This window comes from Aminobacter sp. Piv2-1 (assembly GCF_037625995.1).
In the GTDB taxonomy this organism is placed as follows: Bacteria; Pseudomonadota; Alphaproteobacteria; order Rhizobiales; family Rhizobiaceae; genus Aminobacter.
The window spans coordinates 335,900-451,242 of the sequence record NZ_JARKMU010000001.1 but is presented as its reverse complement, the minus strand read 5'-3'; the positions used below and the strand labels follow the sequence as shown (position 1 = coordinate 451,242).

At 65.4% G+C, this 115,343-nt stretch carries 95 protein-coding genes and 2 tRNA genes (2 of these 97 running past the window's edge); 36 read left to right on the top strand and 61 right to left on the bottom strand.

All coding sequences use genetic code 11. The annotated features are described in order from the left end of the window. The 6 genes from AmiPiv_RS02115 to AmiPiv_RS02090 all read right to left on the bottom strand — a co-directional run. A protein-coding gene (locus AmiPiv_RS02115) for a Na+/H+ antiporter subunit E (RefSeq protein WP_340035593.1) crosses the window boundary here: on the bottom strand, positions 1-375 show its 5' portion. The gene continues 99 nt to the left of window position 1, outside the view; the window shows 375 of its 474 coding nt (coding positions 1-375); its start codon is at positions 373-375; its stop codon lies beyond the left edge, outside the window. Beyond that, a complete protein-coding gene (locus AmiPiv_RS02110; RefSeq protein WP_340035592.1) occupies positions 372-1,949 on the bottom strand; it encodes a Na+/H+ antiporter subunit D in 1,578 nt (525 codons plus the stop codon). Before AmiPiv_RS02110 ends, AmiPiv_RS02115 begins: the two co-directional genes overlap by 4 nt. A gap of 2 nt (positions 1,950-1,951) precedes the next feature. Beyond that, the gene (locus AmiPiv_RS02105) at positions 1,952-2,329 is read right to left on the bottom strand and encodes a Na+/H+ antiporter subunit C (protein ID WP_340035591.1); all 378 of its coding nucleotides are present in this window, start codon (positions 2,327-2,329) and stop codon (positions 1,952-1,954) included. Then, positions 2,329-2,748, bottom strand: coding sequence for a Na+/H+ antiporter subunit B (locus AmiPiv_RS02100; protein WP_340035590.1), 420 nt, complete (start codon positions 2,746-2,748; stop codon positions 2,329-2,331). The genes AmiPiv_RS02105 and AmiPiv_RS02100 overlap by 1 nt, the downstream gene beginning before the upstream one ends. A gap of 1 nt (position 2,749) precedes the next feature. Then, positions 2,750-5,068, bottom strand: a complete 2,319-nt coding sequence (locus AmiPiv_RS02095; protein ID WP_340035914.1) for a putative monovalent cation/H+ antiporter subunit A — start codon at positions 5,066-5,068, stop codon at positions 2,750-2,752. A 137-nt stretch (positions 5,069-5,205) separates the two neighbouring features. Then, positions 5,206-5,577: an SH3 domain-containing protein gene (locus tag AmiPiv_RS02090; protein WP_340035589.1), complete on the bottom strand. Its 372-nt coding sequence runs from the start codon at positions 5,575-5,577 to the stop codon at positions 5,206-5,208. Between the two features lie 115 nt (positions 5,578-5,692). Between AmiPiv_RS02090 and AmiPiv_RS02085 the strand changes: the two genes are divergently transcribed. Beyond that, positions 5,693-7,795 (top strand): S9 family peptidase, encoded by a 2,103-nt coding sequence (locus tag AmiPiv_RS02085; protein ID WP_340035588.1) that lies wholly within the window; start codon positions 5,693-5,695, stop codon positions 7,793-7,795. Positions 7,796-7,832: 37 nt separating this feature from the next. Here AmiPiv_RS02085 and AmiPiv_RS02080 read toward each other — a convergent pair whose 3' ends face one another. The 4 genes from AmiPiv_RS02080 to AmiPiv_RS02065 form a co-directional block, all read right to left on the bottom strand. After that, the gene (locus tag AmiPiv_RS02080; RefSeq protein WP_340035587.1) at positions 7,833-8,783 is read right to left on the bottom strand and encodes a cytochrome c; all 951 of its coding nucleotides are present in this window, start codon (positions 8,781-8,783) and stop codon (positions 7,833-7,835) included. Positions 8,784-8,793: 10 nt separating this feature from the next. Continuing rightward, complete coding sequence (locus tag AmiPiv_RS02075) at positions 8,794-9,231, bottom strand: c-type cytochrome (RefSeq protein WP_340035586.1); 438 nt, start codon at positions 9,229-9,231, stop codon at positions 8,794-8,796. A gap of 191 nt (positions 9,232-9,422) precedes the next feature. Then, positions 9,423-10,025: a superoxide dismutase gene (locus AmiPiv_RS02070; protein WP_340035585.1), complete on the bottom strand. Its 603-nt coding sequence runs from the start codon at positions 10,023-10,025 to the stop codon at positions 9,423-9,425. Positions 10,026-10,134: 109 nt separating this feature from the next. Beyond that, the gene (locus tag AmiPiv_RS02065) at positions 10,135-11,013 is read right to left on the bottom strand and encodes a branched-chain amino acid aminotransferase (RefSeq protein ID WP_340035584.1); all 879 of its coding nucleotides are present in this window, start codon (positions 11,011-11,013) and stop codon (positions 10,135-10,137) included. Between the two features lie 141 nt (positions 11,014-11,154). Between AmiPiv_RS02065 and AmiPiv_RS02060 the strand changes: the two genes are divergently transcribed. After that, positions 11,155-11,817, top strand: a complete 663-nt coding sequence (locus tag AmiPiv_RS02060; protein WP_340035583.1) for a haloacid dehalogenase type II — start codon at positions 11,155-11,157, stop codon at positions 11,815-11,817. A 180-nt stretch (positions 11,818-11,997) separates the two neighbouring features. After that, complete coding sequence (locus AmiPiv_RS02055) at positions 11,998-12,735, top strand: L,D-transpeptidase (protein ID WP_340035582.1); 738 nt, start codon at positions 11,998-12,000, stop codon at positions 12,733-12,735. A 57-nt stretch (positions 12,736-12,792) separates the two neighbouring features. Here the strand turns inward: AmiPiv_RS02055 and AmiPiv_RS02050 are convergent, their stop codons facing one another. Next, positions 12,793-14,334, bottom strand: coding sequence for a helicase HerA-like C-terminal domain-containing protein (locus tag AmiPiv_RS02050; RefSeq protein ID WP_340035581.1), 1,542 nt, complete (start codon positions 14,332-14,334; stop codon positions 12,793-12,795). A gap of 140 nt (positions 14,335-14,474) precedes the next feature. Between AmiPiv_RS02050 and AmiPiv_RS02045 the strand changes: the two genes are divergently transcribed. After that, positions 14,475-14,705, top strand: a complete 231-nt coding sequence (locus AmiPiv_RS02045; RefSeq protein WP_340035580.1) for an AbrB/MazE/SpoVT family DNA-binding domain-containing protein — start codon at positions 14,475-14,477, stop codon at positions 14,703-14,705. Beyond that, the gene (locus tag AmiPiv_RS02040; protein WP_340035579.1) at positions 14,702-15,088 is read left to right on the top strand and encodes a type II toxin-antitoxin system death-on-curing family toxin; all 387 of its coding nucleotides are present in this window, start codon (positions 14,702-14,704) and stop codon (positions 15,086-15,088) included. The genes AmiPiv_RS02045 and AmiPiv_RS02040 overlap by 4 nt, the downstream gene beginning before the upstream one ends. Here AmiPiv_RS02040 and greA read toward each other — a convergent pair. The 4 genes from greA to AmiPiv_RS02020 form a co-directional block, all read right to left on the bottom strand. Then, positions 15,085-15,555, bottom strand: coding sequence for a transcription elongation factor GreA (gene greA / locus AmiPiv_RS02035; RefSeq protein ID WP_340035578.1), 471 nt, complete (start codon positions 15,553-15,555; stop codon positions 15,085-15,087). The two genes, AmiPiv_RS02040 and greA, sit on opposite strands and share 4 nt — an antisense overlap. Before the next feature lie 66 nt (positions 15,556-15,621). Further along, positions 15,622-16,626, bottom strand: a complete 1,005-nt coding sequence (locus AmiPiv_RS02030) for an asparaginase (protein WP_340035577.1) — start codon at positions 16,624-16,626, stop codon at positions 15,622-15,624. A 62-nt stretch (positions 16,627-16,688) separates the two neighbouring features. Next, positions 16,689-17,423, bottom strand: coding sequence for an SDR family NAD(P)-dependent oxidoreductase (locus tag AmiPiv_RS02025; RefSeq protein ID WP_340035576.1), 735 nt, complete (start codon positions 17,421-17,423; stop codon positions 16,689-16,691). After that, complete coding sequence (locus tag AmiPiv_RS02020; protein ID WP_340035575.1) at positions 17,420-18,583, bottom strand: acetyl-CoA acetyltransferase; 1,164 nt, start codon at positions 18,581-18,583, stop codon at positions 17,420-17,422. The genes AmiPiv_RS02025 and AmiPiv_RS02020 overlap by 4 nt, the downstream gene beginning before the upstream one ends. Positions 18,584-18,765: 182 nt before the next feature. Here AmiPiv_RS02020 and betI point away from each other — a divergent pair, with 182 nt between their 5' ends. The 5 genes from betI to betB are packed head-to-tail and all read left to right on the top strand — an operon-like array spanning position 18,766 to position 25,042. Next, on the top strand, positions 18,766-19,359 hold the full coding sequence (gene betI, locus AmiPiv_RS02015) for a transcriptional regulator BetI (RefSeq protein ID WP_340035574.1): 594 nt from the start codon (positions 18,766-18,768) through the stop codon (positions 19,357-19,359). After that, positions 19,356-20,882 (top strand): choline-sulfatase, encoded by a 1,527-nt coding sequence (betC, locus tag AmiPiv_RS02010; RefSeq protein ID WP_340035573.1) that lies wholly within the window; start codon positions 19,356-19,358, stop codon positions 20,880-20,882. The genes betI and betC overlap by 4 nt, the downstream gene beginning before the upstream one ends. Then, positions 20,879-21,880: a threonine/serine dehydratase gene (locus AmiPiv_RS02005; protein ID WP_340035572.1), complete on the top strand. Its 1,002-nt coding sequence runs from the start codon at positions 20,879-20,881 to the stop codon at positions 21,878-21,880. The genes betC and AmiPiv_RS02005 overlap by 4 nt, the downstream gene beginning before the upstream one ends. Further along, on the top strand, positions 21,873-23,525 hold the full coding sequence (betA, locus tag AmiPiv_RS02000) for a choline dehydrogenase (RefSeq protein WP_340035571.1): 1,653 nt from the start codon (positions 21,873-21,875) through the stop codon (positions 23,523-23,525). Before AmiPiv_RS02005 ends, betA begins: the two co-directional genes overlap by 8 nt. 53 nt (positions 23,526-23,578) lie before the next feature. Beyond that, a complete protein-coding gene (gene betB, locus AmiPiv_RS01995; protein ID WP_340035570.1) occupies positions 23,579-25,042 on the top strand; it encodes a betaine-aldehyde dehydrogenase in 1,464 nt (487 codons plus the stop codon). Between the two features lie 64 nt (positions 25,043-25,106). Here betB and AmiPiv_RS01990 read toward each other — a convergent pair whose 3' ends face one another. Both AmiPiv_RS01990 and AmiPiv_RS01985 read right to left on the bottom strand, forming a co-directional pair. Beyond that, positions 25,107-27,347 carry a mannose-1-phosphate guanylyltransferase/mannose-6-phosphate isomerase gene (locus AmiPiv_RS01990; RefSeq protein ID WP_340035569.1) on the bottom strand — a complete coding sequence of 747 codons (2,241 nt, stop codon included), beginning with the start codon at positions 27,345-27,347 and terminating at the stop codon, positions 25,107-25,109. 11 nt (positions 27,348-27,358) lie between these two features. Continuing rightward, positions 27,359-28,879, bottom strand: a complete 1,521-nt coding sequence (locus AmiPiv_RS01985) for a phosphomannomutase/phosphoglucomutase (protein ID WP_340035568.1) — start codon at positions 28,877-28,879, stop codon at positions 27,359-27,361. A gap of 206 nt (positions 28,880-29,085) precedes the next feature. Here AmiPiv_RS01985 and AmiPiv_RS01980 point away from each other — a divergent pair. From AmiPiv_RS01980 to AmiPiv_RS01970, 3 genes are all read left to right on the top strand, one after another. Further along, positions 29,086-29,162, top strand: a tRNA-Pro gene (locus tag AmiPiv_RS01980). Between the two features lie 450 nt (positions 29,163-29,612). Then, positions 29,613-30,218: a TadE/TadG family type IV pilus assembly protein gene (locus AmiPiv_RS01975; RefSeq protein ID WP_340035567.1), complete on the top strand. Its 606-nt coding sequence runs from the start codon at positions 29,613-29,615 to the stop codon at positions 30,216-30,218. Continuing rightward, entirely contained in the window at positions 30,219-31,970 is a 1,752-nt protein-coding gene (locus AmiPiv_RS01970; RefSeq protein WP_340035566.1) for a pilus assembly protein TadG-related protein, read from the top strand. A gap of 67 nt (positions 31,971-32,037) precedes the next feature. Here the strand turns inward: AmiPiv_RS01970 and AmiPiv_RS01965 are convergent, their stop codons facing one another. The 14 genes from AmiPiv_RS01965 to AmiPiv_RS01900 all read right to left on the bottom strand — a co-directional run bounded on the left by AmiPiv_RS01965 (position 32,038) and on the right by AmiPiv_RS01900 (position 53,545). Beyond that, entirely contained in the window at positions 32,038-33,654 is a 1,617-nt protein-coding gene (locus AmiPiv_RS01965) for an ABC transporter ATP-binding protein (RefSeq protein ID WP_340035565.1), read from the bottom strand. 4 nt (positions 33,655-33,658) lie between these two features. After that, positions 33,659-34,777: an ABC transporter permease gene (locus AmiPiv_RS01960; RefSeq protein WP_340035564.1), complete on the bottom strand. Its 1,119-nt coding sequence runs from the start codon at positions 34,775-34,777 to the stop codon at positions 33,659-33,661. Further along, positions 34,770-35,693, bottom strand: a complete 924-nt coding sequence (locus AmiPiv_RS01955; RefSeq protein WP_340035563.1) for an ABC transporter permease subunit — start codon at positions 35,691-35,693, stop codon at positions 34,770-34,772. The genes AmiPiv_RS01960 and AmiPiv_RS01955 overlap by 8 nt, the downstream gene beginning before the upstream one ends. A gap of 70 nt (positions 35,694-35,763) precedes the next feature. Further along, positions 35,764-37,356, bottom strand: a complete 1,593-nt coding sequence (locus AmiPiv_RS01950; RefSeq protein WP_340035562.1) for a peptide ABC transporter substrate-binding protein — start codon at positions 37,354-37,356, stop codon at positions 35,764-35,766. A 188-nt stretch (positions 37,357-37,544) separates the two neighbouring features. Further along, a complete protein-coding gene (gene bglA / locus AmiPiv_RS01945; RefSeq protein WP_445206881.1) occupies positions 37,545-39,179 on the bottom strand; it encodes a beta-galactosidase BglA in 1,635 nt (544 codons plus the stop codon). Between the two features lie 2 nt (positions 39,180-39,181). Then, positions 39,182-41,200 carry a glycogen debranching protein GlgX gene (gene glgX / locus AmiPiv_RS01940; protein WP_340035560.1) on the bottom strand — a complete coding sequence of 673 codons (2,019 nt, stop codon included), beginning with the start codon at positions 41,198-41,200 and terminating at the stop codon, positions 39,182-39,184. A 91-nt stretch (positions 41,201-41,291) separates the two neighbouring features. Continuing rightward, positions 41,292-42,920 carry an alpha-D-glucose phosphate-specific phosphoglucomutase gene (locus AmiPiv_RS01935; protein ID WP_340035559.1) on the bottom strand — a complete coding sequence of 543 codons (1,629 nt, stop codon included), beginning with the start codon at positions 42,918-42,920 and terminating at the stop codon, positions 41,292-41,294. Further along, positions 42,921-44,366: a glycogen synthase GlgA gene (gene glgA, locus AmiPiv_RS01930; protein WP_340035558.1), complete on the bottom strand. Its 1,446-nt coding sequence runs from the start codon at positions 44,364-44,366 to the stop codon at positions 42,921-42,923. A gap of 3 nt (positions 44,367-44,369) precedes the next feature. After that, positions 44,370-45,632, bottom strand: a complete 1,263-nt coding sequence (gene glgC / locus AmiPiv_RS01925) for a glucose-1-phosphate adenylyltransferase (protein WP_340035557.1) — start codon at positions 45,630-45,632, stop codon at positions 44,370-44,372. Between the two features lie 14 nt (positions 45,633-45,646). Next, complete coding sequence (gene glgB / locus AmiPiv_RS01920; protein WP_340035556.1) at positions 45,647-47,863, bottom strand: 1,4-alpha-glucan branching protein GlgB; 2,217 nt, start codon at positions 47,861-47,863, stop codon at positions 45,647-45,649. Between the two features lie 52 nt (positions 47,864-47,915). After that, positions 47,916-50,384, bottom strand: a complete 2,469-nt coding sequence (locus AmiPiv_RS01915; RefSeq protein WP_340035555.1) for a glycogen/starch/alpha-glucan phosphorylase — start codon at positions 50,382-50,384, stop codon at positions 47,916-47,918. Positions 50,385-50,539: 155 nt separating this feature from the next. Then, positions 50,540-51,325, bottom strand: coding sequence for an ATP-binding cassette domain-containing protein (locus tag AmiPiv_RS01910; protein WP_340035554.1), 786 nt, complete (start codon positions 51,323-51,325; stop codon positions 50,540-50,542). Further along, entirely contained in the window at positions 51,325-52,407 is a 1,083-nt protein-coding gene (locus tag AmiPiv_RS01905; RefSeq protein ID WP_340035553.1) for an ABC transporter permease, read from the bottom strand. The genes AmiPiv_RS01910 and AmiPiv_RS01905 overlap by 1 nt, the downstream gene beginning before the upstream one ends. A gap of 106 nt (positions 52,408-52,513) precedes the next feature. Next, on the bottom strand, positions 52,514-53,545 hold the full coding sequence (locus AmiPiv_RS01900) for a sugar ABC transporter substrate-binding protein (protein ID WP_340035552.1): 1,032 nt from the start codon (positions 53,543-53,545) through the stop codon (positions 52,514-52,516). Positions 53,546-53,753: 208 nt separating this feature from the next. On the opposite strand from AmiPiv_RS01900, the gene AmiPiv_RS01895 reads away from it, so the two are divergent. From AmiPiv_RS01895 to AmiPiv_RS01880, 4 genes are all read left to right on the top strand, one after another. After that, positions 53,754-54,977 (top strand): ROK family transcriptional regulator, encoded by a 1,224-nt coding sequence (locus AmiPiv_RS01895; RefSeq protein WP_340035551.1) that lies wholly within the window; start codon positions 53,754-53,756, stop codon positions 54,975-54,977. 2 nt (positions 54,978-54,979) lie between these two features. Beyond that, positions 54,980-55,426 carry an RbsD/FucU family protein gene (locus AmiPiv_RS01890; protein WP_340035913.1) on the top strand — a complete coding sequence of 149 codons (447 nt, stop codon included), beginning with the start codon at positions 54,980-54,982 and terminating at the stop codon, positions 55,424-55,426. After that, entirely contained in the window at positions 55,423-56,346 is a 924-nt protein-coding gene (locus AmiPiv_RS01885) for a carbohydrate kinase family protein (RefSeq protein WP_340035550.1), read from the top strand. Before AmiPiv_RS01890 ends, AmiPiv_RS01885 begins: the two co-directional genes overlap by 4 nt. Positions 56,347-56,578: 232 nt before the next feature. Continuing rightward, positions 56,579-57,721 (top strand): DegT/DnrJ/EryC1/StrS family aminotransferase, encoded by a 1,143-nt coding sequence (locus tag AmiPiv_RS01880; RefSeq protein ID WP_340035549.1) that lies wholly within the window; start codon positions 56,579-56,581, stop codon positions 57,719-57,721. Between the two features lie 13 nt (positions 57,722-57,734). Here the strand turns inward: AmiPiv_RS01880 and cysQ are convergent, their stop codons facing one another. Genes cysQ through cysD form a run of 3 tightly spaced genes read right to left on the bottom strand, consistent with a single transcriptional unit; the run spans position 57,735 to position 61,382 of the window. Continuing rightward, the gene (gene cysQ, locus AmiPiv_RS01875) at positions 57,735-58,589 is read right to left on the bottom strand and encodes a 3'(2'),5'-bisphosphate nucleotidase CysQ (RefSeq protein ID WP_340035548.1); all 855 of its coding nucleotides are present in this window, start codon (positions 58,587-58,589) and stop codon (positions 57,735-57,737) included. Next, positions 58,540-60,477 carry a sulfate adenylyltransferase subunit CysN gene (gene cysN, locus AmiPiv_RS01870; RefSeq protein WP_340035547.1) on the bottom strand — a complete coding sequence of 646 codons (1,938 nt, stop codon included), beginning with the start codon at positions 60,475-60,477 and terminating at the stop codon, positions 58,540-58,542. The genes cysQ and cysN overlap by 50 nt, the downstream gene beginning before the upstream one ends. Continuing rightward, positions 60,477-61,382 carry a sulfate adenylyltransferase subunit CysD gene (cysD, locus tag AmiPiv_RS01865; protein WP_340035546.1) on the bottom strand — a complete coding sequence of 302 codons (906 nt, stop codon included), beginning with the start codon at positions 61,380-61,382 and terminating at the stop codon, positions 60,477-60,479. Before cysD ends, cysN begins: the two co-directional genes overlap by 1 nt. A gap of 291 nt (positions 61,383-61,673) precedes the next feature. Here cysD and AmiPiv_RS01860 point away from each other — a divergent pair, with 291 nt between their 5' ends. Further along, complete coding sequence (locus tag AmiPiv_RS01860) at positions 61,674-63,125, top strand: DUF2793 domain-containing protein (RefSeq protein WP_340035545.1); 1,452 nt, start codon at positions 61,674-61,676, stop codon at positions 63,123-63,125. A 9-nt stretch (positions 63,126-63,134) separates the two neighbouring features. Here the strand turns inward: AmiPiv_RS01860 and AmiPiv_RS01855 are convergent, their stop codons facing one another. Further along, entirely contained in the window at positions 63,135-64,142 is a 1,008-nt protein-coding gene (locus AmiPiv_RS01855) for an SDR family NAD(P)-dependent oxidoreductase (RefSeq protein WP_340035544.1), read from the bottom strand. 86 nt (positions 64,143-64,228) lie between these two features. Then, positions 64,229-64,825, bottom strand: coding sequence for a biotin transporter BioY (locus AmiPiv_RS01850; protein WP_340035543.1), 597 nt, complete (start codon positions 64,823-64,825; stop codon positions 64,229-64,231). Between the two features lie 124 nt (positions 64,826-64,949). Here AmiPiv_RS01850 and AmiPiv_RS01845 point away from each other — a divergent pair, with 124 nt between their 5' ends. Beyond that, positions 64,950-65,858, top strand: a complete 909-nt coding sequence (locus AmiPiv_RS01845) for an MBL fold metallo-hydrolase (protein WP_340035542.1) — start codon at positions 64,950-64,952, stop codon at positions 65,856-65,858. Between the two features lie 107 nt (positions 65,859-65,965). On the opposite strand, the gene AmiPiv_RS01840 is transcribed toward AmiPiv_RS01845, so the two are convergent. Both AmiPiv_RS01840 and AmiPiv_RS01835 read right to left on the bottom strand, forming a co-directional pair. Then, positions 65,966-66,781: a DUF1499 domain-containing protein gene (locus AmiPiv_RS01840; protein WP_340035541.1), complete on the bottom strand. Its 816-nt coding sequence runs from the start codon at positions 66,779-66,781 to the stop codon at positions 65,966-65,968. Between the two features lie 125 nt (positions 66,782-66,906). Continuing rightward, entirely contained in the window at positions 66,907-68,544 is a 1,638-nt protein-coding gene (locus AmiPiv_RS01835; protein ID WP_340035540.1) for a long-chain-fatty-acid--CoA ligase, read from the bottom strand. 165 nt (positions 68,545-68,709) lie between these two features. Between AmiPiv_RS01835 and AmiPiv_RS01830 the strand changes: the two genes are divergently transcribed. Together AmiPiv_RS01830 and AmiPiv_RS01825 are read left to right on the top strand one after the other, a co-directional pair. Further along, complete coding sequence (locus AmiPiv_RS01830) at positions 68,710-69,465, top strand: hypothetical protein (protein WP_340035539.1); 756 nt, start codon at positions 68,710-68,712, stop codon at positions 69,463-69,465. Positions 69,466-69,592: 127 nt separating this feature from the next. Next, positions 69,593-70,603: a nucleotidyltransferase family protein gene (locus AmiPiv_RS01825; protein WP_340035538.1), complete on the top strand. Its 1,011-nt coding sequence runs from the start codon at positions 69,593-69,595 to the stop codon at positions 70,601-70,603. 63 nt (positions 70,604-70,666) lie between these two features. Here the strand turns inward: AmiPiv_RS01825 and ppdK are convergent, their stop codons facing one another. After that, positions 70,667-73,333 (bottom strand): pyruvate, phosphate dikinase, encoded by a 2,667-nt coding sequence (gene ppdK, locus AmiPiv_RS01820; RefSeq protein ID WP_340035537.1) that lies wholly within the window; start codon positions 73,331-73,333, stop codon positions 70,667-70,669. 204 nt (positions 73,334-73,537) lie between these two features. Here ppdK and AmiPiv_RS01815 point away from each other — a divergent pair, with 204 nt between their 5' ends. Both AmiPiv_RS01815 and AmiPiv_RS01810 read left to right on the top strand, forming a co-directional pair. Next, positions 73,538-73,873: a VOC family protein gene (locus AmiPiv_RS01815; RefSeq protein WP_340035536.1), complete on the top strand. Its 336-nt coding sequence runs from the start codon at positions 73,538-73,540 to the stop codon at positions 73,871-73,873. Between the two features lie 124 nt (positions 73,874-73,997). Next, positions 73,998-74,072 (top strand) — tRNA-Gln (locus tag AmiPiv_RS01810). A gap of 157 nt (positions 74,073-74,229) precedes the next feature. Here AmiPiv_RS01810 and AmiPiv_RS01805 read toward each other — a convergent pair. The 7 genes from AmiPiv_RS01805 to AmiPiv_RS01775 form a co-directional block, all read right to left on the bottom strand. Next, positions 74,230-75,330, bottom strand: coding sequence for a fatty acid desaturase (locus AmiPiv_RS01805; RefSeq protein ID WP_340035535.1), 1,101 nt, complete (start codon positions 75,328-75,330; stop codon positions 74,230-74,232). A gap of 182 nt (positions 75,331-75,512) precedes the next feature. Beyond that, positions 75,513-76,499, bottom strand: coding sequence for an oligopeptide/dipeptide ABC transporter ATP-binding protein (locus tag AmiPiv_RS01800; protein ID WP_340035534.1), 987 nt, complete (start codon positions 76,497-76,499; stop codon positions 75,513-75,515). Continuing rightward, positions 76,492-77,523 carry an ABC transporter ATP-binding protein gene (locus AmiPiv_RS01795; RefSeq protein ID WP_340035533.1) on the bottom strand — a complete coding sequence of 344 codons (1,032 nt, stop codon included), beginning with the start codon at positions 77,521-77,523 and terminating at the stop codon, positions 76,492-76,494. The genes AmiPiv_RS01800 and AmiPiv_RS01795 overlap by 8 nt, the downstream gene beginning before the upstream one ends. Beyond that, complete coding sequence (locus AmiPiv_RS01790; RefSeq protein ID WP_340035532.1) at positions 77,520-78,434, bottom strand: ABC transporter permease; 915 nt, start codon at positions 78,432-78,434, stop codon at positions 77,520-77,522. The genes AmiPiv_RS01795 and AmiPiv_RS01790 overlap by 4 nt, the downstream gene beginning before the upstream one ends. A gap of 1 nt (position 78,435) precedes the next feature. Next, the gene (locus AmiPiv_RS01785) at positions 78,436-79,377 is read right to left on the bottom strand and encodes an ABC transporter permease (RefSeq protein ID WP_340035531.1); all 942 of its coding nucleotides are present in this window, start codon (positions 79,375-79,377) and stop codon (positions 78,436-78,438) included. Between the two features lie 23 nt (positions 79,378-79,400). Next, positions 79,401-80,960, bottom strand: coding sequence for an ABC transporter substrate-binding protein (locus tag AmiPiv_RS01780; protein ID WP_340035530.1), 1,560 nt, complete (start codon positions 80,958-80,960; stop codon positions 79,401-79,403). 200 nt (positions 80,961-81,160) lie between these two features. Further along, positions 81,161-82,081 carry a Crp/Fnr family transcriptional regulator gene (locus AmiPiv_RS01775; protein WP_340035529.1) on the bottom strand — a complete coding sequence of 307 codons (921 nt, stop codon included), beginning with the start codon at positions 82,079-82,081 and terminating at the stop codon, positions 81,161-81,163. Positions 82,082-82,662: 581 nt separating this feature from the next. On the opposite strand from AmiPiv_RS01775, the gene AmiPiv_RS01770 reads away from it, so the two are divergent. The 3 genes from AmiPiv_RS01770 to AmiPiv_RS01760 all read left to right on the top strand — a co-directional run bounded on the left by AmiPiv_RS01770 (position 82,663) and on the right by AmiPiv_RS01760 (position 83,629). After that, positions 82,663-82,797, top strand: a complete 135-nt coding sequence (locus AmiPiv_RS01770) for a hypothetical protein (protein ID WP_340035528.1) — start codon at positions 82,663-82,665, stop codon at positions 82,795-82,797. Positions 82,798-82,833: 36 nt separating this feature from the next. Next, complete coding sequence (locus AmiPiv_RS01765; RefSeq protein ID WP_340035527.1) at positions 82,834-83,211, top strand: hypothetical protein; 378 nt, start codon at positions 82,834-82,836, stop codon at positions 83,209-83,211. A gap of 151 nt (positions 83,212-83,362) precedes the next feature. Continuing rightward, entirely contained in the window at positions 83,363-83,629 is a 267-nt protein-coding gene (locus tag AmiPiv_RS01760; RefSeq protein ID WP_340035526.1) for a DUF2933 domain-containing protein, read from the top strand. Positions 83,630-83,763: 134 nt separating this feature from the next. On the opposite strand, the gene AmiPiv_RS01755 is transcribed toward AmiPiv_RS01760, so the two are convergent. From AmiPiv_RS01755 to copM, 4 genes are all read right to left on the bottom strand, one after another. Further along, positions 83,764-84,261 (bottom strand): hypothetical protein, encoded by a 498-nt coding sequence (locus tag AmiPiv_RS01755; protein WP_340035525.1) that lies wholly within the window; start codon positions 84,259-84,261, stop codon positions 83,764-83,766. Positions 84,262-84,337: 76 nt separating this feature from the next. After that, positions 84,338-85,780, bottom strand: a complete 1,443-nt coding sequence (locus tag AmiPiv_RS01750; RefSeq protein WP_340035524.1) for a multicopper oxidase family protein — start codon at positions 85,778-85,780, stop codon at positions 84,338-84,340. Between the two features lie 23 nt (positions 85,781-85,803). After that, positions 85,804-86,010, bottom strand: a complete 207-nt coding sequence (locus AmiPiv_RS01745) for a hypothetical protein (RefSeq protein ID WP_340035523.1) — start codon at positions 86,008-86,010, stop codon at positions 85,804-85,806. Positions 86,011-86,065: 55 nt separating this feature from the next. Further along, entirely contained in the window at positions 86,066-86,593 is a 528-nt protein-coding gene (copM, locus tag AmiPiv_RS01740) for a CopM family metallochaperone (protein ID WP_340035522.1), read from the bottom strand. Positions 86,594-86,913: 320 nt separating this feature from the next. On the opposite strand from copM, the gene AmiPiv_RS01735 reads away from it, so the two are divergent. From AmiPiv_RS01735 to AmiPiv_RS01700, 8 genes are all read left to right on the top strand, one after another. Then, complete coding sequence (locus AmiPiv_RS01735; RefSeq protein ID WP_340035521.1) at positions 86,914-88,344, top strand: YfcC family protein; 1,431 nt, start codon at positions 86,914-86,916, stop codon at positions 88,342-88,344. Between the two features lie 17 nt (positions 88,345-88,361). Then, the gene (gene arcA / locus AmiPiv_RS01730) at positions 88,362-89,588 is read left to right on the top strand and encodes an arginine deiminase (protein WP_340035520.1); all 1,227 of its coding nucleotides are present in this window, start codon (positions 88,362-88,364) and stop codon (positions 89,586-89,588) included. 10 nt (positions 89,589-89,598) lie between these two features. Then, the gene (gene argF, locus AmiPiv_RS01725; RefSeq protein WP_340035519.1) at positions 89,599-90,600 is read left to right on the top strand and encodes an ornithine carbamoyltransferase; all 1,002 of its coding nucleotides are present in this window, start codon (positions 89,599-89,601) and stop codon (positions 90,598-90,600) included. A 1-nt stretch (position 90,601) separates the two neighbouring features. Beyond that, complete coding sequence (arcC, locus tag AmiPiv_RS01720) at positions 90,602-91,510, top strand: carbamate kinase (RefSeq protein ID WP_340035518.1); 909 nt, start codon at positions 90,602-90,604, stop codon at positions 91,508-91,510. Positions 91,511-91,685: 175 nt separating this feature from the next. Then, complete coding sequence (locus AmiPiv_RS01715; RefSeq protein WP_340035517.1) at positions 91,686-92,696, top strand: ribose-phosphate pyrophosphokinase; 1,011 nt, start codon at positions 91,686-91,688, stop codon at positions 92,694-92,696. A gap of 31 nt (positions 92,697-92,727) precedes the next feature. Beyond that, positions 92,728-95,097 (top strand): xylulose 5-phosphate 3-epimerase, encoded by a 2,370-nt coding sequence (locus AmiPiv_RS01710; protein WP_340035516.1) that lies wholly within the window; start codon positions 92,728-92,730, stop codon positions 95,095-95,097. Between the two features lie 8 nt (positions 95,098-95,105). Beyond that, positions 95,106-96,464, top strand: coding sequence for an MBL fold metallo-hydrolase (locus AmiPiv_RS01705; RefSeq protein ID WP_340035515.1), 1,359 nt, complete (start codon positions 95,106-95,108; stop codon positions 96,462-96,464). Further along, on the top strand, positions 96,461-97,993 hold the full coding sequence (locus AmiPiv_RS01700; protein ID WP_340035514.1) for a thymidine phosphorylase family protein: 1,533 nt from the start codon (positions 96,461-96,463) through the stop codon (positions 97,991-97,993). The genes AmiPiv_RS01705 and AmiPiv_RS01700 overlap by 4 nt, the downstream gene beginning before the upstream one ends. A 17-nt stretch (positions 97,994-98,010) precedes the next feature. Here AmiPiv_RS01700 and cls read toward each other — a convergent pair whose 3' ends face one another. From cls to AmiPiv_RS01675, 5 genes are all read right to left on the bottom strand, one after another. Beyond that, positions 98,011-99,444, bottom strand: a complete 1,434-nt coding sequence (gene cls, locus AmiPiv_RS01695) for a cardiolipin synthase (protein WP_340035513.1) — start codon at positions 99,442-99,444, stop codon at positions 98,011-98,013. Next, the gene (locus AmiPiv_RS01690) at positions 99,441-100,148 is read right to left on the bottom strand and encodes a DUF6629 family protein (protein ID WP_340035512.1); all 708 of its coding nucleotides are present in this window, start codon (positions 100,146-100,148) and stop codon (positions 99,441-99,443) included. Before AmiPiv_RS01690 ends, cls begins: the two co-directional genes overlap by 4 nt. 105 nt (positions 100,149-100,253) lie before the next feature. Further along, complete coding sequence (locus tag AmiPiv_RS01685; RefSeq protein ID WP_340035511.1) at positions 100,254-101,381, bottom strand: ABC transporter permease; 1,128 nt, start codon at positions 101,379-101,381, stop codon at positions 100,254-100,256. 2 nt (positions 101,382-101,383) lie between these two features. Then, positions 101,384-104,164 carry a ribosome-associated ATPase/putative transporter RbbA gene (rbbA, locus tag AmiPiv_RS01680; RefSeq protein ID WP_340035510.1) on the bottom strand — a complete coding sequence of 927 codons (2,781 nt, stop codon included), beginning with the start codon at positions 104,162-104,164 and terminating at the stop codon, positions 101,384-101,386. Continuing rightward, positions 104,154-105,140, bottom strand: a complete 987-nt coding sequence (locus AmiPiv_RS01675; RefSeq protein WP_340035509.1) for an HlyD family secretion protein — start codon at positions 105,138-105,140, stop codon at positions 104,154-104,156. The genes rbbA and AmiPiv_RS01675 overlap by 11 nt, the downstream gene beginning before the upstream one ends. 293 nt (positions 105,141-105,433) lie before the next feature. Here AmiPiv_RS01675 and AmiPiv_RS01670 point away from each other — a divergent pair, with 293 nt between their 5' ends. Next, entirely contained in the window at positions 105,434-107,827 is a 2,394-nt protein-coding gene (locus tag AmiPiv_RS01670; protein ID WP_340035508.1) for a heavy metal translocating P-type ATPase, read from the top strand. Positions 107,828-107,886: 59 nt separating this feature from the next. Further along, complete coding sequence (locus tag AmiPiv_RS01665; protein ID WP_340035507.1) at positions 107,887-109,098, top strand: MFS transporter; 1,212 nt, start codon at positions 107,887-107,889, stop codon at positions 109,096-109,098. A gap of 42 nt (positions 109,099-109,140) precedes the next feature. Here the strand turns inward: AmiPiv_RS01665 and AmiPiv_RS01660 are convergent, their stop codons facing one another. The 6 genes from AmiPiv_RS01660 to AmiPiv_RS01635 form a co-directional block, all read right to left on the bottom strand. Further along, a complete protein-coding gene (locus tag AmiPiv_RS01660; RefSeq protein ID WP_340035506.1) occupies positions 109,141-109,794 on the bottom strand; it encodes a helix-turn-helix domain-containing protein in 654 nt (217 codons plus the stop codon). A gap of 104 nt (positions 109,795-109,898) precedes the next feature. Beyond that, positions 109,899-110,516 carry a response regulator FixJ gene (gene fixJ, locus AmiPiv_RS01655; RefSeq protein ID WP_340035505.1) on the bottom strand — a complete coding sequence of 206 codons (618 nt, stop codon included), beginning with the start codon at positions 110,514-110,516 and terminating at the stop codon, positions 109,899-109,901. Further along, entirely contained in the window at positions 110,509-111,951 is a 1,443-nt protein-coding gene (locus tag AmiPiv_RS01650; RefSeq protein ID WP_445206880.1) for a PAS domain S-box protein, read from the bottom strand. The genes fixJ and AmiPiv_RS01650 overlap by 8 nt, the downstream gene beginning before the upstream one ends. Positions 111,952-112,289: 338 nt before the next feature. Then, entirely contained in the window at positions 112,290-112,676 is a 387-nt protein-coding gene (locus tag AmiPiv_RS01645) for a hypothetical protein (RefSeq protein WP_340035503.1), read from the bottom strand. 77 nt (positions 112,677-112,753) lie between these two features. Next, positions 112,754-114,004 (bottom strand): MgtC/SapB family protein, encoded by a 1,251-nt coding sequence (locus tag AmiPiv_RS01640; protein ID WP_340035502.1) that lies wholly within the window; start codon positions 114,002-114,004, stop codon positions 112,754-112,756. Positions 114,005-114,014: 10 nt separating this feature from the next. After that, positions 114,015-115,343, bottom strand: partial view of a heavy metal translocating P-type ATPase gene (locus tag AmiPiv_RS01635; RefSeq protein ID WP_340035501.1) — the 3' portion only. 648 nt of this gene lie beyond the right edge of the window; 1,329 of the gene's 1,977 nt are visible here — the last part of the coding sequence; its start codon lies beyond the right edge, outside the window; it ends in the stop codon at positions 114,015-114,017.

The window sequence follows — 115,343 nt, the reverse complement described above, 5'->3', positions numbered from 1 at the left end:
GCGCCGATCCTCCGAAACGTCGACGGACAGGGTTCCGGGGGTCAGGGTGATCAGGTTGGCGAGCAGGGTGATCTCGAAATCGCGTTCGACCTGCAGCGGATAGGCAAAGATGCCGGGCTTGACGTCCAAGCGCGGGGAAAGCACCAGCCGAGCGACGCGCACCGCGGATAGAATGAGTTCCTTCATGAACAGCAACGCAAGCAGCAACGCCGCCCAGGGGCGAACCGTCACCTTCGCCGCCCGCAGCTGGTCGCGGACCAGGAACAGGACGCCCCAGCCGATGGCGATGCCCAGGATCAGGTTGGGCAGCGTGAAGCTGCCGGACATTCCGACCCACGCCAGTGCGAGCAGCACGACGTAGCGCACCGGGATCATTGTCCACCTCCCGGCGGAAACACTGCCTGCACGTAGGCGGACGTATCGATGAGTCCGCTGGCGGCGGCCGTCGCCGCCCGCACGAATGGCTCCGGCATGACGCCCATGCCCACCATCGCCAACGCCAGCAGCGTGATGGTGGCGACGCCCAGCCGGGACGCTGCAGCCTGGGCAGGCGCGTCAGCCGGCCTGCCCCCGGCCGCCACAGTGTCTGTCCTCCAGAAGGCAAGGATGAACACCCGGCCCAGGGCAATGGTCGCCAGGAAACCGCTCAGCAGGACCGCCATGGCAAGCGGCCATGCGCCGCCATCGAGCGCCGCCTTTACCAGCATGACCTTCGGCCACAGGCCGGAGCCCGGCGGCAGTCCAGCAACGGCGAGCGAGATCACCATGGCCAGCAACGTCAGGAACGGGCTCGCCGTATACAGTCCGGACAGCGAGTGAAGCGAGAAGCTTCCGCCGCGCTGGCGCATCAGGCCGCCAAGCAAATAGAGCGCCGAAAGCGAAACCATGGAATGCACGGCATAGAAAATCGTCCCGGACAGGCCGCGTTCCGTACCCAGCGCGATGCCGGCCAGCATCACCCCCACGCCTGAGATCACCAGGAAGCCGGAAATCCGCCGGATGTCGGATTGCGCCAGGGCGCCGAGCGCGCCGACCAGCATCGTCGCCGCTGCTATCCAGCCGATGACGCCTGCCAGTTCGGCGCGTTCCACGGCGAAGATGGTCAGCATCGTCCTGAGCAGGGCGTAGATGCCGACCTTGGTGAGCAGTCCGCCGAACAGCGCCCCGGTGATCACGGGCGGCGTGTGGTAGGAGGCAGGCAGCCAGAAATTGACCGGAAAGGCCGCAGCCTTCATGCAGAAGGCGAGCAGGAACAGGGAAGCCAGCGTGGTGAGCGGGGCCGCGGCGTCCGCCTGGCCCACCCTGGCGGCGAGGTCGGCCATGTTGAGCGTGCCGAACGTACCATACAGATAGCCGGTGGCGATCAGGAACAGGGTCGTGCCGACCAGATTCAGGATCGCATATTTGGTCGCGCCGTCTATCTGCGGCTTTTCCGAGCCCAGGATCAGCAAGCCGAACGAGGAAATCAGGAAAACCTCGAACCAGACATACAGATTGAACATGTCGCCGGTCAGGAAGGCGCCGCTGACACCGGCCATCATCAGGAGCAGGAACGGATAGAACCCGTAGCGCCGGCCGGTGACATCTATGTCCAGCACCGAATAGGCACAGCAGGCAAGCGCCACGAACGATGCAGTGAGCGAAAACATCGCGCCCAGCGCGTCGACCGTGAACGAGATGCCGAAGGGCGGCAGCCAGCTGCCCATGGTCATCGAAACCGGCCCCTCGCCCAGCACGCGCGTGAGCAGCGCGACGTTGGCGGCCGCCATGGCGAGCAGGGCCGCCACGGCCACCAGCGCATGCCAGCGGACGTTGTGGCGGATCATCAGCAGGATCGCGCCGCAGACGATCGGAACCAGCACCGGCGCCACCACCAGCCAATCGGCCGCAGTGACGGGTGCCGCGATCATCGCAGCAGTCCTGTCGACGATTTGACCCTCGATCGCCATTGTCAGTACCCCATCGGCGGCAGGCCGTCGTCCGCCGGCTCGGCGATGCGCATGCCATCGGTGTCGTCGGTGCCGATCTCCTGATAGGCCCGATAGGCCAGCACGAGCAGGAAAGCGAAGAATGAGAACGAAATGACGATCGCGGTCAGGATCAGGGCCTGCGGCAGCGGGTTGGCGACCGCCCCTGCGGGAACGTCGAGCCCTTCGGCGATGACCGGCGGGATCTCGCGCATCAGCCTGCCGTTGGTGAAGATCAGCAGGTTGACGGCGTTGCCGAACAGGGACACGCCCAGCAGGATGCGGATGATGTGCCGCGACAGCATCAGATAGATGCCGGCGGCAAAGAACAGGCCGACCAGGATGGCGAACACACTTTCCATCAATCGTGTTCCCTGTCCTCGAGCGCCAGCGCGATCGACGTGAACGAACCGACCACGACGAAGTAGACGCCGATATCGAAGAACATCACGGTCGACAGGTCGACGGAGACACCCAAAAGGCTTGGGGACGCCCAAAGGCCCGTCAGGAACGGCACGCCGAACAGCAGGGACGGCAGGCCGGCGATTGCCGCCAGGAACAGGCCGAAGCCGGCAACGGCCATCGGGTGGAAATAGAGCGCCCGGCGCACCGCCGGCACGCCGAAGGCGATGCCGTGGATGGCGAAGGCCGATGCGGCGATCAGGCCGCCGGTGAAGCCGCCCCCAGGTTCATTGTGGCCGCGCAGCATGACGAAGACGGAGAACATCAGCATCAACCCGGTGAGGAAGGGTGCCGCGGTGCGGAAGATCAGCGTCTGCATGCTAGGCATCCTCCGCCACGCTCGCGCGCGCCACCGTCTTCTTCGAGCGGATGCGGATCAGCGCCAGGATCGCGAGCCCCGTAATCATGACCACCGCGATCTCGCCCAGCGTATCCAGCCCGCGATAGTCGACGATGATGACGTTCACGACGTTGCGGCCATGCGCGATCGTCTTCGAATAGGCGGCGAAGAACTGCGACAGCCTGTCGTCGAAGGGCAGTTGCGTCACCTTCAGCAGCAGCAGGGTGAAGGCCAGGCCGCAGGCGCCGGCAATCGTCATGTCGAGCAATTGTTGACGCAGCGGACGATGATCGGTGGGCGAAAGCCTGAGCCGCGTCATGACCAGGGCCAGGATCACCACCGCGAGCGTCTCCACCATGAACTGGGTGAACGACAGGTCAGGCGCCCCGAACAGCATGTAAAGCACAGCCACCGCAAAGCCCTGGATGCCTAGGGAGACGATGGCCGTCAGGCGGCTGCGCGCCTGGACGACGGCGGCAAGGCCGATCACGGCAATCGCCATGACCGCCCATTCATAGAACCGCAAGGCGGGCAGCACCGGCGCCGACGGCAGTTCGCCGGTGACGATCATCGGCACCAGCAATGCAGCGGCAACGGCGATGAAGGTGGCCGTCATGTAGATGTCGAGGCGCCCGCTCTGGACGATGCGCGTCAGCCCCGCGGCGAAGCGCAGCAGCGCGCGCAGCGCCTGGTCGAAGCCGCGGTCCGGGCCCCAGCCGATGCCCGCGAGCACGCCGGCAGTCAGCGAGCGCAACCGGTCGAGCCCGAGATAGGCCGCTATCCCGAGCGCCACCGTCAGCGCCGACAGAATGAGCGGCACGCCGATGTGGGGGACGACGGAGATGGTGACGTCGACAGGAGTACCCGCGACGGCGCTTGCGGTAGGCGAGGACAGCAGCCTGTGGGTCGTGGCCGACGCAAGGGCGGCCACGAGGCCGGCTCCGCCGAGCACCACCGGCCCCAGCCAGAGCGAGGCCGGCCCTTCATGCGCGTGCTTTGGGGTCGCGATCGGCGCGCCGGCGAACGGGCGCAGTGCAACCGCAAAACCGATGGCGAACATCAGTGCATTGGCGCCGATCGCCACTGCAAGCAGCAGCAAGCGCCACCCATCGGTCTCGGTGAATGCGAGGTAGATCTCCTCCTTGGCGAGGAAGCCGAAGAAGAGCGGCAAGCCCCCCATCGAGAAGGCGGCCAGCATGGCGGCCGCAAATGTCACCGGCATTGCGCGACGCAGCCCGGCCAGCCTGGTCACGTCGCGCGTGCCCGCCTCGTGGTCGATCAGGCCGGCAACCATGAAGAGCGCGCCTTTGAACAGGGAATGCGCGATCAGATAGAGGGCTGCCGCCTCGACTGCCTTGTCCGAGCCCAGGCCGGTCAACATCACGAGCAGTCCCAGCGACGCGACAGTCGTGTAGGCGAGCATCAGCTTGAGGTCGACCTGCCGGATGGCGAGCACCGCACCGACGGCGAGCGTGGCACCGCCGAACAGCGGCAGGATCGTTTCCCAGGCCGCCGTGCCGCCCATCACCGGGTTGAGCCGCATCACCAGATAGACCCCGGCCTTCACCATGGTCGCCGAGTGAAGGTACGCCGACACCGGCGTCGGAGCCTCCATGGCATTGGGCAGCCAGAAATGGAACGGAAACTGGGCCGACTTGGTGAAGGCTCCCCCGAGTACGAGCAGCAGCGCGGCAAGGTAGAGCGGGCTCTGCCGCAGCGCCTCTCCCGCCCCCAGCAGAGCCGAGAGTTCGCTGACGCCGGTCGCCTGCGAAACGACCAGCAGGCCGGCAAGCAAAGACAGCCCGCCCAGTCCCGTCACCAAGAGCGCCTGCAATGCCGCGCGCCGCGCCGCCTCGCGGCCGTGATCGAAGCCGATCAGCAGGAAAGACGTGATGGAGGTCAGTTCCCAGTAGACGAACAGCATCAGGAACGAATCCGAGACCACCAGTCCCAGCATCGCTCCCATGAACAGCAGCATGAAGGAGAAGAAGCGGCCCTGGTGCGGATGCCCCTTCAGATACCCGCCCGAATAGATGACGATGAGCGTGCCTATGCCGGAAATCAGCACGGCAAACGTCAGCGACAATCCATCGAGGAACCAGGCGAAGCGCAGGCCCAGGCTGGGCGCCCAGTCAAATCCGCCGGAAACGGTGCGTGCGTTGCCGACCGTCTCCAGCATCCCGGCGAAATGCACGAATATGATGAGCGGAATAGCGGCGAGCAGCCAACCGGCATAGTGTTTCGTCACGCGGACCAGCAACGGAGCGAGCAATGCCCCGACAATCGGCAGCATGAGTATCAGGAAGGTCAGCGCACAGGCCCTCTTTGTTTCTCACGTTGTTAGGGGCATAGACGTCCCGTCACGCGGGGGCAAGCCTGAACCGGCCTTTTCAACGACTAGCGTGTACCACTCGACAGTTGAACGGCGCCTTTCCTTCAGTACGGCGTGATGTACTTGCCGTAGACCCAGCCACTGACGAAGTCTCCGTTCTGCGCGGGGTCGTGCCAGACCTGGCACCAGCGATAGCGGACGCGCTGCTCCTGCTTCCACGCCGGCAGGTGGCCGATGTCGCGCAGATCGATCCCGCCGGTGCACTTGCCGGTCATCTGCAGCACGGCGCCGTTCGGATAGGCTGCCTGCTTCTGCGATCCGTTCGACGGGAACTTGCGAATATTGAGCGTGTCGCCCCACGGAACCTTGGCGACCTCCCAGGCCGAGAACGCGGCGGCGTTCGACTGGCCGGCGAAAAGCGCAACGGTAGAGGCCACGGCCAGTGCGACTGCTGCCTTGATAAGCGTCTTCATCATCTCTCTCCGGCCCCATGGGCGATGGAACGATACAGCCACCATGCAACTCGGCTCTTGAACCCGCACTGATCGGCGTGTTCATTCGCCATTCAAGATTCAGCCCATGCGAGACGCAATGACGAGACCTTCCATCTTCGCCGACATCCCTGCACCCGAGACCGAGCGGCGCCCCGTGAGCGACACGCGGCACGGTATCACCCGCGTCGACGAGTACGCCTGGCTGCGTGCCGACAACTGGCAGGAGGTGTTCCGCGACCCCGGCCTGCTCGATCCGGCCATCCGCGCCCATCTGGAAGATGAGAATCGCTACCAGGCTGAGCTGATGGCCGACACCGCCGGACTCAGGAAGACGCTGTTCGCCGAGATGAAGGCGCGCATCAAGGAAGACGATTCCTCGGTGCCGATGAAGGACGGGCCTTTTGCCTACGGCTCCTCCTACAAGAAGGGAGGCGAACAGCCGCGCTACTTCCGCATTCCGAGCGCAGGTGGGTCCGAGGAGATCATCCTCGACGGAGACAAGGAAGCCGAGGGCCAGGCCTATTTCCGCCTCGGCGGGATGGACCATTCTTCAGACCATCGCCGGCTGATCTGGGGCTTCGACGACAAGGGTTCGGAGTTCTACACCCTGCGCATCCGCGACCTCGCCAGCAGCAGTGACCTCGACGACGTGGTCGGCGACACCGGTGGCTCGGGTGTCTGGGACGGCGCCAACAAGGGTTTCTTCTACACCCGCCTCGACCCGAACCACCGGCCCTCGAAAGTCTTCTACCATGCGGTGGGCAGCGACGCCGCCGGCGACCGGCTGGTCTACGAGGAAACCGATCCGGGTTTCTTCATGAATGTGGGCGGTACGCGCAGCAACGAGTGGATCATGATCTCGATCAGCGATCACGAGACATCCGAGTATCGGCTCTTCCCCGCCTCCGATCCCGCCGCCGAGCCCAAGCTCGTCGCCGCGCGCGAAACCGGCCTGCAATACGACATCGAGGAGGGCGGCGACATCTTCTTCGTGCTGACCAATGTCGACGGCGCCAAGGACTTCAAGGTCATGACCGTTCCGGCTGCTGATCCGGTACGCGCCAACTGGAAGGAACTGGTTGCCCACGAGGCCGGCCGCCTCATCCTGTCGGTCATGGGCTTCAAGGACTTCATGGTCCGCCTGGAACGAAAGGACGGCCTGCCGCGGATCGTCGTGCATGAACGGGCAACGGGCAACGAGCACCACATCGCCTTTGCCGAAGAGGCCTATTCGCTCGGGCTGTCGGGTTCCTACGAGTATGACACCGACATCATCCGCTTCAGCTACTCGTCGATGACCACGCCCGCTCAGGTCTTCGACTACGACATGCGGACGCGCGAACGCGTCCTGCTGAAGACCCAGGAGGTTCCGTCCGGCCACAACGCCGAGGACTACGTCACGCGGCGGCTGATGGCGCCGGCAGAAGATGGCGAACTGGTGCCGATCTCACTGATCCATCACCGCGACACCAGGCTCGACGGCTCCGCGCCCTGCCTGCTCTATGGCTACGGCTCCTACGGAATCACGATCCCGGCCTCGTTCAACACCAACTGCCTGTCGCTGGTGGACCGCGGCTTCGTCTACGCCATCGCCCACATTCGCGGCGGCAAGGACAAGGGCTACGCCTGGTACGAAGACGGAAAGCGGGCCTCCAAGCAGAACACCTTCAGGGATTTCATCGCCTGCGCCAGGCATCTCGTGGCGGAGCGCTACACCACCCACGACCGCATCGTTGCCCAGGGTGGCTCTGCCGGCGGCATGCTGATGGGGGCTGTCGCCAACATGGCGCCTGAAGCCTTCGGCGGCATCGTCGCCGAGGTGCCCTTCGTCGACGTGCTCGCCACGATGCTCGACGACACGCTGCCGCTGACCCCACCCGAATGGCCCGAATGGGGCAATCCGATCACCTCGGAGCAGGACTACGAGACGATCGCGGCCTATTCGCCCTACGACAACGTCACGGCACTCGACTACCCGCCGATCCTTGCCGTTGCCGGCCTCACCGATCCGCGCGTCACCTATTGGGAGCCGGCCAAATGGGTCGCCCGCCTGCGCGAGCGAAAGGCCAGTGGCAATCCGGTCCTGTTCAAGATCAACATGGATTCAGGCCACGCAGGCGCCTCCGGCCGCTTCTCGAGGCTGGAGGAGATTGCCTTCAACTATGCTTTCGCGCTGAAGATCGCGGATCGCGCCGGATAGCAGCCAGCCGAGCCGGCGGCACGCGCCGCCGGCCGGTTCAGTTCGCAGCGGCCTTCGCCGGCGGGTAGCCGTTTGGCTCTGCCGGGATCGCCTTCAGATAGGCTGCAATGGCCTCGCGGTCCTCGGCCGCGAGCCGCGCCATGTTCTTCTGCACTTCGACCATGGTGCCGCCGACGGAATCGAACTCCGGCGTGAAGCCGGTTTCGAGATAGCCTGCGATGTCGCTTTCCGACCAGCTCCGGATGCCATTCCCGCCCGGCGTGATGTTGGGAACTATGCCCGTGCCTTCCGCCGCCACGGCGCCGGCCAGCCACTGGCTCCGCTTCGGCCCGCCATCGAGTGCGCGCGGCGTGTGGCATTCGCCGCAATGGCCCGCGCCTTCGACCAGCAAGCGTCCCCGCAGCACCTTTTCGGGCGTTCCGTCCGCGAAGGCCACGACCGGTTCGGCTCTGAGGTTGAGCAGTTTCCAGAGGCCAAGCCCCCGCCGGATGTTGTAGGGAAAGTTCAGGCTGTGGTCGGGGGCCCTGCCCGCCACCGGCGGCAGCGTTTTCATGAAGGCATAGAGGTCGGCAACGTCGCCCGGCCTCATGCGCGCATAGGACGGATAGGGAAAAGCCGGATAGAGGTGCTGGCCGTCGCGCGACACGCCCTTCAGCATGGCGTTGGCGAAATCCTCCAGCGACCACGCCCCGATGCCGTCGGTCGGGTCGGACGAAATGTTCGGCGCCACGAAGGTCCCGAACGGCGTCTTGAGTTCGACACCGCCGACGAGTTGCAGGCGGGCATCGCCTTCCGCCTTCGGCCTGGCGTGGCAGGAGGCGCAACCGCCGGCGTCGAAGATGCGCTGGCCGCGAACGGCATCCCCCGCACCGAGCGACGCGAGCGTCTCGGGCCCCAGCCTTTCCGGTTCGGTCAGCCACCAAAAGACCGAGGCCCCGGCGCCACCTAGCGCCAGGGCCGCAATCGCCAACTTCCTGAGAATAGCCATCCGCAGAGGATTAGCCCTTCTTGACGCGGAAGGCCTCATGGCAGGCGGCGCAGGTCTGGCCGATCGTGCCGACCTGAGCCTTCAGCGCATCAAGATCCTGGGCCGGAGCCGCGGCGGCAGTGGCGGTGACCGACTTGAACTTGTCCACCTGCGCCTGGAACCCTGCCGCATCCGTCCAGATCTTCGGCGATGCCGTGGTGTCGCCCTGGTCGCTTCCCTTAGGGAACGAAGCAGCCACGTCGATCTTCTGGACGTTGTCGTTGAGCGTCGTCAGCGCCGCCAGGACAGCTGCGGCATCGAACTGGGTTTCGCCCTTGACCATCGACACAAGAACGCCGACCTGCTTTGCGTTGTCCTTCATGACCGCCTTGCGATCGGCGATCACATCGGCAAGCGCAGCAGTGGTCGCGAGCGCCAGCGCCGTGATGGCAAGTACGTATTTTCTCATCAGTCCTCTCCGGGGTTGCAGATAGCTGCCTTGGGGGCAACGGCGAAACTGGCCGAATTCGTCCCGGAATTCTCTTCACGCTTACGTGATCTGGAAGGTTGGACGATCACATCGAATAACAAAATGAAAACCCCGGCGTAGGCCGGGGTTTTCACTTACTTGATCAAGTAATGGTCCTCGGGCTGATCTACTCAGCCCTTCGCCTTTTCATAGAGCTCGAGCACGTAGTCCCAATTGATCAGGCTGTCGACGAAAGCCTCCAGGTACTTCGGGCGCGCGTTGCGATAGTCGATATAGTAGGAGTGCTCCCACACGTCGACGCCCAGGATCGGGGTAGCGCCGTGGACCAGCGGGTTCTCGCCGTTCGGGGTCTTGGAGATTTCGAGCTTGCCGTTCTTGACGGAAACCCAGGCCCAGCCCGAACCGAACTGCGTGGTGCCGGCGGCGATGAAGTCGGCCTTGAACTTGTCGTAGCCGCCGAGATCGGCGTCTACCGCCTTCTGCAGCGCGGCCGGCAGCTTGTTGCCGCCGCCGCCCTTCTTCATCCACTTCCAGAAATGGACATGGTTGTAGTGCTGGGCGGCGTTGTTGAACAGGCCGGCGTTCTTGCCGAACGACTGCTTCACGACCTCTTCCAGCGAGAGCTTGTCCAGGCCAGCTTCGGCGGCCAGCTTGTTACCGTTGTCCACATAGGCCTTGTGGTGCTTGTCGTGATGGTACTCAAGCGTCTCCTTCGACATGAAGGGCTGCAGCGCCTCGTAGTCGTAGGGCAATTCGGGCAATTCAAAAGCCATGGATCATACTCCCTTGCTGGCAAATCGCGGCATGTGTGTGCCGTCTAGAGATAGGTTGCCACCAGCATGTGACAACGGTTGCGAGGCGCGTTTTTTCGGTTTGCGCGGCTCAGGCGTTGGGGCCCGAGTGCGCCCATTCCCAATATAGATCGCGCGACAGTTTTGCTACCGGTCCCGGCTGGAGAATTCTCTCTTCGATCCGGGTGATCGGGACGATCTTCGAGTGGTTGCCGGTCGAGAATATTTCGTCGGCCTCGAGGAATTCCCGCACCGAAAGCGTCTTCTCGACGACGGTCATGCCACGTTCCGCAAGCAGGCCCATGGTGCGGGTCCGCGTGATGCCGGAAAGGAAGGTTCCGTTGGGCGCCGGCGTGAAGACCTGGCCGTTCTTGACCATGAAGATGTTCGACGAGCCGGTCTCGGCGACGTTGCCGAGCATGTCGAGCACGAGCGCGTTGTCGAAGCCGCGCATCTTGGCTTCCAGAATGGCGCGCCCGTTGTTCGGGTACAGGCAGCCCGCCTTGGCGTTGGTCGGCATCGTCTCGAGGCTCGGACGGCGGAACGGCGACAGGCCGATTGAGAAGCCCGCCGGCGGGATCATTGGCGCTTCATAGAGGCAAAGGCAGAACCTGGTCGATGCGGGATCGGCCGGCACGCCCATGTAGCCGCCGTGCTCGGCCCAGTACATGGGGCGGATGTAGACGGCCGTCTTGCCGTCGAACTTCTTGAGCCCGTCCCAGGTCAATCCGACAATGTCGTCCGCAGCCATGGTCGGCTTCAGGCCAAGCGCGATAGCCGATGCGTTCACGCGCCGGGAATGGGCCTCGAGATCGGGAGCCACGCCTTCAAACCAGCGGGCGCCATCGAACACGGTTGACGCCAGCCACATGGCATGGCTGCGCGGCCCGATGAGCGCAACGTTGCCCTCGTACCAGTCTCCATCAACGAAGGTCCAAGTCGTGGATTGTGCAGCCGCTGCCAGCGTCATCGTAGGTTTCCCGTAGCATTCGATTGATGGCCGTTATGGAAGAGGCTTTGCCCGGGCACGTCAACCGGCAGCCGGCCGAAATGTTGGAGCCAGGCGATCAGCGCTCTTGCGTCGGGCGGCAAGTCGTTGGAAAACCCTGCCATGCGCCACGCAGCCTACATATTCGACGCCTACGGCACGCTGTTCGACATCCATGCGGCCGTGCGGCGACACGCTGCGGAAATCGGTCCCGACGGCCCGCTGCTGTCCGAGATATGGCGGGCCAAGCAGCTCGAATATTCCTGGGTCCGCACGCTCATGGGTGCCCATGCCGATTTCTGGCACTTGACCGAGCGGGCGCTCGACTATGCCTTCCGCAAGGTTCCGTCGGTCGACCCTGCGATGCGCGCGAAACTGCTCGATGCCTATTGGCACCTCGACTGCTATCCGGAGGTCCCGGCCGTACTGCGCGCCCTCAAGGACAACGGCGCGCGGCTGGCCATACTTTCAAACGGATCGCCTGAGATGCTCGACGCTGCGGTGCGTTCGGCGGCACTCGACATGATCCTGGACGAGGTGTTCTCGGTCGAAAGCGTCCGCCGCTTCAAGCCGGACCCATCCGTCTATGACCTGGTGGCGAGCAACTGGCGGCTCTATCCGGAATCGGTGTCCTTCCAGTCGTCCAATCGCTGGGACATAGCGGGCGCGGCAAAGTTCGGCTTCCGCACCGTCTGGATAAATCGAAATTCCCAGCCCGACGAATATAGCGACCATCCGCCGCATTTAATCCTTCCGTCGCTGGAAGGTTTACTGACGCACGGCTAAGTCGTCGCTGCAACACTTGTTGCAATATCGCAACAGTGATCAGTCGATCACAGATTTGCCATTGTTTTTCCACCTTCAAGCCTGAATTAACGACGCCTATCATCATACGCGTTAATGGGAACGCAACAGGTTTCTTTTATATTCACCATATCATCCGAACTGGAACTCCAGACTGCTGTCATGTCCATAATTCTTCCCCCTAAGCCATCCCTGAGCCGTCGCGGCTTCCTGAATCTGACGGCGGCCGGTGCCGCATCGGCGGCCCTTTCGGCTTGCGCCACCACCAGCGGAAGCGATCAGGTTTCTGCCGCTCCCGCCGTGCAGCCGCCCGTCAGCGTCGACCCGGCATTCGGCGACTACACGACCATGTACTCGTCCGTCGTCGACGAGGGGTATGAGATACCGGCGATCCCGCTCAAGAAGGTCCAGAGCAAGTACATGCGGCAGATCGTCCCCGATCCCACCGGTGAACGCCCCGGCACCATCGTGGTCGATACGTCGAGCTTCTTCCTCTACCTGGTGCGTGAAAACGGCGAGGCGCTCCGCTATGGCGTCGGCCTCGGACGCCAGGGGTTTGCATGGTCCGGCCGCGCCGTCATGCAGTGGAAGCGCAAGTGGCCGACCTGGACCCCGCCGGATGAAATGATCACCCGCCAGCCGGAACTCGAGAAATACAGCGCCCGCAACGGCGGCATGCAGCCCGGGCTGACCAACCCGCTCGGCGCCCGTGCGCTCTACATCTTCCAGAACAAGCAGGACACGCTCTACCGTATCCACGGCTCGCCGGAATGGTGGTCGATCGGCAAGGCGGTTTCCTCGGGCTGCGTCCGCATGATGAACCAGGACGTGATTGACCTCTACGATCGCGTTCCGAACGGCAGCCCGATCCTTGTCACCAATGGGCTTGGTACCGCCTGATCTGGTTTCGGATTGACCAAAGACTACGGCGGCGTGCCCTGCACGCCGCCGTTTTCGTTAGAAGCCTTTCTTCAGGCTCCCCAGAATTCCGCGAACCAGTTCGCGTCCGAGCGACGAGCCGACCGAGCGTACCACCGACTTAATCGCGGCTTCGGCCACGGATTGGCGGCCAGAGCTGCTGCGCTGCCGCGGGGCGCCACCCGAGGTGCGGTCGCCGTCGTTGCCAAAGCCCGGGATCGTCCAGCCACCACCACCGGTATCTGCCTTCTGGGCTTCTTGCTGCGCCTGCTGGGCCTCGGCTGCCTTCTTCTGCAGCATTTCGAACGCCGATTCACGGTCGACCGTCTGGTCATACTGGCCGGCGACCGGGCTTTCGTTGATCAGCTTGCGCCGCTCGTCGGCCGTAACCGGGCCGAGGCGCGATGCCGGCGGACGGATCAGCGTCCGCTGCACCATCGCCGGCACGCCCTTGGCCTCGAGCATCGAGACCAGCGCCTCGCCGGTGCCGAGTTGGGTGATGGCAGTCGCGCAATTGAAGTCCGGGTTCGGTCTGAAGGTATCGGCAGCCGTCTTGACCGCCTTCTGCTCGCGCGGCGTGTAGGCGCGCAACGCGTGCTGCACGCGATTACCGAGCTGGGCGAGCACGGTATCCGGAACGTCGAGCGGGTTCTGGGTGACGAAATAGACGCCGACGCCCTTCGAACGGATAAGCCGCACCACCTGCTCGACCCGGTCGACGACGATCTTCGGCGCCTCGTCGAACAGGAGATGCGCTTCGTCGAAGAAGAAGACCAGTTTTGGCTTGTCGGGATCGCCCACCTCCGGCAGCACCTCGAACAGCTCAGAGAGCAGCCAGAGCAGGAAGGTCGCATAGAGCCGCGGGTTCATCATCAGCTTGTCGGCGGCCAGCACGTTGATCGCGCCGCGGCCATCGCGGGTTGTCCGCATGATGTCGGCAATCTTCAGCGCCGGCTCGCCAAAGAAGTTGTTGCCGCCCTGCTGCTCCAGCACGAGCAGCGAACGCTGGATCGCCCCGACCGACGGTTTGGTCACGTTGCCATAGCGGGCGCCGATCTCGTCGGCGCGTTCGGCGATGTTGGCCAGCAGCGCCTGCAAGTCCTTCATGTCGAGCAGCAGCAGACCCTCTTCGTCGGCGATGCGGAAGGCAATGTTCAGCACGCCTTCCTGCGCCTCGGTCAGGTTCATGAGACGCGACAGAAGCAGCGGACCCATCTCCGACACCGTTGCCCGGATCGGATGTCCCTGTTCGCCGAACAGGTCCCAGAAGATCACCGGGAACTCCTGGAACTCGTAGGGGTCGAGCTTCACCGCCTGGGCGCGGGCTACCAGGAAGTCCTTCGCGTCGCCCATCATGGCAATGCCCGAGAGATCGCCCTTGATGTCGGCGCAGAAGACCGGCACGCCCGCATTCGAGAAACCTTCGGCGAGGATCTGCAGCGTCACGGTCTTTCCGGTGCCGGTCGCGCCGGTGACCAGGCCGTGGCGGTTGCCGTATTTCAGCAGCAGCGCTTCAGGTCGCTGGTAGCTGTCGTCCGGCTTGCGGCTGGCACCAATGAAAATGCTGTCGTCCTGCGCCATGGGCGTCCTCTCCGGCAATGCGATGTCGCGACCGCTTGCGCGGCCCCTGAAAGGTATAGTGGCCGCCTCACCGGGCGACAATGGCTTGGTTCCCGCCACCCTCCATGTTATACGTGAGTTATAACATGGAGATGCAGCACATGAACGTGACTGTGCGCAAGATCGGAAACTCGGAAGGCGTGATCCTGCCCAAGGAGGTGCTCGACCGGCACAATCTCAGGGCCGGGGATACACTTGTCCTCACCGAGGACGGAAACGAGCTACGGCTGCGGCCGGCTGAGGATGATCCGGAAGAGTTTGAGCGCAAGATGAAGATCGCGCGGGAACGGATGAAAAAATACGAGGTCGCGTATCGCGCCCTCGCCAAATGACAGAGTTCCATTCGCGACAATTCGTCGAGGCCATGCATGCCGAGCAACTGCGGCTGCATGGCGGCGCCCCCGGCATTCGGTCAGAGGACATGCTGGAATCGGCGCTGGCACGCCCGCTTCAGAAAGAAGCCTACGGCCAACCCGGTCTTTGCGAGTTGGCAGCCGCCTATCTGTTCGGTATTGCCAAGAACCATCCATTTGTGGACGGCAACAAGAGAACGGCCTTCGCGGCGGCTGACTTGTTCCTGTACTTCAACGGGCTAAGTGTGGAAGCGCCACAAGAGGACATCATCCAATTCGTGCTGATGGTCGCCGCCGGCGAGATCGACGAAGGCGGCGCGGCCGCATTCTTCCGCGACCACACCATCGCAATCGAAAGCTAGATTCGGATCTCGACGATCTCCCAGTCGCGCCCGTTGACGGTGGCGACCTCGCCCACCGCCTTGCCGAACAGGGCCTGGGCCATGGGCGAGACATGCGAAATGCTGCCCTTGGCGGCATTGGCCTCGTCTTCGCCGACGATGCGCCACGCGTGACGCTTGCCGTCGTCGTCCTCGATGCTGACCCTCATGCCGAAGCGCACGACGGAACTGTCGGGCTCGGGAACCGAGACCTCGGCGGTTTCCCGGCGCGCCTGCCAATAGCGAAGATCGCGCGAAACCGTCGCGATGCGCTCGCGGTCGGCCGCGGCTTCGGCCTTGGCCAGTTCCTCGCGCAAGCCGCCCAGCTCGGTCTCGATATGGGCTAGTCCCTGTTCCGTCACCAGATTGCGGTGCGTGCTTACCGGTCGCTCGCCGATGTCGGCGATCTGGTTTTCGCTGTCGTCTTCACGCGTGAAAGCTCTGCTCATGGAAAGAACCTAGGCCTTCGTTTGGTCGATAACAAGCCGGCTCATCTGACCGTATCTCTTCACCCTTCAGGCGAATACTTCGGTCGGCCTGAGCGACGCGACCTCGATCCCGTTCCAGTTCTTCAGGACGGGATTGGCCGCACTGCGCATCTTGGCAGCCAGCCCGCCGTCGCCCGAAAGAAGCTTGGCCAGCACGGCCGAAATCATGACCTCGGCAGCCCGGCCCGCACCGTCGTCGCATTTGAGCGCGATGCCAAGCCCAAGCTCCGGCAACGCGGCACAATAGACACCCTCGGCACCGACCTTGACGAAGATCCTTCCGGGGGCAGCCTGCATCAACTCGGTATCGGCCCTTCCGGTTCCGGCGACCATGAAAGGTTCCGCCATGCAGGCCGCCAGGAGCCGGCGCGCAGCCTTGGCTCGCTCCGGTCCCAGGCCCGCTCCGGTCGCCATCCGGGCAAAGCCCAGGGCAAGATTGTCGAGCGGAATGGCGAATGTCGGGATTGAGCATCCGTCGGTGCCGCGGTTGGAGGCGTCATGGGCCGCGCCGGTCACCTCCTCCATCGTCCGGCGAACCATCTGCTGGAAGCGATGGTCGGCGCCGACATAGCCGCGATGGTCGATGTCCAGATGCCTGCAGGTGCAGACGAAGCCCGCGTGCTTGCCCGAACAGTTGTTGTGGAGGGCACTCGGAGCCGCCCCGCTGCGCGCCAGTCCAATCATCGCGCCCTGCCCCGACGGCCAGTGCGCGCCGCATTCCAGGGCATCTGCTCCGAGACCGGCCTTGGCCAGCATGGACTGCGCCAGTTCGGCGTGAGCCGGCTCGCCGGAATGCGAGGCGCAGGCAAGCGCCAGCTCGCGCTCGCCGAAGCCGTAGCGGTCCGCGGCGCCGCTCTCGACGAAGGGCAATGCCTGGATCGCCTTGGCGGCCGATCGCGGAAACACCGGCCGCGCGGTGTCGCCGAGGGCGAGAACCTTCCCGCCATCCGCATCCATCACCACGACCGAGCCGCGATGGACGCTTTCGACGGTGCCGCCACGCAGCATCTCGACGAGTACCGGATTTGTCATTTCTAGCGAGCCTTCATGCAACAGCAACAATCGACGGCCGACGCGATCTCACACAGAGTCGCTCACGGTCGGTCTATCGATAGCCCGGCTGCAAGCAATCCGCCATCCACGGCCAGCGTATGGCCGTTGATGTAGCTCGCTTCGGGTGAAAGCAGGAAGGCGGCAGCCGCTGCGATCTCGTCGGGTTCGGCAAACCGCCCCTGCGGGACGTGTCTCGATTCGATGCGGCCGTTGCCGGGCGAATAGGCGTTGTCACCGGAAGGACCGGCAGCAATCGCGTTCACCCTGACCCCGCGCCCCGCACATTCGAGCGCCAACACCTGCGACATCAGCTTGAGCCCGGCTTCCGATGCGGCCACGGCCAATTGGCCGTGATGTGCCCGCAGCCCTGCCAACGAACCGATGCTGACGATCGAAAGCGATGCACCCATGCGTTCGAGCGCCGCCTTGGCCGCGATGAAGGGGGCGACGAGGTTGAGGTCGAGCGCCTCGCGCAGCATTTCGGCGCTGGTGTCCTCGACCGAGGAACTCCGCCCAAACCCGGTCATTGCAATCAGGCCACCGATGAGGCCAAGCCGGTCGACCACCTGGTCGAAAGCATCGGCCACATCGTCCTCGTCCGTCGGATCGGCCTCGATAAAGACGACTTCGTCGTTGTCGATCTGATCTTCCGCCGCCTGGAGCGCTCCGCCGTCGGCGTCGATCACCGCCACCGGCCATCCGTCGGCGATCAGGCGCTCGGCCACTGCAAGGCCGATGCCCGAAGCGCCGCCGATGACCACGGCGGAATGCCTCATCTGATGCGGTCCAGGATGGAGACGTAGTTGGCGACCGCGGCACCGCCCATGTTGAAGATGCCGCCGAGCCTGGCGTCCTTGACCTGGATGCCGCCTGCCTCGCCGGCCAGCTGCATGGCCGTCAGCACGTGCATCGAAACCCCGGTCGCACCGATCGGATGCCCTTTGGCCTTGAGGCCGCCGGAAGGATTGACCGGCAGGCGGCCGTCCTTGGCGGTGATGCCTTCCATTGCGATGCGGGCACCCTCGCCGCGCGGCGCAAGCCCCATCGCCTCGTATTCGATCAGTTCGGCGATGGTGAAGCAGTCATGCGTCTCGACGAAGGACAGGTCGTCGAGCGAAACGCCGGCCGACTTCAGCGCCTTGTTCCATGCCACCTCGCAGCCTTCGAACTGCAGGATGTCGCGCTTCGACATCGGCAGGAAATCCTGCACATGCTCGTTGGCGCGGAAGGCGATCGCCCGGCGCATCCTGAGCGCCGTGGTAGCGTCGGTCAGCACCAGGGCGGCTGCGCCGTCCGAAACCAGCGAGCAATCGGTGCGCTTCAGCGGCCCGGCGACGAAGGGGTTCTTCTCGCTCTCCTGGCGGCAGAAGTCGAAGCCAAAATCCTTGCGCATCTGGGCGTAGGGATTGTCGACGCCGTTCTTGTGGTTCTTGGCCGCGATCATCGCCAGCGCGTCCGACTGGTCGCCGTAGCGCTGGAAATAGGCCTGGGCGATCTTGCCGAACACACCCGCGAAGCCCGCCGGGGTGTCGCCGTCCTCGGGCAGGTAGGACGCACGCAGCAGGTTCTTACCGATCTCCGGTCCCGGCGTCATGGTCATCTGCTCGGCGCCAACCACCAGCACGATGCGCTGGCCGGCATTCACCGCGCGGATGCCCTGGCGCACCGCGGCCGAACCCGTGGCACAGGCATTTTCGACACGCGTCGCCGGCTTGAAGCGCAGTCGGTCGTCGGCCTGGAGCACGAGGCTCGCAGTGAAGTCCTGGGCCGAGAAACCGGCATTGAAATGGCCGAGCACGATCTCGTCGACATCGTCCGGGCCGATGCCGGCATGTTCGAGCGCCTCGTTCGCGACCTTGGTAATCAGGCTTTCGAGCGTCTCGCCTTCGAGCTTGCCGAAGCGCGAATGGGCCCAGCCCACGATGCATGCGGTCATGTTCGTCTCCGTCGCCGATTCACATTTTGCGCCATTTGACAGGCGATTCCAACGCCTTCAATTCAGTTCAACTATGAACAATTTTGGCCGAGTTGCAATGCCGCAATTGGAACTACGAGCGCCGCGCATTTTCATTGATTGATGAGTCAATTAAAAATAAGGTCGCTCGCCGGAGGAAGCTGATGCCCAAGGTCGGAATGGAGCCGCTGCGCCGCAAGGCGCTGATCGACGCGACGATCTCCGCGATCGGCGAACGCGGCACGCTCGACGTGACCATGTCGGAGATCGCCGGCCGCGCCGGCGTGTCGTCCGCCCTCGCCCACCACTATTTCGGCGCCAAGGACGAATTGCTCGCCGCCACGATGCGGCACCTGTTGTCCGAACTCCTTGCGGACACGACCGCAGCGCTGCGGCTGGCAGCGACGCCGCGCGCTCGCGTCTCGGCCGTCATCTCGGTGAATTTCTCGGACAAGCAGTTCCGCGCCGAGACCATCGCCGCTTGGCTTGCATTCTACGTCGAGGCGCAGAAGTCACCGGCATTGCGCCGCCTGCTGCGCATCTATGCCCGCCGCCTCCAGTCCAATCTGATGAGCGGCCTCGGCCGGCTCCTGCCGCACGGCGAGGCAGAGCGCGTCGCCGAAGCGACGGCGGCCATGATCGACGGCCTCTACATTCGGCGTGCCCTGCGCGACGGCATACCCAACGCGGCGTCGGCCGTCGCGCTGGTCGAGGACTTCCTGGAAACCAAGCTCTCGCAGGTGTCGCTGAAGCCATGATCCACCAGCCGAACATCCTCATCATCATGGTCGACCAACTGGCCGGGACCTTGTTCCAGGACGGGCCGGCCGACTTCCTGCACGCCCCGCACCTCAAGGCGCTGGCAGCGCGATCGGCGCGGTTCAAGAACAACTACACGGCCTCGCCGCTCTGCGCGCCGGGCCGCGCCGCCTTCATGAGCGGACAGTTGCCGTCGCGTACAGGCGTCTATGACAATGCCGCCGAATTCACTTCCTCGATCCCGACCTTTGCCCATCACCTGCGTGCCGCCGGTTATCACACCGTGCTCTCGGGCAAGATGCATTTCGTCGGGCCGGACCAGATGCACGGTTTCGAGGAGCGGCTGACGACCGATATCTACCCCGCCGATTTCGGCTGGACGCCGGACTACCGCAAGCCGGGCGAGCGCATCGACTGGTGGTATCACAATCTCGGCTCGGTCACGGGCGCGGGCACGGCCGAGATCACCAACCAGATGGAGTATGACGACGAGGTCGCCTTCCTGGCGACCCGGAAGCTCTACGACTTCGCCCGCGTCTCCGATCAGGCCGAGCGTCGTCCTTGGTGCCTCACCGTCTCCTTCACCCACCCGCACGACCCCTATGTCGCGCGGCGGCAATTTTGGGACCTCTATGAGGATTGCCCTGCCCTCGATCCCGAGGTCGGCTTCATCCCTGAAGACAAGCAGGACCCGCATTCGCAGCGGCTCTACCTCGCCAGCGACTATGCGAGCTTCGACATCACGCCCGAGCAGGTGCGGCGTTCGAGGCGCGGCTACTTCGCCAACATCTCCTACATCGACGACAAGGTCGGCGAACTCATGTCGGTACTCGAGCGCACATCCATGCTCGACGACACCGTCATCCTGTTCTGTTCCGACCACGGCGACATGCTGGGCGAGCGCGGCCTTTGGTTCAAGATGTGCTTCTACGAAGGTTCGGCGCGTGTGCCGCTGATGATCGCGGGCAAGGCCATCCCAAGCGGACGGATCGAAGCGCCGACCTCCAATCTCGATGTCCTGCCGACGCTGTGCGACCTGGCCGGCATCGACCTGTCGGCCATAGCGCCCTGGGCCGACGGCCGGTCGCTCGCTCCGCTCACCCGCGGCGAGCCGCGAACCACCCCTGTGCTCATGGAATATGCCGCCGAGGGCTCCTACGCCCCGCTGGTCGCCATCCGCGAGGGCCGCTTCAAGTTCGTCCATTGCGAGATCGACCCGCCGCAACTGTTTGATCTGGAATCGGATCCGCAAGAACTCGACAACCTCGCCGCCGATCCGAAACACGCCGAGCTCGTCGCCGGCTTCATGGCCAAGGTCCGCGCTCGCTGGGACATGGCGGCCTTCGACGCGGCCGTGCGCGAGAGCCAGGCGCGCCGCTGGGTGGTCTATCCCGCGCTGCGCAACGGCGCCTACTACCCGTGGGATTTCCAGCCGCTGCAGAAAGCGTCCGAGCGCTACATGCGCAACCACATGGACCTCAACGTGCTCGAAGAGAGCAAGCGTTTCCCGAGAGGCGAATGATGACAACTGCCGTTCCGAGCCTGGACAGGCTGCGCCAGGCCTATGCCGAGACCTCACGCGCAACGCAGCTGACACCGCTGCTCGAATCCGTAGCCCTTGCCCGCGAGACAGGCGCTGCGCGTGTCTTCGTTAAGGCCGAGTCGCTGCAATGGGCCGGCTCGTTCAAGGCGCGCGGCGCCTATTGGCGGCTGAAGCAGCTCACGGCCGACGAGGCGAAGCGCGGCGTGGTCGCCTATTCCTCCGGCAATTTTGCCCAGGGACTCGCGGCCGCCGGTCAGGCGCTCGGCATTCCCGTCACCATCGTCATGCCCATAGACGCCCCCGCCGCCAAGCACGAAGCGACCAAGGGCTACGGCGCCCGCGTCGTGCTCACCGACCACGGCGACCGCGCCCGCGAGGAAGTCGCCGCCGCCAAGGCGCGCGAGATCTCGGAAACCGAAGGGCTCGCCCTGCTGCATCCGTTCGACGACCCCGAGATCGTCGCCGGCCAGGCCGGTGCCGGGCTCGAAGCGCTCAACCAGCTGGCAGCCAAGGGCGCCACGGCGGACATCGTGCTCTGCCCGGTCGGCGGCGGCGGGTTGATCGGCGGCGTGTCGCTCGCCTTCCACTATCTCTCGCCAGCAACCTGGGTCTTCGCCGTCGAACCCGAAGGCTTCAACGGCATGGGCAGCTCGCTCGCCCACGGCGCCATCGAAACCATGCCGCTCGGCCCGAAGTCGATCTGCGACGGGCTGATGGCGCGCAAGCCGGGCGAAGCGCCCTACGCAGCCGCGACGGCGAGCAACGTGCGCGGCCTGACGGTCGACGACGCGGCCGTCCGTGGCGCGATGAAGGTGGCGTTCGAGCGGCTGAAGCTCGTGCTCGAACCGTCCGGCGCCTCGTCGCTGGCAGCACTTCTGGGAGGAAAGGTCGACGTGTCCGGCAAGACCGTGCTCGTCGTCGCAACCGGCGGCAACGTCTCGCTCGCCGATTTCATGGTCCATGTGAACAATGCTTGAAGCAGATTTCGTAATCGTCGGCTCCGGCTCCGCCGGCTCGGCCATGGCCTATCGCCTGTCGGAGGACGGCAAGCACTCGGTGATCGTCATCGAATATGGCGGCACCGATTTCGGCCCGCTGATCCAGATGCCGTCGGCACTGTCGATCCCGCTCAACATGAGCCGCTACGACTGGGGCTATGCCAGCGAGCCCGAGCCGCATCTCGGCGGTCGCGTGCTGGCCACCCCGCGCGGCAAGGTTTTGGGCGGCTCGTCCTCGATCAACGGCATGGTCTATGTCCGCGGCCATGCCCACGACTTCGACCACTGGGCCGAACAAGGTGCTGCCGGTTGGGGCTATGCCGACGTGCTGCCCTACTTCAAGCGCATGGAGCATGCGAACGGCGGCGAAGACGGCTGGCGCGGCACCTCGGGTCCGCTCAACATACAGCGCGGCCCGCGCAAGAACCCGCTCTATCAAGCCTTCGTCGAGGCGGGCCAGCAGGCCGGTTTCGAGCTGACCGAGGACTATAACGGCTCCAAGCAGGAAGGCTTCGGCGCCATGGAGCAGACCATCCACAACGGGCGCCGCTGGTCGGTGGCAAACGCCTATCTGCGCCCGGCGCTGAAGCGCGGAAATGTCCGCGTCGTCAATGGCTTCGCCCGGCGCGTAGTGATCGAGAATCAACGCGCCGTCGGCGTCGAGATCGAAGCTCGCAAGAAGATTCAGGTCGTTAAGGCGCGACGTGAAGTGATCATCGCAGCTTCGTCGATCAACTCGCCAAAGCTGCTGATGCTGTCAGGCGTCGGCCCCGCCGAGCACCTGAGGAAGCACGGCATATCAGTCGTCGCCGACCGGCGCGGCGTCGGCCAGAACCTCCAGGACCACATGGAGCTCTACATCCAGCAGGAGGCGACGCAGCCGATCACCTTGCACTCGGTCTTCAACCCTTTCTCCAAGGCGCTGATCGGGGCCGAGTGGCTGCTGTTCAAGACCGGCCTCGGCGCCACCAACCATTTCGAGGCCGCAGCCTTCGTACGCTCGAAGGCCGGCGTCGACTATCCCGACATCCAGTTCCACTTCCTGCCGGCCGCCGTGCGCTACGACGGCAAGGCGGCGGCCAAGTCGCATGGCTTCCAGGCGCATGTCGGGCCCATGCGGTCGAAGTCGCGCGGCTCTATCAGCCTCAGGTCGAGCGATCCGTGGGCCAAGCCGGAAATCCGCTTCAACTACATGTCGCACCCCGACGACTGGGAGGACTTTCGCCACTGCATCCGCCTCACCCGCGAAATCTTTGCCCAGTCGGCCTTCGATCCGTTCCGCGGCAAGGAGATTTCGCCGGGCCATCACGTTCAGACCGACGACGAACTGGACACATTCATCCGCGAGCATTCGGAAAGCGCCTACCACCCTTGCGGCACGTGCCGCATGGGTCGCGCCGACGACCCGACCAGCGTGGTCGATCCGGAGTGTCGGGTGATCGGCGTCGATGGCTTGCGCGTCGCCGACTCCTCGATCTTCCCGCGCGTGACCAACGGCAACCTCAACGGACCGTCGATTATGACGGGCGAGAAGGCCGCCGACCACATCCTCGGCCGGACGCCGCTCGCGCCGTCCAACCAGGAGCCGTGGATCAATCCGCGCTGGCAGGTCTCCGACAGATAGAGCATCATCCGGCCAACTCGCCCGGACATTGAAAATACAACTGGAGCAAACGCATGCGCGCCCAGCCCAAAGCCTCCCATTATGTCAACGGCCGCTACATAGACGACGAACGCGGAGCCCTGATCCCGGTCATCTATCCGGCCACAGGCGAGACAATCGCCGAACTGCGGTCGGCAACGCAGAACATCGTCGAACTGGCCGTCGAGGCCGCGCGCGAGGCACAGCCGGCCTGGGCCCGGCTGAAGCCGGTCGAACGCGGCCGCATCCTGCGGCGGGCCGCCGACATTCTCCGCGCCCGCAATGAGGAACTCTCCAGGCTGGAGACCCTCGACACCGGCAAGGCGATCCAGGAGACGCTTGTCGCCGACGCGGCATCAGCCGCCGACTGCCTCGAGTTCTTCGCCGGCGCGGTCGCCGCCTTCAACGGCGACTATGTCGATCTCGGCGGCCCGTTCGCCTACACCAAGCGCGAGGCGCTCGGCGTCTGCGTCGGCATCGGCGCCTGGAACTATCCGATCCAGATCGCCGGCTGGAAGTCAGGCCCCGCGCTCGCCATGGGCAACGCCATGGTGTTCAAGCCTTCCGAAAACACGCCGCTGTCGGCGCTGGCTCTCGCGGAAATCTTCACCGAAGCCGGTCTGCCCGACGGTCTCTTCAACGTTGTCCAGGGGTATGGCGACGTCGGCGCGGCGCTCGCATCGCATCCGGTCGTCGACAAGATCTCGCTCACCGGCTCGGTGCCGACTGGCAAGAAGGTGCTGTCGCTCGCCGGCTCGCACATGAAGCATGCGACGATGGAACTCGGCGGCAAGTCGCCGATCATCGTCTTCGACGACGCCGACCTAGAGAACGCCATCGGCGGCGCCATGCTCGGCAACTTCTACTCGACCGGGCAGGTCTGCTCCAACGGCACCCGCGTCTTCGTCCAGAAGGGCCTGCACGACCGCTTCGTCGAACGGCTTGTCGAGCGCACCAAGGCGATCCGCATCGGCGACCCGCTCGATCCCGACACCCAGATGGGCCCGCTGGTCAGCAAGGCCCAGCACGACAAGGTTCTCGACTACATCGCCGTCGGCATGAACGAAGGCGCTGAGCTGCGCTGCGGCGGCGGCACGCCGTCACTGCAGGGCTTCGAGGGCGGCTTCTTCGTCGAGCCGACCGTCTTTTCCGGCGTCAAGGACAACATGCGCATCGCCCGCGAGGAGATCTTCGGTCCGGTCATGAGCGTTCTGTCCTTCGACAGCGAAGAGGAAGCTATCGCGCGTGCCAACGACACCGAGTTCGGCCTGGCGGCCGGCGTGTTCACCAAGGACATAGTGCGCGGCCATCGCGTCATCGGCGAGCTCAAGGCCGGCACCTGCTGGATCAACGCCTACAACCTGACGCCGGTCGAACTTCCCTTCGGCGGCGCCAAGCAGTCGGGCATCGGCCGCGAAAACTCGCTTGCCGCGCTCCAGCACTATTCCCAGCTCAAGACGGTCTATGTCGAGACCGGCGACGTCGCCAGCCCGTACTGATCGCGCTCAACCGCCTTTCACGCAAAAGCCGGCCAATTGGCCGGCTTTTCGTTTGCGCGGCACCTCAGCGCACGACGTCCTCGGTCTTGTCGAGATACTGCGTCAACGCCGTCACCAGATGGTAGAAGATGCTGGCCGGCACTTCCTTGGCCAGCGAGCGACCGCGCTCGTCGATCTGGTCGATCCACAGGCCTTGCGGCGCGGGATCGATGTGCCAGCGGAACAGGCGACCGACACGCGCCTCGATCTCAGGCTTGAGATCGGGGCCGCCGGTGCCGTCGAGCGCCACGGCCGCCTTGATCGCCTCGGTCTGCGGCCAGCTGCGCGAGATGCGGTCGAGCGGCAAGCCTTGCCGGGACACTGCGCCATAGGCCAGTCCCGTCGCGCGGTTGAGCCCGTTGGCGACAGCCGACGCATAGAGCTTGCGACCGAAGGCAACGAGATCCTTCTGGCCGCTCTTGTCGGCGAAGTCGACCAGCAGCGACGCCCACTCGAAATGATGGCCCGGCTCGGTCCACTGGCCCTTCTCGCCTGAGGCCGGATGCCAGTCGCGGTCGAAGAACTCGCCCAGCGTCCAGCTATCCACCTCGAAGAAATGACTGCGGAACAGGTCGATGATGCGGGCCGCGCGGCGCAGATAGGCGCGGTCGCCGGTCACCGCGTGCCAGGCGAGAAAGGCCTCCAGCAGGTGCATATGCGGGTTCGAGCGCCGCACGCCCTCCCCGTCCGGGCTTTCCATGAAGCCCGTCATGCGTTCGTCCTCGAGATGCTGGTCGAGGAAGGCGAAGGTCTCCTCGGCGAGCTTCAGAGCGCCGTTGTTGCCGGAGCGATGGGCATGCGCCAACGCCAGCAGCACGCAGGCGTGGTCGTAGGCGTCCTCAACCGGGTCGAGCACGCTGCCGTCGGGATTGAGCGTGCGCACCCAACCGCCGCGGTCGGTGCGGCCCTTGTCGGCCATGAAACGGATGCCGTGGTCGATCAATTGGTCGGCGTTGCCATCCCAGCCGCGCTGCTTGGCCACCGCGAAGGCGTAGACCTGGCGCGCCATGGTGCGCATGCGCTTGGGCTTGGCCAGCGGTCGCGTGTCGAAGCCTAGCGCCTCGTGGAACCCGCCGAACTGTTCGTCGACACCGACGGTGGACCACAGCGGCAGCGTCTCGTTCATCAGCCAGTGCTGGACGCGCCGGCGCCAGGCGCCGTTGGCAAGCACCCGGCCGTGCGCGGGCGTGAACTTCGTCTCCAGGCGTCCGCTCTTTTCGAGCTGCTCGACGATCTTCTTGACGTTCTGGCTGTGGCTGACCGGCGCGACGAAGGTCGCATCGGAGGTCGAGACAATGGCGACGTCCTTCATGCCGATGGCCGAAAGCAGCCGCCCGTCACCACGCAGATAGGAATTCTCGCAGTCGATGGCGACGACGTCGCCGACGATGACGTTGCCGTCCTTGTCGGAGGGGCTGACGTCGAGCAGCGATTGCCATGAGCCGAGATCGTTCCAACGGAAACTCGCCGGTACCATGGCTATGCCGTCGACGCGTTCCATGATGGCGTAGTCGATCGAGTTGGACGGGATGGCCTGATAGGCATCAAGCGGCATGTAGACGCCGGAGAGGTCGCTGGTCGCGGCCTTGAACGCAGCCTCGGCCTTCTGCCAGATTTCCGGCTGGTGCTTCAGGAAGGCGTCGCGCATGGCGCTTGCCTTGAACAGGAAGATGCCCGCGTTCCAGAAGAAGTTGCCGGCAGCGAGATAGCCCTCCGCCGTCTTGAGGTCAGGCTTCTCGACGAAGCGCGTCACGTCGGACACGCTGCCGGTCTCGGCCCCTGCCTCGATGTAGCCGTAGCCCGTCTCGGGCGCGGTCGGGCGGATGCCGAACACAACCATGCGGCCGGCCTGGGCCGCCGGCACGCCGCGTTCGACCGTGTCCCAGAACTGTCGCTGCGTCGAAATCTCGTGGTCCGAAGGCACCACCAGCACTATGCCGTCGCCATAGACCTTGATCGTCTGCAACGCGGCTATCGCGACGGCGGCCGCCGTGTTACGGCCCGTCGGCTCGAAGATCGCGCCGCCGCCGGAAAGTTCGATCGCGGCAAGGTCGACGCGCACCCTTGCCGCGTGGCGTTCCGATGCGATGAGGAAAATCGGCGTTTCGCCCTCGTCTCGTGCGGCAAGCCGCTTCAGCGTCTTGACCAGCATCGAGCCGTCGCCCGAAAGATCATGGAACTGCTTGGGGTTGTCCTCGCGCGACAGCGGCCAGAGCCTGGAGCCCACGCCGCCGCTCATGACAAAACTGACGATTCTTTCGGCCATACCCGCTCCCCTCAGAAGGTCTGGTTGTAGGCGCCGACGGATGGATTGCGTCTCAGCACGGCGTCGACCGCATCGAACATCTCGCGTCGGCGCTCGGATGACACCGGGCTCTCCACCACCACGACGAGCTCCGGCTTGTTGGAGGAAGCGCGCACCAGTCCCCAGGTGCCGTCTTCGGCAACGACACGCACGCCATTGACGGTCACGAGAGCGACGATCTTCTGGCCGGCAAAAATCTCGCCGTTGCGCTTCATCGCTTCGAAGTCGGCGACCACCTTGTCGACGACGCCATACTTCAGTTCGTCGTCGCAATGCGGCGACATGGTCGGCGTGCCATGGGTCAGCGGCAGCGCGCGATAGAGATCGGCCATCGACTTGCCAGGGTTGCGGTCGAGCATCTGGCACACGGCAATGGCCGTGACGATGCCATCGTCATAACCGCGGCCGATCGGCGGGTTGAAGAAGAAGTGGCCTGATTTCTCGAAGCCGGCGATGGCGCCAAGTTCGGCGACGCGGCGCTTGAGATAGGAATGGCCGGTCTTCCAGTAATCCGTCTTCGCCCCATTGGCGGCCAGCACCCTGTCGGTGTTGAACAGGCCGGTCGACTTCACGTCGACGACGAAGGTCGAGTTCGGATAGAGCGCCGAGATGTCGCGCGCGAGCATGACGCCCACCTTGTCGGCAAAAATCTCGTTGCCCTCGTTGTCGACCACGCCGCAGCGATCGCCATCGCCGTCGAAGCCCAGGCCGACGTCGGCTCCGGTCTCCAGCACCTTGTCGCGAATGGCATGCAGCATCTGCATGTCCTCGGGGTTGGGGTTGTAGCGCGGGAAACTGTGATCGAGCTCGATGTCGAGCGGAATGACCTCGCAACCGATGCGCTCCAGGGCTTCCGGCGCGAAAGCGCCTGCAGTGCCATTGCCGCAGGCCGCAACGACCCGCAGCTTGCAGGTGATGCGCTTTCCGGCGACGAGGTCGTCGAGGTACGTCTTGCGGAAATCCGGAATGAATTCGTAGGAGCCGCCACCGGTCAGGTCGAAGTCGCCATTGAGAACGATCTCCTTGAGCGCCGACATCTCGTCCGGGCCGAAGGTCAGCGGGCGCTGCGCGCCCATCTTCACGCCCGTCCAGCCGTTCTCGTTGTGCGAGGCGGTCACCATGGCGACCGACGGCGTGTCGAGCGCGAACTGGGCGAAATAGGCCATCGGCGACAGCGCCAGGCCGATATCCTTCACGCGCGCACCCGCCGCCATCATGCCCGACACCAGCGCCAGCTTGATGGACAGCGAATAGGAGCGGAAATCGTGTCCCGTCACGATGTTCGGCCCGGCCCCGAGACGGCGAATCAGCGTGCCGATGCCCATTCCCAGCGCCTGCACGCCGATCAGGTTGAGCTCCGGCTCCTTGCCAGAACTCGGATGCCCGAACCACCAGCGCGCGTCGTACTCGCGGAAGCCGGTGGGCTTGACCAGCGCACGCGTCTCGAATTCGAAGGTGTTGGGCGTGGCTTGGCCCACTGGCTTGATGTTCACGACTATACTCCACCTGCGCAAATGCTGCGCAATCGCTCTAGCCTGCACCGATTACCGCAAGATTGAGGCGCTGTCCCCCCTTCCGCAAAGGCAGCACAAAGGCTTAAAAGCACAGCAAGATTACCTACTTGCGAAAAATTGTGCCAGTCGGTCCTTTGGCGCTTGCAGGATACGGAACCGGCAGCTATAAGCCCGCCGTCTGGTCACGGAGTGTAGCGCAGCCTGGTAGCGCACATCGTTCGGGACGATGGGGTCGCAGGTTCAAATCCTGCCACTCCGACCAGAAAAATCAAAGATGTGGTCCCTCCACATCCTGCCCGACTGAACTCCCGCATAGATTTCGTTTTATAGAAATTGCAGGACGACAGGTGTTCGCAGATTTTCTGCCATATGAATACCTTGGGCCAATCCACGTTCTTACATTGCCATTTTGGGTAACCGCTCAGTTCGGCATCCGCCGATGCAAAATACCATGTGCTTGATCTGCTTGGGGTCGCAAACATAGCGTCAACCCTAGCTTGCATTGCCTTGCAGGAAGGCGTTCTGGCGCAATCAAATCCCTCTAAAATCCATTCGAATTTTATCTTTAGGCTTGAACTATTCTTGAGCATATCCATTCACAAACTACTTCATTAGCAAAGCGATAATCTTCCAGAGGCAGGATGGCTTTGATCTTACGAATACCAAAGTTGGTGTCCGGACAAAGATCACAAGCCAACCTAGCAGGTGGCACATGGAAGAGCATGAATACTTGAAGTACAAACCAATTTCTAAAGAACCTTTTCGCATTGCCAAAGTCATTTGTGCATTGAGAGGCTCCCGCCGGCACGCCAAGGCCGGAGCCGACGGATCCGAGCCTTACACGGAACTGATCGAACTTCATGAGCGGCGGGGTATCCTGTCGCGCACACGGCCTCCCGACCGACTTTCCTTCCTAAGCAATCAAACCGGCACCTCAGCGATCGAATTCGCAATTGTCGTTCCGGTCTTCATCCTCCTCGTGTTCGGGATGATCGCCTACGGAATCTATTTCGGTGCCCTGCACTCCGTCCAGCAAATGGCAGCCGATGCGGCCCGCACAGCAATCGCGGGTCTCGACGAAGCCGAGCGCAAGACGCTCGCGCAGAGATACATCGATCTCAACGCCGACGGATACGTGTTCATCGACAGGAAGAAGCTCGTCGTCGACGTCAAGGACAGCGACAAGGACGGGCAGCAGTTCGTGGTCGCCTTGCGCTACGACGCGAGGCAGCTGCCGATCTGGAATCTCCTGCCAATCCTGCCCCTGCCCGAGCAGACCATTTCCCGATCGTCGACAATAAGGGTGGGAGGCATCTGAATGCACAGGGCAATTCTGAACAAGATTGGCGCGTTTCGGCGGGCCTGCCGGGGCAACATCGCGACGATGTTCGCGCTGACGCTGCCGATCGGCCTCGCGGTCGCAGCCTTCGCGGTCGATGAAGGGTCGCTCTATGTCGAGCGTCGGGAAGCACAGTCGATCACCGACCTCGCGGCCATCTACGGTGCCGCGAACATCGGCAAGGCCAACGAGGCGGTGCTGAAGGCATTCGCCAACAACGGCAACGGCGATGTGTCGCTTGTCGGAAATCTCGACGTCGAGCCCACCCTGGTGGGCTACAAGCAGGTCCTGGTGGAGAAGGGCCACTACGCAGCCGATCCAAGCGTCGCCGCCATGCAGCGGTTCGTCGCGGGCGCAACACCCTTCAATGCGGTTCGCGTTACCTTCCGCAAGGACGGCACCACTTATTTCGCCGGTGCGCTGCTGGGCGAACGCCAGATCGTCACCACCGCGGTCGCCAGCGCGCCGGCGGAGGCGGCGTTCTCGGTGGGGTCACGCTTGGCGAGCCTCAAGGACGGCGTGCTCAACGGCATCCTCGGCGGACTGCTGGGCACGAACCTGTCGCTCAGCCTGATGGACTACAACGCGCTCGCGGCGGTCGACGTCAATGCGCTCCAGTTCATGGATGCGCTGGCGACAGAACTCAAGATCACGGCCGGCACCTACAACGACGTCCTGAAATCGGAAGCGACGGTAGGCCAGATTGTCTCCGCGCTTGCCACCACGACGACGGACAAGGCGGCCGACGTCGCGCTCGCCAAGCTCTTGGGCGCCAATGTCTCGCAATCGCTGAAGGTGCCGCTGTCGCACTTCCTGGACCTGGGCCAGGTCGGCAAGCTCGCGCTTGGCAAGGGCGCTTCGGCGTTCGACGCCAAGGTTGGCGTGATGGAACTGATCGGCGCAGCCGCGGCCATCGCCAATGGGAAGAACCAGGTTGCGGCGAACATCGCCGCCGGACTGCCGCCGCTTGCCGCCGTCACCGTCAACGTCGCCATCGGCGAGCCGCCGCAGGGCGGCACATGGTTTGCCATCGGCGAAGCCGGCAAGATCATCAGGACCGCGCAGACCAGGCTGAAGATCGAAGCCGCAGTCGGGTCGAGCGGCCTGTTGGGCGGCAATCTCGGCACCTCGATCAGGCTGCCGCTCTACGTCGAGCTGGCCTACGCTGAAGCCCAGCTCAAGAGCGTTTCCTGCCCCACCGGCAAGCCGGCAAGCGCCATCGTCACCGTTGCAGCCCAGCCCGGCGTGGCGGAGGTGTGGCTCGGCGACATCAACGCCGCCGACCTGAAGGTCTTCACCAAGAAGCCGGTGGTGCAGCCTGCGAAAATCGTCCACGCCGGTCTCGGACTGATCAGGGTCGACGTGACCGGGAGCGCCCATATGAACATCGGCAACATGTCGCCGTCGACCAGGACCTTCACCAAGAGCGATATCGACAACCGGGTCGTAAAGAACGTCTCGTCCCGCAACCTGACGCAGTCGCTGACGGCCTCGCTGATCGGCGATCTGTCGCTTGGAGTGAAAGTCGACCTGCTGGGTCTCATCCCCCTAGGCTTGTTCGTGCCCAGCGAAAGTGCGGTCAAGACCACGGTCACCAGCCTGCTCAGCGGCGTGACCGCACCGGTCGACGAGCTGATCTACAACACGCTGATGCTTCTGGGCGTGAAGGTCGGCGAGGCCGACATCCGCGTCCATGGCGTAAACTGCGGCCGGTCGGTCCTGGTGCTCTGAACGTGGACGGGTCCGGAGATCGATCAGATCTCCGGACCCGTCCGTTGTCGATCGAAAACCTGTTCAGTCAGGCGGACTGGCGGAACTTCGTCTCGTCGATCGCAGCCGCCATCAGGGTCTTGGTATAGGCTTCGCGCGGATTGCCGAAGATCTCGTCCGTCGGCCCCTCCTCGACGATCTTCCCCTGCTTCATGACGATGATGTAGTCCGACATTGCGCGGACCACCGCGAGATCGTGGCTGATGAACAGGTAGGACAGGTCGTGATCGGCCTGCAGCTTGCGCAGCAATTCGACGATCTGCTTCTGCACGGAGCGGTCGAGCGCCGATGTCGGCTCGTCGAGCACGACCACCTTCGGCTTGAGGATCATCGCCCGGGCAATGGCGATGCGCTGCCGTTGCCCGCCCGAGAACTCGTGCGGGTAGCGATTGCGGGCCGCGGGATCGAGACCGACCTCGCGCAGCGCCTCGACGGCGCGAGCGTCCCGATCCTTGCCGGACAGCGACGGCTCATGCACCAGAAGCCCCTCGGTGACGATCTGGCCGACCGTCATGCGCGGCGAGAGCGACCCGAACGGATCCTGGAAGACGAGCTGCAGTTCGCGCCGCAGCGGCCGCATTTCACCCCGGTCGGCCTTGGAAAGATCGTGGCCGGCGAAGCGGATCGATCCTTCGCTGGGCAACAGCCTGAGCAGTGCCCGGCCGAGCGTCGACTTGCCGGAGCCCGACTCGCCGACGATGCCGATCGTCTGCCCGCGCTTCAGCGTCACCGAAATCCGGTCCACCGCCTTCAACAGCATCGGCGGACCGGCCAGGAAGCCGCCACCGATCTTGAACTCGACCTCGACATTGCGTCCATCCATGAGAACGGGGGCGCTGTCGGGCGGTGCAGCCTTGCGGCCCGTCGGCTCCGCGGCAAGCAGCATCTTGGTGTAGTCGTGCCTGGGATTAGCGAAGAGTTCGTCGGTCCGCCCCTCCTCCATCACCTCGCCCGAGCGCATGACATAGACGCGGTCGGCGAAGCGCCGGACGATGCCGAGGTCGTGGGTGATGAAGACGATCGCCATGCCGAGCTTCTTCTGAAGCTCGGCAAGCAGGGTCAGGATCTGCGCCTGGATGGTCACGTCGAGCGCGGTCGTCGGCTCGTCGGCGATCAGGATGTCGGGGTCGTTGGCGAGCGCCATGGCGATCATCACGCGCTGGCGCTGGCCGCCCGACATCTCGTGCGGGTAGGATTTCAGGCGCCGTTCCGGATCCGGGATCTTGACCAGCTGCAGCAGCCTGAGGGCTTCGCTGCGAGCTTCCGCGGCACTCAGCCCGCGATGGCGGCGGATCGGCTCCATCAGCTGGTTGCCGATCGTGTAGAGCGGATCGAGCGAGGTCATCGGCTCCTGGAAGATCATGCTGATCTTCCGGCCGCGGACCTGGTTCAGTTCCGACTTGCTGAGCGTGAGCAGGTTCTTGCCGCGGTATTCGACCGCCCCCTTTGCCTCGCCGTTGGAGGCGAGAAGGTTCATGGCCGCCATCATCGTCTGGCTCTTGCCGGAACCAGACTCGCCGACAACGGCAACCGTCTCGCCGGCATCGACGTGGAGGTTGATGCCCTTGACCGCATCGACCGCCCCGTCGAGCGTGCGGAAACGGACGCGCAGGTCCTTGACCGAAAGGATGGTTTCGCTTGCCATCGCCTCACCTGTCCTTCGGATCGAGGGCGTCGCGTAGCCCGTCGCCGATGAAGTTCAGCGCGAACAGCGTGGACACCAGGAAAAAGGCGGGGAACAGAAGCAGCCAGTTGGCGGTGCCGATGTTCTTCGCGCCGACGGAGATGAGCACGCCCCAGCTCGTCATCGGTTCCTGCACGCCGAGCCCCAGGAAGGACAGGAAGCTCTCCAGGATGATGACCTGCGGCACCAGCAGCGTCATGTAGATCACCACCGGTCCGAGCAGGTTGGGGATCACGTGCCTCTGCACGATGCCGCGCGATCGCACGCCCAGCGCTTCCGCCGCCTGCACGTATTCCTGCCTGCGGATCGACAGCGCCTGGCCGCGAACGATGCGCGCCATGTCGAGCCACAGCACCGCTCCCACTGCCAGGAACATCAAGACGAAGTTCCGCCCGAAGAAGACGACGAGCATGATGACGAAGAAGATGAACGGCAGCGAATAGAGCACGTCGACGATGCGCATCATGACCTCGTCGGTCTTGCCGCCCATGAACCCGGCCGTAGCGCCGTAGACGACACCGATGACCACCGCGACGATGCCGGCGAGCAGTCCGATCGCAAGCGAGATGCGGCCCGCCATCAGGGTTCGCGACAGCAGGTCGCGGCCGGTATTGTCTGTGCCGAAGAGGAAATACTGCTGCTTGATCGAGGCGCCGACCACCATCGACAGCCCGTCGGCAGACTTGCTCTCGACCTTGCCGCCGTCGAACGTGTCGGAACGGTCGACGTAGCGGACGTTGCGCTCATCGATGGGCTTGGTCGAGCTGAGCGTCATGAACACCTGCTCGCCCTCCTGGCGCCAGTCCTTGAGGTCCACGCGCATGCGCCTGACCACGTCATTCAGGGCGGTTTCGACCATCTCCGGCTTCGGATAGGCCGAAAGGCTCGGCGGCGTGCGGACGTAATCGGCGTAGATGGTCGTGTACTGGTGCGGCACGAAGAACGGACCGGCGATACAGACGACGGCCATGAAGATGAGGTAGAACAGGCTGAACATCGCGGCCTTGTTGGCCTTGAGGCGCGCCCAGGCGTCAGCCCATAGGGAACGCCCGACGACGGGCGTGGCGATGGCGGTATCAGTCATAGCGGACCCTCGGGTCGAAGACCGCGTAGAGAATGTCGACGATCAGGTTGAAGGCGATGGTGAACAGCGCGATGACGACGACCGTGCCCATGACGAGCGTGTAGTCGCGGTTGAGCGCCGCATCGACGAAGTAGCGCCCCACGCCCGGAATCGCGAAGATGGTCTCCACCACGATCGAGCCGGTCAAGAGGGCCGCAGCTGCGGGGCCCGCATAGGAAACGATGGGCAGAACGGCACCGCGCAAGGCGTGCTTGACCACCACCGACCAATTGGAAAGCCCCAGTGCCTTTGCCGTGCGGATGTGATTGGAGCGCAGCGACTCGATCATCGATCCGCGCATCAGGCGCGCGACGATGGCAATCTGCGGTAGCGACAGGGTGATGATCGGCCCGATCTTGTTGATCAACGCACCGTCGCCCCATCCGCCGATCGGCAGCAGCTTCCAGGTCAGGCCGAACAGAAGCTGGATGACAGGCGCGATCACGAAGGTCGGTATGGTGCTGCCCGCGGTCGCCACTGCAATCACCGAATAGTCGCCGAACTTGTTCTGGTTGAGCGCAGCGATCACGCCGAGCACGGTGCCGACGGCGAGCGCGAGAAGCAGGGCCGAGCCGCCGAGCTCAATCGAGATCGGCAGGCCCTTGGCGAAAAGCTCGGTGACGGTGAAGTCCGGCAAATTGTAGCTCGGGCCGAAGTTACCCTGCAGCAGGTTCTTCAGATAGTTGACGTATTGCAGCCAGAGCGGGTCGCCGAGACCGAACTGCGCTTCGAGATTTGCCTTGATTTCGGGACTGAGGCCCCGCTCCTGGTTGAAGGGGCCGCCAGGGGCGACGCGGATCAGGAAGAAGGCAAGCGTGACGATGACGAACATCGTCGGGATCGCGGTCAGAAGCCGCCTGAAAACATAGAGGAACATGGTACCTACGCCTCGCAAGAAACCCCGGGGAACCGCTGCCCCCGGAGCGGGGGCAGCGGATATGCCGGGATTATTCCTTGCTCATGAAGCGCGTCGGATGCACGTCCATGACGTTCTCGTCAAAGCCCTTGAGCTTCGGCGAAACGAGGTTCTTGTAGCTGTAGTACAGGATCGGAATGAAGCCGGTGTCCTCGAGCACGATCCGCTCCGCTTCCTGCAGATCCTTCATCCGCTCTTCCGGCTTGCCGCCAGCAGCAGCCGCCTTGTCCATGGCTTCCTCGAACTTCGGATTGTTATAAACCGAATAGTTGTTGCCGCTCGCCTTGCGCGCCACGCCGAGGAAGGTTTCCGGATCCTTGTAGTCGGCAATCCAGCCGACGCGGGCCGTGTCGAAATCGCCCTTCTGCTCAAGATAGCCGTAGTGGGTCTTGGTGTCGGTGTTGACCAGAGACACTTCGATGCCGAGCGGCTTCAGCTGCTCCTGGATCGCGACCGCCGTGTTCTTATGGTTCTCCGACGTGTTGTAGCGGATCTCCATCTTCAGCGGCTTGTCTGGACCATAGCCGAGCTTTTCCAGGATCTTCTTGGCTTCGTCCTCGCGGTCGATCTGCGACATGTTCGCGTACTCCGCCGCTACCGGCGTGTAACCCTCGATCCCGGGGGGCACCATCGTGTAGCTGGGAAGCATCGAGTTCTGCCAGACCTTCTCGGCGATGAAATCGCGGTCTATCGCCATCGAAACCGCCTTGCGAAGCTCGAGGTTCGACCACGGCTCCTTGTCCCACTTCATCGCGTAGTAGTAGGTGCCGAGCTGGGCGCCGACTCGCAGCTGATCGCCAAACTTGGCCTTCAGGTCGGCCATCTGCTCGGTCGGGATGTCGTCGTTCGAGTCGAGTTCGCCGGCCTCGAAGCGCTTGATCGCTGTCGAGCGGTCTTCCGTCGGGATGTAGTTGACGACGTCGATCTTGACGTTGGCTGCATCGTAGAACTTCGGGTTCTTGACCAACTTGATGCGATCGTTGGGGATGAACTCGGCAAGCGTGTAGGCGCCGTTCGAGACGAGATTGCCCGGCTTGATCCAATCAGCACCGAGCTTCTCGATGGCTGCCTTGTTGACCGGATAGGCTGCCTGGTGGGTCAGCATTTCGAGGAAATACGGCGTCGGGGCCTTCAGCGTCACTTCAAGCGTCGACGGATCGACCGCCTTGACACCGATCTCCTCGGGCTTCGCCTTGCCGGTATTCACCTCTTCGGCCTTCACGATTGGGTAGAGCATCGAGGCGTATTCGGCTCCGGTCGCCGGATCTTCGAGACGACGGAACGAATAGACGAAGTCGTCGGCCGTCACCGGGCTGCCGTCTGACCAGGTCGCGCCCTGGCGCAGTTTGAACGTGTAGACCAGCCCGTCGTCCGAGACGGTCCAGCTTTCGGCGGCACCAGGAATGAGGTTGGCGTCCTTGTCCTGCATGACCAGGCCGAGGAACAGATCGCGCAAGATATGCGCCTCATAGACCGTCGACGTCTTGTGCGGATCAAGCGATTCCGGATCGGCGGAATTGCCGCGGTTGTAGACCACTTCGGCAAAAGCCGGCATCGACACCGCACCGGCGGCCAGCGCCAGTGTCGTGGCAAACACAGTCGCTTTCAGCAAGTTTTTCAGCATGACTTCATTCTCCCAAGTCGGCGTGTTCCCCGTAGACACGGCCTCGCCTAGTTGCGCCCGAATGCCGGACTTGGCCGGCTTCGTTGAGCGGGCTGGCGTTCCCAAGCGCCAGCGGTGGCTGAACACTATCTACGACAATTTCTTATTTCAACACGACTCGTGCTCACCTAAAGTCAACCTGAGCGCCTTCAAAACAAGCGTCCGATAAGATAACCGAGCGGCGGGATGACAAGCCCGTCCCCCCGCTGTTCCCCGCCCGAGCCCGGGAAGTCGACTTTACCGAGGCTGGAATCCTTGCCGATCAGGGGCACCAGCACCTCTCGATCGGAGAAGTTGAAGGCGCAGATCAGTCTTTGGCCACCAGCGGTGCGCACAAAGGCCAGCACGTCGTCGTTGGCCTCAAGCAGCGAAATCGAGCCGTGGATAAGCTCGGGATGCTGGCGGCGCGCCGCCAGCACGGCGCCATAGTGCGACAGAATCGATGCCCGATCGCGCTGCTGCCGATCGGCTGCTAGAGCCCGATGTTCGGCAGGGATCGGCAGCCACGGCTTGCCATCGGTAAAGCCACCCTGTTCCGCCTGGGCGTCCCAGACCATCGGCGTGCGGCAACCGTCGCGGCCCTTGTAGCCCGGCCAGAAACGGATTCCGTAGGGGTCGCGCAGATCCTCGAAAGCGAGTTCCGCCTCGCCGAAGCCAAGCTCCTCGCCCTGGTAGATGCAGATCGATCCGCGCAGGCAGGCGAGCAGCGCTATCGAGAACCTGGCCACTGCTCCGGGGTCGCCTCCGGGCCGGGTCCAGCGGGTCACGTGGCGGATCACGTCATGGTTGGAGAAGGCCCAGCACACCCAGCCGTCGGCTACCGCGGCCTCGAAGTCGGCGACGCATTTGCGCACATGTCCGGCCGAGAACTTCGGCCCCAAGAGGTCGAAGGTGTAACACATGTGCAGCTTGTCGCCGCCCGACGTGTAGTTGGCGACCGTCTGCAGCGAGCGCTCGCCGTCGCCCACCTCGCCGACCGAGGTGCGGCCATCGAATTCGTCCAGCAAGGCACGGAAACGCTTGAGGAATTCGATGTTCTCGGGGCGAGTCTTGTCGAACAGGTGATCCTGGTATTCGTAGGGATTCTTCTCGTCGATCTCGCCCGAGACGCTCTTCTCCAGCGGCGGATTGTCCCGCAGCCACTTGTCGTGAACGTAGAAATTCACCGTGTCGAGGCGGAAGCCGTCGACGCCCCTGTCGAGCCAGAAGCGGACCGTTTCCAGCAGCGCCTCCTGGACTTCCGGATTGTGAAAATTGAGATCGGGCTGCGAGGCGAGGAAGTTGTGCAGATAATACTGCCTGCGCGTCGAATCCCACTCCCAGGCGGGACCGCCGAAGATCGACATCCAGTTGTTGGGCGCGTTGCCGTCCGGCTTCGGGTCTGCCCAGACGTACCAGTCGGCCTTTTCATTGTCGCGGCTGGCGCGGCTCTCCACGAACCAGGGATGCTTGTCGGACGAGTGCGACAGCACCTGGTCGATGACGATCTTCAGGCCGAGCCGATGCGCCTCGGCGACCAGCGCATCGAAATCGGCGAGCGTGCCGAACATCGGGTCGACGTCGCAATAGTCCGAGACGTCGTAGCCCATGTCGGCCATCGGCGACTTGAAGAAAGGCGACAGCCAGAGCGCATCCGCGCCGAGCGCCGCTATGTGCGGCAGGCGGCGCGTGATGCCGGCTAGGTCGCCGCTGCCGTCGCCGGTCGAGTCCTGAAAGGAGCGCGGATAGACCTGGTAGATGACGCAGCCGCGCCACCAATCATCGCCCTTGCTTGTCGCCTGCATCGTCATTGTCCTTTCGCTTCCGCGCCAACCGGCAACTCGCGCGCGAAGCCGACGCTGCGGGCGGGCACGGCAAGCTTGCCTCCCGCAGCCCCGGGGCCGCCTGCCGCTTTCCGCCAATCGAAGCCTTCGCGCTGGGGCAGGACGAAGGAGGCGCTGCGGCGGGCGCCATTGACCAGCACCGCCAGCCGCCCCCCTTGAGGCATGCCGCCTCCCAGCAGCATGGCGAGGCGATGCCGGTCTGGCTCGCGCCAGTTGGCGGCGCTCATCGGTCGGCCCGCCTCGGTGAGCCACTCGACATCCGCGACCGTCCCGCCGTCAGGCGCCGCGCCGCTCAGAAAGCCAAGCTCGCCAAGGGCCGGGAAGTCGCGCCGCAGCGTGGAGAGCGATGCGACGTAGTCCTCCAGGCCGGTGTCGCGCTCGGCCCAGTCCAGCCAAGTCAGTTCGTTGTCCTGGGCGTAGGCGTTGTTGTTGCCATGTTGCGTGCGGCCGAACTCGTCGCCGGCGGTCAGCATGATCGTGCCGCGCGAGGCAAATAGGGTCGCCAGCAACGCGCGCATGTCAGCCTCCCGCTCGGCCGCTATCTCTGGATCGCGGCTCTCACCCTCGACGCCGTTGTTCCAGGAGAAATTCTCGTTGTGGCCGTCGTGGTTGTGCTCGCCGTTGGCCTCGTTGTGCTTGCGTTCGTAGCGCACGATGTCGGCCAGCGTCATGCCGTCATGGGCGGCGACGAAATTGACCGTCCGCGTGCGCGCGCTGCCACCGAAGACGTCCGACGAGCCGGCGAGCCGCGTCGCCAATGCGCCGACCATGCCGCGGTCGCCGCGCCAGAAGCAGCGGACGTCGTCGCGATAGCGGTCGTTCCATTCGAGAAAATTCTGCGGGAAGCCGCCCAGCCTGTAGCCGTTGTGGCCGATGTCCCACGGCTCGGCGATCAGCACGCGGTCGCCGATGACCGGGTCGTCGCACATTGCCTGCAACAATGGGGCGTCCGCTCTGAACTCGCCGCCGACCCGGCCCAGGACGGTCGCAAGGTCGAAGCGGAAGCCGTCAACGCCGGCATGGAGGACAAAATGCCGGAGGCTGTCGAGGATCAGTTCCCGAGCGACGGGATGGTCGCAGGCGATCGTATTGCCGGTGCCGGTGTCGTTGACATAGGTGCCGGGATCATCCGCCGTTGAGCGATAGTAGGCCCGGTTGTCGAGCCCGCGCAGCGACAGCGTCGGGCCGATCTCGTCGCTCTCGGCGGTATGGTTGAACACCAAATCGAGGAGAACGCCGATGCCAGCGTCGCGAAGTGCCGCCACCGCCTCGCGGAGGTCATCAATGCCATTGGGCGCAAGCCGCGGATCGAGCGCCATGAAGCTCACGGGGTTGTAGCCCCAGGCATTGCTCAGCCCGAGGGCCGGCAGGTGCCGTTCGTCCATCGTCGCGGTGACCGGCATCAGTTCGACCGCCGATACCCCGAGCTTGACGAGGTGCTCGATCACGATCGGCTCCGCAAGCGCACGGATCGTGCCGCGGAGACGTTTCGGCACCCCCGGATGGGCCATCGTGAAAGCGCGAACCGGCACTTCGTAGATCAGACCGCCGGGCCGAAAGACCGGTGCGGTCCGTTCAACTCGCTGCAGCGTCTGCAGCACCGCCTTCGGCATCAGCGCGGCTGTATCCGTCCCCTCGCCGCGCCGCGCCGCCAGCCTGCCGTCGTAGCGGTAGGGCCGGTCTATACGGACCGCATAGGGATCGACCAGCATCTTGTCTGGATCGAACCATAGGCCCTCATCGGGCGCGTAGGCACCATCGGCGCGGAAGCCGTAACGGGTCCCTTCCCCCAATCCCGGAACTGTCAAGGCGAAGACGCCATCGCCTTCGCCTTCAAGCTCCAGCCGATCGGTCTCGGCCCTGCCGTCGGCGTCGAAGAGCGACACCCACATCCGTTCCGCCGCGCCCGACCAGGCGGCGAAGCGGATGCCGCCATCGGCTACGGTCGCGCCCAAAATCGAAGCGGCGCGAGATGTTGTCATCGGGCAGGACGCGTGCGGTTAGCCGATCTCCCCCCTTGTGGGGGAGATGCATCTCCCCCACAAGGGGGGAGATCGGCCGTCATCAGCCGTATCACGTAATCACGCTCGGCTTGTCGCGGCCGGTGTGGCCGCGGATGCCGGCAATGTCCTCGGCTGCCTGGATCAGGTCGGCGAGTGCCGCCTGCGTGTCGAGGCCATGGCGCGCCGGATCGGGCTCGAAACGCTCGATGTAGACGCGCAATGTCGCGCCCGAGGTGCCAGTGCCCGAGAGGCGGAAGACCACACGCGAGCCGCCCTCGAACAGGATGCGGATGCCCTGGTTCTTGCTCACCGAACCGTCGACCGGATCGTTGTAGGCGAAGTCGTCGGCGCTGGCGATCTCCATGCCCTGCACGCTGGTGCCCGGCAGCGAGGCCAGCCTGGCGCGCAAACCATCCACCAGGGCGTTGGCGCGGTCGGTCTCGACCTCCTCGTAGTCGTGGCGCGAATAATAGTTGCGGCCGTAGGTCGCCCAGTGCTTGGCGGCGATGTCCTTGGCGCTCTCGCCGCGCGCGGCCAGGATGTTGAGCCAGAGCAGCACGGCCCACAGCCCGTCCTTCTCGCGCACGTGGTCGGAGCCGGTGCCCGCACTTTCCTCGCCGCAGATCGTCGCCATGCCGGCATCGAGCAGGTTGCCGAAGAACTTCCAGCCGGTCGGCGTCTCATACATGCCGATGCCGAGCTTCTCGGCCACCCGGTCGGCCGCGCCACTCGTTGGCATCGAGCGCGCGATGCCCTTGAGGCCAGCCTTGTAGCCCGGCGCCAGGTGGGCGTTGGCGGCAAGCATCGCCAGCGAATCCGAAGGCGTGATGAAGATGCCGCGGCCGATGATCAGGTTGCGGTCGCCGTCGCCATCCGAGGCCGCGCCGAAGTCCGGCGCATTCGGCCCCATCATCTCGTCGTAGAGGTCCTTGGCGTGCACCAGGTTCGGGTCGGGATGGTGGCCGCCGAAATCCTCGAGCGGCACGAAGTTGCGCGCCGTTCCCTCGGCAGCACCCAGGCGGCGTTCGAGGATCTCCTTGGCATAGGGCCCGGTGACCGCATGCATGGCGTCGAAGGCCATGCGGAAGCCCGACTTGAACAGCGCACGCAGCGCATCGAAGTCGAACAGGCTTTCCATCAGCTCGGCATAATCGGCGACGGGGTCGACGACCTCGACCTTCATGCCGCCAACCTCGAAGGTGCCGAGCTTGTCGAGATCGACCGGTCCGATGTCGGCGATCTTGTAGCTTGTGATCGCCTTGCTGCGGGCAAAGATTGCGTCGGTCAGCTTCTCGGGTGCCGGACCGCCGTTTTCGGCATTGTACTTGATGCCGAAATCCTCGCGCGGGCCGCCGGGATTGTGACTTGCCGACAGGATGATGCCGCCGAAAGCCTTGCGCTTGCGGATGAGGTTGGAAGCGGCGGGCGTCGACAGGATGCCGCCCTGGCCGACGACCACGCGGCCGTAGCCGCTGGCGACCGCCATGGCGATCACCTTCTGGATCACCTCGCGATTGTAGAAGCGGCCGTCGCCGCCAACGACAAGCGTCTTGCCGGCAAAACCCTCGAGCGCGTCGAACACCGACTGCACGAAGTTCTCGACATAATTCGGCTGCTGGAAGGCGGGCACCTTCTTGCGCAGGCCGGACGTGCCGGGCTTCTGGTCGTTGTAGGGCGTGGTGGAGACAGTACGAATCATTCAGGCATCCCTTTTTGAGAGAAGCTTGCCATAAAGTGCGGCGTATTTCCGGGCACTGCGGTCCCACGACACTTCCGACTTCATCCCCTGTTTCTGGATTGCAGCCCAGGCGCTCGGGTCGGCATGGAGCGCATTGGCCCTGAGGATCGCGTGGTGGAAGGCACCGGCATTCTCCGGAGTGAACTGGAACCCGGTCGCAACGCCTGCCGCCACCGCTGCCTCGTTGGCGTCGATGACGGTGTCGGCCAGCCCGCCGGTCCGCGCTACCAGCGGCACGCAGCCATAGCGCAGGCCGTAGAGCTGGGTCAGGCCGCAGGGCTCGAAACGCGACGGGATCAGGATGCCGTCGGCGCCGCCCTGCAGCAGGTGCGACAGCGCCTCGTCATAGCCGATGACGACGCCGACGCGCCCACGATGGCGGGCGGCAGCGGCCAGCAGCGCGCCTTCGAGGCCGGCGTCGCCGGAGCCCAGGATCGCGATCCGGGCTCCGGAGGCAACGATCGGGTCGATGATCGCCGCAAGGATGTCGATGCCCTTCTGCCAGGTCAGGCGGCTGACCACGCAATAGATCGGCCCATCCTCGCGGTCGAGGTGCATGCGCTCTTCGATCGCGCGCTTGTTGGCCTTGCGCCCCTTCAGGCTCTTGGCCGAATAGGTGGCGGCCAGGTGCGTGTCGGTCTCGGGGTTCCAGATGTCGTCGTCGATGCCGTTGACGATGCCTGACAGGTCGGCCGAGCGCAGGTTGATGAGCCCGTCCAGCCCCATGCCGAAGGCGGGCGAGCGGATTTCCTGCGCATAGGTCGGGCTGACCGTCGTGATCGCCCAGGCTGCCTGCAACCCGGCCTTCAGAAACCCGACGCCGCCGTAATATTCGACGCCGTCGAGCGCCATCGCCTGCGGCGGCAGGCCGAGGCCCGAGAAGATGCTGGCGCCGAACTGGCCCTGGAAGGCGAGGTTGTGCACCGTCATCACCGACGGCACGTTCGCCGCCTCGCCATAGCGCATGTAGGCCAGCGTCATCGCCGACTGCCAGTCATGGGCGTGCACGATGTCGGGCTTGTAGGCGGCAACGACGCCGGCGGCGATGTCTGCGCCGACGCGACCGAGGGCTGCAAAGCGCTTCCAGTTGTCCTGCCAGTCGGCGCCGGCGGCGTCGCCATAAGGCCCGCCCGGCCGGTCGAAGAGATGCGGCGCGTCCAGCACCAATAGGTCGAGCCCGGCCACCTGCGCTGCATGGACCGTCGCCTTGCCGCCCTGCAACGCCGTGTACTGATGCACCGCCTTCTTCTTTTTGAGCGCCGCCATCACCCCCGGATAGCCCGGCACGAGGCTGCGCATCTCGACGCCCAGCCCGGCCAAGGCGGGCGGCAGCGCGCCCGTGACGTCGGCCAGCCCGCCCGTCTTGATCAGCGGAAATATCTCGGGCGTGACCGAAAGAACCTGCACCGGCTACAGCTCCAGCCTGTTGATCATGTCCTGGGTGATCAGGCAGATGCCCTTTTCCGAGACGCGGAAGCGCTTGGCGTCCAGTTCGGGATCCTCGCCAACGACCAGCCCCTCGGGGATGTGTACGCCATGATCGATGACAACTCTTTTGAGCTGGGCGTTGCGGCCGACGTGGCAGGCCGGCAGCATCACCACGTCCTCTAGCGTAGCATAGGAATTGATGCGCGCGCCGGTGAAGATCAGGCTGCGCTTCAGCGAAGCGCCCGAGACGATGCAGTCGCCGGAGACGAGCGACGAGATCGCCTGGCCGCGCCGGCCGTCCTCGTCATGGACGAACTTGGCCGGCGGAGTCAGTTCGGAATAGGTCCAGATCGGCCAGTCGCGGTCGTAGAGGTCGAGTTCGGGCGTCACGTCGGTCAGGTCGATGTTCGCTTCCCAGTATGCGTCGACCGTGCCCACGTCGCGCCAGTAGGGTTCGGCCTCGGCCGTCGAGCGCACGCAGGACTTGGTGAAGCGGTGCGCCACCGCCTTACCGTGCTGGACGATGTAGGGGATGATGTCCTTGCCGAAATCGCGGCTCGAATCCGGCTCAGCGGCGTCGCGGCGCAGCTGCTCCATCAGTAACTTGGTCTTGAAGACATAGATGCCCATCGAGGCGAGCGCGAAATCGGGATTGTCGGGGATGCCGGGCGGATCGGCAGGCTTCTCGATGAAGGAGATGATGTTGTCCTTCTTGTCGACATGCATGACGCCGAAGCCGGTCGCTTCCATGCGCGGCACTTCCAGGCAGCCGACGGTGACGTCGGCGCCGGCGTCGACGTGCTGGCGCAGCATCAGTTCGTAGTCCATCTTGTAGATGTGGTCGCCGGCGAGGATGACCATGTATTCGGGCCCGTAGGCCTCGATGATGTCGATGTTCTGGTACACCGCATCCGCTGTACCCTCGTACCACTGCGTCTCCGACACGCGCTGGCTGGCGGGCAGGATGTCGAAGCTCTCGTTTCGCTCCGGCCGCAGGAAGTTCCAACCCCGCTGCAGGTGGCGGATCAGCGAATGCGCCTTGTACTGGGTGGCGACGCCAAGGCGGCGGATGCCCGAGTTCAGCGCATTGGACAGGGCGAAATCGATGATGCGCGTCTTGCCGCCGAAATAGACCGCCGGCTTGGCGCGCCGGTCGGTCAGTTCCTTGAGCCGGCTGCCACGGCCACCGGCCAGCACATAGGCCATGGCATCACGGGCCAGTGGCTGGTTTCTCTTCAGTTCCATGGCATCCTCCCTGCTCAGTCCGCCACAAGCTCAAGCATGACCGTCGCCAGCGGCGGCAGAAGCAGCGTCACTGCCGCCCCTCCTCCGTCCGCCTGCCGCGCGGTGACCATGCCGCCGTTGCCCTTGCCGGACCCGCCATAGTCGAGCGCGTCCGAGTTGAAGACTTCCCGCCACGTGCCCGCCTGGGGCAGCGGCACACGATAATTGTCGCGCGGCACCGGGGTGAAATTCGAGATCACGGCGATCGGTGCTGCCCCCGGCGCCTTGCGCAGCCAGGCAAAGACCGAGTTCCTGGCGTCGTCGACGATCAGCCACTCGAAGCCTTCCGGTTCGCAGTCGCGCGCATGCAGCGCCGGCCGCGAGCGGTAGAGTTGGTTGAGGTCGCTGACGAGCTGCCTGACCCCACGATGCGGGGCGAAGTCGAGCAGGTTCCAGTCGAGCGCCTTGGCCTCGTTCCATTCGGCCCGCTGGGCGAACTCCTGCCCCATGAACAGCAGCTTCTTGCCCGGATAGGCCCACATGAAGGCGTAGTAGGCGCGGAGCGTCGCGAATTTCTGCCAGTCGTCGCCGGCCATCTTGCTGAGCAGCGTGCCCTTGCCGTGCACCACCTCGTCATGGGACAGCGGCAGCACGAAGTTCTCGCTGAAGGCATATAGAAGCCCGAAGGTGATCTCGTTGTGGTGGTGCCTGCGGTGGATCGGCTCCTTCGACAGGTACTCCAGCGTGTCGTGCATGAAGCCCATGTTCCACTTGAAGCCGAAACCCAGCCCGCCCTCATGCACCGGCTGCGACACCTTCGGCCACGATGTCGATTCCTCGGCGATCGTCATCACGCCGGGATGGGCGCCATAGATGGCGGCATTCATCTTCTGCAGGAAGTGCACCGCCTCGAGGTTCTCGCGGCCGCCGAACTCGTTGGGAATCCACTCGCCTTCCTTGCGCGAGTAGTCGAGGTAGAGCATCGAGGCCACCGCATCCACGCGCAGGCCGTCGACATGGTACTTCTCGGCCCAGTAGAGCGCGTTGTTGACGAGGAAGGACACCACCTCGCGCCGGCCGAAATTGTAGATCGCCGTGTTCCAGTCGGGATGGAAGCCCTGGCGCGGGTCGGCATGTTCGTAAAGCGCGGTGCCGTCGAAATGCGCCAGTCCATGCTCGTCGGTAGGGAAATGCGCCGGCACCCAGTCGAGGATGACGCCGATGCCGGCGCGGTGAGCGCCGTCGATGAAACGTGCAAAGCCGTCGGGGTCGCCGAAGCGCGCGCTGGGTGCATAGAGACCTGTCGTCTGGTAGCCCCATGACGGATCGTAGGGATGCTCGGAGATCGGCAGGAACTCGATGTGGGTGAAGCCGGTGTCGACGGCATAGGGGATCAGCCGGTCGGCCAGTTCGTCCCACGACAGGAAGGTGCCGTCGTCACGGCGCTGCCACGAGCCGGCATGCACCTCGTAGATGCTGATCGGCTCGCGACGCTGGTCGGCGCTCCTCCAGTAAGCGCGGTGCTTGTCGTCGCCCCACTGGTGATCCGAAGGTCCTGCCGTCACCGAGGCGGTCGCTGGCCTCAGCTCGGAGCGGAAGGCGAACGGGTCGGCCTTGAGCGGCAGGCGCACGCCGCGCGAACCGATGATCTCGAACTTGTAGGGCCTGCCGGGACCGATGTCGGGAACGAAGATTTCCCAGATACCGGTGTCCTGCCGGTTGCGCATCGGGTGGCGACGGCCGTCCCAATCGTTGAAGTCGCCGACCACGGAGACGCGGTGCGCATTCGGCGCCCAGACGGCGAAGTGGGTACCGTTTGCGCCTTCATGCGAGATCAGGTGTGCGCCGAGCTTGTCGAACAGCCTGCGGTGCGAGCCCTCGGAGATGAAATAGTCGTCCATCGGCCCGAGCACGGGACCGAAGCTGTAAGCGTCGGTGACCCACCATTCGCCGCCTGCATTGCGGGCACTATACCGGAGCGGCTGGCGCTTGCGGATCGAAAGCTTGCCTTCGAAGAAGCCCGCATCGCCCTTGCGTTCGAGTTCCCCACAGGCCTTGCCCTGAAGGGTGTGCGCAGTCACCGTTTCGGCGTGCGGGATGAAGCAGCGCGCGACGAAGCCCTTGTCCGTCTCCTGAGGCCCGAGAACCGCGAACGGATCGCCATGGGTGCCGTTGACGATCGCCTCGATATCGCCCTCCGCAGCTCTTGCGAACTCCGGCTTGGTCTCGGCGGCCGCGCGCGGCTTCTTCATGTTGAGGCATCCCCTCCCAAGGATCGTCGCGAGGTTAGTTCATGCAATCACATCAAGCCGGCACGTTCCAGATTTCTTTCGCGTATTGCCGGATGGTGCGATCGGAGGAGAACCAGCCGACGCGCGCGACGTTGCGGATAGCGCGGGCGTACCAGTCGGGACTGTCGCGCCAGACCGCGTCGACCTGCCTTTGCGCGGCTGCGTACGAATCGAAATCGGCCGCGACCATGAACCAGTCGTGCTGGTGGAGCCCGTCCATCAGGTCGCGATAGCGGTTCGGATCATCGGGCGAGAACACGCCCGACGCAATCGCCGCTACGGCCTGCTTGAGTTCGGGCGAGCCATCGATCACCGCTTCCGGCCGATAGCCGTTTTTGCGGCGCTCGGCCACCTCCTCGGCGGTCAGGCCGAAGATGAAGATGTTGTCGTCGCCGACGCGTTCCTTGATCTCGACATTGGCGCCGTCGAGCGTGCCGATGGTCAGCGCGCCGTTGAGGGCGAACTTCATGTTGCCGGTGCCCGACGCCTCCATGCCGGCCGTCGAGATCTGCTCGGACAGGTCGGCCGCGGGCATCAGGATCTCGGCGGCGCTGACATTGTAGTTCGGCACGAAAACGACCTTCAGCAGGCCGCGCACGGACGGGTCGCGGTTGACGACCCTGGCGACGTCATTGGCCAGTTTGATGATCAGCTTGGCGTTGTGGTAGCTGGGCGCCGCCTTGCCGCCGAAGAACTTCACCCTCGGCATCCAGTCGCGCTCGGGATGCGAGCGGATCTGGTCGTAAAGCGCCACCGCCTCGATGATGTTGAGCAGCTGGCGCTTGTATTCGTGGATGCGCTTGATCTGGATGTCGAACAGCGCCGACGGGTCGACCCTGATGCCCAGCCGCTCGGCCACCAGGTTCGACAGCCGCTCCTTGTTGGCCCGCTTCACGGCGGCGAACTTCTCGCGGAAGGCGGCGTCGCCTGCGAGCGGATCGAGTTCCCGGATCGCCTCGATGTCGTCGAGGAATCGGTCGCCGATCGCCTCGCGCGCAAGGCCCGTCAGGCCGGGATTGCACTGGATCAGCCAGCGGCGCGGCGTGATGCCGTTGGTCTTGTTGTTGATGCGGTCCGGATAGAGCCGGTGCAGGTCGGCGAACACCGTTTCCTTCATCAGGTCGGTGTGCAGCGCCGACACGCCGTTGATGCTGTGCGAGCCGACGAAGGCGAGGTTGCCCATGCGCACGCGCCGCCCGCCGTCTTCCTGGATCAGGGAGATGCGGCTGATCTGGCCGTCGTCGAAGCGGCCGCTCGCCCGCGCTTCCAGAAGGATCTCGGCATTGATCGCGTAGACGATCTGCATGTGGCGCGGCAAAAGCCGCTCGAACAGCGGCACCGGCCAGCTTTCCAGAGCTTCGGGCAGCAGCGTGTGATTGGTGTAGGCGAAGGTGCGCTTGGTCAGCCCCCAGGCCGTATCGAAGTCGAGCCCGTGGACGTCCATCAGGAGCCGCATCAGTTCCGGCACGGCGACGGCAGGATGGGTGTCGTTGAGATGGATCGCAGCCTTCTCGGGCAGCGACAGCAGGTCGCCATACTGGCTGAGATGGCGCTGGAGGATGTCCTGCAGCGAGGCGGTCGAGAAGAAATATTCCTGGCGGAGCCGGAGTTCCTGCCCCGCTGGCGTCGCATCCGCCGGATAGAGCACACGAGAGAGCGCATCCGCCTTGTTGCTCTCGCGCAGCGCGCCGATATGGTCGCCGGCGTTGAAGGCGTCGAGCAGGATCGGGTCGATCGGGATCGCCGACCAGAGGCGCAGCGTATTGACCCGCGATCCCCGCCAGCCGACCACGGGGGTGTCGTAGGCAACCGCGATCATGTGCTCGGTCGGCTTCCAGACATGGCGTTCGAGGCGGCCGTCCTTGTTGGTGACGGATTCCACCGAGCCGCCGAAGCCCACGTCGAAGGCGCGCTCGCGGCGTTCGAACTCCCAGGGGTTGCCATGCTCCAGCCAGGTCTCGGGCAGTTCGACCTGCCAGCCGTCGTGGATCTCCTGCCGGAACATGCCGTTGGCATAGCGGATGCCGTAGCCGTGGGCGGGGATGTCGACGGTCGCCATGCTCTCCATGAAGCATGCGGCGAGCCGGCCAAGGCCGCCATTGCCGAGCGCGGCGTCGGGTTCCAGCTTGGCGATGACGTCGAATTCGACGCCGAGCGAGGCCAGCGCGTCGCGCATCGCTTCCATCAGCCCGAGATTGGAGAAGGCGTCCCGCATCAGCCGGCCGATCAGGAACTCGAGCGACAGGTAATAAACCCGCTTGGCGCTCTTCTCGTAGGATTCCTTGGTCGACGAGATCCATTCGTCGACGATGCGGTCGCGCACGACCTTGATCGAGGCAGTGAGCCAGTCGTAGTCGGTGGCAACCGTGGCGTCCTTGCCGAGCCGGTACTTCAGCGCCTGGAGGATTTCGGCGGCGAGCGCCTCGGGGCTGGTGTTGCCCAGCGACGGCTGGGAGATTTTCGGGGTCTCTGCGCGGGTCATCTTGCCTCTCGCATAGCTGGCCAAATCGGCAACCTTGTCACGTTCCTCCCCAGCCGACACCTGTCCTCCCACTCACATGTTAGACGATCCGAAAGCAATTCCAATCGATTTAAATCCCCGCGTCAATATGAGTCGACGCGGAGATTCATGGAGGATCAGGCGGCCGCCAGCGCCGCCTCTGGCGGCTTCTTCGCTCCGGTCATGAAGGCCACCGCGTCGGACATCGTGTATTCCTTCGGGTCGATCACGGTGAGGCGACGGCCGAGCCGGTGGATGTGGATGCGGTCCGCTACCTCGAACACATGCGGCATGTTGTGCGAGATGAGCACGATCGGCAGGCCGCGCCGCTTGACGTCGAGGATGAGTTCCAGGACGCGCCGGCTTTCCTTGACGCCCAGCGCCGCGGTCGGCTCGTCCATGATGACCACCTTGGAGCCGAAGGCCGCAGCACGCGCCACCGCCACGCCCTGGCGCTGGCCGCCCGAAAGCGTCTCGACCGCCTGGCCGATGTTCTGGATGGTCATCAGGCCGAGTTCGGTGAGCTTTTCGCGGGCCCGCTTTTCCATCGCCGTGCGGTCGAGCATGCGGAACCACTTGCCGAGCACGCCCGGCTTCCTGATCTCACGGCCGAGGAACATGTTGTCGGCGATCGAAAGCGCCGGCGACAAAGCGAGGTTCTGGTAGACGGTCTCGATGCCGGCGTCGCGCGCCTCCATCGGCGACTTGAAATGCACCGGCTTGCCGTCGAGGAGGATTTCCCCCTCGTCGGGCGAGACGGCGCCGGAGATCGCCTTGATGAGCGACGACTTGCCGGCACCGTTGTCGCCGATCACGGCAAGGATCTCGCCCGGATAGAGGTCGAAGTCGGCGTGATCGAGGGCGGTGACGCGGCCGTAGCGCTTCACGAGGCCGCGGGCGGTGAGCAGAGGTTCGGTAGACATCAGCCTGCAACCTTTCTGATCCACTGGTCGATGGCGACGGCGATGATGATGAGCAGGCCGATCAAGAGATAGGTCCACTGCGGGTCGGTGCCGATCAGGCGCAGGCCCAGTTGGAAGACGCCGACGATGAGGGCGCCGAAGAGCATGCCCAGGATCGAGCCGCGCCCGCCGAAGAGCGAGATACCGCCGATCACCACCGCGGTGATGGATTCGATGTTGGCGAACTGGCCGGCAGTCGGCGAAACCGAGCCGATGCGGCCGATCAGCAGCCAGCCGCCGAGCGCGCAGATGAGACCGGAAAGCACGTAGACCGAGATCAGCATCCTGTTGACGCGCACGCCCGAAAGCTCGGCCGCGTCGGGATCGTCGCCGATGGCATAGACATGCCGGCCCCAGGCGGTGTGGTTGAGCACATACCATAGCACCGCGACCAGCAGCACCATGGCGACGACGCCATAGGTGAAGACGGCGTTGCCCATCCTGAAATTGTTGCCGAAGAACTGCAGGATCGGCGCCTGCGCCTCGATATCCTGCGAGCGGATGGTCTCGTTGGCCGAATAGAGGAAGTTCGAGGCCAGCACGATCTGCCACATGCCGAGGGTGACGATGAACGGCGGCAGCTTCATGTAGGCGACCAGCGCGCCGTTGATCCAGCCGCAGAATGCCCCGACCGCGAAACCGCAAAGGATGGCGAGCGACGGAGGCAGGCCGTAGCGGAAGGTGAATTGCCCCATCACCACGGACGACAGCACCATGATCGCACCCACCGACAGGTCGATGCCGGCGGTCAGGATGACCAACGTCTGAGCAGCGCCGATGATGCCGGTGACGGCAACCTGCTGGAGGATCAGGGTCATCGAAAAGGCCGAAAAGAACTTGCCGCCGATGATGACGCCGAAGGCTGCAAGCGAAGCCACGAGAACGATCAGCGGCACCGCCGCCGGGTTCTTGTGCAGGAAATGCTGGATCTTCTCGATCGGCGATCGGGTATGGGTATCGAAGCTCGCCACCGACGTGTCGCTGCCCGAGAGAACCTTCTCGAACTCCTGCGGCCGCCTGGCATCTGCCGAAGCGTCAGACATATCGAAATTCCTCCCAATGAGGGACTTTCCATCCCTCTTGCCGGAAGGGCGACCAGGGACTGGCCGCCCTCCTTCTGCAAGAGTGTCACGCCGTCAGGCGATCAGATCAACCCCAGCACTTGGACAGGCCCGTCTTGACGTCGATCGATTCAACGCCCTGGGCGGGCTTGTCGGTCACCAGCGAAACGCCGGTGTCGAAGAAGTCCTTGCCCTCGGTCGGCTTGGGCTTCTCGCCGCTGTCGGCGAACTTCTTGATCGCCTCGATGCCGAGCGATGCCATCAGCAGCGGATATTGCTGGGAAGTGGCGCCGATGACGCCAGCTTCGACGTTCTTGACGCCCGGGCAGCCGCCGTCGACGGAGACGATAAGCACGTTCTTCTCCATGCCGACAGCCTTCAGTGCTTCGTAGGCGCCGGCGGCGGCGGGCTCGTTGATGGTGTGGACGACGTTGATGCCCGGGTCCTTCTGGAGAAGGTTCTCCATTGCCTTGCGGCCACCCTCTTCGTTGCCGTTGGTGACGTCGTGACCGACGATGCGCGCATCGTCCTCGTCGCCGATCTTGTTGGCGTCCTTCACGTCGATGCCGAAGCCCATCATGAAGCCCTGGTCGCGCAGCACGTCGACCGTCGGCTGCGACGGCGTCAGGTCGAGGAAGGCGACCTTGGCGTCCTTGGCCTTGTCGCCGAGCGTGGCAGCCGCCCACTGGCCGATCAGCTTGCCGGCCAGAAGATTGTCGGTGGCGAAGGTCGCATCGGCGGAGTCAGCCGGCTCGAGCGGGGTGTCGAGCGCGATCACCAGGATGCCGGCGTCGCGGGCCTTCTTGACCGCGGGCACGATGCCCTTGGTGTCGGAGGCCGTGATTAGGATGCCCTTGGCGCCGTCGGCGATGCAGGACTCGATGGCCGCCACCTGGCTCTCACTGTCGCCGTCGATCTTGCCGGCATAGCTCTTGAGGTTGACGCCGAGCTCCTTGGCCTTGGCCGTCGCACCTTCCTTCATCTTGACGAAGAACGGGTTGGTGTCGGTCTTGGTGATAAGGCACGCGCCCACCTCGTCTGCCGAAGCGGGGGCGGAAAGTGCGGCAAGGCCGGCAACCGCGGCGCCGAACACGGTCGTCTTCAGAACGGAAAATTTCATCGGGTACTCCTCCCAGATCCAAACAATGGCCCCATCGGTCGGTGGCCTGAGACGCTCGTTCACTCTTCCCAGTCGAGCGTCCGGCAACGACGAAACACCAAACGCGCCGACGAGTCAATAAATAAATCACTCTTATTTATTATTGACAGGATTGCAGGCCAGCCGCATTCTGGATCAAACGAAGAATGAAAAAGACGGGAGGAGTCCGGTGGAGGCCGGGAGCGTGAGACACGGTTCGCCGGAAGCTGAAAGCCAGCGCCTGCGGGGAACCAACCAGAGCGGCATGCGCGACCACAACGAGCGGCTGGTGCTGTCGCTGGTGCGGCAGAGCGGCGCGCTCGCCAAGTCCGACATAGCGCGCATGACCGGTCTGTCGGCCCAGACGGTTTCCGTGATCATGCGCGAGCTCGAGGACGAGGGCCTGCTGCTCAGGCAGGAACCTGTCCGCGGCAAGATCGGCCAGCCGTCCATCCCCATGGCACTGAACCCAGAGGGCGCCTTCTTCATCGGCCTCAAGATCGGCCGCCGCAGCGCTGAGCTCGTGCTCATCGACTTCCTCGGCAACACGCGCGCCATGCTGCAGAACTCCTACCGCTACCCTGCCCCGCGCGACACGGTCGACTTCGTGAAATCAGGCATCGCGCAGATGCGCGCCAGCCTGACGCGCGACCAGGACAAGCGGATCGCCGGCCTCGGCGTCGCCATGCCGTTCGAACTGTGGAACTGGGTCGACACCGCAGGCGCGCCCCGCGAGGTGATGGAAGAGTGGCGCAACCGCGACATGCGCTCGGACCTGCAGGCGTTGTTCCCCTTCCCCGTCTACCTGCAGAACGACGCCACATCTGCCTGCGGCGCCGAGCTGGTGTTCGGCGACATCGGCACCTTGCGCGACTTCGTCTATTTCTACATCGGCGCCTTCGCCGGCGGCGGCGTGGTGCTCAACGGCCGGCTCTACAGCGGGTCGACCGGCAATGCCGGCGCGCTTGGCTCGATGCCGGTACCTGGCCCGACAGGCAAGCCGACGCAGCTCATAGACGTCGCCTCGATCGCCATGCTGGAGAGTGCCCTCAACGCACGCGGTATGGATGCCGCCCATCTGTGGACGTCGCCGGAGGAATGGGGCGACCTCGGTCAGGATCTCGACGACTGGCTTTCCAAGGCGGGCGACGCGCTCGCCTACGCCATCGTCGCCTCCGCCTCCGTCATCGACTTCGAGAGCGCCGTCATCGACGGCTGGATGCCCGGGGCGATCCGCGCCCGGCTCGTCGAGGCCGTGCAGGCTTCGATCGGCAAGATCGACGTCGAGGGGTTGCGCCTGCCCTCCGTGCGCGAGGGAACCGTTGGCATCCATGCACGCGCCTTGGGCGGGGCGAGCCTGCCCCTGTCGGAGCGCTTCCTCATCGGCGCCACCGCACTTTCGCGAGGTCCATGAACGTGTTGATCGGCATTCCCCCAGCCCTCGGACCGGAGCTGCTGTTCACCCTGCGCTCCATGGGCCACGGCGACGAGATCGCCATCGTCGACGGCAACTATCCTGCCCAGGAGCATGGCCGCCGCGTGGTCCGCGCCGACGGACTCGACCTGGTCCCGATGCTCGACGCGGTGCTGCAGGTTCTGCCCGTGGACGATTTCGTGCCACAGGCGATTTTCCGGTCGTCGGTCAGGGGCGATCCGGCCCTGTCCGCTCCTGTCCACGGCGAGATCGAGGCCGTGTGCGCCCGGCGAGCCCCAGGATTCGCCGTCGTGCCGCTGCCCGGCGGGGTCTTCTATGATCGCGTGAAAGCGGCCCACACCATCATTGCCACCAGCGAGCCGAGGCTCTACGCCAACGTCATCATCCGCAAGGGTGTCATCTATCCAAAAGGGACGGACAAGCCATGATCCTGTGCTGCGGCGAAGCGCTGATCGACATGCTGCCGCGGCAGAGCACCGAGGGCGAACCGTCCTTCGCGCCCTATGCCGGCGGCGCGATCTTCAACTCGGCCATCGCGCTCGGCAGGCTCGGCGTGCCGACCGAGTTCTTTTCCGGCCTCTCCTCCGACCTGTTCGGTCAGCAGATCCGCGACGTGCTGGCCGCAAGCAATGTCGGATCGCGCTATGCCAACCTCTCTGGCCGTCCGACGACACTCGCCTTCGTACGCCTCACGGACGGCCACGCGAGCTACACCTTCTACGACGAGAACACCGCCGGCCGGATGCTCACCGACGCCGACCTGCCAGTTCTCGGCGACGACATCGACGCCATGCTGTTCGGCGCCATCAGCCTGATCCCCGAACCCTGCGGCGCGGCCTACGAAGCGCTGATGCGGCGCGAGCACGGCAAGCGCGTCACGATGCTCGACCCCAACATCCGACCCGGCTTCATCCAAGACAAGAAGCATCATCTCGCGCGCATGGAGCGGATGATCGCCATGGCCGATATCGTCAAGCTGTCGGACGAAGACCTCGGCTGGTTCGGCGAAGCCGGCAGCCAGGAGGATGTAGCCGCGCGCTGGCTTGGCAAGGGGCCCAGGCTCGTCATCGTCACCGCCGGCAGCAAGGGAGCGACCGCCTACAGCGCCAGCCACAAGGTATCCGTGACGCCGGAAAAGGTGACGGTCGTCGACACCGTGGGCGCTGGCGACACCTTCAATGCCGGGGTGCTCGCCTCGCTGCATGAGCAGAAGGCACTCTCCAAGCACGCGATTTCGGAGCTTTCCGAAACCGCCATCCGTGAGGCGCTCACCCTTGGCGCGCAAGCCGCGGCGATCACCGTCTCGCGGGCGGGCGCAAACCCGCCCTGGCGACGCGAACTGGCCTGAATCGGGCGCAAAAAGCCATTTTGGCCGATCACTTTATGTTTCGCATCGCCGAGCCGGCGCAGCAGCCGGCCAGTTCAAAACCCAGCTTTTCCGCCATTTTCAGGCCGCTGGCATCGCAAGCGAAAGTAACAAGAACCCAAACCGCGCACGGGATGCCGCAGGCAGCTCTGCTTTTTCGACTTCGGTAACTCTGCTATCAGCAGCCGAACAAAATCAAAGGGTTTGGGGCAATATGCAGTTCATCGATCTCGGCGCGCAGCGCGAAAGAATCCGCGACCGCCTGAAGGCGGCCATCGACAAGGTCGTCGACGAAGGCCGCTACATCCTGGGGCCCGAAGTCACCGAATTCGAGAACCAGCTGGCCAAGTATGTCGGCGTCAAGCATGTCGTGGCCTGCGCCAACGGCACTGACGCGCTGCTGCTGCCGCTGCTCGCGTCCGGTATCGGCCCAGGCGACGCGGTGTTCGTGCCGAGCTTCACCTTCGCCGCGACCGCCGAGGTGGTGGCGCTCGCCAAGGCCGAGCCGGTCTTCGTCGACATCGAGCCCGACACCTACAACATCTCGATCGAAAGCCTCGAAGCCGCGATCGCCATGATCAAGGCCGAAGGCCGCCTGAAGCCCAAGGCGATCATTCCGGTCGACCTGTTCGGCATCGCCGCCGACTATGCGGCGATCGACGCCATCGCCAAGCGCGAGAACTTGCTGGTCATCGAGGACGCCGCCCAGTCCATCGGCGGCTCGCAGGACGGCAAGATGTGCGGCGCCTACGGCCATGTCGGCGCCACCAGCTTCTATCCGGCCAAGCCGCTCGGCTGCTACGGTGACGGCGGTGCAATGTTCACCAACGACGATGCCTTCGCCGCCAAGCTCCGCTCGTTTGCCTTCCACGGCAAGGGCGAGACCCAGTACGACAACATCCATGTCGGCCTGAACTCGCGCCTCGACACGCTGCAGGCCGCGATCCTGATCGAGAAGCTCGCCATCCTCGAAGACGAGATGGAGGCGCGCGCGCGCGTCGCCCAGCGTTACGCCGACGGCCTCGGCGACGTGGTCAAGGCTTCGCGGGCGCCCTCGGGCGGCCGCTCGGCTTGGGCCCAGTACGCCATCGAGACCGCCGACCGCGACGGGCTCAAGAAGCACCTGCAGGAGCAGGGAATTCCGTCGGTGATCTACTACGTGAAGCCGCTGCACGTGCAGGTCGCCTACAGCCACTATCCGCGCACTCCGGGCGGGCTGCCGGTTTCGGAAGCCGTGCCGGGCACCATCCTGTGCCTGCCGATGCACCCCTATCTCGGCGAAGCCGACCAGGACCGGATCATCTCCACGATCCGCAACTATGTCGGTTCCAACTCGGCCAAGATCGCGGCCGAGTAAGCGCAGGGCAAAGTCAGAAAATGAAGGCCGGGTCGACGATCCGGCCGCTCGAGACGAAGTGCGGATTGGCGAAATCCGCGTCGTCCTTCTGGTTGCGCTTGCCGTAGACGAGCGCCGCGCCATCCAGAGTATGCGTGGTGCCGCCGGCGGCGCGCAGCACCGCATCTCCGGCAGCCGTGTCCCACTCCATCGTCCGGCCGAAGCGCGGATAGATGTCGGCCTCCCCTGCGGCGACCAGGCAGAATTTCAGCGACGAGCCGACCGAGACGATCTCGGCGGCCGAAACCTTCCTGATGAAGGCTTCGGTCTCCGGCGTGCGATGCGAACGGCTGGCGACGATGGTCAGCGGCTCGCGCCCCTCGCGCACATGGATGCGACGGCGCACCGAGACCGCCTTGCCGTCCCGCGCCTCGAAGGCCTCGGCCCTGCCCGGCCGGCCTGCAAAGAACCTGCCGGTGCAAGGCGCGTAGACCACGCCGATCTCGGGCGCGCCGTCCCTGACCAGCGCGATGTTGACGGTGAAATCGGTGTGGCGCCTGACGAATTCCTTGGTGCCGTCGAGCGGATCGACCAGGAAGAAGGCCCGGCCGAGCGCGGGCGGAACCACGCCTGCGGCGATCTCCTCCTCGGCAACGCACGGCACGTCGGGAAACGCTGCGCGCAGGCCCTCGAGGATTACGCGTTCGGCGGCGCGATCGGCCTGGGTGACGGGCGAGGCATCGGGCTTGTCCGTCACCGCGATGTCGGAATGGAAAACCTCCATGACGGACCGCCCGGCCTCCAGTGCCAGGCGCTCGAACAGGTCGAGGATCGCCTCGTCAGATGCCGCCGCCGTCGTCGTATTGATGCTCTGCGATGTCACGCTCATTCAGCCAGTTCTCGACAGTTTCGACCATTTCCTCAGGCGTCTTGCCGAGAGTCTGCAGATGAATCTCAGGATTCTCCGGCGTTTCATAGGGTGAATCGACGCCGGTGAAATTCTTGATCGCACCCGAGAGCGCGCGTGCATAGAGCCCTTTCGGATCGCGCCGCGCGCATTCCTCGAACGGCGTGTCGACGAAGACCTCGACGAACTCGCCCTGCCCCATCAGTTCGCGCGCCATGCGCCGCTCGGCCCGGAACGGCGAGATGAAGGAGACGATCACGACGAGCCCCGCATCGGCCATCAGCTTGGCCACTTCGGCCACGCGGCGGATGTTCTCGACCCTGTCCTCGTCGGTGAAGCCCAGGTCGCGGTTGAGGCCATGGCGGACATTGTCGCCGTCGAGGATGTAGGTGTGCCGGCCGGCCGCATGCAGCTTCTTTTCGAGCAGATTGGCAACCGTCGACTTGCCCGATCCCGAAAGGCCAGTGAACCACAGCACGGCGGGGCGCTGGTTCTTCAGCTCGGCGCGCGCCTTGCGCGTCACGTCGAGCGACTGCCAGTGGATATTCTCGGCGCGGCGCAGCGGATGCAGGATCATGCCGGCGCCGACCGTCGCATTGCTGATGCGGTCGATGAGGATGAATGCGCCCGTCGTGCGGTTGTCGGCGAAGCTGTCGAACGCCACCGGCGACTGGCTGGAAATGTTGCAGACCCCGACCTCGTTCATCTCCAGCGACTTCGCCGCTTCGTGGGCGAAGTCGTTGACGTTGATCCGGTACTTGAGATCGGTGACGGTGGCGCTCGTCTGGTCCGTCTCGGTGCGCAGGATGTAGGACCGGCCGGGCAGCAGCGCCTGCTCGTCGAACCAGACGACGTTGGCGGCGAACTGGTCGGCGACATGCGGCCGCGCATCGGGCGTCACCAGCACGTTGCCGCGCGACACCTCGACCTCGTCGTCGAGCACGAGCGTGATCGCCTGGCCCGCGACGGCCGTCTGCAGGTCGCCGCCATGGGAGACGATGCGCTTGACCCTGGCGGCCTTGCCGGACTTCGCCACCACCACTTCGTCGCCCTGCGAGATCGCGCCCGAGGCGACGGTTCCGGCAAAGCCCCGGAAATCGAGATTGGGCCGGTTGACGTACTGCACGGGAAAGCGGAAGGGCTTGGCCGCCTCCTCCGCCTCCACGACCACCGTTTCGAGATGGTCGATCAGCGTCGGGCCGGCATACCAGGCCATCTTGTCGGAACGACGGGTGACATTGTCGCCATAGCGCGCCGACATCGGGATCGGCACGATGGAGTTGAAGCCGAGGCTTTCGGCGAAGGCCAGGTAGTCGGCGGAGATGCGCTCGAACACGGCCTGGTCGAAACCGACGAGGTCGATCTTGTTGATCGCGACCACGATGTTCTTGATGCCGAGCAGCGAGGCGATGATCGAGTGCCGCCGCGTCTGGCGCAGCACGCCCTGGCGGGCATCGACCAGAACGATGGCGAGGTCGGCGGTCGAGGCGCCGGTCGCCATGTTGCGCGTGTACTGCTCGTGGCCCGGCGTGTCGGCGACGATGAACTTGCGCTTCGGCGTGGCAAAGAAGCGATAGGCGACGTCGATGGTGATGCCCTGCTCGCGCTCGGCCTCGAGCCCGTCGACCAGGAGCGCGAAGTCGACGTCCTCGCCGGTCGTGCCATGCTTGCGGGAGTCGCGCTCGAGCGCCGCAAGCTGATCCTCGAATATCTGCTTGGTGTCGGAAAGCAGGCGGCCGATCAGCGTCGACTTTCCATCGTCGACCGAGCCGCAGGTCAGGAAGCGCAGCAGCGACTTCTGCTCCTGGGCGGCGAGGTAGTCGCGGACGCTTTCCACGGTCTCGATCTTGGTAGCGACGGCCTGGCGCATCAGAAGTACCCCTCGCGCTTCTTCTTTTCCATAGAACCGGCTTCGTCGCGGTCGATGAGGCGCCCCTGCCGCTCGGACGTGCGGGCCGTCAGCATCTCGCCGACGATGGCCTCGAGACTGTCGGCGTCGGATTCGATGGCGCCCGTCAGCGGGTAGCAGCCGAGGGTGCGGAAGCGCACCAGCCGGTTCTCCACCACCTCGCCGGGGCGCAGCTTCATGCGGTCGTCGTCGCGCAGGATCAGCATGCCGTCTCGCTCGACCACCGGCCGGTGCTTGGCGAAATAGAGCGGCACGATCGGGATGTTCTCCTGCAGGATGTACTGCCAGATGTCGAGCTCGGTCCAGTTCGACAGCGGGAACACGCGGATCGACTCGCCGGCCGAAACGCGCGTGTTGTAGATCTTCCACATCTCCGGCCGCTGGTTCTTGGGGTCCCAGGCATGCTGGGCGTTGCGGAAGGAGAAGATGCGCTCCTTGGCGCGCGACTTCTCCTCGTCGCGGCGCGCCCCGCCGAAGGCCGCGTCGAAGCCGTATTTGTCGAGCGCCTGGCGCAACCCGACCGTCTTCATCACATGGGTGTGGGTATTCGACCCGTGGTCGAACGGGTTGATGTTGTCGCGGACCCCGTCCGGATTGACGTGTACCAAAAGGTCGAAGCCGAGTTCGCTGGCCATCTGGTCGCGAAACGCGATCATCTCGCGGAACTTCCAGGTCGTGTCGACGTGGAGGAACGGGAACGGCGGCTTGGCGGGATAGAAGGCCTTCATCGCCAGATGCAGCAGGACCGAGGAATCTTTCCCAACGGAATAGAGCATCACCGGCTTCGAGAATGTGGCCGCGACCTCGCGGAAGATGTGGATTGCCTCGGCTTCGAGACGATCCAGGTGCGTCAGTCTGGCAAGCATTAAGGAGCCTTCGGTGCGTGTCGGTGGACGCGCGCCTGTGACCAACACGTCCTTTCGCGCGCAGTTTCTCATAATTCAGCATCGTCTCAAGCAGCCAACGACCAAAAAGCGCTGGACCGCTGGTCTGATTTTGCCCCTTGCCCACCGGAGCCGGAATGCGATTTCACGTGCGCCCGCCGCAGGTCGTCTCTCCAGTACCAAGATACCGGCGAAGGTGGAGAGAATTTGGCACTTTTCCACCCCCCTTCGGGCCGGCCGTATCATTGCCGGCTTCAACCGAAGGAGACGGCCTTGGAACAGACGACAAACCTGAAGATGCCCTTCATCATGCCATCGCAGGCGCAGAAACACGTGACCCACAACGAGGCGCTGCTGGCACTCGACGCGCTGGTGCAACTCGGCATCCTGGACCGGCATCTGAGCACGCCGCCGGCCACGCCGGCCGACGGCGACCGCTATATCGTCGCTGCAGCCGCCACCGGCGCCTGGGCGGGCAAAACGGGCCAGGTCGCCGCCTGGCAGGACGGCGCCTGGAGCTTCCACCTGCCCGTGAAAGGCTGGCTCGCCTGGCTCGCCGACGAGCAGCGCATTCTCGCCCATGACGGCGGCAACTGGGTCGACACGGCCGCGCTGGGCGTCAATCCGGTTGGGCTGGTCGGCGTCAATGCGACCGCCGACAACACCAACCGGCTCGCGGTCAGGAGTCCGGCGGTGCTGTTCGACAACCAGGGCGCCGGCCATCAGGTCAAGATCAACAAGGCTGCCGCCGGGGACAATGCCTCGCTGCTGTTCCAGACCGGCTATTCCGGCCGCGCCGAGTTCGGCCTCGCCGGCGACGACGACTGGCACGTCAAGGTGTCGCCCGACGGCGGCGCCTGGACCGAGGCGCTCAAGGTGAGCCGCATGGATGGACGCGTGCTGCTGCCTGCGGGCCTTGCCCTGACCGACCAGAACCAGGTCGTCGTCAGGCGCCATGTCCGCGAACTTCTGACGGCGGACCGGACCTACTTTGTCCGGACTGACGGTGCGGACGCCAACAACGGGCTTGCGAATTCCGCCGCGGGCGCCTTCAACACCATCCAGAAAGCGCTCGACACGGTGGCGGGGCTCGACATGGCCGGCTTCACGGTGACGGTCCGGATCGCCGACGGCACCTATTCCACCGCCGTCCGCGTCCCGCCCGCGATCGGCCAGGCCGGCGCGTCGGCGCTGGTGATCGCAGGCAATAGCGGCAGCCCGGGCAACGTCGTCGTCGCCGCTGCCGGTGCCAGCGCCATCAGCGTCGCAGCCGGCGGGCGCTGCCTCGTCCGGGACCTCGAAGTCCGTACCACCGGCGCGGGATTCGGCCTCAATGCCGACGGCGGCTCGCTGGAGTTCGCCAATGTGAGCTTCGGGGGCTGCGCCGACGGACATATCTCCAGCGGCAACCACGGCACGGTGCGCGCCGTCGGCAATTACGCCGTCACCGGTGCCGCACCCGTCCACTGGTCGGCACGCGCGGGCGGCATCATCGACGCGGCCCTCCGAACGGTGGCGCTGTCGACGACGCCCGCTTTCGCCACCGCCTTCGCGTCGTGCAACGGCGGCGACATATCGTGCGGCGGCATGGTCTTCACCGGAGCCGCCACGGGCCCGCGCTACGCCGTCGACCGGAACGGCGTCATCTACACCGGCTCGGGCGGAGCCAGCTACCTGCCGGGCGACGCCACCGGCAGTTCGGCGACCGGAGGCCAGTATGTTTGAGGGATCGCCCTACTGGACGCGGTGGTAGCGGCCGTACCAGTCGACGAAGCGGACCAGCCCCTCCTCGATCGGCGTGTGCGGAAGCTCGCCGATCAATGCCTCGAGGTCGCTGACGTCGGCCCAGGTGCTGAGGACGTCGCCCGGCTGCAGCGGCATGAAGTTCTTGACCGCTTCCCGGCCGGTCGCCCGCTCGAGGATGCGGACCATCTCCATGAGATGCTCCTTGCGGCGGTTGCCGATGTTCATCACCCGATGCGGCGCCCAGCTTCCCGAGGCGCCGCCTGCGGCGATGTCGTAGCCGGGGTCGGCCACCGGGGGATGGTCGATCAGCCGGACGATGCCTTCGACGATGTCGTCGACATAGGTGAAGTCCCGGTACATGTCGCCGTTGTTGTAGATGTCGATCTTGTCGCCGGCGAAGATCGCCTTGGTGAACTTGTAGTAGGCCATGTCCGGCCGCCCCCACGGACCGTAGACGGTGAAGAAGCGCAGGCCGGTCGCGGGCACACCGAACAAATGGCTGTAGGTATGCGCCATCAGTTCGTTGGCCTTCTTGGTCGCGGCATAGAGGCTGACGGGATGGTCGACGCCGTCGCGCGGCGAATAGGGCTGCTTCTTGTTGCCGCCGTAGACCGAACTCGACGAAGCGTAGATGAGATGCTTCGGCAGCGACGAGCGGCAGTTCTCCAGGATGTTGAGGAAGCCGGTGATGTTGGCGTCGACATAGGCCTGCGGGTGGTCGAGCGAATAGCGCACGCCGGCCTGTGCCGCGAGGTTGATGACAATCTCGGGCTTGGCCGCGAAGGCTGCCTTGACCGCCGCGGCGTCGGCCAGATCGGCCTGGACGAAGCGGAAGTCGCCATGTTCGACAAGCATGTCCAGCCGCGCCCGCTTGAGCGAGGTGTCATAGTAGTCGGTCACGCTGTCGAAACCCACCACCTCATATCCGTCGGCCAGGAGCCGGCGGGCGAGGTGAAAGCCGATGAAACCGGCGGTTCCGGTGACGAGAACGGTCATGGATTGCGCTCCAGCGTGACCTCGAAATGCAAACGCCCCGGCTTTTTAGTGCCGGGGCGCCTGCAAAACCAGTGGGTTGAGGCAGGTCAGCCCTTCTTGGGCACGAGCGCCCAGATTGCCGGAACGGCTGCAGCGGCGAGCGCCACCTTGATCAGATCGGGAACGATGAACGGCACCACGCCGAACTGCCAGGCCTCGTCGGCGCCGATCAGCAGCGACAGCCAAGAGAAGCCCATGGCCATCATGACGACCTCGGCGACGAGCATGGCGCCCAGCATCTTGACGATGCTGCGGCCCCAGCCGCGGTCGACGGCCCAGCCGACGATCGCCACCATGGCGACGAAGCCGGCGAGATAGCCGCCGGTCGAGCCGAGCATGTAGGCGATGCCGATGCCCTTCTCCGGCGTGCTCTGGAACACCGGGTAGCCCATGGCGCCCTGCGCCATGTAGAGCATCACGGTCGCGAGACCGAGGCGCAGCCCGAAGGCGGCGCCGATGCCGAGCACGGCCAGCGTCTGCAGCGACATGTCGACCGGGCCGAGCACGACCTTGGTCTTGGCCGAGGCGACCAGCAGCAACGAACCGGCGACCGCCAGCAGAACTTGGGTCGCCAGGCGCGTGGCCCGCTTTGCCGGAAGCGCGGCGGAAACGAGCGCGGTGGATGTGCTGGATGCGGCGGCCATGTGAAATCCCCTTGCGTTGCACGCGCCCTGGCGTGCCGAACATGGTTTTCCCTATATTGCCTTCCATGCTAAGCGGCAAACGAATTTGCCGCCCGGCACAGCAACGCACAAGCATCGGCACGCCATGTCCCTCGATTTCGATACACGCTTCGAGCCTGCCTATGGCAACGCCGTGCCAATCGCCAAGGGCGTGCTCCGGCTGACCGTCAACAACCCGAGCCCGTTCACCTTTCACGGCACCAACAGCTACATCGTCGGTTCCGATACGCTTGCCGTGATCGATCCCGGACCTGAAGACGACGCTCATCTCGAGGCGCTGATCCAGACGATAGCCGGTCGCCCGGTGAGCCACATCTTCGTCAGCCACACCCATCGCGACCACTCGCCGCTGGCGGCGAGGCTGAAGGCACTGACCGGCGCCAGGACGGTGGCCGAAGGGCCACACCGGCCGGCACGGCCGCTGCATCTCGGCGAGGTCCCGGCACTGGATGCCAGCAGCGACACGGACTTCGTGCCCGACCTCGTCGTCGCCGACGGCCAGGTGATCGAGGGCGACGGCTGGCGCATCGGAACCGTGCTCACGCCTGGGCACGCGGCAAATCACGCCGCCTTCTCGCTCGAAGGCACCGGCATCCTGTTCTCCGCGGACCACGTCATGGCGTGGTCCACCTCGATCGTCGCGCCTCCCGATGGCGCCATGTCGGACTACATGGCCTCGCTCGACCGCCTGACCGGGCGTGACGACCGCATCTATCTGGCGGGGCATGGCGGTCCGGTGACGGAACCGCAGCGATTCGTTCGCGGGCTGAAGGCGCACCGCAAGATGCGCGAGCGTGCGATCCTCGAACGCCTCAGGGCCGGCGACCGCTCGATTGCGGAAATCGTCCGCGCGATCTACCGCGACACCGACCCCCGCCTGCATGGCGCCGCGGGGCTGTCGGTGTTCGCCCACCTGGAAGATCTGGTCGGCCGCGGCGAGGTGGTCTGCGCCGGAGTTCCCTCGCTCGACGGAACCTACGCGCCCGCGAATTAGAGCTTAGGCGACCAGGCGGGAGGCCTCTGGCGTCGCACAAAGGCGGCTGGGAGAATAGCTGGGGCGGCAGAATTGCATTCGTCAGAATGCCCGCCGCTCCAGCGTCGCTATTCCTGCTTCGTGGAGGTCGCAGTGCCCGCCTGGTTGGCGATCTCCTGGTCCAGTTCGGTCAGGAAGCCAACGATGAGTTCGGCGTTCACGGACAGGTCATGCCGCCCGTAGCGCGAGGCCGAGCGCATGTCGACGAACACCGAGTTGCCGTCGTCCACCACCCGTATTCCCACATCGGACGGCAAGGCGAGAATCATCGTGCGGGCCACGGCTTCGATGTCGACCTCGCCGCTGGCCTGCTCGGGCGCCGGCGGCGGCACCACTACTTCCCAGTCCCGGCGCGACAGGACCGCAGTCACGCTCTCCAGCACGCGGTCGAGTGAAAGGTCGTAGCGCCGGCCGGCGACCAGTGGATAGGCCTCGGCCTGCAGGCTGCGCTCGCCGGGCGATGTCGGCTCGAGCCCATTCATGCCTGGCGTTCGCATCAACGCCGCGACGTTGATGTCCGGCGGGTTGTCGAGATCGGTCGAGATGTCGCGCAGCATCGGCAGGGTGGCGACCTGGTAGGCGGTATAGGCGAAGGGGGAAAGGATCAGCAGCGCCAGAAGCGCGCCAAAAGTCAGGTCATGCCCGCCCTCGTCGCCGAACTTCCAGAGCCGGGAAAACGCGAAGCCGGAAAACAGCAGCGCAAGTGCCGCCAGCAACGCGACGATGCCCATCACCCAGAAGAAGGCAGGTGTTTCGACCAGGCCGCGGCGATGACCTAGAACAGCCGTGACCAGCAAGACCATGGCGAAGGACGCCATGCCCCGGGAAAGGCCGGCCGCGCGCGTCGTCCGCGGCTCGAGATACCTCGTGTGAAACTCAACCATCGAACCCCGTCACCTGCTGCGAGTGGCAGCACGCCGCCCCCAAACGGCATAGATTGCTGCTGGGACAGATTAAAGGGATTTGTTCGGCCATTGAAGTGGAAAGGGACACCCTTTCCACTTCATCCTCAGGCAGGAGAATCCGTCGGAAGACGATAGCCCTTGAGCCGCTCGCGCAACACCGACTTCTGGATCTTGCCAGTGGCGGTATGCGGAATCTCGTCGACAAATACGACGTCGTCGGGTACCCACCATTTGGCCACCTTGCCGTCGAAGAGCGCCAATAGGTCGGCCTTGTCGGGGCTCCTGCCCTGCTTGGGCACGACGACCAGCAAGGGACGCTCGTCCCAGCGCGAGTGCTTCACGCCAATCGCCGCCGCCTCCTGGATGTCGGGATGTCCGACGGCCAGGTTTTCCAGCTCGATGCTCGAAATCCATTCGCCGCCCGACTTGATGACATCCTTGGAACGATCGGTGATCTGCATGTAGCCGTGCTCATCGACATGGGCGACGTCGCCGGTGTCGAACCAGCCGTCGGCGTCGAACTGTTCGGCGCTCGCGCCGCCGTAGTAGGACGCCGACACGGCCGGCCCGCGCACCTTCAGCCGTCCGAAGGTCCTGCCATCCCACGGCAATTCGTTGTTGTCGTCGTCAGTGACTTTCATCTCAACGCCGAACGGCGTGTATCCCTGCTTCTGCTGGAGATTGAGCCGGTCCGCGCCTTCGAGGTCCTGATATTCAGGCTTGATCGTGCAAAGGGTTCCGAGCGGCGACATTTCCGTCATGCCCCAGGCGTGGACGACCTCCACGCCGTAGTTGCGCTCGAACTTTTCGGTCACGGTGCGCGGGCAGGCCGAGCCGCCGATTACCACCCGGTTGAGGTGCGGCAGCTTCTTGCCGGTTTCCTCCAGATGCTGCAGCAGCATGAGCCACACCGTCGGCACCGCCGCGGTGAAGGTGACGCGCTCGGTATCGAGCAGTTCGTAGATCGAGGCTCCGTCCATCTTGGCGCCCGGCATGACCAGCTTGGCACCCACCATCGGCGCGCTCTGGGCAAGCCCCCAGGCATTGGCATGGAACATCGGCACCACCGGCAGGACGACGTCGCGGACGGAAACGCCCATGGCATCGGGCATGATGGCGATCATCGCGTGCAGCACGTTCGAGCGATGGCTGTAGACGACGCCCTTCGGGTCGCCGGTCGTGCCCGACGTGTAGCACATGCCCGCAGCGGCATGTTCGTCGAGCTGCTTCCAGGCGTAGTCCCCGTCGGCTTCGGCAAGCCAGTCCTCGTAGGCAACGACGTTGGCTAGGCCGCTCGGCGGCAGATGCGCCGAATCGGTGAGGACGAAGATCTGGCGGAGCGACGGCACCTGCGGCGCGATCTTCTCGACCAGCGGCAGGAAAGTCAGGTCGACGAAGAGCGCCTGATCCTGGGCGTGGTTCATGATCCACGCCAGTTGCTCCGGGAAAAGCCGCGGGTTGAGCGTGTGGTAGACGCCGCCCATGCCCATGATGCCGTACCACGCCTCCATGTGGCGCGCGCTGTTCCAGGCGAGCGTTGCGATGCGGTCACCGTCCTTGAAGCCGTCTCGCTCCAGCCGCTGCGCCACCATGAGGGATCGCTTCCGCAGATCGGCATAGTTGGTGCGGACGATCGGTCCCTCGACCGAGCGCGACACCACCTCCCGGTGCGGGTGCTGCAGTGCTGCGTGATCCAAGATCTTGTGGCACAGCAGCGGCCACTCCTGCATCAGACCGAGCATTCGGATCCTCCCAAATCCTTTTGCCGCATCTTTGGTCCCAATCCGCGGATTGTCCAGTCCGGCCGGGCCCCCGGCCGCAAACCTCGTGCGGCCATATTGCGGCCACGGTCCCGGTTAACCTTTGTTACCGGCTGGCGTGGTGGGTAGATTAATGTGAGGGATCACATGGATACGCAGCCCCGCGCGGAGGACGAGCAGTCCCCGCAGGACGAGATGCTCCCGCAGGAGCAGACGGCTCTGGAAGAATCGCAGGCCGATACGATCGAACAGGACCTGGCTGCTGCCGAGGCGAAGCTCGATATCGCCGAGGATGGCGCAGTTGCGCACCCGGAGGAGAGCGGCGACGCCGCTGTCTCTGGCCCCGACGCGAGCGAAAGCGAGCTTGAGGCCGCCGCACTGGCTGAAGAGGAATTGGTAGCCGTATCGACGGCAGACGAGGATACGGCCGGCACCGACGAGGTTCCCATGATGGAACTCGACGAACCGGCCATCGAAGCGGAACTCGACGAACCGCCCTTGGAGGCCTCAGTTCAGCCGGAATTGTCGCCGTCCGAAATCACCGCGATCGAACAGCCCGTCGAGACCGCGGCACTTGAACAGGAAGCCGCATCCGCGGCGGATGCGCCGCCGGCCATCGCCGAAGGCATCTCCGAGACGGAGTTTGCCCAGATGGTCGACGATGCGCTCGAAACGGTAGGCGGCATCCTGCTGTTCAAGATGCGCGTCGACGAGGACGGCAAGGAGAAGCACGTCGCCGCGGCCTCCATCGGCGACGGCGCGCGGCGGCAATACCTGCTGCTTTCGCTTCCCGTCGCGGGCGGCAAGCTCAAGGTCGAATCGGCCGCGCGCAGCAACAGCCCCGTTGCAAAACTCGCCGAAGCCTATGTCGGCGTGGTCGAGGCCTTCTGCGCCGCGGCTTGAGAGGCGGCGGCTATCAGTCGACGATCCCGGAACCGCGCTGGCAGGTTTCGTGATACCCTACGTAAGCCGTTTGCGTAGGGTATCGACCTGATATACCCTACGCGAAACATTGACGTAGGGTATTCCGATGCGCCTGCCTCTCTCTGCCCACACCGCCTATCAGGACCTTCTCGAGGCGCACCGCATGCGCAACGTCAGCGAAATCGCCGGCGCGCCCTTTCTCAAGCAACTGCCACAAGGCAAATACTGGTATGCTCGCCAGAAGATCGGCGACAAGCCGGTCGATCGCTACATCGGCCCCGACAGCGAAGACCTTCGCCGGCGCATCGCGCGCATGCAGGAGGCTGTCGAGGACGAGAAGCAGTTTGAACGAAACTGCGCTCTCCTTGTCGCCCAACTGCGTGCCGCAGGACTGGCAACGGTGGATCGCCAGACCGGCAGCATCCTGAACGCAATGGCAAGGGTGGGCGTGTTCCGGCTGGGAGGAACCCTGGTCGGCACGCATGCATTCCGTCTCTATGGGGCGGAGCTCGGCTTCACCTTCGCAGGTTCGCTTGCCGTCACCCAGGACGTCGACATCGCCGCCTTCGAGAACCTGAAGCTGGCGATCGACGATCAGGTCGATCCGTCACTGGCCGAAACCTTCAAGAGCCTGTCCCTGGAGCCGGCCCCCGGCCTCGATCCAAAAGGAAGATCGACGCGATGGCGCCTCAAAGGCGGTGGTGCGATGGTCGATTTCCTGGCTCCGCGGATGCAAAGCAGGGACGAGATCGTCCGCCTCGAACCGCTCAACGTCTATGCGCAGACCCTGCCATTCCTGAACTTCCTGATTGCGGATCCGATACCGGCCGTGGTGCTCTACAGGAGTGGCGTCCTGGTGCAGATACCGAAGCCCGAGCGCTACGCCGTCCACAAGCTGATCGTCGCCCAGCGTCGATCAGGACCAGGCCTCGGCAAGGTAGCCAAGGACCTTGCACAGGCCGAAACGCTCATTCGCGTCCTGGTCGAGGACCGCCCGCAGGAGCTGGCGATCGCCTACGAAACCGCGCTGGATGGCGGGCCAAAGTGGCGCGAGGCAATCAGCGCCTCGCTGAAGCAGAGACCATCAATCGACAGGCTGCTCGGCGAACTCGCCTGACACCGACAGTTATACCCAAAACGCGTTTTGGGTATAACCAAGCGAAATCAGACGCTTGCAGTGCTACTGCCGCGCCTTCACCGCGGCCTGCGCGGCAGCGAGCCGTGCGATCGGCACGCGGAAGGGCGAGCACGACACATAGTCGAGCCCGACGCTCTCGCAGAAGCGGATCGAAGCGGGATCGCCGCCATGCTCGCCGCAGATGCCGAGCTTGATCTCGGGCCGCGTCGCCCTGCCCTTCTCGGCAGCGATCTTGACCAGCTCGCCGACGCCGTCGACGTCGAGCGAGACGAACGGGTCCTGCTCGATGATGCCCTTCTGGCGATAGGTCTCGAGGAACGACGCCGCGTCGTCGCGCGAGATGCCGAAGGTCGTCTGCGTCAGGTCGTTGGTGCCGAAGGAGAAGAACTCGGCCGCCTCGGCGATGACGTGGGCGCGGATCGCCGCACGCGGCAGTTCGATCATCGTGCCGGTGAGGTAGTCGATCTTGGTGCCGCTCTCCTGCATCACGCTCTGGGCGACCTGGTCGATGCGCGCCTTGACATAGTCGAGCTCCTTCATCAGGCCGACCAGCGGCACCATGATCTCGGGCACCACCGGGCTGCCGGTCTTCTTGCCGGCCTCGACGGCCGCCTCGAAGATGGCGCGCGCCTGCATCTCGGCGATCTCGGGATAGGAGACGGCGAGGCGGCAGCCGCGATGGCCGAGCATCGGGTTGAACTCGTGCAGGGCCTCGGTGCGCTGGCGCAGTTTGTCGGCCGGCACGTTCATCGCCTCGGCCACCTCGGCGATCTCTTCCTCGGTCTTGGGCAGGAACTCGTGCAGCGGCGGGTCGAGCAGGCGGATCGTCACCGGCAGGCCGGCCATGATCTCGAACAGCTCGAGGAAGTCCGAGCGCTGCATCGGCAACAGCTTGTCCAGTGCCTTGCGGCGGTCCTTCTCGGTGTCGGCGAGGATCATCTCGCGCATGGCAACGATGCGGTCGCCGTCGAAGAACATGTGCTCGGTGCGGCAAAGGCCGATGCCCTCGGCGCCGAAGGAGCGCGCCATGCGCGCGTCGGCCGGCGTCTCGGCATTGGTGCGCACCTTCATGCGCCGCGCCGCGTCCGCCCATTCCATGATGGCGGCGAAATCGCCCGACAGCTCCGGCTGCAGCATCGGCACCGCGCCCTTCAGCACCTGGCCGTTGGCGCCGTCGATGGTGATGATGTCGCCCTTGCGGAAGGTCTTGCCCATCACCGTCAGCGTGCCTTGGCGATAGTCGACGCGCAGCGAACCGGCGCCGGAAACGCAAGGCTTGCCCATGCCGCGGGCAACGACGGCGGCGTGGCTGGTCATGCCGCCGCGCGTTGTCAGGATGCCTTCCGAGGCATGCATGCCATGGATGTCCTCGGGGCTGGTTTCGATGCGCACCAGGATCACCTTGCGCCCGGCCGACTTCATCTCCTCGGCCTCGTCGGACGAGAACACGATCTCGCCGGTGGCGGCACCAGGCGAGGCCGGCAGGCCGACCGCGATCACCTCGCGCTGCGCCTTGGGGTCGATGGTCGGATGCAGCAGCTGGTCGAGGGAAGCCGGATCAATGCGGCCGATCGCCTCCTGCTTGCTGATCAGGCCCTCGGCCGCCATCTCGACGGCGATCTTCAGCGCCGCCTTGGCGGTGCGCTTGCCCGACCGCGTCTGCAGCATCCACAGCTTGCCGCGCTCGATGGTGAACTCCAGGTCCTGCATGTCGCGATAGTGCTTTTCGAGCCGGTCGGAGATCGACACGAAGGAGGCGAAAGCCTCCGGCATCAGCTTCTGCAGCGAGGGCTTGTCGGAGCCGGCGGCGATGCGGGCGGCCTCTGTGATGTTCTGCGGCGTGCGGATGCCGGCGACGACGTCCTCGCCCTGCGCGTTCACCAGGAACTCGCCATAGAGCATCTTCTCGCCGGTCGAGGGGTTGCGGGTGAAGGCGACGCCCGTGGCGGAGGTGTCGCCCATGTTGCCGAACACCATGGCCTGGACGTTGACCGCCGTACCCCAGCTTTCGGGAATGTCGTGCAGGCGGCGATAGGTGCTCGCGCGGTGGTTCATCCAGCTCGAGAACACAGCACCGATCGCGCCCCACAGCTGCTCATGCGGATCCTGCGGGAAGGAGCGGCCCAGTTCCTCCTCCACCTTGGCCTTGTAGAGGCCGATGACATGCTGCCACTCGATGGCCGAAAAATCCGTGTCGAGCTCGTGGCCGAGCCGCGCCTTCTCGTCCTCGAGGATTTCCTCGAACACCTCGTGGTCGAGACCCAGCACCACGTCGGAATACATGGTGATGAAGCGGCGGTAGCTGTCATAGGCGAAGCGTGGATCGCCTGCATCCCTGGCGAGCGCCTCGACCGTGACGTCGTTGAGGCCGAGATTGAGGACGGTGTCCATCATGCCCGGCATCGACGCGCGCGCGCCGGATCGCACGGAGACGAGCAGCAGCTTTTCCGGATCGCCGAAGCTGCGGCCGGTCAGCACGCCGACATGCTCGAGCGCGGTGCGGACATCCGCTTCCAGCGTCTCGGGATAGTTGCGGCCATTGGCGTAGTACCAGTTGCAGGCCTCGGTGGTGATGGTGAACCCGGGCGGCACCGGCAGGCCGAGACTGCACATCTCGGCGAGATTCGCCCCCTTGCCGCCGAGCAGGTTGCGGTCGCCCGCGCGCCCCTCCGCCGCACCGTCGCCAAACCTATAGACCCACTTGGTCATGCCCTCTCCTCGCCGACTGAGTGTGCAGCACACGGTGGCTGCCATGCGCTTCAGGGGGAGCGATAGGATGCTGCGTTGCGAAAGGCAAGGCGCAGTTCCGACACGCGACGTTCTACAATCGATTAATGGCCGCGGCGGTTGCGGCGCTTGCGGCGGCGCCCCGGCTCATATAGAACATTTCAAGAACAAACTCAGGAGATCGCTATGAGGAAAACGGGCAAGCTCGACTACATCGAAATGTCGGCTACCGGCGGCACGATCGATCACGTCAAGGCATTCTACAGCTCGGCGTTCGGCTGGACCTTCACCGACTACGGGCCCGCCTATTCGGCATTCGACGAAGGGCTCGAGGGCGGCTTCCAGGCGGAAGTCCAGGCAAAGCCGTTGCCCATCCTCTATTCGGAAGTGCTGGAGGAGACGCTGCGCGCCGTCGAGGAGGCAGGCGGCACCATCGTCAAGCCGATCTTCTCGTTCCCCGGTGGCCGGCGGTTCCACTTCACCGATCCGGCCGGCAACGAACTGGCCGTCTGGGGCGAATGATCCGGCCAGCCGGCTTGGGATAAGCGGCAAAAGGCGCGTTGTGCTTTTGCCGCGCACTGCCTATAAGGCGGCGGTCGATTGACTCGCACGCGGCACTATTCTTGTCTCGCCTGCGGCTTGTTGATGGGGCGTCGCCAAGCGGTAAGGCATCGGTTTTTGGTACCGACATTCCCAGGTTCGAATCCTGGCGCCCCAGCCACCTTTCAAGCAGCATCTGAAGTTGTTCGCAGAACGGATTTCTGCGACCGGCCGCGCCGGCTCGAGCTATTCCAGAAAAGCGCGAAGCGGTCTTTCGTCCGGAATGGCGTCAAACCAAAGAGATAGAGCGCCTTCGCGATTCGAGGAAAAGCGGAGCCCTAGGCGCGGGCTTCGGCGAACGTCACCAGGCGCCGGCGCTTCTCGTCCCACAGCGCCAGATTGATGCAAGCCACGCTCTTCCAGAAGGTCAGCTTCACGTTCTGGCTGGCGTCGCGAAGTTCCGCGCTACCATCGAAGCAGGCCTGCAGCCGGTAGAACGGAACCCGGCTGCACAGGTGATGGATGTGGTGCAGTCCGATCGACCCGGTGATCCACTGGGCCACGACGGGCAAGGCGTACCAGGAACTCCCGCCGAAAGCCGCGACATGCAGGTCCCACGCCTCGCCCGCGTCCCAACGCGTCTCTTCGAACTGGTGTTGGACATAGAACAGCCAGCCGCCGACCCAGGCGCCCATCACGACGACCGGCAGGATCGCCAGCATCACCGCCCAGCCGGCCAGGAAGACGAGCCCGCCATAGACAGCCAGCAGCGCCAGATTGAGACCGCCGGCACTGCGCCAGGCCTCGACCCTTGGTATCGCGTCGTTGTAGGGCAGTCGATGCATGACCAGGAAATACACGGGCACGCCGATCACGATCAGCGCCACCGGATTGCGGTAGATGCGATACATCAGCCGCTGGCCGGTGGTCATCGCCTCGTATTCGGCGACCGTCCGCGTATCGATGTCGCCGATGCCGCGCTTGTCGAGATTGCCCGACGAGCCGTGGTGCACGGCATGCGCCTTTTGCCAGAGCGTGTAGGGGGTGAAGGTAAACACGCTCAGCACGCGCCCGATCAGGCGGTTTGCAGGCCGCGAACTGGTGAAGGAGCCATGGCCGCAATCGTGCTGGATCGCAAACAGCCTTACCAGAAACGCCGCGCAGGCCGGCGCCAGCAGCCCGACGAGACCCCAGCGCCAGTTGCCGAGCAGCGGCTCGGCATAGGCGGCCAGCCAGACCAGCCCTGCCAGCATCGCCAGGAAAGGTATCAGCGTCACCGCCAGTTCGAAGGCGGCGCGCCGGTCGTCGGGATCGCGGAAACGGTTGCAGTGCGAAGCAAGCCGGCGAACGAGCGCCTTTTCAGCCCCAAGATCGATGATCGGGGCAGATCCGGTTGTCGGAATTCGGCCGTCCGCGTCGGACGGCATCAACTGTGTCATTCAGTCCCCGAAATCTCGCTGCCAACGTGTTTTCAAGCGCGCCATTGCCCATAATGCGCCGCAAGCGTCGTGGCTAGTGGAGCTGCCGTGGCAAATTGGCTCTGCCGCCTCGAAATCTTTCGGCGCACGTCGATTCCCCGCCCCCAGGCCGTTCGCCGCATTCGGCGCTGCGGCTGAGGGCGTCAAGCATGGGCGATCCGGGCATGGCGCGCGGCATCGGCCAGAAGGCAGGCCGCGCGCCCGCCATGGGTGACGGCGCGCAGCGCCGGCTCCTCGGTCCGGCAGGCGGGTTCGGCTACCGGGCAGCGGGTCGAAAAGCGGCACCCCGGCGGAGGGTTGCGCGGGCTGGGCGGGTCGCCCGCGAGCAGCACACGTGGGCGCACGGCCTCGATGCGCGGATCGGGCGAAGGCACGGCCGAGAGCAGCGCCTGCGAATAGGGATGGGCGGGATCGGCGAACAACGGCTTCGTCGCGCCCTCCTCGGCCACACGGCCAAGATACATCACTGTCACATCCGAGCAGACCTCGCGCACGATGGCAAGGTCGTGGGCGACGATCACGATGGTCAGGCCGAGCTGGTCACGCAGCCGTGCGAAGAGGTTGACGATCTGTGCCCTGACCGACACGTCGAGCGCCGACAGAGGCTCGTCCGCGATCAGCAGTTGCGGCCCGAGCGCCAGCGCCCGTGCGATGGCCACACGCTGCCGCTGTCCGCCAGAGAGCGAGCGCGGCAGTCGGTCGAGCACGCTCGCGGGCAGTGCCACGAGGTCGAGAAGCTCGGCGATGCGGGCGCGACGCTGCGCAGCGCCGCCCGTGCCATGGATCAGCAGCGGCTCTTCCAGCGTCTGGCCCACGGTCTGGCGCCGGCTCATCGAGCCGAGCGGGTCCTGGAACACGAACTGCACGGCGCGGGCAAAGCCCAGCCGGTCGGTTCGCTGCCATTCGGCGCGGTCGCGCCCGGCGATGCGCACATCGCCCGACGTCGCGGGCTGGAGCCCGATCAGCGCCCGGGCGAGCGTGGTCTTGCCGCAGCCCGATTCCCCGACGATCCCGTGGAACGCGCCGGCGGGGACCGTCAGGTCGACCCCGTCGACGGCGCGCACCAGGCCCGCCGCGGTGCGGAAATGTACCTTGACGCCGCTGGCTGCGATGGCGGGCGTGTCAGCCATGGGCGATCCCCTCTTCTTCCAAAACCACCGGGCAGGCGACGCGCCGCGCCGCCGCGCCGCGCCGGACGGCGGTCAGTTCCGGCCGCCGCGTACGACAACCGGGGCGAGCCCTGTCGCAGCGGTCGACAAAGCGGCAGCCTGCCTCGAGCGAGGCCTGATTGGGCGGCAGGCCGGGGATCTCGCGCGTGCCCACGGCCGTTTCGGAGCGGAAATCGGGCACCGAGGCGAGAAGCCCGCGTGTGTAGGGGTGTATCGGGTCGGTCAGTACGTCGACCGCGACACCCTCCTCGGCCACCTGCCCGGCGTAGAGCACCATCACCCTGTCGGCCAGAACCGACACCGCGCCGATGTCATGGGTGATGAGGATCACGGCGATGCCGTCCTCCTTCTGGATCTGGCGGATCAGCGACAGGATCTGCGCCTGTACGGTGGCGTCGAGCGCGGTCGTCGGCTCGTCGGCGATCAGCACGCGCGGCCGCGCGGCGAGCGCCAGCGCGATCATCGCACGCTGCAGCATGCCGCCCGACAATTCGTGCGGATAGCGGTTGAAGCGGTCCTCGGGATCGGGAATGCCGGAGCGCGCCAAAAGCGAAACGGCCTCCTTGCGCGCGGCCTCGGGCGAGAGTCCCTGGTAGAGTTCGGCCTGCCGGGCGAGCTGCGGCCCGATCTTCAGCATCGGGTTCAGCGCGCTGATCGGATCCTGGAAGATCACCCCGAAATAGCCGCCGCGCAGCGCCGACAGATCCTTCGCGGACATCGTCAGCAGGTCGCGGCCGTCGGCCCGCGCCGCACCACGCAGGTCGACTGCGACGCCTTCGGGCAGCAGCCCGAGCGGCCCGAGCGTCATCACCGTCTTGCCCGAGCCGCTTTCGCCGACCACGGCCAGCGTCTCGCCCGGGGCGACGTGAAAGCTCGCACCGTCCACAGCGCGCACCGAAAGGGTCGGAGTGTAGAGATCGATGACCAGGGACTCGACCGCATAGACGGGCGGGGCTCCGGCCGGTGTCGAAGTGGAACCGCTCATGCCCTCGCCTCCGCTGCTTCGGCAGCCTTGCGCGCCGCTTCCTCCGTCGCCCGCTCCGCCCGCTTGCGCCGCAACAATCCGCCGCGCACCGCGCGCGGCACCTTTTGCAGCGCGAAGGCTTCGCCGAGCAGGTTGAAGCTGACCACCACGGCGGTGAGCGCCAATCCCGGGATGATGACCAGGCTCGGATATTCCTCGATGTAGCTCATGCCATCGACCAGTATCTGGCCCCACTCCGGCGTCGGGGGAGCCACCCCGAGGCCGAGGAAGGAGAGCGTGGCGATGGCAAGGACCAGCGCGCCGGCGTCGGCGCTGGCATAGACGACGACGAGGCCCAGCACATGCGGCAGGATGTGGCGCGCGAATATCCAAAGGTGGCTCGCGCCCATCACCCGCGCAGCCTCGATGTAGGGCTGCTGCAGTTCGGCCACCACCACGGCGCGGCTCATGCGCGCATAGTTCGCCCACCAGGCGAGCGTCAGCGCGATGACCATCTTCCAGAAGTCCGACAGCCAAGTCCAGGCATCGCCCGAAAAGACGCCGATCAGGGCCAGCGCGATGATCAGGCTGGGCAGCGCCAGCGCGATGTCGATGAGCGAGATCAGCACCAGTTCCGTGCGTCCGCCGACATAGCCCGCGAACGAGCCGATGACGACGCCGATCGCCAGCGCTGCCGCCAGCACCACGGTCATCGCGGTGAGCGAGGTGCGCGCGCCGCCGATGATCCGGCTGAATATGTCACGGCCGAGATAGTCGGTGCCGAAGAAATGCGTCGCCGACGGCCCTTGAAGGATCGCGCTATAGTCTTGCGCCGCGGGATCCTGGGTCATGAGCAGCGGCGCGAACAGGCCGACGAGGACAAAGAGGACGGCCGGGGTCAGGACCGCCCAGGGCCAGGAGCGTATGTTCATCTCAGGCCCTCTTCGGACGGCGCAGCCGCGGATCGGCGAGCATCGCCGCGATGTCGACGATCAGATTGACGGTGACGAAGAACACCACGAACAGCAGCAGGACCGCCTGCATGCCGATGAAGTCGCGGAACCGGATCGCCTCGATGAAGAAGGCCCCGATGCCGTTCAGCCCGAACACGCGTTCGACCACGATCGCGCCGATCATCATTAGCGTGAACTGGGCGCCGAAGGTGGTCATGAACGGGATCAGGATGTTGGGCAGCGCCTCGCGCACAAGCACCGCGCGTCGGGTCAGTCCCTTGGCGAAGCCGGTCGTGGCGAAGGGCCGCGACATCGCCTCCTGCAGGTTCACCCTCACGACGCGGGCCAGCACCGAGCCCGGGAACAGCGCGATCGTCATCCACGGCATGAGCCATGAGCGGATGCCGGACACGCCGAAGCTGGGAAGCCAGCCGAGCCCGACGGAAAAGGCGATGACGAGCAGCGCCGCCACGAAGAAATTGGGAGTCGAGGCACCAAGCAGCGCCAGCCCGTGCAGCAGCCGGTCGACCACGCCGCCGTTCGAGACGGCCCCGGCGATTCCAAACGCCAACGACAGCACCAGCGCCAGCACCCCGCCCCCGGCGAGAAGCGTCGCCGTAACCGGGATGCGGGTCGCGAACTCCTCGGCCATCGGCTTGCCCGAGCGGAGCGAGACGCCGAAATCGCCTGTCGCCGCGTCGCCAAGCCAACGCAGATAGCGCACCGGCAGCGGGTCGTTCAGGCCCAGTTCCTGCTCGATCCGCCGGATCATCGCGCCATCCGCACCGGCGCCGACCGAACGTTCGGCGATCAGGGCTGCGACATTTCCGGGAGCGGCCGTGATCAGCACGAAGGTCAGCGCGCTGGCCGCAACCATCAGCAACAGGGCAAGCCCCGTCCTTCGCATGAACATGCGTTGCATGGGACTTGCCCTTTCTGTTCGGTTCAGGCCAGCGTCAGACCCTTGAACGGCAGGTCGTAGTCGGTCGCCGGCAGTGCAAAACCCTTGACGCGCGAAGACACCGCCCAGAGCCGCTGGGTCACCACCAGCGGGCAGGCCGCGGTATTGTCGTAGATCCAGTCATAGACCAACTGCATCGCGGCCTCGCGGGCATCGCCCGCGGTCTCCAGCGCCGCCAGCACAAGCTTGTCGAGGTCGTCCGACACGTAGATCTTGCCGTCCGGCCCGGTGTCGACCGCGGTGACGAAGGAGGCGCCGAGTGACCCGTGCGGGTCGTAGGGCGCGCCGTAGTTGCCGAAGAAGGTCAGGTCGTATTCGAAGTTCGGGCGGCGCTGGTGCATCACGGCGGTGTCCACCGACGAGATGTTGACCTTGAAGCCGACCTCGGTCAGCTGCGCCTGCAGCATCTCGGCGATGCGGCGCGAGCCGGGGAACGACTCGTCCGACACCAGGAAGTCGATCGCGAGCGGCTTGCCGTCCTTGGAGAAGCCAGCGCCCTGGGCGGTCCAGCCTCCGGCGGTCAGCGCCGCCTTGGCTGCCGCCAGGTCGCGCTTCGGCACGTCGTGGCGCTTGCCCGCGGTCGGCACCGTGGTCGGGAAGATATCCACCGTCGGGTCGGCGTAGCCCTCGAACAGCACCGCGGCAACCGCGGCGCGGTCGATGCCGACGAAGATCGCGTCGCGCACGGCCTTGTCCTGCATCATCGGCGATTTTGGCGAATAGCCCAGGATCGTCGTCGCGGTGCCGGGTTCGGCCACCACGGTGACGCCGTCGCTGGCGAGCGCACGGGCGCGGCGCGGCGACAGCGGCGCCACCCACTCGCCGCCGATGATGTCGAGCTCGCCGGCGCGCAGGCCGTTCGCCCGCGCCAGTTCGTCGGGCACCACCTTCAGTTCCATCCGCGAGAACGCCGGCTTTTCGCCCCAATAGCCGTCGTTGCGCACGAGGGTCGTCCCCGTGGAGGAGTAACTTTCGACTTTCCAGGGACCGGTGCCGATCGGGGCCGTCTGCTTGCCGTTGGCATCCACCGCCTTGGGCGACAGGAAACGCACCGGCCGCACGATGGTCAGTTCCAGCAGCGCTGCTGGCACGGGGCGCTTGAGTTTCACCGTGATCTTGTTGGGCGCGTCCACCACGATGCTGTCATAGGCGTCGGCGATGCCGATCCACGAAAAATCGGCGACGCCCAGCCAGCGCTTCAGGTTCCATTCCGCCGCCGCCGCATCGAAGGGCGTGCCGTCGGAGAAGGTAACGCCTTCGCGCAGGTCGAAGCTGATCGAAAGCCCGTCCTCGGCCACCTTCCATGCAGTGGCCAGCCCCGGCTGCAGGGTACCGCCGGGCCCGTAGTGGATCAGACCGTCAAAAACCACGGTGTAGGAGGACAGCGTGGACACGTTCTGGAGCAGGTCGAGATCCCCGGTCTCGCCGGCGATGCCGATGCGAAGGACATCGTGCCCGTCGGCCAGGACGATGCGCGGCAGCATCGCCAAGAAGGGAGCGGCGGTTGCGACCGAAAGAAGGGCGCGGCGAGAGATCTTGGGCATTGATCAATCCTTCTTTTTAATACCAAGTAACCAAAAAAATTATTCAAACATTACCGCGTTGGTAATCTTATTAAATACTATACCACCTGCGCATATTGTCTATACATTATTTTTCGTCTTGAGCAGCGCTTGGTTCGATGCGGCACCATGAGATGGCGGCTGGGCGGCTTGAGTTGCACGCCGCCCGCCTGCCAGTGATTTCATGCCTGCTCGCCTTTGGGCCAACTCCGCGCCATCCAGGCCGCCGCCATCTGCGGATCGACGCCGGCGACGTCCATCAGCTTGTCCGGATTGAGGATGCGGAGCCGCCGGTAGTGGAATTCGGCTATGCGCTCCTTGCGCAGCGAGCTGAGCACGCGGTTGACATGCACGAAGGTGAGCCCCGTGGCATCGCCGATCTGCTCCTGCGTCAGTGGCAGGTACATCTCCTCGATCCGGTTTCCGGGCCACTGCGCGCGAAACCGTATGAAGAGCTCCAGAAGAAGATGCGCCACCCGTTCGCGGGCCGACCGCCGGCCGATGCTGGTCAGATGACTGAATGCCAGGCTGCAGTCGCGGGCAAACAGCCGCGCCAGGCGAAGGCCCATTGCCGGATCGTCGCGGTTGTACGAAACCAGGGTGGAGTACGGGATCACCGAGACGACGACGTCGGTCAGGGCCTGGACGCCGAAGGTCGACTGCTCGCCTTCGCAGGGCAGGATGCCGAGGACCGCTCCCGGCAGGCCGAACTGCACGATCTGCCGCCGCCCATCCTCCAGCAGCGTGTAGAGCGCAACCCAGCCGTCCAGCAGATTGTAGATCGTGTGTCCGTCGAAGCCGATGCCGAACAGGTCGCGGCCCGCCTCGAACTTGCGGTCGCCAGTGCGAAACTGGGGGATCAGGCGATGCGACTCCAGATCCGGGCGCACCACGGACAGGGGCGCGGACGCCTCAGCCTTGCCTTCGCTGTTTGCGGTCCTCGGATGCCGATCGATCTGGCCCGCGGCGGCCTTCTTGGGATCACCCGCCCCCGCGCCAGAAAGCGCACGAATATTCGGCTCGTTCCATCCGCGTGCGACGTGATCCCAATCGCTACGGAACGATCGGATGTCTGGATATCTCAATGCTTGATTCAAGCTCATAGTACACCTCCCGGGCCCAGGCCCGTTTCGGCGGCTGCTCCACAGCCAAGGATGATGATGCTTGGTTCCGACCGCTCGCGTTCGAGGCGACCGCTTCGACCGTTCGATCCATCGGCGGCGGCGCCTATGCAATGCAGCAATGCGCAGCCTGTGTCCGACGGCCTAGATGGAGCGGCTTCGAGGTACCGGAGGATCGCGGCCGAGGATGTGGGAGCGCAGGCAATCGTTGCGAATGGAGGTCACGCGGGAAGAGTTCGACCGGGGTTGCGGCCCTTCCCACCGATTATTGAAATAGGATGCCTGGCAGGGGGCATGCATGACCATGCAGCACGCCCGCTCGGAAGCACAACGGGTCTCGTCTCCTGCCGGCGCCAGGGTCAGCCCTAGGACGACCGCAGGCCCATTGGACATCTCGTCCAGATGGTTGCCGCTTGCCGCCGCCGGCTCCGTTGATAGCAACGTCGCCGCGTACAAGAACAAAAGAGCCAGAAGCCGAAGCATTCGCTCACACCCACCGCAGTGTTCGTCCGTCTTGTCGACACCGAGCGCGTCAGAATCAACCTGGTGCACGCGCCCGTCGTGTGAACCTCACCATCGCAATCAACGACAAGTCGACCTTCGCCGCATTGATCCTGATCAAACGCGCGATGCGGGCAGAAATGCCGCGCGAACGGATCGCCCGGCGGCGGCCACAGGTCGCCTTGCTATTTGATTGATTGAGGTTAAAGCCCGACAAGGAGTTCGCTGCTCCAATGGCATTTGGATTCCATTCATCCGGGTCAGGCATGGCATCCTCGATTTCACCCCTGCGGCAGCCGCCGCCCATTGCCATCCTTGTCGTGGTCAGCGGCAATAGAGTGATGCTGAGCCCGTTCTTTGCGAAGAGCGACGGCCTGCTGGTGCTGGATCTGGCCGCGGCGACCCGGTCGTTTCAGCCCAACAATCAACGTACCGGACAAGCGACATGCGACCTGGTGCTGCGCAGCGGGGTCAACAGGTTCATCTGCAGCTTCGTCGCGGTGCCGGAAAGAGACAGGCTCCTGGAGGCCGGCCTGGACGTGCGCATAGGCTCCTGCTCATGCCCGGTCGTCGACCTCGCGCGCGATTTCGACGGGCTCCCCACGGCTTGAGAGGCGCATGTCGGGCCGTCCCTGCCCGCTCGCCATGCCGTCGCAACATCCGCCCAAGGACTTTAACCAAGATCAAGGAATTGGCGCCCCGACCCGGCGCATTGTGCAGCCATGACTTCCGAGCGTGCGCGCTCCTGCCTGGGGACTGACCATGGAAAAGAGAACACCGGACCAACATCAGGGCGAGAAGCCACGGCAATTTTCGCTCACCGCCAAAATCGCATTCGCCGGCCTGCTCGCCGCTGCGGGCGTCTATGTCGTGGCCGACCGGGCGAATCTCCTCGCATGGCTGCCGTTCCTGGTCATCCTCGCCTGCCCGCTGCTGCACATGTTCATGCATCGCGGCCATGGCAAGCATGGGAGCCAGCCACGGCAACCGTCATCTCCAGCGGATAGGGAACCTCCGCACAGGCATTGAGTGGGGGTAGGCCTCTTCGAGGCGCCTCGACGACGGTCCCGACCGGCAGGACGCGACCAGTGCCGCCGTCCTCGGGCACCACCGGGACGCGCCGCGCCCGTCGGATTTCCATAGATTGCCGCGGATCGACCTGATCAGCGCAGATGTTCGTCGGTGAAATCGAGGCGTACGGGCTTGTCCCGGCCCGGGACGCTCACCTCGACAGCGATCTGGTAGCGGTCGGCGCCGGCGAAATCGACGAAGCCGCCATAGGTCACCGTCCCTGCGATGGCCATCGGTTCGAACGAGACCCGCTTGCGGCCGACATGGCCCAGGCCCGAGATCGTCGCGGCCACGGTCGCGTTCTCGACGCGGTCGCCGCTCTTGGCGTCGAACACGGCGACCACGACATGCCGCACATGAGCGCCTGCGGGTGCCCCGCCGTGCATTGCGGCTTCGGCATGCCCCGCCGGGTGCCCCTTGACCACCGCTGCGGGGATGATGCCCAGGTAGACGGCCAGTCCGTCGGCCGTCTGGTAGCCATCGCCGGCCCCTGCCCCATCCACCGACAGCATCAGGCCGATCGCGGCTCCGGCGAGCGCCGAGATCGCGCCACGTCGTGTAAATGCAGATTGCGCACCCATACTGGTCAAGACCTTGAATTCGTTGGCTTTGGATGTGTTCTCGAAGGCAGGCGCGAACAATACTCGCGCCTGCCCTACCCAACCGTCACGCCGCGTAGGCGAAGGTCGTCATCATGCCGGTCGCCATATGATAGAGGTGGTGGCAGTGGAACGCCCATTGTCCGGGATTGTCCGCATCGACCGCGATGGTGACCGAGCGGCCGGGAGGCAACAGGACCGTGTCGCGTATCGCGCCGGAGAAACGCGCCCCGTCGATGGCGACGACCTGGAAATGATGCCCGTGCAGATGCATCGGATGGGCCATCATCGACTTGTTCGCCATGGTGACCTCCACCCGCTCTCCGGGCGCGACCGTGATCGCGGGGGCGGCGGCGAGGCTCCATTGGTATGGCGTCATCGAACCGCCCAGTGCCAGGTCGAAACGCCGGTCGGCAGTACGTTCTGCCAGCGGCGAAACTGCGCGGAGCCGGGCCTCCAGATCGAGGTCCAGGACAGGCCCTGCCTGATCGCCGGCCGGGGACAGTTTCGCAACCGGAGCGTCGCCGACCCTCAAGATGAAGCCCGTGCGCTGGACCGCGCCTTCGCGCAACGCAAGCACGGGGAACGAGCGTTTTCCGGCCGGCAGCTCCAGCCTCACGTCGACCCTCTGTCCCATGGACACTGGGAAGCGCCGGCCCGTGACCGGCTCTACCGGCTGGCCGTCCACGGCAACGAGGGTTCCCTGCAATTCGCCGAGATCCAGCGTGAAGGCCGTCGCAGTGGCGCCGTTGATGAGCCGCAATCTTACGCGACCGCCCTTCTCCACTGAAATGATCTCGGGATCATCGAGCGTGCGGTCGTTGGCGAGGTAGGCGTCGTACTCGATGTCGTTGAGATCCATGGCAGCGCCGCCGCCCGACATCTGCATGCCATCCATCTGCATGCCGTCCATTTTCATGCTGCCCGCAGCCTGGCCCTGGTCGCCATGGCCGCCGCCTTTCAGCTTCTCGAGTATCTCGCCCGCTGGGGTGAACGAGAAATCATGCAGGAGGACAACCACCTCCTGTTCGTCGCGGCCGTCGTCGCGCGGATCGGCGACGATCAGGGGAGCCGCGAGAAGCTGCTGCTCCTGCAGGGTGTGGGCATGCATCCAGTTGGTGCCGGGCAGAGCGACCGGAAAATCGAACGACCGCTCGGCGCCGGCGTCGAGCAGCGGCATTGGCGCGCCGGCAACCCCGTCGCTCGGCCAGGGCGGCGTCAGTCCGTGCCAGTGGACGATCGTAGGCTCGGCCGCCTCGTTCGCCAGGAGCACGTTGAATCGCTCGCCGGCGCGGATGCGGATGCCGTGACCGCCGTCCTTCTGCTGCAGCCCGAAGACTGTGGCGGCGCGACCATTGACCTCGATCGTTCGCTTGACGACCCGCAGCAAGGTGGGCTGGCCGACGCTCGTCGATGAGGGGTTGGCCGCGGCAGCCCTCATCAGGAGTGTCGGAGCCGAAGCCGCGATCGACGCGGCAAACGATGCCTTCAAGAATGACCGTCGGTCCATTGCCATATCCTTTCGTCGACGGACTATTTGGCGCCGCGCGCGGCGTCGCCCGAGCAGCAGCCACCGCCGTGCTCATGGGCAGGCTTCCGTTCGGAGCCGCCGCAACAGCCGCCCGATGCCTTCGGGGCGGCCTGCGCCTTGTCGCCGCAATGCCCGGCTGTCGCAGCGTGGTCGTGCGCATGCTCTTCGCACCCGCTGTGGACGTGATTGGCTTTCGTTTCAGTGGTCATGGTCATTTCCCTTTGCTGGTGTTGCCTTGGAGTCGTTCCGGCGCGACGTCGTGGCTCACTGGCCGCGCTCACGCAGCCATTTCTGCATCTCGTCGATTTCGCCCTGCTGGGCCTTGATGATGTCATTCGCCCAGCCACGCACCCGCTCGTCGCGGCCGTGCTGCAGCGCTGCCTTCGCCATCCCGATCGCCGCCTGGTGATGGGCGATCATCCCCTTGACGAAGGCCATGTCGGGGTCCGTCGCGACCATCGCTTCCATCATCTGGGCGTTCATGCCGCTCATGGCGGCCATGTAGGCCTTCGATGCTTCGGGCAGGCTGTTCATGCAGGCAGTCATCTGCTGGCTGATGTCGCCACCCATCATCTGCTGGCCCATATTGCCGCCCATCATCTGCTGCCCCCTGCCGCTCATCATCTGCATCATCTGCATCATCGGAGCGCATGGTCCTGTCATGGCATCCTGCTGCGGCGCAGGCTGGGCGCCGCTTCCGGCCTTGGGGTGGTGGGCGTCGCTTTGGGCCAGGGCCAGGCCCGGCGACATCGTCAGCCCGATCGCAAGTGCCACACGTGCAGCGTATTTCATGGGGGCATCCTTTCCATCGTCCATCAGCGCTCGACCTGGGCGACGCACGCGAGGCCCTTCCTCGCCGTGGCCATCGTCCCAACGGCTTCGAGCCAGGTGATTGCCGTCATGAGGGAACGATAGGCGGAGATGCGACCGCGGGATTTAATCTAGATCAAAGATAAGCAGTCCCCCGGCGCTCATTGTCACGACCACGGCACGAAGAGCGGGCGGCAAGAATCGCAGCGCAGGTCGAAGGAGCGGATTCCAATCAGCGGTCCGGCCCGCCGCAGGGATTTGGGGGAACATCGCTGCTCCCCGAACGCACAGGGGAACTTGCCATGACCTCTATTTCAGACACTTCGCAGAAGCGGCGCTTCCGATTCCCGACCGCCTTCACGATCCTTTTCGGCCTGATCATCGTCGTCGCCGCGCTGACATGGATCGTCCCGGCCGGCCAGTACCAGCGCACCCTCAATGCGGCTCTCGGCCGCGAGGTCCCTGTCGCCGGCACCTACACGCTCACCGATCCCAATCCCCAGGGCGTGTTCGACGTGATCATGGCCCCCATCGCCGGCCTCTACAATCCGGCGACCAACCAGGCCAACGCCATCGACGTCGCCTTGTTCGTGCTGGTCATCGGCGGGTTCATCGGGGTGGTCGCCTCGACCGGCGCCATCAACGCCGGCATCGTCCGCGCCATGACGGCGCTCCGGGGCCGCGAAAAGTGGATGATCCCGGTGCTGATGGCGCTGTTCGCCTTCGGCGGCACCACCTACGGCATGGCGGAGGAGACGCTTGCCTTCTATGTCCTGCTGATCCCGATCATGATCGCCGCCGGCTACGATGCCGTGACCGCCGTCGCAATCATCCTGCTCGGGGCAGGCGTCGGCGTGCTGGGCTCGACCGTCAATGCCTTTGCGACGGTCATCGCCTCCGATGCCGCCGGCATCCCCTTCACCCAAGGCATCGTGCTGCGTTTCGCCATATTGGGCCTCAGCTGGCTTGCCGCGGTCGTCTACGTCATGCGCTACGCCGAACGGGTACGCCTCGACCCCTCAAAGTCGCTCGTCTACGACCGCAAGGCTGAAAACGAGGCGCACTTCCTCTCGACCCAGGTGGCGACGCTGGAGTTCACCGGCCGGCACAAGTTGATCCTCACCGTCTTCGGGCTGACCTTTGCGGTGATGATCTGGGGCGTGCTGCTCGGCGGCTGGTGGATGGGCGAGATGAGCGGCCTGTTCCTGGCATCGAGCGTGCTTGTCGGGCTGATCGCCCATCCGGGCGAAGCGAAGTTCGTCGATGCCTTCCTGAGCGGGGCGCGCGACCTGCTCGGCGTTGCCCTCATCATTGGCCTGGCACGCGGCATCGTCGTGGTGATGGATGCCGGAAAGATCACCGACACGATCCTGAACTGGGCCGAGCTTTCCGTCGCCGGGCTGCCGCAGGTCGCGTTCATCAACGTGATGTACTGGATCGAGGTGCTGCTTTCCTTCTTCGTGCCCTCGTCCTCCGGGCTGGCGGTGCTGACCATGCCGATCATGGCCCCCGTGGCGGATTTCGCCGGCGTCGGCCGCGAGCTGGTCGTCACCGCATATCAGTCCGCCAACGGCCTGGTGAACCTGATCAACCCGACCTTCGCGGTAGTGATGGGCGCGCTGGCCATCGGGCGCGTCCCCTACGAACGCTGGCTGCGCTTCATGTGGCCGCTGCTTCTCATTCTCACCGTCATCATCGCCGCGAGCCTCAGCCTCGCAGCCCTGCTGAGCTAATTCCAAAGGAGCCTTTCATGTCCATCGCCTATGGCGTCCACTCCGAAGTGGGCAAACTGCGCCGCGTGCTCGTCGACCGCCCGGGTGCCGCACTGTCGCGGCTGACACCGTCGAACTGCCGGGAGCTGCTGTTCGACGACGTCATCTGGGTCAAGCAGGCCCGCGTCGAGCACATGACCTTCGTCGACGCCATCCGCCATCGCGGCGCGGAGGTGGTCTTCCTGCGCGAACTCCTGGCAGACACGATGAGGATCCCGGAGGCGCGACGCTGGCTGCTCGAGCGCCGCGTCAACGAGGATACGGTTGGCGTCGGGCTGTCCGACGAGCTGAAGGCGCATCTGATGGATGTCGATGCGGATGCCCTGTCCATGATCCTGATGGGCGGCATGAGCCGGGCCGAACTGCCAATGCAGCCCGGCGGCCTGCTGGCGCCGGTGCTGCGGCCGGAGGATTTCGTCCTGCCCCCGCTGCCCAATCACCTCTTCACCCGCGACACCACCTGCTGGATCTATGGCGGCGTCACGCTCAATCCGATGCGCTGGAACGCCCGCAAGCTGGAGACCGTCAACATCGCCGCAGTCTACCGATTCCATCCGGATTTCCGCGACGCGGGCTTCCCCGTCTGGTGGGGCGACCCCGACCAGGATCATGGCCTGGCGACACTCGAGGGCGGCGACGTCATGCCGCTCGGCAACGGGCTCGTGCTCGTCGGGATGGGCGAGCGCACCACCCCGCAAGCCATCGGGCAGCTGGCCCGGTCGCTCTTCGCCCAGGGCGGCGCCAGCCATGTGGTCGCCTGCAAGCTGCCGATCGAGCGCGCCTCCATGCATCTCGACACGGTCTTCACCTTCTGCGACCGGGATCTCGTCACCGTGTTTGCCGAGGTGGCCGACAGGATCGAGCCCTATTCGATCCGGCCCGGCGAGAAGGCCGGCACCCTGGATGTCCGCGCCGAAAACCGGCGCCTGGTCGAGGTCGTGGCCGAGGCACTCGGCCTGCAGAAGCTCCGCGTCGTCGAGACCGCCGGCGACGCCTACATCGCCGAACGCGAACAATGGGACGACGGCAACAATGTCGTCGCGCTCGAGCCCGGTGTCGTCGTCGCCTACGACCGCAACACCTACACCAACACCCAGTTGCGCAAGGCGGGCGTCGAGGTCATCACCGTGCCCGGCGCCGAGCTGGGCCGCGGCCGCGGCGGCGGTCATTGCATGACCTGCCCGCTGGTGCGCGACCCGGCCTGAGGAGGACGACATGCCAGTCAATCTGCAGGGCCGCAGCGTCCTCAAGCTGCTCGACTTCACCCCCGACGAGATCCGCTTCCTGCTTCGCCTGTCCGCGTCGCTCAAGCAGGCCAAGTATGGCGGCTACGAAAGCCAGCGATTGAAGGGCAAGAACATCGCCCTGATCTTCGAGAAGGATTCCACGCGCACCCGGACGGGCTTCGAGGTCGCCGCCTATGACCAGGGTGCCCATGTCACCTATCTCGGGCCGACAGGCACCCAGATCGGCAAGAAGGAGTCGATGAAGGACACGGCGCGCGTGCTCGGCCGCATGTATGATGCCATCGAGTACCGGGGCTTCGGGCAAGAGCAGGCCGAGACCCTGGCCGCCTACGCCGGGGTTCCGGTCTACAATGGCCTGACCGACGAGTTCCATCCGACGCAGATACTCGCGGATTTCCTGACCATGCGCGAGTTTACCCGCAAGCACCTGTCGCAGATTGCCTTCTGCTTCCTCGGCGACGCGGGCAACAACGTGGGCAATTCGCTGCTGGCCGGAGCCGCCCAGATCGGCATGGACGTCAGGCTCGGCGCGCCGAAGGCATGCTGGCCGGACGAGGCCCTTGTCGCACAATGCCGCGACATTGCCGGCAAGACCGGGGCGAAGATCACCTTGACGGAAGACCCGGTCGAGGCCGCGCGCGGCTGCGACTATGTCTACACCGACGTCTGGGTGTCGATGGGCGAGCCGGATTCGGTCTGGGCGGAGCGGATCGAGCTCCTGACGCCCTACCGCGTCACCACCAGGATCATGGCGGCGACCGGCAATCCCCACGCCAAGTTCATGCATTGCCTGCCCGCATTCCACAACCGCGAGACCGAGATCGGCGAGAAGATCTTCCGGCAGTTCGGCATAGACTGCATGGAGGTCGAGGAAGCGGTGTTCGAATCGGAGGCGTCGGTCGTCTTCGACCAGGCCGAGAACCGCATGCACACGATCAAGGCCATCCTGGTCGCCACATTGGGTGCGTGAGATGCTGATCGTGGTAGCCTTGGGCGGCAATGCCCTCCTCAAACGCGGCGAGCCGATGACCGCCGAGGTGCAGCGCGCCAATGTCCGCAAGGCGGCGCTTGCCCTCGCCGACCTCGCCAGGGAGCACAGGATCGTCGTCGCCCATGGCAACGGCCCGCAGGTTGGGCTGCTTGCCCTGCAGGCCGCCGCCTACACCGACGTCGCGCCCTACCCGCTCGACATACTCGGCGCCGAAAGCGTCGGCATGATCGGCTATCTGGTGGAGCAGGAGATGGCGAATGCGCTGCCGCAAGGTGCCCGGCTCGCCACGCTCCTCACCCAGATCAAGGTCGACCGCAGCGACCCCGCCTTCGACAAGCCCGAGAAGCCGATCGGCCCCTCCTACGACGCGGCCGAGGCGAAGGAAGTCTCCCGCCTGCACGGCTGGCCCCTCGTCGAGGAGAGCAAGGGGCGCTGGCGCCGGGTGGTGCCCTCGCCGCTGCCACGCAAGATCACCCAGATCGACACGATCCGGCTCCTGGTCGACAACGGCGTCACCGTCGTCTGCGCCGGCGGTGGCGGCATTCCGGTCATCGAAAACGGGGCCGGCGACCTGGTCGGCATAGAGGCCGTCATCGACAAGGACCGCGCGGCAGGCCTGCTCGCGGACGAGCTCGCGGCCGACGCATTCCTGATGCTGACCGACGTCGAGGCCGTCTACCAGCACTGGGGAACGCCGCGACAGGCTCGGATCAGCCGCGTCCGGCCCGGCGACCTTGATCCCGCTTCCTTCCCGCCCGGCTCGATGGGCCCAAAGGTCGAAGCCGCGATGGCGTTCGCGGCCAAGGACGGCCGGATTGCCGGCATCGGCCGGCTCGAAGATGCCCGCGCTATCCTCGAAGGCAGGAAGGGAACGCTCTTTTCCAGGTGACCGGAGGCGCCCGCCCGCCCCTTCCCCGGTCCACCACATGCGTCCGGCGCGTCGATCGCACCGGATTTAACCTGGATCAAGGACTGCCGGCCGGCGATCGGAAAAGATCGGTCACGATAGAGCCCAACCGCATTCGCGGGGTGGGCGGGCACCAGACCGAGTAGGTGATTTCCAGATGCGCCTCATCCTGCCGATGCCGGGCAACGAGACCTTCGCCAGCGATCTGGCCATGAGCGGGGGATGGGAGCTCGGCCGCCTTGAGACGCGCCGCTTTCCCGACGGCGAAAGCTACGTGCGCATCCTTTCGGACGTCGCCGATCGCCCCGTCGATCTCGTCTGCACCTTGGCGCGGCCGGACGAGGGCTTCCTTGGCCTCGCCTTCGTCGCCGACGCGGTCCGCAGCCTCGGGGCGTCCGAGATAACGCTGATCGCCCCCTACCTGGCCTATATGCGCCAGGACCGCCGCTTCCAGTCGGGTGAGGCCGTCACGTCGAAGACCTTCGCGCGCCTCGTGTCCTCCACCTTCGACCGGCTCGTCACGGTCGACCCGCACCTTCACCGATATCCGGCGCTGTCCTCGCTCTATGGAATCCCTGCCGTGGCGCTGCACGCCGCTCCCCTTTTGGCCGACTGGATCGCCGCCGAGGTCGCAAGCCCCCTGGTCATCGGCCCGGACGAGGAGAGCGAGCAGTGGGTTGCAGCCATCGCGGCGCGCATCGGCGCACCCTACGCGGTGCTGCGCAAGGTCCGGCACGGCGACCGCAATGTCGAAGTCGCCATGCCCGACCTCACGCAATGGCGCGGGCGCCAGCCGGTTCTCGTCGACGACATCGCCTCGTCCGGCCACACGCTGATTGACGCCGCGCGCCAGCTGCCGCTCCAGGGCCTCCCACGGCCGGTCTGCGCAGTCGTTCACGGCATCTTCGCCGAGCAGTCCTATCGCAACCTCCTCCAGGTGGCCGACCGCATCGTGTCGACGGATTCGGTCCGGCACGAAAGCAATGCCATCCGTCTCGCGCCGCTGATCGCCGGGACCATCGATGCGCTCGGCGCAGCCGATGGCGATCTCGTGCGCCACAGGCGCCCGCCCGAGCCGCTGGATGAAGTCGAGGGGGCCGGCTTCGACTCCTTTCCGGCGAGCGACCCGCCACCATGGACGAGCGGCGTCTCCAGGCCCGGCGAATAGACCCGACACCAAAGCTAAGGTGGCAGACATCATGACTGACAGACCTTCATCCGCATTCGAAACCTGGCGCAGGGGCCACGGCCCCATCGTCCACTCCGATCAGACGGTGGAGCGCATCGGCCGATTGGCATCGGACCGACGGTTCGACCCTGAAAAGCTCTACGGGCTGCTTGCGGCCGCCGACAGGCTGGCCTGCGCGGCGATGTGGACCGTCGTCCACATGACCTATGCCCGCCGGGTCGACCTGTCCGGCGCGCCGCTCGCGCGGGAGGATTTCAAGCATTCTCCGGAAGGCCATACCGGCGGCTCGCTCAACATGGTTCCGGCCTTCGTCGGCTATCTCGCCGCCAACGCGCTGAGCGCCAAGACCAGATCATGGGTGATGGGCCAGGGCCACTGCGTCGCCGCAGTCGAGGCAGTCAACGCGCTGACGGGCGATGTCTCGCCTGCACAGAAGGGCCGCTATGACCGGACGGAAAGGGGCCTGTCGCAGCTCGCCGCCGACTTCTACTCCTACGCGATCGACGCCGAGGGCCGGCCGGCCGTTCCGATCGGCAGCCATGCGGGACCGAACACCGCCGGCGCGATATCCGAGGGCGGCTATCTCGGCTTCGCCGAGGTGCAGTACGCCCACATGGCGCTGCCCGGCGAGAGCCTCGTCGCGTTCCTGAGCGACGGCGCCTTCGAGGAGCAGCGCGGTTCGGACTGGACGCCGCGCTGGTGGCGCGCCGAGGATTGCGGACTGGCGATACCGGTGATGATCCTCAACGGACGGCGGATCGAGGAACGAGCCCAGATCGCCCAGCAGGGCGGCACCGGCTGGCTCGAGACCCATCTGCGCCTCAACGGCTTCGATCCGATCGTGATCGACGGCAGGGATCCGGCGGCATTCGTGTGGGCGATCCTCACCGGCGAGGGCCGGCTGGAGCAGTTCCGCGACAGCCCCGATCGCCGCTATCCGGCGCCTGTCCCCTATGCGATCGCCGAGACGGTCAAGGGATTCGGCTTTCCGGGTGCCGGCACCAACGCCGCGCACAACCTGCCCCTCGGCGGCAATCCGTCCCGCGACGAGGCCGCCCGACATGCGTTCAACGAGGCGGCCAGGGCGCTCTACGTATCTCCCCAGGACATCGAACGTTCCGTCGCAGCGCTGGCCACCCACCAGGCCCAGGGCCGGCCTCGCGAAAGCGGTCACCCACTGGCTGTCAGGCATCCCGCGGCGCCGAGCCTGCCCGAGCCCAGATGGGCGACGCTGGATGCGCCCGCCGATTGCGCCATGCACGCGCTGGATCGCTGGTTCGTCCGCGTCGTGGACGCCAATCCACAGTTGCGGCCACGCGTGGGCAACCCCGACGAACTGAGTTCGAACCACATGGGTGCAACGCTCGAGCGGCTGCGGCACCGGGTCAATATCGCCGAGCCGGGCATCGCCGAGGCCAAGGACGGCGCGGTGATCACGGCCCTCAACGAGGAAGCCGTCGCCGGGGCGGCGGTCGCCAACAAGGGCGGCATCAACCTGATCGTCAGCTACGAAGCCTTCGCCATGAAGATGCTCGGCGGCTTGCGCCAGGAGATCATCTTCGCGCGCCGGCAGCGCGAGGTCGGGCACAAACCCGGCTGGATTTCGGTTCCGGTCGTGGTGACCTCGCACACCTGGGAAAACTCCAAGAACGAGCAGTCCCACCAGGACCCGACCATCGGCGAGGCGCTGCTCGGCGAGATGTCGGACACCGCGCGCGTGCTGTTCCCCGTGGACGCGAACAGCGCGATGGCGTCGCTGCAGTCGGTCTACAAGGGCCGCGGCCAGGTCGCTTGCATCATCGTGTCGAAGCGCGACATGCCAAACCTTCTCGACGGTGCGGCGGCGCAGCGCTTCGTCGCCACGGGCGCGGCCCATGTCGAAGGCGATCCCGCAGCCGCCGACTTCCAGTTCGTGGCCATCGGCGCCTACCAGCTCGAGGAAGCGCTCAAGGCGGCCGAAAGGCTGAAGGCGCGCGGCCGGCGGGTGGCGGTGACGGCGGTGTGCGAGCCGGGGCGCTTCCGCATCCCGCGCGACCCGCTCGAAGCCGCCTTCACCGCAACCGACGAAGAGCTCGCCAAGCTCTTCCCGCCGCACCTGCCGCGCCTCATCGTCACCCACACCCGGCCCGAGCCGATGATCGGCCTGCTGCGCCGCCTTGACGGCGGACCGCTGCGGACCGATGCGCGCGGCTACGTCAGCCGCGGGGGAACGCTCGACGTGGCGGGGCTCTTGTTCGCCAACCGCTGCTCCTGGGCGCATCTCGTCGACGGCGCGGCAACGCTCGCGGGCTGGCCGCGCGACGGCCTGCTCACACCTGCCGAGCGCGCCGCGATCGACGGAAACGGCAATCCCGCCGACCTCAAGACACCAGGGAAATGAGATCAGACATGCTCACCTTAAGCAGCCTCGGCGGCGCCGGCACGGTCACGGGTTCGAAACACCTCCTCAGCCACGACGGACGCCGCATTCTGATCGATTGCGGCCTGTTCCAGGGACTGAAGAACCTGCGCGAACTCAACTGGGCGCAGCTTCCCGTCGAGGCGTCGAGCATCGACGCGGTTATCCTGACCCACGCCCACCTGGACCATTCGGGCTATCTGCCCAAGCTGGTGCGGGATGGCTTCCGCGGACCGATCTTCGCCACGGCGGCAACGAAGGATGTCAGCGAACTCATCCTGATGGACAGTGCGCACCTCCAGGAAAAGGACGCCGAATACGCCAACCGCAAGGGCTACTCGAAGCACAAGCCGGCACTGGCGCTCTATGGCGTTGCCGATGCCGAGCGCGCATTGTCGCAGTTCAGGCCCGTGTCCTTCGACAAGCCCGTCAAGCTTCCGGGCGGAGCCACCGCAACCTATCGTCACGCGGGCCACATTTTGGGCGCGGCCACGGTGGATATCGAATGGGCGGGCCGCCGCGTCGTCTTCTCGGGTGATCTCGGACGCTACGACGATCCGATGCTGCCCGACCCGGTAGCGGTGCCGGAAGCGGACTACGTCATCGTCGAGTCCACCTATGGCAACCGGGTGCACGAGGCGGGTGACCCGACCGAGATGCTCCGCGCGATCATCGAGCGGACCGTCCGCCGCGGCGGCACCCTTTTGATACCGGCATTCGCGGTCGGCCGCGCTCAGTCGATGCTCTATCATCTTTGGAAGCTCAAGACCGCCGGCCGGCTTCCCGACGTTCCCGTCTTCCTCGACAGCCCGATGGCCATCGATGCGACGGAACTGCTTCATACGCACAGCGCCGATCACCGCTTGCCGCCCGAGGTCTGCGACGACATCTGTGCCGTCGCGACCTATACCAGGGATGTCGAGGGGTCGAAGGCGATCACCGCGAGCCGCTACCCGAAGATCGTGATCTCGGCGAGCGGCATGGCGACCGGCGGCCGCGTGCTGCATCATCTGAAGGCCGACGCCCCGTCGCCCAAGAACACCATCCTGTTCGGCGGCTTCCAGGCTGCCGGGACGCGCGGCCGCGCCCTCGTTCAGGGCGCGCAGGAAATCAAGATCCACGGCGAGTGGATCCCGGTCCGCGCCGAGATCGCGGAGCTGCCGATGCTGTCGGCCCATGCCGACTCCAATGAACTGATGCGGTGGCTGTCGGGCTTCCGCAAGCGGCCCAACCGCGTCTTCATCGTTCACGGCGAGGACGAGGCTTCGGAAGCACTGCGCGTGCGGATCGACCGTGAACTCGGGTGGGAGGCCACGACGCCGCGGCAGGATCAGGTCTTCGAGCTATGACCGAGCCGCACGGTTCCACCGCTCCCTTCGCGCAGCCCGCGCTGCACGCCAGGCGGCTCGGCCTGCACACCCAGCACCAGCCCGTCGTGGTGATGCGCACCGATTGCCACGTCTGCCGGGCCGAAGGGCTTTCGGCCCGCTCGCAGGTCCTCGTCTCCGCCGGTAGCCGCCAGGTGCAGGCGACCCTGTTCCAGGTCGAGGGCGACGCGATGCTCGGCATCGACGACGCCGGGCTGTCGGAAACCGCATGGACGGCCCTTGGGGTACAGGAAGGCGAGGAAGTGCGCGTGACCCATGCGCCTGCCATCGAGTCCCTCGCCAATGTGCGCCGGCGCATCTATGGCAACCGCCTCGACGCACGCGCCCTCACCGACATCGTCAGGGACGTGACCGCCGGCCGCTACACCGACGTGCATCTCGCCGCCTTCCTCACCGCGAGTGCGGCCCTGCCCCTGGACGAAGCCGAAACGGCCGACCTCACCGCCGCCATGGTAGGCGTTGGCGACCGCCTCGGCTGGGACGCCCCCATCGTAGTCGACAAGCATTGCATCGGCGGCCTGCCGGGCAACAGGACCACGCCCATCGTCGTGGCGATCGTCGCCGCGAACGGGCTGCTCATGCCCAAGACCTCGTCGCGCGCCATCACCTCGCCGGCCGGCACGGCCGACACGATGGAGACGCTCGCCCCGGTGGACCTCGACGTTGCGACCCTCAAGCGCGTCGTCGAGGCCGAGGGCGGCTGCGTCGCATGGGGCGGTGCCGTGCATCTGAGCCCGGCCGACGACATCTTCGTCCGCGTCGAGCGCGAACTCGACGTCGACACCGAGGGGCAGCTCATCGCGTCCGTGCTTTCCAAGAAGATATCCGCGGGCTCCACCCATGTCGTGATCGACATCCCAGTGGGTTCGACGGCCAAGGTGCGCAGCGAGGAGGCCGCCGACGGCCTTGCGGCGCGGATGCGTGCAGTCGGATCGCGCTTCGGCCTCGAGGTTACCTGCATCCGCACCGACGGCTCGCAACCCGTCGGGCGCGGCATCGGGCCGGCGCTCGAGGCATTCGACGTTCTTGCCGTCCTGCAGAATGCACCGGGCGCGCCCGAGGACCTGCGCCGCCGCGCCGCCATGCTTGCAGGTGCTGCCCTGGAGATCGGCGGCAAGGCGGAGCGCGGAACCGGCGCCGCGCTGGCGCTCGAAACGCTGAGCAATGGCCGCGCCTGGGCGAAGTTCGCGGCGATCTGCGAGGCGCAGGGTGGCCTGCGCACGCCGCCGAAGGCAGCCATGGTCCATCCCCTGGTCGCGCCGCGCGCCGGACGGGTGGTCCACATCAACAACCGCAAGCTTGCCCGATTGGCCAAGCTCGCAGGCGCGCCCGACACAAAGGCAGCCGGCATCCATATGGAGATTCGCCTCGGCGACGAGATCGACCGGGGCCAGCCTTATTTGCATGTCCACGCCGAGACCTCCGGCGAGCTTGCCTACGCGCTCGACTACGCCGGATTGGCTGGCGACATTATCGAGGTCGAGGTGTAGGGGCAGGCCCGTTCCGCTCACAGGAGCGGGCTTGCCAGCCGCGCGATGTTCTCGCCGATCTTCCTGAAGACCGAACGCTTCTCCCAGTTGTCGAGCTTGAGGTCGGTGCTTGTGGCGAAGTAGCGGTCCTGCACCCGTCGCAACTGGTCGACGACCTTCGGGGCAAAGGCGACGAGGCTGATTTCGGCGTTCAGCACGAACGACCGGATGTCGAGGTTGCTCGAGCCGACAAGCGCGATGTCATCGTCGAAGGTGACGTGCTTGGCGTGCAGGAAGCGCCCTTCATAGAGGTGGATGCGCACCCCGGCGGTGAGAAGCTCCGCATAGTAGGATCTCTGGGCCCAGCTTACCAGAACCTGATCGACGAGCGAGGAGACGACAAGGTGCACCTCGACCCCACGCAGCGCCGCGATCTTCAACGCCTGCAGAAGCGCCTCGTCGGGCACGAAATACGGGGTCGTCAGCACGATACGCTCGTTGGCGCCATGCACGAGCGCGACCATGAGATCGCCGATGCCGGCGTCTGGATGGTCTGGCCCGCTCGCCAGCACCTGGGCGACCACCTTGGCGCCGGGAGCGTTGTGGGGAAACAGGGCGGGTGCGTCGAGCTTCTCGCCCGTTTCCATGTACCAGTCAGCGACGAAGACGGCCTGCAGTTCGGCGATGATCGGACCGACGACCCTTGCGACCAGCTCCTCGTTGATCAGTCCGCTGCGGAACTCCGCATTGGTGATGTTCTGCGAGCCGACATAACCGATGCGGCTGTCGACGACGGCGATCTTCCGGTGGTTCCTGAGGTCGGCGCGTGCCGACCTGCGGCGGAATATGCCCACTTCCAGCGCCAGTTGGACCTGCACACCGGCGGCCGCGAGTTGAGCGGATACCGGCCCCGCCCATCGCCGTGAACCGATCGCATCGATGAGCACGCGGCACTTGACCCCGCGGCGCGCGGCGCGATCGAGCGCGTCGATGACCCGGCGGCCGGTTTCGTCGTCGACGAAGATGTAGAACATCAGATGGACGGTCTCGCGCGCGCCGTCGATGTCCGCGATCAGCCGGTCGATCGCCTCGCCATATTCGGAGACGAATTCGATCTCGTTCCCGGACAGGGCCGGAAAGTGGCCGAGCTTCTCGATCAGGGCAGCCGGACCCTGCAGATTGGCGGGCAGTTCCGGACGCTGGCAGAACTGCGAGTGCCTTATCTCCTTCGATGCTGCCGAAAGCACTGCGTTCAGCCTGCCAAACCGCCTGCGGCGCCAGGCCGGATAGGTTGGCCTTCCGATCAGGAGGTAGATGAGAAGCGCCGGAATGGGCAGGAAGAACACCAGAAGCAGCCAGCTGCGCGATGCCTCCGCCGAACGCCGCAAGGGCACGACCACCACCATCACGAGGCGGATTGCCCACTCCACCGACAGATATGCAATCGCCCAGACGTCGCCATTTCCAATCATAGTGTCCTCGAGCAACTCCCGCCTGGCTGGGCTGCGTCCCGGCTGCCTGTTGCGCGTCCCTTGTGCCAGACCATGTAGATCAAGTGGAGAGAGACGATGGCCGCACCGAAGCAGAATACCGAGATGTAGGCATAGGAAAAGAAGACATAGGTGACGACCACGACCGCCATCACAAGCAGACCGAAAATCTTGACGTCGCGGTCGCGCACCAGAAGGAACGGCACGATGACGAGCGTCAAATAGATCGCATATGTCACCGCTCGAGGGATCAGGGCGTCGAGCAGGTTGATGTCCTGATATCGCACCGACCATTGGAAGAACGATGTCGTCAGCCAGCCCTGATGGGCGAAATAGGGCAGATATTGCAGGCCGCCCAGCATCGCGCCGGCGATGATGAGGGGGATGAGGATGCGCCGTCGCGCCCCAGCCTCCAGGGCATAGGCCGAGAGCGGCACCCAGATGGGCCAGACGATCCAGGTGAAGAACATGTAGACGAGCGAATATTGGCTCGCGAGAGCGGCGTCACCGGCTGCGCCGGCCGTCCAGACCAGCCCCTCCACGAACTGCTGCAGGCCGAACAGCAGCGGCAGCGTGCCGATCGCCAGATAGCGCACATCGCTGCGGATGGCGCCGAAGATGGTGGCGGTCCCGGCAGGCACCAGGACGGCCGCCGCGGCGAAGCTGACCTCAGCAGACAGGCACATTTCGGACCTCGACGGTTGGAGGGAGAACCTCGGAAGACGGCCGGGGCCGGCATAGGCGACGGCGGCTTGTCGCGCGTGCCGCCATGTCGATCGGAATTTGCGAGCCTAGGTCTGCCGCGCCAGCATGACCCGGAAGCGGGACAGTGCCGTCGCCAGGAAGGCGGCGCCGAGCAATGCCATGATCGCAAGATCCATCCACACGACTTCGACGCCCGCACCTCGGAAGAGCACGGCCTGGGCAAATCGGACGAAATGCGTCGACGGCGATATGTACATGATGTCCTGCAGCAGCGCCGGCATGCTCTCGAACGGGGCGAAGCTGCCCGACAGCAGGAACATCAAGACGAACACCGGGATGGACAGGAGCGAGAACTGGGGCATCGAGTTGGCGATCGTGGCGAGCATGATCCCCAGCGAGGTCACCGCGAACAGGTAGACGGCGGCTCCGACGAGGAAAAGCTCGACCGAACCGACGATGGGGATGCCGAGCGCGGTGTTGACCACGACGCGGAGCGAGAACGCCGCCGCGAGCAGCACCACGGCGGCATTGGCCCATATTTTCGCGACCGCGATCTCGCTCGATCGCACGGGCATCACTAGGAGGTGCTCGATGGTGCCGCGCTCGCGCTCGCGCATGACGGCCGCGCCGACCAGGATTATCGAAAGGATGGTGATGTTGTTGATCACCCCCATGCTCGCCGAAAACCGCATCGCCTCCAGGTTCTGGTTGAACATGGCGCGGACAACCGGCTCGATCGGAATGCCCGAGCCAGCGCCCTCGGCCTTGAGGAACGCGGCGGTCTCGCGGGCGATGATCTGCTGGATGTAGGCCGTGCCCACGGCGGCCTGGCTCACGGCCGTCGCATCGACGTTGATCTGGATGGATGGGCCCTGGTTTGCGATCAGATTGGCTTCGAGCTTCGGCGGTATCTCGAGAATGAACGTGAAGTAGCCCTTGTCCAGCAACCGGTCGACCTCCGACCGGTCGATCTCGCGCGGCGGCTGGAAGAAGGGCGGCTGGAGCGCATCCTTGATGCGAGCCGACAGCGCCGACTGGTCCGCGTCCACGACCGCGACCAGCGCATTGTTCACGTCGGTCCGCATGGCGGTCGATTCCGTGTAGACCGCGAAGGTGAAGACGTAGGCGATGAGCGCCATCATCACCACGTCGCTCGACAGGCTGGCGAGTTCCTTGAAGCCGAGCCGAAGCACGTTCTGTAGCCAGCGCAGCACGATCAGGCCCCCTGCTTGCGGACGGCTAGGCGCGCGGCCAACAAGAACAGCATGCCGAAGCCGAAGAGGACGCCCATTTCCTTCAGGAACGCGCTCATGCCCAGCCCCTTGGCGAACACACCGAGGCTGACGGTCTGGAACCAGAGCGATGGGAAGACGAGCCCCATCAGGCGGCCCGGCCCTTCGAGCGCCGACGGGGGGATGAGGAAGCCCGAATAATGCGCAGCCGTCATCGCCGTGACGACGGCGGTACCGAAGATGGCCGCCACCTGGGTCGACACGAAAGCCGAAACCAGAAGGCCGAAGGCCGTGGCGGCGAAGACGTAGAGCGCCGCGGCGACGGAAAGGGCGACGATCGATCCTTTCGGCCAGACGCCCAATATGCCGCCGGCCATGACGAGCAGGCTCGCATAGGTGAGGATGCCGATGGCGATGTAGGGCAGCTGCTTGCCGAGGAGGTACTCGCCGACGGTGGCGGGCGACGCATAGACGTTGGTGATCGAGCCCAGTTCCTTCTCCCGCACCACGCCGAGCGCGGTCAGCATCGCAGGGAAAATGATCAGCAGCAGCATGATGCTTCCCGGCGTGATCGCAAACACGCTGCGGAAGTCCTGGTTGTATCGGAACCGAGGTTCGACGGAGATTGGAAGCAGTTGCGGCGCCCGGCCCTCCGCGCGGCGGTAGCGCTCGTTGGTGTAGGCCAGCACCGCGCCGCCTATATAGGCGCGGGCGGTCTCGGCAAGGAATGTGTTGCCGCCTTCCAGCCAGAAGCTGACCTCCGGCTGGCGTCCCTGCAGCAGGTCCCGGCCGAAGCCCGGCGGGATGTCGACGGCAAAGCGCAGTTCCCCCGACTGCAGGCGCCGATCGATCTCGAGTTCGCTTGCCAGCGGCGACCGCTCGGCGAAATAGCGGGAATTGGAGAACTGCTCCAGAACGAGCCGGCTTTCGTAGGATTGGTCGCGGTCGAGCACCGCATAGCGAAGCTTCTCGATGTCGAACGAGATGCCGTAGCCGAAGGCAGCCATCAGGATGATCGGTCCGAGCAGCGCGAATGCGAGCCGGATGCGATCGCGCAGCACCTCGATCGCTTCGCGCCGCGCGAATGTCCATATCCGGTAGAGGGATGCAGCGACAGTGCGGTCGGAAGCGCTGCGGGCGCGGCCCGCCGCCCGCTCCGGACCGGCAATAGCTGCCACCTCGGCGCGCAGGGCCGGAGCCTGGTTCGTCGCGGGCAGCGTCGAGCTTTGGGCCTCCTCCTGGAGATAGGCGATGAACGCATCTTCGAGGCTCGCCGCCTTCCGGCCTTCGCGCACGTCGTCGGGGGTGCCGATCGCCAGCACGCGGCCGGCATTCATGAGCGACACGCGATCGCAGCGCTCCGCCTCGTTCATGAAGTGCGTCGAGACGAAGATGGTCACTCCGTCCTTGCGCGACATCTCGGCCAAAAGGCGCCAGAAGCGGTCGCGGGCCGCCGGATCCACGCCGGAAGTCGGCTCGTCCAGGATGAGCACTTCGGGCCTGTGCAGGCAGGCGGCGGCGAGCTGGAGCCGCTGCCGCATGCCGAGCGGCAACGCCGGCGGAAACGCATCGGCGACGGCGGTCAGATCGAAGCGCACGAGCGCAGCGTCGACCCGCTCTTGAAGTTCGCCGCGGGAAATGCGGAACAGCCGGCCGTTCAGCTCCAGGTTACCCCGCACCGTCAGCTCCTCATAGAGCGAGAAGGACTGCGACACGTAGCCGATCCGCATGCGCGTCGCGATATCGCGGGCGTCGACCGGCTTGCCCAGCAGCTCGGCGCGCCCCTCGGTCGCCGGCAGCAGTCCCGCGAGCATCTTCATGGTCGTCGACTTGCCGCAGCCGTTGGGACCCAGGAAGCCGAAGATCTCGCCCCGTTCGATCTCGAAGCTGACATGGTCGACGGCGGTGAAGTCGCCGAAGCGCATGGTGAGGTTTTCCGCCGAGATCGCCGGCGGGCCGCCCGCCTGGACAAGCTTTGGGATGACCAGCGGCGAGCGTTCGCCGCGGCGTTCGGGCCGTTGCAGGGCGACATAGGCCTCCTCGAGGGTGGCGGCGCCCGCGCGTGCCAGGACCTCCGATGTCGGGCCGGCGGCGAGCACCCTGCCCTCGTCCATCGCCACGATGCGCTCGAACCGCGCGGCCTCGTCCATGTAGGCGGTAGCGACCAGGATCGTCACCGCGGGCCGGCTTGCGCGCATCCGGTCGATCAGGTCCCAGAACTGGCGGCGCGACAGCGGATCGACGCCGGTCGTCGGCTCGTCGAGGATCAGAAGGTCGGGATCGTGGACCAGCGCACAGCACAGCCCGAGCTTCTGCTTCATCCCCCCGGACAGCTTGCCGGCGGGCCGATCCGGAAACGGCGCGAGCCCGGTGGCTTCGAGCAGAACCGCGATCCTGGCCCGGCGCTCCTCGGCGCTCTGCCCGTAGAGCCGGCCGAAGAAGTCGATGTTCTCGACCACCGAAAGCGACTGGTAGAGATTGCGGCCGAGCCCTTGCGGCATGTAGGCGATGCGGGAAGCCACCGCGTCGCGATGGGCACGCGAAGCCATCTCGCCGGCAAGGACCGTGGCCGATCCGGACTGGATGCGGCGCACCCCCGCGATCAGGCCGAGCAGGGTCGACTTGCCGACCCCGTCGGGGCCGACGAAGGCGACGCTCGACCCAGCCGGGATCGCCAGGCTGATGTGGTCGAGCGCCAGCGTTGCGCCATAGCGGTGAACGATCTGCTCCACACGAACGGATGTCGCGCTGTCGTCAGGGGACATTCGGCAGCCTCGGCGCGAGATTGGCCGGCCACGCAGCGGCACCGTTGATCTTCACATAGGCGGTGCCGGTCATTCCTGGCTTCACATAGCCCTGATAGGCCTGCAGCAATTGCGGATCGATATGCAGATTGACGCGGTACATGAGCTTTTCCCGCTCATTCGCCGTCTCGACATATTTCGGCGTGAACTGAGCGTCGGCAGCGACGAACTCGACCATGGCCGGAACGACGTATTCGGGGGCGCTGTCGAGGACGATGCGTGCCTCCGACCCAAGTTCGACGCGCCCAACCTGGCCGGTGGGCAGAAAGATCGTCATGTGGGCATCGGACAGGTCGAGCAACGTCAGCACCCGTCCGCCCGCCGGGACGACCTCGCCATCCTGGGCGAGCCGGTATTCGACCCGTCCGGCGACCGGCGCCTTCAAGGTCATGTCGGCGATCACGGCTTCGATCTGTGTCACCTGGGCCAAGGCTGCCTCGGTGGCGGCATTGGCGTCCTCGACGGCGACCTTGGCGCTCTCGAGGATCGCTTTCGCGACGTCCCGCTGCGCGGTGCGCCGGTCCAGCTCCGCCGGAGCCGAGGCGCTGGTACGCACGAGTTCGACGACCCGTCCGAGTTCGGTCTCGGCAAGCTTCAGCTCTGCCTCGCGCAGGACGACGTCGGCCTGGGCGCGGGCAATGCTTTGGTGGGCGCGGTGGACGGCTGCCTTCGCCGCGGCCAGTTGAGCCAGGGTCTCGGTCGTGTCGACACGGACGAGAACGTCGCCCTTCTGCACGACCGCCCCCTCGTCGACGCGCACCTCGGCCAGGCGGCCGGCATATTTCGTCGCAACGTCGACGCGCTCGACCTCGATGCGGCCGTTGGCGCGCGCCAGCCCTTCGGGGATGCGGGCGGCCTGCAGCTGCGACCAGTATGCATATCCGCCCCCCGCGGCGGCACCCACGACCAGAATTGCAAGCACTGGAGCAATACGCATGACGACGGTTCGCAGCTGGAGTGGTTGTCAAAGGCTCACGTCCGGTCCGGCAGCCACAGAATTGTCGCCTGCCGGACCTTCGATCACCGGGACGCTACATCAGGCGGGCCCGACTGAATTTAATCTGCATCAAGGTTTTGCGGACGCCCTAGCGATAGCCAGGAGGTCGATCGGCTGGCAGCCCCGGCAACGTCTGGTGGCGCCATCCGGTCGCGAACGCGCGGCGGCGGAGCCGTCGCAACACGATGACCAGTCAAGCAACCTGGTCGACCCGGTTAAAAGGAGTCCCAGGGATGAAGACGGCCACTCTCGATGTCGGCGGCATGCTGTCCATGCTCGACTATCAATGCGTCGAAAAGCAACTCGGCCAGTTGCGCGGGGTAAACCGGGCGACGTCCAACATCGCCTCCAACAGCGTGACCGTCGAGTACGACGATGCTGTCGTCGGCATCTCGCTGCTCAAGGAGAAGATCGACGAGTGCGGCTTCCACTGCAAGGGCGAGGTCGTGCCCAGTCACATCCGTGCGACGCACCCCGCTGGTGCGCATGCCGAGCCCGCAGCCGTGGCGGGTGCGAAGGGGCATGGCCACGACCATGGCGGCCACGCCGCCCCGGGGGCCGCGAAGCCGTCACGCCCGATGGCGCCCGAGGTGGCGCACGAAATGGGCCATGGCGCCGGCATGGACATGCAGGGGATGGTGCGCGACATGCGCAACCGCTTCTGGGTCAGCCTCGTCTTCGCGGCGCCGATCTTCCTGTACTCGCCCATGGGGATGTTCACGCCGCCGGCGCCGCCGCTCGGGCTGAGCCTCGACCTCTGGCTGTTCTTCCTGGCCACTGCGGCGATCCTGTACCCAGGCTGGCCGTTCGTCGTCGCCGCGATCCGGGCGCTGCGCAACGGCGTTCTCAACATGGCCGTGCTGGTGCTGCTCAGCGTCGGCACGGGATACCTGTTCAGCGTCGGCACGACGTTCCTGTTCGAAGGCCAGCAGTTCTACGAGGCATCCGCGGTGCTTCTGGTCTTCATCCTGCTGGGCCATTGGCTGGAGATGCGGGCGCGGGCGGGCGCCTCGGAAGCGATCCGGGCGCTGCTCGATCTGGCGCCGCCCAAGGCGACGGTGCTCCGCGACGGCCGCGAAGTCGAGATCCCGACCGCCGAGGTGGTCGTGGGCGACACCATCGTCATCCGCCCGGGCAACAAGATCCCGGTCGACGGAACGGTGACGGACGGCGTCTCGCAGGTCGACGAATCGATGCTCACCGGCGAATCCATGCCGGTCGGCAAGAAGCCAGGCGACGCGGTGATCGGCGCGACGATCAACAAGAGCGGCACCTTCCGCTACAGCGCGACCAAGGTCGGCGCCGACACGGCCCTCGCCCAGATCGTCAAGCTGGTTCAGGAAGCGCAGAATTCCAAGGCGCCCGCGCAGCTGCTCGCCGATCGCGCTTCGCAATGGCTGGTGCTCATCGCCATCGTCATCGGGCTCCTCACCTTCGTGGCGTGGTATTTCTGGCTGGGTCAGCCGCTGCTTTTCGCCCTGACGCTGACGATCACCGTGTTCGTGATCGCCTGTCCCGATGCGCTCGGCCTCGCAACGCCGATGGCAGTCATGGTCGGCACCGGCCTCGGCGCCATGAACGGCATCCTGTTCAAGAATGCCGCGGCACTTGAGGACGCGACGAAGCTGGACGTCATCATCTTCGACAAGACCGGCACCCTGACCGTCGGCCAGCCGGAGGTCGTCGAGGTGGTGACCGCCCCTGGGGCCAGCGCCGACGGCGTGCTTGCAGCGGCCGCCGCTGTTGAGCAGGGCTCCAGCCATCCGCTGGCACAAGCCATCCTTCGTCGTGCACAGGGCCTGACAGTGCCGACGCAGAAGGCCTTCGAGAACCTGGAAGGCATGGGCGCCCGCGCCGACGTCGATGGCGATACGGTGTTCCTGGGCAACCGCAGGCTGATGGATCTCGAGAAACTCGATCTCGGGCCTATCGAAGCGGACGCACAGAGGCTGCAGGGCGCCGGCCGCACCGTGGTCCACGTGGCGCGCGCCGGCAAGGTGATCGGCCTGGTCGCCATCGCCGATGCGCCGCGTCCGACGGCAGCTGCGACCGTCGCCAAGCTGCGGGAGCGCGGCGTGCAGGTCGCCATGCTCACCGGCGACAATGCCGGCACGGCCCAGCGTATCGCTGGCGACCTCGGGCTCGACATGGTGCTCGCCGACGTCCTCCCCGGACAGAAGGCCAGCAAGATCAAGGAACTGCAGGCGCAGGGCAAGAAGGTCGGCATGGTCGGCGACGGCGTCAACGACGCGCCCGCGCTCACCCAGGCCGATGTCGGCTTCGCCATCGGTGCCGGCACGGACGTCGCCATCGAGAGCGCCGACGTCGTGCTGATGAAGAGCGACCCTTACGACGTCGTCGGCGCGGTCGAACTCTCGCACGCGACCTTGCGCAAGATGCACCAGAACCTCTGGTGGGCCGTAGCCTACAACGTCGTAGCCTTCCCCCTCGCCGCCGGCGTCCTCTACCCGGTCCTGCTCAGCCCGGAGGTTGCCGCACTGGCCATGTCGGGAAGCTCGGCGATCGTCGCCGTCAATGCCCTGATGCTGAAGCGCACCAGGCTGGCCGGTATCACGCGCCACAACGCGCAGGAACCGTCCCTGCGGCCGGCCCAGGCCACGGCCTGACTTGGGAGGCTGGCGTGCGTAGCCTACCCTGGTATGCCTTCTCGGCCATCCTGGTCGCGATGTTCGCGATCAGCGTCGGCTACGGCATCGTGCTGCCGGCCCTGCCGTTCCTGCTCGAGCGGGTGGCCGGCAGCGCCGACCCGGCCGCACTTTCCCGCCACACGGGGCTGCTGACCGGCGCCTACATCCTCGCCATCTTCCTGTTCGCGCCGATGTGGGGCAGGCTATCGGACCGCAGGGGGCGTCGACCCGTCCTGCTGGTCGGCCTGATCGGCTTCGCCGCGACGGCCCTGATTTTCGCGACGGCCGAAAGTCTGCCGCTGCTCTACGCCGGCAGGTTCCTCAGCGGCCTCTTTGCCGCCGCCATCACCCCGGTGGCCTATGCGCTGGTCGGCGATCACGCGCCGTCGAAGGCGTGGCGCGCCCATCGGTTCGCCATGATCAACATCGCCGGCATGGCCGGCTTCTTCGTCGGTCCACTGCTCGGTGGTCTAGTGGCGGGCAGTGCCGGCAAGCTCTCGGTCGCGACAGGCGATCGCCTGCTGTTGACCCCGTTTATCGCCGTCGTCGCCCTCGCTTTGGCGGCAGCGCTCATGGTTCGCGCGCTGCTTCCGGCCGCTGTCCGGCGCCAAGCCTCCATGGTGGTGGCTCCTCGCGTTCAAGCCGATCGGGCGGTCGTGCTTCGTCTGCGGGCCGTCGCTTTCGTGACCGCCTTGGCGGTCGGCTCGTTCGAGGTCGGACTGGCGCTGCGCGGCAAGCAGATCCTCGGGCTCGACGCCACCCATATCGGCGCCATGTTCGCCGAATGCAGCCTGGTCATGTTCATCGTCCAGGCGCTGGTCTTTTCGCCCTTCATCGATCCCGCCCGCACGCGCTGGCTGATCGCTCCCGGCCTCGCGACCCTGGCCGCGGGCCTGGCGATGGTTCCGCTTGCCGAGAGTGCGCTCGCCATGACGGTCGCCGTGGCCCTGATCGCGGCCAGCGCCGGCATCCTGTCGCCGGTCGCCACCTACTGGGCGTCGCTCGGCTCGACTGAAACGCAAGGCGCCGATCTCGGCCGGATGACGGCCGCCGCGAGCCTCGGCCAGGCCGTTGGCTCGACTGCCGGCGGCTTCCTGTTCGACGTTGAGTTGCTGCCATACGCCGGATTTACGGTCACGGCGGTGATTGTTGCCGCCGGCCTGCTGGCGAGCCTGCCCCTGCCCCGGCTGCTCCGACCGGTCGCGGACGATCAGGCCGATCGCCAACGGAACCAAGGTCTGCAGCAATGATGGCGTGTATCGTCCCGGGTCGTGAATGTCCAAGACGTGCGGTCAGCCGCCCGTGGCAGCCGCCAGCGCCCGGGGCTTCAGGATCTTGACGGTCCGTAGCGTCGTGAGCTCGATCATGCCGAGCCCCTTGAGCTTGGTCAGGACCCGGGAGACGGTCTCGAGCGAGAGGCCGAGATAGTCGCCGATGTCCGAACGCGACATCGGCAGATCGATGAGGTCGGTGTCGCCCTGCCGAACCGACATGTCCAGCAGGAAAGCAGCCACGCGCTCGACGGCGTTCTGCCGGCCAAGGACCAGGAGGTGCTCCTGGGCCCGCACCAGGCCGCGCAAGGCCAGGGGCAGGATCTGCCGGGACAGGTCAATCGCGGTGGCAAGGCGAATCGAACAGACCGCGGTGGTCACGACGGCGTCCGCGGAGAAATGATGGCTGCGATCCGCCTCGAACCCGAACACCTCGCCCGGCAGGTAGAATGCCGCGATCTGCCGCCGTCCGTCGTCCAGCAGGCGATAAGTCCTGACGCAGCCGAACTTGACCTCGTAGAGGCAGTTGACCTCGTCCCCTTCGCAGAAGATCTCGGAACCGGCGGGATGGAACGAGACGGGCATCGGGTCGCCGAACAGGCTTTCCCGATCCCAGCTGGCTGCGTCCAAGGCCTGGCGATCTTTGAAGGACTGTATCCTGCGGTGCAGCGTCATGGTTCCCTCCTGCGTATGAGGGCTTTATGGCGCGCCCGCGAGCGCAGGAAAATTCGGTTACATCCCTACGTAGCTCTACGTAGTCCGTCCAGCCGACGACGCCGCTAGCGAGAGCCCAGGCCGGCTTCGAGCGCCATGCGGACGAGCTCGGGCAGGCTTTTCGCCTCCATCTTCGCCATGACGTTGGCGCGATGCACCTCGACCGTCCGCGGGCTGATGTCGAGATCGAAGGCAATGGTCTTGTTCGGCAAGCCGGCAACGACCGCCGCAAAGACCTCCCGCTCCCGTTCGCTCAGCGTCGCCGCGCGGCTGCGGATCGCGGCCGCGTCCTCCTGAACCGCCACTTTCGCAAGGGCCGCGATGGCGCGTTCGATCGCCGCGATCAGCACTTCGTCCTGGAAGGGTTTTTCGATGAAGTCCACAGCCCCCGCTTTCATGGCCTCCACCGCCAGCGGCACATCGCCGTGTCCGGTGATGACGATCGTGGGCACGTGGTTCGGAAGCTGGCGCAGCCGTCTCAACAGTTCGATGCCATCCATCTCGGGCATGCGCAGGTCCGTGACGAGGCATCCGTTGCGGATGTTCGGCGCGATGCTGAGGAATGCGAGGGCCGACTCGTGCTGGCGCACCGTGAATCCCGACATGGTCAGGAGAAAGGCCAGGGATTTCCTGACGGCCTCCTCGTCGTCGACGATGTGAATGACATAGTCGCCCTTATCCATTGCTCGCCCCTTCCTCGTATGCAGGCAGGGTGAACCGCAACGTCACGCCGCCATGGGCATTGCGTGTCATGCTGATGCCGCCTCCATGGGCCTCGACGATCCGTTTGGATATCGACAGGCCGATCCCCATTCCGCCCGGCTTCGTCGTGGTGAAGGGCTTGAACAGTTGCGAAGCCACCTCTTCGGAAATCCCGGACCCCGTATCCGAGACCTCGACGACGACCTCGCCCGCCTCGCCCGGCGACGTACGCACGGTCAGGAGCCGTGTCTCGCTGTCGCGCATGGCCTCCATCGCATTGCGCATCAGATTGGTCAGGACCTGCTGTATCTGCACCTTGTCGGCCATCACCATCGCCGCGCCGGGGGCGAATTCGAAGATCGAACGAACGCCGCGCTCCTTCGAGCCCATGAGCGCGAGCGCCCCGGCCTCCTCGACAAGCGTGCGAATGTCCACAGGGGCCTTCTCGGTCTCTCCGCGCATGACGAACTCGCGCAAATGCCGGATGATCTGGCCTGCCCTCAGCGACTGGTTGGCCATTTCCGAGAGCGCCTCTGGCAGATAGGCCATCGCCTTGTCCGGGCTGTCGCGCAACATGCGGTTCGCACCCTGGGCATAGTTGGCGATCGTCGAAAGGGGTTGGTTGAGCTCATGCGCCAGCGTGGAGGCCATTTCGCCGAGTTCGTTCAACCGAGCCAGCCGGGCCAGTTCGCCCTGGATCTCCTGCAGGCGAGCAGCCGATTCCTCTCGTTCGGTCAGGTCGCGAATGAACCCGGTGAAGTAGGTCTTGCCATCGACCTTCATCTCTCCCACCGCAAGCTTCATAGGAAAGGTGGACCCGTCCTTGCGACGGCCGACAACCACGCGATCCACCCCGATGATGCGCTTTTCGCCGGTGGCGAGGTAGCGCTGGATGTAGCCGTCGTGTCCGCTCCGGTACGGTTCCGGCATCAGCATGCGGATGTTCTGGCCGCGGACTTCGTCTTCCTTGTATCCGAACTGCCGGACGGCCGCCGCGTTGAAGGAGACAACGGTCCCATCGCCCTCGATGACGACAGTGGCGTCCAGGACCGTGTCCAATATGGACCTGAGATGGACTTCGCGTTCCTCCAGAGCCTTTCGCGTGACTTCGATAGAATCCCAGGCCCGGTGGAGAAGCTCGCCGATCGCCGCTATGGCGACGCCGACGGCGACAAACAGCAGCACGGCCGCCGCGTTGTCGGTCCGAGACAGGTCTTCCCCGAAGAAGTACGAGCCTGCGAAGACCGACATTGCCACCGACAGCAGGCCGGGGCCGATGCCGCCGAGGATCGAGGCGAGAAGGATTGCGGGCACGAAGAGCGTGAAGGCCGCTCGCTCGGCGAGCACATCCTGAAGTACGATGCGGACAAGGAGAGCCGCGGCTACCGTCAGGAACGCAACGAGATACCCTGCCATCCCCTTGTATCGCAAAGGGAAGGAATGCGGGCTGACGCGCGTGGACAGGGAACCGCCATCCATGATGCGATCTTCTCAAATGTCATCGGTTGCCGGACGTAAGCGCCAGGGTCGGTATACAACAGCCCCTGCCGCTCAGCCATCGAATCTGCCTCGACATATGAAGACATCGCGCGTTTGTTGATTTCTATCAATGCGCTACGAAGGTATTACAAGAATTCAATAGCATTGCCGTCCGCGATGCCCGACCGTCGGGCAAGCATTGCGAACTGCCATTGGCTTGGCCGGTCCTGGCGCCCAGGTGAAGCCACGCGCGGTCCGCGGAACGGCACGGGCTACTACGGGCGTTCCACCCGGGCGACACGGTAGGTATGCATGGCTCCCTTGCGGCCGATCGACAGGTATTCGCCGACGATGAATTGCTCCTCGCCAAGCCGAAATCCGATCTCGTCGTCGCCCTCGCCCTCGGCGTAGTCGAAATACCATTGGCCACCGGGCTTGCGCCGGACGAGGCCGATCAGGTCTTCCGCCCGTTCGGAGAATTTCCTGACGCGGCATAGCGCCTGGCGCGATTTCCACTCGGCGGCGGCGATGCGTCCGGCATCGTCCAGGGGAATGAGCAGGTCGTAGCCGGCGTCCCGGTCACCCTCGGGATGCCCTTTCTCGCGGGCGAGGAGCAGCCGGACACTGCGGAAGCCCGGGGTGAAATCCTTGATCGTCGGCATGGCAGGTTCCTTTCCGGTCCATGACTACCGCACGGTGCGCAAGCGGCATTGATCGAGGTCAATCCCGATCTGCTCCCTCATTCGATCGGTGACATTGCAAACGCAGCCGCTCCCAGGGCAAGGGCGGTCACGGTCGCCGCCATGAACGCCGCCGAGAAGCGCAGCGGTCCCGCCATGGCCGCCAGGGCGAAGCGCCCGGCCGCGTTGGCGGCGAGCGCGACGAGGACGGCCAGGGCCGACGCACCGACCGAACTCTCCGCGACGCGGCGAAGCGCGCTTAGGACTGCGACGTCGACGTCGAAAAGACCGGAAACGGCCGAAGCGGCGATCATGCCCGCGTCTCCGAAAAAGCCCGCCAGGATGGCGCTAGCCACCGACACCGCCGCGAAGAAACCGGCAAACACGAGCAGCGGTCCCAGCTCGAACGGATTGCGCATCGCGGCTTCGGGAAGCTGTTTGGCGCCGGGAATCGAAAACAGCAGCACGCCGCTGGCGACGAAGCCGGCGGCCGCCGCCAGGACGGGCAGCGCCACGACGGCGGCCACGGCCGGCTGCACGAGCAGGGCGATGGCGAGGACGCGGACGACGGATACGGCGGCGGCAAAGGACGCCGCGCCGGCCATCGCCCAGACACTCTCGCTCGACTTCGCCGCCCGCGCCAACGCCACCGTCACCGCGGTCGACGAAACCACCGCGCCGGCGACCGCGCTCACCAAAAGCCCTCGTGCAGGCCCGAGGACGCGCACGGCCACGTAGCCCAGGTAGGAAATCGCGGCGATCAGGACCGTGAAAATCCAGACCTCGCGCGGATTGAAGCCTTGCCACGGGTCGATCGCCCGGTCCGGCAGGAGCGGCAGCACGATCGTGGTCATGACCGCCAGGATCAGCGCCGACCGAAGCTCGACCCAGGTGAGCCGCCTGAGCAGGCCGTGCAGCAGTTCGCGGCTGGCCAGCAAGGCTGCAAGCGCTGCACCGCCGGCCGCCGCCGCGCGATAGTCTCCCGCGACCGCCAGCGCGCCAAGTCCGAACACGGCAAGCCCCGCCATCACGCTGGTCACGCTGAAGTCGTCGTCGTGGATCGCCTCCCTGGCCTTGAACCAGGAGAAAACCGCCGCAAAACCGAGGAAGCCCGCGATCAGTATCGAAGATGCGGACAGGGCCATGGCGAGCTCGGCAAGAACGCCGCCGAGCAGGCCCGATACGCCATAGGTGCGGATACCGGCGGTCCGGCTGCCCTCCGGCGCGTTCCTTTCCTGCCAGCCGCGCTCCAGGCCGACGAGAAGGCCGATCGCCAGCGCGAGCCCCAGCCGGGCTATGATCGCATCCATGTCCGTTCTTTCATCGACGGGCGGCCGTCTTGCGGCCAGGTGGGCGCGGCGACTGGGCGAAGCCTCCAACGGCTTGGTCGGAGCGGCGCTGACGGCCCGCTGCCCCTTCCCTTTCCGGACCAGGCACATCGCTTCGCCAGCGAGGTGGTTGGCCCGGCCCAAGGGCGCGCAGGGCGTTGGCGATCACCGCCACGTCGATCGCTTCCTGCAGCAGCGCACCGGCAACCGGGGTGATGAAGCCGGCGGCCGCCGCCGCCATGGCCGCGCCGGACAGTATCAGCCCGACCACGACGCTCTGGGAAGCGATCACCCTTGTGCGCCGGGCGATCTCGACCGCGTCGGCCACCGGTCGCAGACGATCCGCAAGAACGATGACGTCGGCGGCAGTCGAAGAGGCGGTTGCCCCCCTGGCGCCCATCGCAATTCCTACCGTGGCGGTGGCGAGCGCCGGGGCGTCGTTGATGCCATCGCCGACCATGATGGTCGGCGATCGGTCGTTTTCGCGATGGACGATCGCCACCTTGTCGGCAGGCGAGGCATCGGCCACGACCTTGTCGAGGCCAAGCGTGGTGCCGATGCGCTCCGCCGTATCGGCATCGTCGCCCGTCAGCATCAGAAGCCGGTCCACACCTGCCTTCCGAAGGCCAAAGACGGTCTCGACGGCATCGCCGCGCAGCCCGTCGCCGAAGACGAATATCCCGGCGAGCCGTCCGTCCACCTCGACAAAGACGGTGAGCACCGGCTGCTGCCGATAGCGGGCAAGCATGCCCTCCGCCCAGCTGGGCACATCGCGGTCGGAAAGGACGAGGGATCTCGATCCGGCGCATACCTCCTGCCCGCAGACCCGGCCCCGCAGTCCCGAGCCGCGAAATTCGCGAACGTCCGTCGGATGGCCGAGCACGAGGCCACGCCGCCTGGCCGTCGCGACGATGGCTTCCGCGAGCACATGGTGGGAAGCCTGTTCGAGCGAAGCGAGAAGGCGGAAGAGCTCGTCGCCGTCGCGCCCCGGCGCGGCCATCGCTTCGATGAGTTCCGCGCCGCCATGCGTCAGCGTTCCGGTCTTGTCGAAGATCGCGGTGCGGGCCTTGGCCAGCGCCTCCAGCGCGGCACTTCCCTTCACGACAACTCCTCGCCGTGCCGCCTGCGAGATTCCGGCGACGAAGGCGATCGGAGCGGCGAGGATCAGCGGGCAAGGCGTCGCAACCACCAGGACGGACAGCGCCCGGATCGGGTCTCCGGAGAGCAGCCAGGCAATCGCCGCCACGGCCAGGGTCAGCGGCAGCATGACGATGGCGAAACGATCCGCCATCCTGACATACGGCGCCTTGGCGGTCTGGGC

What these genes read in the sequence shown, in the direction of transcription:
- AmiPiv_RS02110 (WP_340035592.1), bottom strand. Translation starts at nt 1,949, where the DNA reads ATGGCGATCGAGGGTCAAATCGTCGACAGGACTGCTGCGATGATCGCG.
- AmiPiv_RS02105 (WP_340035591.1), bottom strand. Translation starts at nt 2,329, where the DNA reads ATGGAAAGTGTGTTCGCCATCCTGGTCGGCCTGTTCTTTGCCGCCGGC.
- AmiPiv_RS02100 (WP_340035590.1), bottom strand. Translation starts at nt 2,748, where the DNA reads ATGCAGACGCTGATCTTCCGCACCGCGGCACCCTTCCTCACCGGGTTG.
- AmiPiv_RS02090 (WP_340035589.1), bottom strand. Translation starts at nt 5,577, where the DNA reads ATGATGAAGACGCTTATCAAGGCAGCAGTCGCACTGGCCGTGGCCTCT.
- AmiPiv_RS02085 (WP_340035588.1), top strand. Translation starts at nt 5,693, where the DNA reads ATGACGAGACCTTCCATCTTCGCCGACATCCCTGCACCCGAGACCGAG.
- AmiPiv_RS02080 (WP_340035587.1), bottom strand. Translation starts at nt 8,783, where the DNA reads ATGGCTATTCTCAGGAAGTTGGCGATTGCGGCCCTGGCGCTAGGTGGC.
- AmiPiv_RS02075 (WP_340035586.1), bottom strand. Translation starts at nt 9,231, where the DNA reads ATGAGAAAATACGTACTTGCCATCACGGCGCTGGCGCTCGCGACCACT.
- AmiPiv_RS02070 (WP_340035585.1), bottom strand. Translation starts at nt 10,025, where the DNA reads ATGGCTTTTGAATTGCCCGAATTGCCCTACGACTACGAGGCGCTGCAG.
- AmiPiv_RS02065 (WP_340035584.1), bottom strand. Translation starts at nt 11,013, where the DNA reads ATGACGCTGGCAGCGGCTGCACAATCCACGACTTGGACCTTCGTTGAT.
- AmiPiv_RS02060 (WP_340035583.1), top strand. Translation starts at nt 11,155, where the DNA reads ATGCGCCACGCAGCCTACATATTCGACGCCTACGGCACGCTGTTCGAC.
- AmiPiv_RS02055 (WP_340035582.1), top strand. Translation starts at nt 11,998, where the DNA reads ATGTCCATAATTCTTCCCCCTAAGCCATCCCTGAGCCGTCGCGGCTTC.
- AmiPiv_RS02050 (WP_340035581.1), bottom strand. Translation starts at nt 14,334, where the DNA reads ATGGCGCAGGACGACAGCATTTTCATTGGTGCCAGCCGCAAGCCGGAC.
- AmiPiv_RS02045 (WP_340035580.1), top strand. Translation starts at nt 14,475, where the DNA reads ATGAACGTGACTGTGCGCAAGATCGGAAACTCGGAAGGCGTGATCCTG.
- AmiPiv_RS02040 (WP_340035579.1), top strand. Translation starts at nt 14,702, where the DNA reads ATGACAGAGTTCCATTCGCGACAATTCGTCGAGGCCATGCATGCCGAG.
- greA (WP_340035578.1), bottom strand. Translation starts at nt 15,555, where the DNA reads ATGAGCAGAGCTTTCACGCGTGAAGACGACAGCGAAAACCAGATCGCC.
- AmiPiv_RS02030 (WP_340035577.1), bottom strand. Translation starts at nt 16,626, where the DNA reads ATGACAAATCCGGTACTCGTCGAGATGCTGCGTGGCGGCACCGTCGAA.
- AmiPiv_RS02025 (WP_340035576.1), bottom strand. Translation starts at nt 17,423, where the DNA reads ATGAGGCATTCCGCCGTGGTCATCGGCGGCGCTTCGGGCATCGGCCTT.
- AmiPiv_RS02020 (WP_340035575.1), bottom strand. Translation starts at nt 18,583, where the DNA reads ATGACCGCATGCATCGTGGGCTGGGCCCATTCGCGCTTCGGCAAGCTC.
- betI (WP_340035574.1), top strand. Translation starts at nt 18,766, where the DNA reads ATGCCCAAGGTCGGAATGGAGCCGCTGCGCCGCAAGGCGCTGATCGAC.
- betC (WP_340035573.1), top strand. Translation starts at nt 19,356, where the DNA reads ATGATCCACCAGCCGAACATCCTCATCATCATGGTCGACCAACTGGCC.
- AmiPiv_RS02005 (WP_340035572.1), top strand. Translation starts at nt 20,879, where the DNA reads ATGATGACAACTGCCGTTCCGAGCCTGGACAGGCTGCGCCAGGCCTAT.
- betA (WP_340035571.1), top strand. Translation starts at nt 21,873, where the DNA reads ATGCTTGAAGCAGATTTCGTAATCGTCGGCTCCGGCTCCGCCGGCTCG.
- betB (WP_340035570.1), top strand. Translation starts at nt 23,579, where the DNA reads ATGCGCGCCCAGCCCAAAGCCTCCCATTATGTCAACGGCCGCTACATA.
- AmiPiv_RS01990 (WP_340035569.1), bottom strand. Translation starts at nt 27,347, where the DNA reads ATGGCCGAAAGAATCGTCAGTTTTGTCATGAGCGGCGGCGTGGGCTCC.
- AmiPiv_RS01975 (WP_340035567.1), top strand. Translation starts at nt 29,613, where the DNA reads ATGGAAGAGCATGAATACTTGAAGTACAAACCAATTTCTAAAGAACCT.
- AmiPiv_RS01970 (WP_340035566.1), top strand. Translation starts at nt 30,219, where the DNA reads ATGCACAGGGCAATTCTGAACAAGATTGGCGCGTTTCGGCGGGCCTGC.
- AmiPiv_RS01965 (WP_340035565.1), bottom strand. Translation starts at nt 33,654, where the DNA reads ATGGCAAGCGAAACCATCCTTTCGGTCAAGGACCTGCGCGTCCGTTTC.
- AmiPiv_RS01960 (WP_340035564.1), bottom strand. Translation starts at nt 34,777, where the DNA reads ATGACTGATACCGCCATCGCCACGCCCGTCGTCGGGCGTTCCCTATGG.
- AmiPiv_RS01955 (WP_340035563.1), bottom strand. Translation starts at nt 35,693, where the DNA reads ATGTTCCTCTATGTTTTCAGGCGGCTTCTGACCGCGATCCCGACGATG.
- AmiPiv_RS01950 (WP_340035562.1), bottom strand. Translation starts at nt 37,356, where the DNA reads ATGCTGAAAAACTTGCTGAAAGCGACTGTGTTTGCCACGACACTGGCG.
- bglA (WP_445206881.1), bottom strand. Translation starts at nt 39,179, where the DNA reads ATGCAGGCGACAAGCAAGGGCGATGATTGGTGGCGCGGCTGCGTCATC.
- glgX (WP_340035560.1), bottom strand. Translation starts at nt 41,200, where the DNA reads ATGACAACATCTCGCGCCGCTTCGATTTTGGGCGCGACCGTAGCCGAT.
- AmiPiv_RS01935 (WP_340035559.1), bottom strand. Translation starts at nt 42,920, where the DNA reads ATGATTCGTACTGTCTCCACCACGCCCTACAACGACCAGAAGCCCGGC.
- glgC (WP_340035557.1), bottom strand. Translation starts at nt 45,632, where the DNA reads ATGGAACTGAAGAGAAACCAGCCACTGGCCCGTGATGCCATGGCCTAT.
- glgB (WP_340035556.1), bottom strand. Translation starts at nt 47,863, where the DNA reads ATGAAGAAGCCGCGCGCGGCCGCCGAGACCAAGCCGGAGTTCGCAAGA.
- AmiPiv_RS01915 (WP_340035555.1), bottom strand. Translation starts at nt 50,384, where the DNA reads ATGACCCGCGCAGAGACCCCGAAAATCTCCCAGCCGTCGCTGGGCAAC.
- AmiPiv_RS01910 (WP_340035554.1), bottom strand. Translation starts at nt 51,325, where the DNA reads ATGTCTACCGAACCTCTGCTCACCGCCCGCGGCCTCGTGAAGCGCTAC.
- AmiPiv_RS01905 (WP_340035553.1), bottom strand. Translation starts at nt 52,407, where the DNA reads ATGTCTGACGCTTCGGCAGATGCCAGGCGGCCGCAGGAGTTCGAGAAG.
- AmiPiv_RS01900 (WP_340035552.1), bottom strand. Translation starts at nt 53,545, where the DNA reads ATGAAATTTTCCGTTCTGAAGACGACCGTGTTCGGCGCCGCGGTTGCC.
- AmiPiv_RS01885 (WP_340035550.1), top strand. Translation starts at nt 55,423, where the DNA reads ATGATCCTGTGCTGCGGCGAAGCGCTGATCGACATGCTGCCGCGGCAG.
- AmiPiv_RS01880 (WP_340035549.1), top strand. Translation starts at nt 56,579, where the DNA reads ATGCAGTTCATCGATCTCGGCGCGCAGCGCGAAAGAATCCGCGACCGC.
- cysQ (WP_340035548.1), bottom strand. Translation starts at nt 58,589, where the DNA reads ATGAGCGTGACATCGCAGAGCATCAATACGACGACGGCGGCGGCATCT.
- cysN (WP_340035547.1), bottom strand. Translation starts at nt 60,477, where the DNA reads ATGCGCCAGGCCGTCGCTACCAAGATCGAGACCGTGGAAAGCGTCCGC.
- cysD (WP_340035546.1), bottom strand. Translation starts at nt 61,382, where the DNA reads ATGCTTGCCAGACTGACGCACCTGGATCGTCTCGAAGCCGAGGCAATC.
- AmiPiv_RS01855 (WP_340035544.1), bottom strand. Translation starts at nt 64,142, where the DNA reads ATGACCGTTCTCGTCACCGGAACCGCCGGTTTCATCGGCTTTCACCTC.
- AmiPiv_RS01850 (WP_340035543.1), bottom strand. Translation starts at nt 64,825, where the DNA reads ATGGCCGCCGCATCCAGCACATCCACCGCGCTCGTTTCCGCCGCGCTT.
- AmiPiv_RS01845 (WP_340035542.1), top strand. Translation starts at nt 64,950, where the DNA reads ATGTCCCTCGATTTCGATACACGCTTCGAGCCTGCCTATGGCAACGCC.
- AmiPiv_RS01840 (WP_340035541.1), bottom strand. Translation starts at nt 66,781, where the DNA reads ATGGTTGAGTTTCACACGAGGTATCTCGAGCCGCGGACGACGCGCGCG.
- AmiPiv_RS01835 (WP_340035540.1), bottom strand. Translation starts at nt 68,544, where the DNA reads ATGCTCGGTCTGATGCAGGAGTGGCCGCTGCTGTGCCACAAGATCTTG.
- AmiPiv_RS01830 (WP_340035539.1), top strand. Translation starts at nt 68,710, where the DNA reads ATGGATACGCAGCCCCGCGCGGAGGACGAGCAGTCCCCGCAGGACGAG.
- AmiPiv_RS01825 (WP_340035538.1), top strand. Translation starts at nt 69,593, where the DNA reads ATGCGCCTGCCTCTCTCTGCCCACACCGCCTATCAGGACCTTCTCGAG.
- ppdK (WP_340035537.1), bottom strand. Translation starts at nt 73,333, where the DNA reads ATGACCAAGTGGGTCTATAGGTTTGGCGACGGTGCGGCGGAGGGGCGC.
- AmiPiv_RS01815 (WP_340035536.1), top strand. Translation starts at nt 73,538, where the DNA reads ATGAGGAAAACGGGCAAGCTCGACTACATCGAAATGTCGGCTACCGGC.
- AmiPiv_RS01805 (WP_340035535.1), bottom strand. Translation starts at nt 75,330, where the DNA reads ATGACACAGTTGATGCCGTCCGACGCGGACGGCCGAATTCCGACAACC.
- AmiPiv_RS01800 (WP_340035534.1), bottom strand. Translation starts at nt 76,499, where the DNA reads ATGGCTGACACGCCCGCCATCGCAGCCAGCGGCGTCAAGGTACATTTC.
- AmiPiv_RS01795 (WP_340035533.1), bottom strand. Translation starts at nt 77,523, where the DNA reads ATGAGCGGTTCCACTTCGACACCGGCCGGAGCCCCGCCCGTCTATGCG.
- AmiPiv_RS01790 (WP_340035532.1), bottom strand. Translation starts at nt 78,434, where the DNA reads ATGAACATACGCTCCTGGCCCTGGGCGGTCCTGACCCCGGCCGTCCTC.
- AmiPiv_RS01785 (WP_340035531.1), bottom strand. Translation starts at nt 79,377, where the DNA reads ATGCAACGCATGTTCATGCGAAGGACGGGGCTTGCCCTGTTGCTGATG.
- AmiPiv_RS01780 (WP_340035530.1), bottom strand. Translation starts at nt 80,960, where the DNA reads ATGCCCAAGATCTCTCGCCGCGCCCTTCTTTCGGTCGCAACCGCCGCT.
- AmiPiv_RS01775 (WP_340035529.1), bottom strand. Translation starts at nt 82,081, where the DNA reads ATGAGCTTGAATCAAGCATTGAGATATCCAGACATCCGATCGTTCCGT.
- AmiPiv_RS01765 (WP_340035527.1), top strand. Translation starts at nt 82,834, where the DNA reads ATGGCATTTGGATTCCATTCATCCGGGTCAGGCATGGCATCCTCGATT.
- AmiPiv_RS01760 (WP_340035526.1), top strand. Translation starts at nt 83,363, where the DNA reads ATGGAAAAGAGAACACCGGACCAACATCAGGGCGAGAAGCCACGGCAA.
- AmiPiv_RS01750 (WP_340035524.1), bottom strand. Translation starts at nt 85,780, where the DNA reads ATGGACCGACGGTCATTCTTGAAGGCATCGTTTGCCGCGTCGATCGCG.
- AmiPiv_RS01745 (WP_340035523.1), bottom strand. Translation starts at nt 86,010, where the DNA reads ATGACCACTGAAACGAAAGCCAATCACGTCCACAGCGGGTGCGAAGAG.
- copM (WP_340035522.1), bottom strand. Translation starts at nt 86,593, where the DNA reads ATGAAATACGCTGCACGTGTGGCACTTGCGATCGGGCTGACGATGTCG.
- AmiPiv_RS01735 (WP_340035521.1), top strand. Translation starts at nt 86,914, where the DNA reads ATGACCTCTATTTCAGACACTTCGCAGAAGCGGCGCTTCCGATTCCCG.
- arcA (WP_340035520.1), top strand. Translation starts at nt 88,362, where the DNA reads ATGTCCATCGCCTATGGCGTCCACTCCGAAGTGGGCAAACTGCGCCGC.
- argF (WP_340035519.1), top strand. Translation starts at nt 89,599, where the DNA reads ATGCCAGTCAATCTGCAGGGCCGCAGCGTCCTCAAGCTGCTCGACTTC.
- arcC (WP_340035518.1), top strand. Translation starts at nt 90,602, where the DNA reads ATGCTGATCGTGGTAGCCTTGGGCGGCAATGCCCTCCTCAAACGCGGC.
- AmiPiv_RS01715 (WP_340035517.1), top strand. Translation starts at nt 91,686, where the DNA reads ATGCGCCTCATCCTGCCGATGCCGGGCAACGAGACCTTCGCCAGCGAT.
- AmiPiv_RS01710 (WP_340035516.1), top strand. Translation starts at nt 92,728, where the DNA reads ATGACTGACAGACCTTCATCCGCATTCGAAACCTGGCGCAGGGGCCAC.
- AmiPiv_RS01705 (WP_340035515.1), top strand. Translation starts at nt 95,106, where the DNA reads ATGCTCACCTTAAGCAGCCTCGGCGGCGCCGGCACGGTCACGGGTTCG.
- AmiPiv_RS01700 (WP_340035514.1), top strand. Translation starts at nt 96,461, where the DNA reads ATGACCGAGCCGCACGGTTCCACCGCTCCCTTCGCGCAGCCCGCGCTG.
- cls (WP_340035513.1), bottom strand. Translation starts at nt 99,444, where the DNA reads ATGATTGGAAATGGCGACGTCTGGGCGATTGCATATCTGTCGGTGGAG.
- AmiPiv_RS01690 (WP_340035512.1), bottom strand. Translation starts at nt 100,148, where the DNA reads ATGTGCCTGTCTGCTGAGGTCAGCTTCGCCGCGGCGGCCGTCCTGGTG.
- rbbA (WP_340035510.1), bottom strand. Translation starts at nt 104,164, where the DNA reads ATGTCCCCTGACGACAGCGCGACATCCGTTCGTGTGGAGCAGATCGTT.
- AmiPiv_RS01675 (WP_340035509.1), bottom strand. Translation starts at nt 105,140, where the DNA reads ATGCGTATTGCTCCAGTGCTTGCAATTCTGGTCGTGGGTGCCGCCGCG.
- AmiPiv_RS01670 (WP_340035508.1), top strand. Translation starts at nt 105,434, where the DNA reads ATGAAGACGGCCACTCTCGATGTCGGCGGCATGCTGTCCATGCTCGAC.
- AmiPiv_RS01665 (WP_340035507.1), top strand. Translation starts at nt 107,887, where the DNA reads ATGTTCGCGATCAGCGTCGGCTACGGCATCGTGCTGCCGGCCCTGCCG.
- AmiPiv_RS01660 (WP_340035506.1), bottom strand. Translation starts at nt 109,794, where the DNA reads ATGACGCTGCACCGCAGGATACAGTCCTTCAAAGATCGCCAGGCCTTG.
- fixJ (WP_340035505.1), bottom strand. Translation starts at nt 110,516, where the DNA reads ATGGATAAGGGCGACTATGTCATTCACATCGTCGACGACGAGGAGGCC.
- AmiPiv_RS01650 (WP_445206880.1), bottom strand. Translation starts at nt 111,951, where the DNA reads ATGGCAGGGTATCTCGTTGCGTTCCTGACGGTAGCCGCGGCTCTCCTT.
- AmiPiv_RS01645 (WP_340035503.1), bottom strand. Translation starts at nt 112,676, where the DNA reads ATGCCGACGATCAAGGATTTCACCCCGGGCTTCCGCAGTGTCCGGCTG.
- AmiPiv_RS01640 (WP_340035502.1), bottom strand. Translation starts at nt 114,004, where the DNA reads ATGGATGCGATCATAGCCCGGCTGGGGCTCGCGCTGGCGATCGGCCTT.